Origin of the sequence: Mesorhizobium sp. BE184 (assembly GCF_031457045.1) — a bacterium.
Taxonomy (GTDB): Bacteria; Pseudomonadota; Alphaproteobacteria; order Rhizobiales; family Rhizobiaceae; genus Mesorhizobium.
In genome coordinates this window covers 1-115,343 of record NZ_JAVDVU010000004.1, presented here as the reverse complement: position 1 = coordinate 115,343, position 115,343 = coordinate 1, and the positions used below count along the sequence as shown (strand labels likewise).

Here is a 115,343-nt window from a genome sequence, read left to right as displayed (position 1 = left end):
ACCACATCGACCCTCGGCCCTCTCCTTGCATCTCTTTGCCGCTTCCGGCGCCATTTCGATCATATTAGCAGATCCTGACCCTAGTCCACCGCCCTCAGCACCTCGCGGACGTGATCGATCAATTCATCGATCTGTCCCTTGCTGATGATGAGCGGCGGCGACAGCGCGATGATGTCGCCGGTGGTGCGGATCAGCGCGCCGCGCTCGAACGCCTTCACGAAGGCCGAGAAGGCCCGCTTGGTCGGCTGTCCGGCGATCGGCGAAAGCTCGATGGCGCCGATCAGGCCGATGTTGCGAATATCGATAACGTGCGGCTCGCCCTTCAGCGAATGCAGCGCATCCTCCCAATAGGGCGCGAGCTCGGCGCCGCGCGTCAGCAGCCCCTCTTCCTTGTAGGTGTCGAGCGTGGCGAGCGCCGCGGCGCAGGCGATCGGGTTGCCGGAATAGGTATAGCCGTGGAAGAACTCGATCATGTGCTCGGGGCCGTTCATGAACGTGTCGTGGATTTCCCTGGTGGCGAACACCGCGCCCATCGGGATGACGCCGTTGGAGACGCCCTTGGCGGTGGTGATGATGTCGGGCGTGACGCCGAAATAGTCGGCGGCAAACGGTGTGCCGAGCCGGCCGAAGCCGGTGATGACCTCATCGAAGATCAGCAATATGCCGTGCTTGGTGCAGATGTCGCGCAGCCGCTCGAGATAGCCCTTCGGCGGCAGGATGACACCGGTCGATCCCGCCACCGGCTCGACGATGACGGCGGCGATGGTCGAGGCGTCGTGCAGCGCGACGATGCGCTCCAGCTCGTCCGCCAGCTCGGCGCCGTGCTCGGGCACGCCGCGGGTGAAGGCGTTCTTTGCCGGCAGATGCGTGTGCGGCATGTGATCCACGCCGGCCAGCAGCGTGCCGAACATCTTGCGGTTGGTGACGATGCCGCCGACCGAGATGCCGCCGAAGTTGACGCCGTGATAGCCGCGCTCGCGGCCGATCAGCCGGGTACGCGACCCCTCCCCGCGCGCCCGGTGGTAGGCAAGCGCCATCTTGAGCGCCGTATCGACCGATTCCGATCCGGAATTGGTGAAGAACACATGGTCCATGCCTTCCGGCGCGACGTCGACCAGACGGTTCGCCAGTTCGAACACGATCGGATGCCCCATCTGGAACGCCGGCGCATAGTCAAGCTCTGCCGCCTGCGTCTGGATCGCCTCGGTGATCTTCGGCCGGCAATGGCCGGCATTGACGCACCACAGGCCGGCCGTGCCGTCGAGAATCTTGCGGCCGTCGCTGGCGGTGTAGTGCATGTCCTTCGCGGCGACCAGCATGCGCGGCGCCTGCTTGAACTGGCGGTTCGCCGTGAAAGGCATCCAGAATGCGCTGAGATCGTTCGGCGTGACCTTGAGCCGGTTTGACATGACCAAGCTTCCCTTTTCCGTACCTGTTTCGCTGCTGCCAACGCTTGGTCTTCGGCGCGTTTTCGTGCTACGCAAATTTTGACCGGATGGACAAACGTTAGCACCGCCATGACGGCGGTCAAGGGATTACTAGCGGAAATGCAGGAACCTCAAAGCGCTCCACAGGCTGGCAAAAACTGGTCCAGAGCATTGGTCCAGATAGATCGCCGGAACCGGACCGACAGGCAATGACCACGACCGTCAAGGCGGCCGCGCCCCGCCGCACCCGCATCCAGACGGAAAAGCGCGAACTCATCCTCGAAGCCGCGCTCGAAGTGTTCTCGGCCAACGGTTTTCGCGGCGCCACCATCGACCAGATCGCCGAGGCCGCCGGCATGTCGAAGCCGAACCTGCTGTATTATTTCCACCGCAAGGAAGACATCCACGAGACGCTGATCCAGCGCCTGCTCGACACCTGGCTGGCGCCCTTGCGCGAACTCGACGACATCGGCGACCCGTTGACGGAATTGCGCAGCTACATCCGCCGCAAGCTGGAGATGGCGCGCGATTTTCCGCGCGAAAGCCGGCTCTTTGCCAATGAGATCCTGCAGGGCGCGCCGCGCATCATGCCGCTGATCGAGGGCGAGCTGAAAACCCTGGTCGACGACAAGGTAGCGGTCATCAAGGGCTGGATGCGCGCCGGCAGGATCATGCGCACCGACCCCTATCACCTGATCTTCTCGATCTGGGCGACGACCCAGCACTACGCCGATTTCGACGTGCAGGTGCGCGCCGTGCTCGGGCCCGACCGGGGCAGCGACGGACGCTTCGAGGATGCGGCGCGGTTCCTCGAGCAGCTTTTCATCGAGGGTCTGAGACCGAAGCCTGAATAGACGAGCGATGAAGGAGATGACAGCAGGCTGGGCATTGCGAGTTGACAAGCAATCCACCCCTGCAACATGCTGTCTTCTTTGAGTGAAAACAGGGAGGCTTACGATGACGTTCTCAATCACCCGCCGCACATTCTCCGCCGGCGTCGGCGCTTTGGCGCTGGCAGCGGCGACAGGCGCAGCGAGGGCGCAGCAGGCGTTCTTCCGCATCGGCACCGGGGGAACCTCCGGCACCTACTATCCGATCGGCGGCCTCATCGCGAACGCCATCTCGGCCACCAGCGGCAGCGGCGTCGAAGGCCTCGTGGCCAGCGCCGTCGCCTCCAACGGATCGGTCGCCAACATCAGCGCCATCCAGTCCGGCGCTTCCGAATCCGGCTTCACGCAGTCGGACGTCGCCTACTGGGCCTATTCCGGCACCGGCCTCTATGAGGGCAAGCCCAAGGTCGAGGATTTGCGGCTCGTCGCAACGCTCTACCCGGAAACCATCCACCTCGTCGCCCGCGCCGACGCCGGCATCAAGTCAGTCGCCGACCTCAAGGGCAAGCGCGTCTCGATGGACGAACCCGGTTCCGGCACGATCGTCGATGCGCGCCTCGTCCTGTCCGCCTACGGCATCACCGAAAAGGACATCCAGCCGGAATATCTGAAGCCCGGCCCGGCCGGCGAAAGGCTGCAGGATGGCGCGATGGATGCCTATTTCTTCGTCGGCGGCTATCCGACCGGCGCTATCGTCGAACTGGCGGCGACCAACAACATCACCTTGGTGCCGATCACCGGGCCGGAGGCGGACAAGCTGCTTTCCGAGCAGAAATTCTTCTCGACCGACACCGTGCCCGCCAACACCTACAAGAACGTCGGCGAGACCAAGACGGTCTCGGTCGCGGCACAGTGGGTCACCAGCGCCAAGCAGACCGACGATCTCGTCTACAACATCGTCAAGGCGCTCTATAGCGAAGCCAACCAGAAGTCGCTGCAGGCCGGCCATGCCAAGGGCAAGCTGATAACGCTGGAAAACGCCACCACCAGCGCCGGCATTCCCTTCCATCCGGGCGCCGAGCGCTTCTACAAGGAAGCCGGCGCGCTGAAATAAGCTGTCGCCTGCCGAACGCGAGAAAACGATGAGGCGGAAGGCAAACCTTCCGCCTCATTCATGAAAGGGGAGCGGCCGCAGCGATGAGCAACGAAGACAACCAGAAGATCCGTCTCGAGGCGTTGGATATCGACGTGGGAAAGACGCGCGAGCTGGAAGAGAAATTCGATTCCGAAATCCGCTTCCGCACCCTGACGACAAACGCCGGATATCTCGTCGGCTTCCTTCTTCTCGCGCTGTCGATCTTCCACTACTACACCGCCGGCTTCGGCCTGCTGCAGGAGATGGTGCATCGAGGCATCCACCTTTCCATGGTGCTGGCGCTGGTCTTCCTGGTTTTCCCGCTGACCAAGACCGGCTACGACCGGCATCCGAAATCGACGTTGCTCAGTCCCCTCGGCATTCCGCTCTACGACTGGCTGCTGGCCATCGCCGCGGTCATTGCCGTCGCCCACGTCCCACTCATTCCGCTCGACGACCTCGCCTTCCGCGTCGGCAATCCGACGACGCTCGATGTCGGGCTGGGCCTTACGCTGATCGTGCTTCTGCTGGAGGCGACGCGCCGCTCGGTCGGCATCCCGCTGCCGATCATCGCCGTCGTCTTCATGCTTTATGCCCTGTTCGGCCAGTACATGCCGAGCATCCTGATCCATCCCGGCAACAGCATCTCGCAGCTGGTCAACCATCTCTATCTGACGACGCAAGGCATATACGGCATCGCCCTGGGCGTCGTGGCGACCTATGTCTTCCACTTCGTCCTGTTCGGCGTCTTCGCCAACCGCATCGGCCTTGGTCAGCTCTTCCTCGACTGCGCCGCGTGGGTGGCGGGACGATATGCCGGTGGACCGGCCAAGGTTTCGATCTTCGGCTCGGCGCTGTTCGGCATGATTTCCGGCTCGTCGGTGGCGAACACCGTCACCGTCGGTTCGCTGACCATCCCGGCGATGATCAAGCTCGGCTACAAGCGCAACTTCGCCGCCGCCGTCGAAGCCGCCTCCTCGACCGGCGGCCAGGTGACGCCGCCGATCATGGGCGCCGCCGCCTTCCTGATGATCGAATTTCTCGAACTGCCCTACACAACGATCATCGTGGCAGCCATCATCCCGGCCTTCATGCACTTCTTCGGCGTGCTGATGCAGGTGCATTTCGAGGCCAAGCGCACCGGTCTGCGCGGGTTGCGGCCCGATGAAATGCCAGACATCAAGGAGGCGCTGAAACGGGACTGGCCGACGATCATCCCGCTGGTCGTGCTGATCGGCGTGCTTTTGTCCGGCTATACGCCCTATCTGGCGGCGTTCTGGGGCATCACGCTCTGCATCGTCGTCGGCCTGCTCAACCCCAGGCGGCGCATGTCCGTCTCCGATATCGTCGTGTGCCTGCGCGACGGCGCGAAATACGCGCTCGCCGTCGGCGCGGCCGCGGCGACCGTCGGCATCGTCGTCGGCATCGTCACGCTGACCGGCGTCGGCTTCAAGCTCTCCTACATCGTGACCTCTACCGCGGCACAACTGGCCACCCAGTTCGGCGATATCCTGCCTGCCTCGATCGTGGCTCCCACGACGCTGACCCTGCTGTTCACGCTCATCATGACCGGCGCCGTCTGCATCCTGATGGGCTGCGGCATTCCGACAACGGCGAATTACATCATCATGGTGACCATCGCCGCGCCGGCGCTTGTCCTGCTCGGCACCGAACCGATCGTGGCGCACTTCTTCGTCTTCTACTACGGGTTGCTGGCGGACATCACACCGCCTGTTGCGCTTGCCGCCTACGCGGCGGCCGGCATGGCGGGCGCCGACCCCTTCAAGACCGGCAACACGGCCTTCCGGCTAGGCCTCGGCAAGGTGCTGGTGCCGTTCGTCTTCGTCTTTTCGCCGTCGCTGCTGCTGGTGACGAAAGACTTCAACTGGCCGGATTTCTTCCTCGCCTTCTTCGGCTGTGCCTATGGCATCACCTGTCTCGGCGCGGCGCTCTCACGCTTCATGCTGGTGCGCACGAAGCCATGGGAAAACGTCTTGCTGGTGGTGGCCGCATTCCTGATGGTGGCGCCGGAACTCTATTCCACCTTGATCGGCGTGGCGCTGACGATACCGGTCCTCATACGCCAGATCATCGAAAACCGGGCGCAGGCGGCGATTGCCTCCTGATGCTGGAGGTTGCCGGCCGCGAGCGTTCGCGGCCGGCGCTTGCTTCATGAATCTGCAAGCAGCACCAGCAGACCGCCCAGCAAGGCGATGTTGCCGACGACGCCATTGATCTTGGCGCCGCGCTCGGCGCCCTGATAGTTCCAGAAATTGTGAAAGATCGGCGTCGCGACGATCAGGAACGCAATCAATCCAAGGGTTGCATAGCCGGTCCAGACCCCGGCAATCATGAACGCTCCCGCCGCCACCTGCAGAACGATGCCGAGCCACAGGACGGTGCCTCCCAGTGGCACGCCGCGCGCTGTCATCAGCCCGGTCAGCAGGGCGCGGTTCTGGATGTTGCGGAGGCCGGCAAAGACGAAGGCACCGCCAATCAGCAGACGCCCGGCAAACTGAATCAAATCGGTAAAGTCCGAAAACATGTCCTTGTTCCCAAATGAAAAGCCGGGGCGCTGACAGGCCGCGCCCCGGCGACGCATTCACGCAGCCTTGGACGCCGCCACCGGATGAATGGCGTGGAACGGCACGCACAGCCGGTTCCAGACATTGATCGTGCCGATCGCCACGCTGAGCTTGACCAGCTCTTCTTCCGAAAAGTGCTTCAGTGTCGCCTCGTAGAGCGCGTCCGGCACGCCGGCGTTCGAGATCAGCGTCACCGCTTCGGTATAGGCGAGCGCGGCGCGCTCGCGCTCCGAAAACAGCGGCGATTCCTTCCACGCTGAAACCATGATGACGCGCTGCAGGGTATCACCGTCGGCCAGCGCTTCCTTGCTGTGCATGTCGACGCAGAAGGAACAGCCGTTGATCTGCGAGGCGCGCAGCTTGACCAGATGCAGCAGGCTCTTTTCGAGGCCGCTTTCCTCAACCGCCTTGTTGAGCGCCTGCACCTGCTTCATCAGCTCGGGCGCCTTGGCGAAGAATTGCAATCTCTGTTTCATCATCTTTCCTTTCTTACGGCTTGGATGGTTGGGGTTTTTGCGGTCGCTGATGACGCTCGACGAAGGCGCATCCAGCGGCGACCGAACGGGGATCGGCGTCGGTCATGAAGTCATGCACGATGCCGGAAAGCTTCTCGCCGGCAAGCGCGGCGCGGTAGGCCTTCTCGGCCCGCAGCATGGCGGCATTGATGCCGCAGGGTTTTACATAGGCCGAGGCCGGCAGCTTCACCGGCCCGTTGCGGCGGATCTCGCCACAGCGGAACGCCGGCTGCGGTCCATCCACCGCCAGCACGATGTCGAGCAGCGAGATCGTCTCTGCCGGCCGCGCCAGGCGATAGCCGCCGGCCGGGCCGGGCACGGATTCGAGAATGCGCGCCGCGGTCAACGCGTTGAGGTGCTTGAGCAGATAGCTCGGCGACAGGCTGAACTGCTCGGCAAGCGCTGCGCCGGGAATGGTCGCGCCGGCTTCGACGCCGGCCAGTGTCGCCGCGCAGTGGATGGCCGCTTCTACGCCTTCGCTGAGCTTCATTGCGTTCGTCCTTTAATCATGGATTCAATATATCTTGGATATTTTTTATCGTCAATAGGCGCAAAGAAAAACTCCTGCCCCAGCAGACGAAACGCCCATACGCAACGCGGCGATTTCGTCTGCTTCGGGAGGAGTCCCTATTCCGCCGGTTCCGGCATCTTTGGCTTGGCCATCGGATTGTTGGGATGCGTCGTCCAGTTGGCGTAGACGGGCGACACCGGCTTGCCGGTGCGCTGGTCCATCACGCCGGCGGCCAGCGGCTCCATGGTGATGCAGCCATCGACCGGGCAGACATTGACGCACAGATTGCAGCCGACGCACTCGTCTTCCATGACTTCGAAATGGCGGACGCCATCGACCATCGAGGTGATGGCCTGGTGCGAAGTGTCCTCGCAGGCGATGTGGCAGCGGCCGCACTTGATGCAGGCGTCCTGGTCGATATGGGCCTTGGCCACATAGTTGAGGTTGAGGTACTGCCAGTCGGTGACGTTGGGCGTGGCGCGGCCGACGATGTCGCCCAGCGAACGGTGGCCCTTCTCGTCCATCCAGCTTTCCAAACCGGAGATCATCTCCTGCACGATCTTGAAACCGTAGGTCATGGCGGCGGTGCAAACCTGCACATTGCCGGCCCCCAGCGCCATGAATTCGGCTGCGTCGCGCCATGTGGTGATGCCGCCGATACCGGAGATCGGCAGGCCGCGCGTTTCGGGATCGCGGGCGATCTCGGCCACCATGTTCATGGCGATCGGCTTCACCGCCGGGCCGCAATAGCCGCCATGCGTGCCCTTGCCGTCGATCATCGGCTCCGGTGAGAACGAATCCAGATTGACGCCGGTGATCGAATTGATGGTGTTGATCAGCGACACCGCGTCCGTTCCGCCGGCCTTCGCCGCGCGCGCCGGCTTGCGGATGTCGGTGATGTTCGGCGTCAGCTTGGTGATGACCGGCATGCGGGTGTACTGCTTGCACCAGCGCACGACCATTTCGATATATTCCGGCACCTGGCCGACGGCGGCGCCCATGCCGCGCTCGCTCATGCCGTGCGGACAGCCGAAATTCAGCTCGATGCCGTCAGCCCCGGTTTCCTCGACCAGTGGCAGGATCGCTTTCCAGGCGTTTTCTTCGCAGGGAACCATGATCGAGGCGACCAGCGCCCGGTCCGGCCACTCCATCTTGACCTGCTTCATCTCGCGCAGGTTGGTCTGCAGATCGCGGTCGGTGATCAGTTCGATGTTGTTGAGGCCGAGCAGACGACGGTCGGCGCCCCAGATCGCGCCGTAGCGCGGGCCGTTGACGTTGACGACAGGCGGGCCTTCCTCGCCCAGCGTCTTCCACACCACGCCGCCCCAGCCGGCCTTGAAGGCGCGGATGACATTGTAGGCCTTGTCCGTCGGCGGCGCCGACGCCAGCCAGAACGGATTGGGCGACTTGATGCCGACGAAATCGTTGCGGATGTCTGCCATGCTCAGTTCCCCTCAACAGGATTCAGAAGCTCATCGACATTGACATTAGCCTTAGAAAGGCGATCCCGCGCCGCACTTTGAACGGCGCGGTCAAAGGTCTTTGGGTGACGAAGTACCACTGCTTCGAAGGTTAGTTCCGGATGACCACGCTCGATCAGATCTGTGAAGCCAGCAGACGGATCGGCCTTCATTGTGAGGTCCGAGACGGTCTTAGCTTCACCGTCCCGGCCAATTTTCTGCCGGCTGCGTGTCAGCCGGACTGTCTTTCCTCTTTCGTCTCGAAGCATCTCTTCAAGCGCATGTATCGATTGCCAGACATCATGTTCGACTGTTCCGGGATTGGCCTCCGGCTGAACTTCACATAGCCGTAGAAACGCCGCCCGCTCAACTGCAGCGGAGCTTTGCCGTCGGGCATTGGCTATATAGTTTCGCAGCCGGTCGGGATCGTCGGTCGCAGCAATGCTCACCAATGCGGCTCGCTCGATCTTGGTAAGTTCTCTCACCAGTATCTACCCCACCAACATCCGATGAATACTCTCCGCCGCATCGCGGCCGGCGGCGACCGCCGAGACCGTCAGGTCCTCGCGGCCATCGACGACGCAGTCGCCTCCCGCCCAGACCTTGGCCATGGAGGTGCGGCCTTCGGCGTCAACCTTGATGCGCCCGCCGTCCAGTTCGATTGCGGCGCCCGAGCCGTTCAGCGCCCCAGGCACGAAGGACTGGCCGATCGCCTTGAACACCTGGTCGGCGATCAGCGTAATCGTTTCGCCTGTTCCAGCCAGCGTCTCGCCCGTCAGCGCGGTGTATTCGAGTTCGATACCCGAAACCTTGCCGCCATCGGCGATGACGCGCTTCGGCTGCAGCCAATGGCGGATGGTGACGCCGTTGGCCGCGGCCAGATCCTGCTCGAACTCGGAGGCGTTCATATGCTCCTGGCCGCGACGGTAGCAGATCGTCACTTCCTCCGCGCCCAGCAGCTTCGATTGCACGGCGGCGTCGATAGCGGTCATGCCGCCGCCGATGACGACGACGCGGCGGCCGACCGGCAATGAACCGAGATCACTCGCCTGGCGCAGTTCCGCGATGAAATCCACGGCGTTGGCGACGCCGTCGGCCCCCTCGCCTTCCGCCCGCAGCGCGTTGACGCCGCCGAGGCCCATGCCGAGGAACACGGCGTCATAGTCCCTCACCAGATCGGCGAGTTGATAATCGACGCCGAGCGCCTTGCCGTTCTGGATGTCGATGCCGCCAATGGCCGTCACGTAGTCGACCTCCGCCTGGGCGAAATCGTCGACGCTCTTGTAGGCGGCGATGCCGTATTCATTGAGGCCACCCGCCTTCGCCCTTGCATCGAGCACCGTCACGTCGTGCCCATGGCGCGCCAGCCGGTGCGCTGCGGCGAGCCCTGCCGGCCCTGCCCCGACGACAGCGACCGTCCTGCCGGTCGACGCCGCGCGCGGATAGAACTGCTTGTTTTCCTCCATGGCGATATCGGTGGCATAGCGCTGCAACCGGCCGATCTGCACCGGCTTGCCTTCGGCGATCTCGCGCACGCAGACCTCCTCGCACAGCGTCTCGGTCGGGCATACGCGGGCGCACATGCCGCCAAGGATGTTCTGGTCGAAGATCGTCTTGGCCGAACCGAGCGGATTGCCGGTCGAAATCTGGCGGATGAACAGCGGAATGTCGATCGAGGTCGGACACGCATTCATGCAGGGCGCGTCGTAGCAGAAATAGCAGCGGTCGGATTCGACCAGCGCCTCGTGATGATCGAGCGGCGGATGCAGGTCGGAGAAATTGTCCGCATATTCCGCGGGGGAAAGCCGCTCCCCGGCAATGCCTTCCTTGAAATGAGCAGTCGCCATGCAGGTCCCCATTTCTTTCCAGTCGGCAAAGGCTAGCACGTTTTATTTTTTTATCAATTGGTCAACTTTCAGCGCAACGCAATGTTTTCATTGTAAAAAATATGACAGTTATAGTCATGTTTCCAACCTGTGCTGGTCAAAGAATCTCCAATTCAAATGTCGGATTCCTGTTGGCGGTTTCGTCCTAGGGTGACGTCCACCGTCGGACGGATACAAGGAGACTATCCATGCCGAAAACCCCTTCATTTTTCTGGTACGAACTGATGACCAGCGACATCGACGTGGCCCGGGATTTCTATGCGGGCGTCGTCGGCTGGCATCCTGAGCCGTGGCCCGCTAACGACATGTCCGGCAGACCCTACATCGTCATGAATTCGGCTGAGCGCGGCGTCGCCGGCATCATGAACCTGCCCGATGGCGCCAGGGGTATGCCGCCCGCATGGGTTGGGTACATCTATTCCGCCGACACCGATGCGTCGGCCAACGCGTTGAAGAAGGCCGGCGGTATGGTGCATCGCGGGCCGGCTAATATCCCCAATGTCGGGCGCTTCGCCGTTGTCTCCGATCCGCAAGGCGCGATGTTCATGTTCCTGAAGCCCGAGGGTCCCGACCAGCCGGAAATACCGATGGACACTCAGGGGCATGTCGGCTGGCACGACCTCTACACGGACGACTGGCAGGCCGCGTTCGATTTCTATTCCGGCCAGTTCGGCTGGACCAGGGATGAGGCGATGGATATGGGGCCGATGGGCACCTACCAGATTTTCGCCGTCGACGGCGTCCCCGTCGGCGGCATGATGAACAAGAGCGACAAGAGTGCGCCGAACGGCTGGCTGTTCTACACCAATGTCCCCGACATCGACGCGGCGGTGAAGAAGACGCGCGACCGTGGCGGCAAGACGCTGATGGAGCCGATGGAAGTGCCCGGCGGCCAGTGGGTCGCGCAATGCCTCGACCCCCAGGGCGCCCGCTTCGCCATGGTCGCGCCCGGCCGCGCCGGCGCCTGACATACAGGACCGCTGCGATTTCATCGTCTTGGGCCGTTGTCCGGATTCTCCGCGGCAACGGCCTGATTCAACGTCTCAGGAGTGCCGGCCAAAGCCCGTTAAGGAATCGCGAAAGATTCCTTTTATGATTCAGGACTATTGCTCGGCGCATGGTTGCGTACAGGTTTAGTCGAGTTTTAGCTGTTTGCGCGGTGCTGGCCCTTTCGGCCTGCGCCACGGCGCCCAGCCATATCAACGATGTCTGCGCCGTTTTCGACCAGCAGGACGGCTGGTTCAACAACTGGCAAAGCCACGCCCAGAAGGCCGAGCGCAAATACGGCGTGCCGGTTCCGGTGCTGATGGCGACACTGCGCAAGGAATCCGGTTTCAAGAGCAACGCCCGACCGCCGCGCACCAAGCTGCTCGGCTTCATCCCCTGGAAGCACCAGTCCAGCGCCTATGGCTATTCGCAGGCGCTTGACGGCACATGGTCGCAATATCAGATGGAAAGTGGCAACTGGTCGGCCCGCCGCACAAACTTCAGCGACGCGGTGGACTTCGTCGGCTGGTATCACTCCAAGACCGCCGACACGCTCGGCGTCGCCAAGAACGATACCTACAATCTCTACCTGGCCTATTACATGGGCTGGACCGCCTACAAGCGCGGCGAGTGGCGCAGCAACGCCAGCCTGCAGCGCTATGCGCGGGATACCGATGCGATGGCTCGGAAGTATGAGGCGCAGTTGCGCCAATGCGGCAGCTGAGGCAGCCCTGGCCAGGCCGGCGAGACCGCCGATCCTATTTCCGCCGCGGCTTCCCGTTTTCCTTTTCCGTCGGCTCGAAAGCTGACGGTGCGTCCGGATCTACCGCCTGGCGGCCGCTGCCGGCCTCCGTCTGTTTGAACGGCGCCACCGTCGAATTTTCGGTCCGCCGCGGCGCACCCGCCTTCTGACCGCCGCTTTCGTCGCGCGTCTCCTGGCGGCGAGTGCGGCCACGGCTTTCCGCTTCCTCCGCCGCGTCCCCCAGCCTGCCCGCCGCGGGCGCGGCGCGCTTGCCGCGAGGCCGCTTGGGCGGCGGTGCGGCAAATCCCGGATCGCCGCCAGGAACCGAACGCTCCCGATGCGGAACAACGTCCTCCGGCTCACCTTCATGAGCCGCATGGTCGCGGTCGAAGCTGATAACCGGCTCCATCTCGGCCAGCACATCGTCTGCGAGCCAGCAAAGACTGGCGTGACCGTTGCCGAGGTCCTTCAACGGCGGAAGCTGCGTTTCGCACAGATTGTCCGGCACCAGGCTCTTGTAGCGGCAGCGGGTCTGGAACGGGCAGCCGCTGGGCGGGTTCATCGCCGAGGGAATGTCGCCTTCCAGCACGATGTGCTTCTTCACCACCGACGTGTCGGCAATCGGGATCGCCGACAGCAGCGCCTCCGTATAGGGATGATAGGGCGGCGCGAAGATCTGGTCGGTCGTGCCCTGCTCGACGATATGGCCGAGATACATCACCACCACGCGGTCGGCGATGTAGCGCACCACCGACAGATCGTGGCTGATGAACAGCATCGTCGTCTTGTTCTTGCGCTGGATGTCCATCAACAGTTCGGTGACGGCCGCCTGCACCGAGACGTCCAGCGCCGAGACCGGCTCGTCCGCCACCACTACCTTGGCCGCGCCGGAAAAGGCCCGCGCCACGCCGATGCGCTGCTTCTGGCCGCCGGAAAGCTGGCGCGGCTTGCGCTCGGCGAAGGCGCGCGGAAGCTTGACGAGGTCCAGCAGCTCCAGCATGCGCTGGCGCCGTTCGGCGGTGTTCTTGCCGACCTTGAATTTCTCCAGCGTGCGGATGATTTGCGAGCCGACGCTGTGGCTGGGATTGAGCGTGTCGAACGGATTCTGGAACACCATCTGGATCGCCGAAACGGTTCCGACGCTGCGGTTCTCGATCCCGGTCGACTGGATCTCGTCATTGCCGAGCGTAACCGAGCCGGCGCTGGCCGTCTCCAGGCCGAGCAGGACCTTGGCGAGCGTGGACTTGCCGCAGCCGGACTCGCCGACGATGGCGACGGTCTCGCTCTCGCGCGCCATGAAGCTGATGGTCTCGTTGGCCTTGACGGTGCGCCCCGCGCCGCCGCCAAACATGCCGCCGCCTCCGACATTGTAGTATTTCCGCATATCGGTCACCTTGAGCACCGGCGCTCCGGGCTTGACCGGCTCGCTGGATTTCTTGGCGCCTGGCGGCATGGCCGCCCAGTCGATCTCGTTGAAGCGCACGCAGCGCGAGAAATGCCCTTCGTGTCCGTCCACCGGGATCATCGGAATTTCGGCGGCGTTGCAGACCCCCTCCACGAAGTGGTGGCAGCGCGGCCCGAAATTGCAGCCCTTGGGCCTGTCCTGCGGCAGCGGCAGCTGACCGGGGATGGCAACCAGCGGACGCTCGTTCTTGTCGGCCCCCGGCAGCGGGATCGAGCGGAACAATCCTTGCGTATAGGGATGCCGCATCCTGTCGAACACGTCCTTGATCTTGCCTGTTTCCACCGCCTCACCGGAATACATCACCGTTATCCGGTCACATGTCTCCAGGATCAGGCCGAGATTGTGCGACACGAAGATCATCGACGTGCCGAATTCCTTGCCCAGTCCCTTGACCAGTTGAACGATGCCGGCCTCCACTGTCACATCGAGCGCGGTCGTCGGCTCGTCGAGCAGCAGCAGCGCCGGCTTCGACAACAGCGCCATGGCGATGACGATGCGCTGCTGCTGGCCGCCCGAAAGCTGATGCGGGTAGGAGCGCATGATCCGCTCCGGGTCCGGAAGCTTGACCGAGGCAATCATGTCCCGCGCCCGCTTGTAGGCCTCGTCGTTCGAAACCTTGTCGTGGATCAGCGGCACTTCCATCAACTGCTGGCCGATCTTCATCGCCGGGTTGAGGCTCGCCATCGGCTCCTGGTAGATCATGGCGATCTTGTTGCCACGGATGGCGCGCAGCTCCTCCTCGGACATGTCGCCCATGTCCCTGCCCCGGAACTTGATGCGGCCGCCGACGATCTTCCCGATATTGGACAGGTCGCGCATGATGCCGAGCGACACGGTCGACTTGCCGCAGCCGCTCTCGCCGACGATGCCCATGGCCTCGCCCGGCATCACCGTGCAGGAGAAATCCATCACCGCCGGTATCTCGCCCTTGCGGGTGAAGAAGGAAATGGAGAGATTCTCGATCTCGATGATCGGCTCTTCGGGATTTCGAACTGCCTCGTTCATGGGTCGTTCCAATCCTTGGTGGTCAGTCTTTCATCGATTGCTCGCGCAGCGAATCCGCGAGCAGGTTGAGGCCCAGCACGAAGGACATCAGCGCGATGGTGGGCGGCAGCGCCGGATGGATGAAGGAGCGCAGCAGCCGGCTGGCGTCCTTGATCGCGGTGCCCCAGTCCGGGCTTTCCGGCGCGAGACCGAGGCCGAAATAGCCGAGCGTGCCAAGCAGGATGGTGGTGTAGCCGATGCGCAGGCAGGCATCGACGATCAGCGGGCCGCGCGCATTGGGCAGTATTTCCCACAACATGATGTACCACGGGCTTTCGCCGCGCGTCTGCGCCGCCGCCACATAGTCGCGCGTCTTGATGTCCATGGTCAGGCCGCGCACGATGCGGAACACGCCGGGCGACGAGGCGAACACCACAGCCGCGAAGATGTTCAGCTGGTTCGGCGTCAGCGACAGGATACGGAACGGGTCGGCGTTGAAGACCAGCGAAGCATAGATCCAGCCGCCGATGACGATCGTCAGGCCCATATAAAGCCAGATACGGTCCGGCCTGTTCTTGAAGCGCGTCCAGAACAGCGTCAGGAAGAACACGATCGGAAACAGGAAGAATACCCCGGCCATCCAGCGCGGGATGCCCATTTCCACGATCGCCGGCGTCACCAGCAGGTAGAACAGCAGGATCACCGGGAAGGCGAGCACAAGGTTGGCGAGGAACGACAGCAGGGCGTCGATCCTGCCGCCGTAGTAGCCCGCCGGAAGGCCGAGCGTGATGCCGACCATCAGCGCGAACAGCGTCGCCGCCGGCGCGATGATCAGCACGATCTGGCTGCCGAAGACCATGCGCGAGAACACGTCGCGGGCAAGGTTGTCTCCGCCCAGCAGATAAACCCCGCCGCCGGACGTTTCCGGCGCGATGGCGCCGGGCATCGCGTTCTTCAGCACGGCGACCTGCGCCAGCGGATCGAAGGTGGCGATGCGCGAGGCGAAGATCGCGGTGAAGAGCCAGAAGAAGCATATCGCCAGGCCGGCAATGCCGACGCCGGTCGAGAACAATTGCCCGTAGAGGCCGAGCTTCTTGCGGTAAAAATAGCTGGCGCCGAGCACGATGGCGAGCGACAGCCACACCGGCCAGAAGCGGGCGAGAATGCCGAGGACGATCTGCGTGGCGCCGACAAATTCGAGGTTCATGCGGCGCTCCCCGTCAGGCGCCCAGTGTCGGCATTGGACCGGGAAAGAGGCGTCAGACCCATCACTGCACCCTGATGCGTGGATTGAGATAGGCGTAGCCGATGTCCGACAGGAGTTGCGTGAACAGCACCACGAACACCGACACCAGCGAGCAGCCAAGCAGGAGATCGATGTCGTTGTTGCTGGCCGCTTCCACCAGCGTGTAGCCGAACCCCTGGTAGCGGAACATCGTCTCGACGATGACGACGCCGGTCAAAAGCCATGGGAACTGCAGCATGATGACGGTGAAGGGCGCGATCAATGCGTTGCGCAGCGCGTGCTTCACCACCACCGTGCCGAAGGAAAGCCCCTTCAGCCGCGCGGTGCGGATATATTGCTGCGTCATCACCTCGACCATCGAGGCGCGCGTCATGCGGGCGATGTAGCCGAGCCCGTAGATCGCCATCGTCAACACCGGCAGGGTGAAGTTGTAGAAACTGATGCCCTGCATGGTCGCGCTCGCCGCCGAGCCGTTCAGCCAGCCGAGCCACGAGGCGAAGATGACCGCGAAGATGACGCCCGAGACATATTCGGGCGTTGCGGTCGTTGCGATAGACAGGACCGAGAGGGTGCGGTCGGTGCGCGAACCTTCCCGCATGCCGGCCAGAATGCCGATCAGCAGCGAGATCGGCACCATGGTCACCATCACCCAGAACATCAGGATGCCGGTCGCCCCCAGCGCCGGAAACAGCTTGTTCGCGACCGGCACGCGGAACTTGGTCGAGCAGCCGAAATCGCCCTGCAGAACGCCCGAATAGGTGGCGGCCGCCGGCTCGTCGCAGAACTGGAAGCGCGGCACCGCCTTGCCGGTGGCGTCGATGTTCGGCTGCTTCTTGACCAGGCCGAGCCACTGGCCATAGCGCACGAAGAAATTCTGCCGGTAGCCGTTGCGCTGCAGCCAGCTGTCGAGCTGTTCCTGCGTGGCGCGCGTCTCGGTCTGGCTGATCGCCAGCTTCTTCAGATTGGGTTCGAGGCTGATGAGGAAGAAAACGACCAGCGTCAGGCAGAACATGGTCAGCACCATGAGGCCCAGCCTGCGCGCTATGAATCCCAGCATTGCGTCCCCTGCCGTTGTTCAAGGTTGGGGTTCCGCGGCCTCAAATCGATTGAACGGCCGCGCGAAGCGAAAGCATCCGCCGCCCCTCCGGCAGCGGAAACCTGGCAGAGCGTCACGCGCTCCGCCAGGGTAGCCCGTCATGCTTCCTCGAGCCAGACCTTGCCGAGGTTCAACTGCTGCATCGGGTGCTGGAAGTAGCCCTTCACCTCCGGCTTGTGGTGGTTGTAGACCTTGCGCCAGTACGGCTGGATGATGATGCCGGACTGCTGCAGGATCGTCTCGATATCCTTCATCACGACCTTGCGCTTTTCCGGGTCGTTGATGGAAAGCGCTTCGGCCAGCTTCTTGTCGAAGTCCGGATTGGACCAGCCGGTCTCGTTCCAGGCTTCGCCGGTGCGATAGGCCAGCGCCAGTACCTGCACGCCCAAGGGCCGCATCGTCCAGTTGGTCAGCGAATAAGGATATTTCGTCCAGTCGTTCCAGAAGGTCGAGCCGGGAAGAACGGTCCGCTTGACCTTGATGCCGGCCTCGCGAAGCTGGGCGGCGATGGCGTCGCCGGTGTTCTTGTGCCAGTCCTCGTCGGACGAGATCAGCTCGTGCTCGAAGTCCGCCTGGCCGGCCTCGGCCATCATCGCCTTGGCCTTCTCGATGTCGCGGGCGATCTTCGGCAGCTCGACATATTCCGGGTGGATCGGCGCGACGTGGTGGTTTTCCGCCGGCACGCCGGCATTCGACTGACCGAGCTGGAGCACGACAGCATTGTCCACGGCCAACTGCAGCGCGTTGCGCACCTTCTGGTCGTCATACGGCTTGTTGTTGACGTTTGTGCGCGCCACGATGGTGATCGACGTGACCGCTTCCGACTTCTCCAGGCCGAGATCGTCGAGGACCTTGAGATAGTCCGGCGTCGTCTCGTAGTTGGCGTGGACTTCGCCGGATTCGAAGGCGCTGACCATGGCCGACGGGTCGGTTCCGTAGTCGATGAACTCCATGCCATCCAGCATCACGTCGCCGCCCCACCAGGCTCCCTTCTCGCGGCGTTTGTAGACGACGCGCTGGCCTACATCGAAGGAAACCAGCTCGAACGGGCCGGTGCCGATCTTGTTCTTGGTGAAGTCGGAACCGTCCTTGTCGAAGCTCGGGTGAACGACGAGCGCCGGATAATCGGCGAAGTTCGGCACGAAGGAGATGTCCGGCTCGGTCAGCACGATCTTGATCGTGTGGTCATCCACCTTGGTGGCGCCGCCCTCGCGAATCTTCTTGCTGTCCTTGTCCGCCAGCGTCCCCATCCGCGCGACCATGGAATTGCCTTCCACGCTCGCATCGCACCAGCGCTCCAGATTGTACATCAGATCGTCGGCGACGAAGGGGTCGCCATTCGTCCAGGTCACGTTCTTGCGCAGCTTCAGGACATATTCGGTGGCATTGTCGTTCACTTCCCAGCCTTCCAGCAGGTAAGGCTCGAACGTGTATTCGGGCGTGTAGAGCACCAGCGCCTCCAGCGACTGGCGCATGGTGTTGGCGATTTCGGTCCAGTCGGCCAGGCGCGGGTCCTTCGGCGCCTTGATGAACATCTGCACCTTCAGCACGCCGCCCTTCTTGGGCGCGGCATCCTGCGCGCGGGCAGGCACCGGCATTCCGAGAAGTCCATAGGCCATCGCCGTCGAGGCGCCGAACACGCTGGCAAGCGCAAGAAATTCACGGCGGTCCACACGGCCTGCCTTGGCCTCTTCGGCCATGGCCAGAATGTGATCCGGAACGAAATCGCCATTGCTCTTGTAATTTGTCATCACTAGCTCCCATTGGTGGCGTTCTGCCGTTTAGCATTCCGCATCCGACGGGTGATGTCAAAAACCGCCCATGGATGCCCCAACGGCAAATGTGCAACTTTGACGGCAAGGCGGTTGGCGCGATTACGACAACCCTGACGCAAAATCGCTATTGCGGCCGGTTTCCTGTCACAACCGCGACAGATTTTGGTTCGGCGGCGGCATTGGTGTCGCAAGCACTCCCGAGCTCGGCCCGACTGGATCGCCCGCTTCCCGCCCCCGCTTGACGGCTTGTCGCTAAGCACCATGTACGTTTGCACGAGCACTATGATAGGGACAGAACCATGAAGTTTGTTCTTGCCGTGGCACTAACCCTATCCGTGACAACAATCGCATCGGCACAGGACTACCTTGGCTCTTCTCTTCAGTCCGAGAGCTTCGGACGGCAACTTGAGCGTTCTCAAGGCAACGCCGGCGTCAATCGGCCGAAATATCGAAAACATCATCAAACGGCGCAGCCATCTCAGGCACAGATGAATGAAGTGATGCGTCGCCTTAAGCCAGAATACGAGCGTCGCGTGCAACGCGAAGGCAGAGCAAGCGCGAACAGATGGCTCAAGCGCACTGCTTATCGCCTTGGCCAGGAAGCAGGTCGCAGCGCACGCCGATAGCGCGCGATCTGAACTTCTGGTGCATCACCGTTGAAGGACCTTCGCCTCGTCCGTCCGCGCCTCGCCTCCCGCTGGAGCCCGATCTTCGCTGCCAGGAGCATACGCCCCGCGAAAGCAAGCGCAGCCTCAATATTCCTTCTCGTAAAATATCCCGCCCTTGGCCTCGCCGGCATCCGAGGCCTCGCCGCGCAGCTTGACGCCCTTGCCGACATTGAGGTCGATGCGGGCCTTGCCTGAACCTGGCTTCTCGCCCTTCTGGATCGTCACATAGGTGCGGTCGTTGAGGTACTTGCCGGCTGAGACGGCGGTGCCGCCCTGTTCGTCCGTGGTCACGTCGAGATCGTCGACGCCGAGGCCGTTGCGCAGTTTTTCGAGCAGCGAGGTCGAGCCGCCGACACCGGCAAGCTGGGCGGCCGCTTCGGCCAGCTGGGCGATCTGCAACGGCGACAGGTTCGACATCGACCGCCCGAAGATGAGCCGCGCCAGCACCTCGTCCTCCGGCAGGGATGGGATCGAGCCGAAGGCAAACTTGGGATTGTTCGCTTCGCCGGTCACCTTGATGGTGACGGTGGTGTCGGTGGCCGAGGACGTGGCTGTCAGGTTCAGATATGGGACCAGCGAGCCGGAAAAAGTCAGCGTGCCTTCCGTGAAGGTCAGCCGCTTGCCGAGGATGGACAGCCGCCCCCGCACCAGTTCGAACTGGCCGACCGCCTCGGGCGCCGATGCCTGTCCCCGCAGCCGCAGCGACCCGCCAAGTTCGGCATCGATGCCGCGGCCCTGGATGAATATCTGGTTGGGCGCATTCACCGTCACGTCGAGCGCAAGTCCGCCGCCGCTGCTTTTCGAGGCGCCGCCCGGGTTGAGCGCCCTGTCCTGCGCACGCACATCCGCCGGCGCGTTCTTGTGCTTTACATCAAGCGCCGACAGCGAGGCCGGCAGCTTTTCCGGCACGGTGATCACCGTGCGGCCGAGATTGACTGTGCCCGAAATCACCGGCGCCGAGACCAGCGGGCCTTTGACCGTCAGATCGCCGGACAGGTTCGCCGTCACCACGCGGCCGTCCGTATAGCGGCCATCAACCAGCTTGATGCTTAGGTCGGCCGGGAAACCGGCTGCCGGGTCGATGCCCACCGTGCCGCTGGCCGACAGGCTGCCGCGCGTCGACAGCGTGCCGGTCAGGCTGTTGATCCGGGCGACGCTGTTGCCCAGCGCGACATCGGCGCTGATGTTGTTGACCGCCAATCCCGATTTCGCATCGACGAATCGTGCGCCGGAGGTTCGCACCGAACCGCCAATGACCGGCTTGCTCGCCGGGCCAGTCACCTGAACCGACACGTCGGCGGTGCCGGTCAGCGAAAGCCCCTGCGCGGCCAGCCGGCTGGCCAGGAAGCCAAACGGCACCTTGCCGGAGAAATCGAGCGAAAGGTTCGGCGTGCCGCCGGTCGTCACCGTTCCTCCGCCCCGCAGGCCAAGGCCCGAAGCGCCGCCGATGTCGGCGTCGAAATTCAGCCGTTTGCCGCTGAAGGTGCCCGACGAGGTGACATTCAGCGCGCCAATCCCCGCGCCGCGCGTCTGCGAGGTCTGCACGCCGCTGGTCTTGACGGTGTAGTTGATTGAAGGGCTGGAGGGCGCGCCTGTCACCTTCACCCTACCCGAGGCAGTGCCCGCCGCATCCAGGCCGGGCGCGAAATTGTTGGCGACCGACAGCGGCACGCCGGCAAGCGCCACGTCGAGATCGAGCGCCTGCCCAGCGGTGCCCGTCACGGTGGCCGTCCCGCCACCGAGGCCGAGGGTCAGTTGTTGCAGCCGGGTGACGCCGTCCGCGATCGCGATGGTCGAGGGGCGCGCAATCGTCGCCTTGAGTCCCTTGAAAGTGGCCTCGCCCGTCGCCAGCTCCACCGTGGTGGCGCCATCGGCGACCTTGACCCTGCCTGTGGCCCTGGCAGGAATATCCTTCACCGTGGCGCCGCCGGAAAAGCCGGTCCACTCGCCGTCGCGCTTGAGATCGACATCGATGCCGCGGATGACGGTCGTGCCCGAGGTGACGCTGTCGGCCCTGATTTTCCCGGATACCACTGGCTTCGCCATATAGTCCGCGACCAGCGCATCGACCGTCGCCTTGCTGACGGAGAGATCGCCACGCATGATGCGGTTCGCATTGGCCTTCACCGCCACCTGCGGCGCCGCGCCCTGCTTCGAGAACACGATGGTTCCCTTTGCATCGCCTTCCGCCTTTTCCAGCGCCAGCGCCGCCAGCGGGCCGATGTCCGGCAGTTCGAACGTGACGGTCCCCTCCGGCACGAAGGCGTCGTCGAGCAGAAGGTCCCCGGAAATGCGGTTGTTGCCGAGCGACAGCGAAAGACCGTTGATCTCGCGCCGGCCCTGCGAGGTTTTCAGCACCGCCTTGCCGTCGAGCTTCTCGCCGGCGACCATGCCCGCAAGCGTCACGTCTGCGGCGGGATTGGCCATGTCGGCCTTGCCGGTCGCCGTCAGCCGCAGCCCGGTGATGTCGCGGTCGGCGACGGTCAGTTGCGAGCTTCGCACGGTCACCAGCACGTCCGGCGATTTTGGCGCGCCCTTGGCGCTCACTGCCAATTCGACTGCCCCTTTCGCCTGAGGTGAAAGTCGCGAAATGTCGCTCAGCGCGCCCTTGAGGTCGGCCTCTATTTGCCCGTCGACAAAGCTGGCGCTGCCGCTGGCGGTCACCGGACCGGACAAAAGCTCGATCGCGTTCGCCGAGACATTGCCGTTGGTGTCGCGGTTGAGGCGGGTCGAAAGGGTTGTGCGTTCGCCGAGAATCGGCCGCGCCGCCGCCGGCAGCGCGGCAGACGCGGCGTCGGCCTTCACATTGAGTTCTATGGAACCGTCGGCAAGCGAGACCTGACCATCGAAAGCACCCTTCAGCGCGTCGCTGAGGATCGATCCGCTGTCGACGACGATCGTGTCGGCATCGATCCGTCCGGCCACTTCCGCCCTGATCTTGCCGGCGATCAACGGCGCGATGGTCGGATTGTCGAGGCCAAGCTTGTCGGCGGTGACGGTGCCGGAGATCGGACCGGTGCGGGTCGTCACGTCGAACGCATCCGAATGCAGGGCAAGCGCGATGTTATCGACCTTGGTGGTGTTGGTGGAAACCTTGGCCAGCGAGGCGGCAACATCGACGGCCGGCTGTTGGCCATCGCCCAGTGCGCGCAGCGACACCGATTTCAGTTCGATGTCGATCGGGCTTTCCTCGCTGCCGAGCGATAGAGGCACGGTTGGGCCGGCCGACGTGAATTCGAGGGCAAAATCGCTGGCGCCGGCCGGGCTGATCGTGCCCTTGGCGACACCGTGGATAGCGGCGCTGTCGACATTGGCGCGTTCGATCTCGATGCCGCCCGTTTCAGTCTTCGTTCCGGCGAGGTCGAAATTCACGGCGCCGGACAGCAGCGGCTTCAGCCTGTCCGGCACGAAGCGGGCGAAATCGCCGTCGCCCTTGGCCTCGACGCGGCTGCCCTTGTCGGTCAGTTGGTGGCGGCCTGAAAGTCGTGTGACCACCTGCCCGTCGACGCTGAAGGTTCCTGTGCCGTTCCAGTCCGCCAGCGGGCCGTTGCCGGAAATGGCGAGATCGACGGGCGGTGCGCCGGGCAGCTTGAGCAGGTTGGCGATGATGCCGCCGGCCGGCTCCGCCGCCTTGACGTCGAGGTCGAGCTTGTTGTCGGCGGGCGCGAAATTGATCGCCGCGTCGATGCTGCCCTGCTTGCCGTCGCTGCGCGCCACATTCAGAACCGTCTCGACGGCGAGCGGCGAGGCATCGGCCTTGAGCGAACCCCTGGCGGCCAGCTCGGCGATGCCTGCGCCGGCCAGGTCCTGGCCGAGCGCGATTTCGGGCAGGTCGATCTGCTTGATGTCGACCGATACGGGCAGCGTCGTCTCGCCGCTGTTCTTCTTTTCCGTCCCGGCAACAGGAAGCCGCGCCACCTCGATGCGGCCCGCGGCGACGCGCTCGGCGCTGAAGGTCCTGGACAGCAGCGCCAGCGGCGACCAGTCAACGGCCACGTCGCGCAGCACCAGCCACGGCCCCTTGCCGTCCTCCAGCACGACGTGGTCGAGCCTGAGCGCGCCCGACCATATGCCTTCGAGGCCGCTGACCTGAACCTTGCTGTCGGCCGACGACGCCATGGTCGAAATCATGCCGGCAAGGTTTTCCTTGCCGCGTTCCGTCGTCGTCAGAACGACGAGCGCGCCGAGTCCGGCGGCCACGACGATGACCACCAGATAAAACAGCACCCGCATTACGCGTTTGATGATTTTCATCATGCCGTCAGAACGCCTGGCCAATGCCTGCATAGATGCCGAAACTTGGATCGCCCTTGTCCCCGTTGAGCGGAACCGCGGCGTCGATCCGGAGCGGCCCGAATGGCGTCAGATAGCGCAGGCCGATACCTGCGCCCACCTTCACGTCGGAGAAATCCGGAAACTGCTTGGTTGAAACCGTGCCGGCATCGATGAAGGGCACGATGCCGATCGTGTCGGTGACGGCGACGCGCAGTTCGGCCGATGTCTCGAAGAAGGACAGGCCGCCGATCGGCTGGTCGTTGATGTCCTTGGGGCCGATGCCCTGGTAGGCATAGCCGCGCACCGAGCCGCCGCCGCCGGCGTAGAAGCGGCGGTCCGCCGGCACCTCCTGCAGCGAAGCCCCGAAGATCGAACCCATGTTGATGCGGCCGGCGACAATGTATTTGCCGGCCGAATCGATCGCCTGATAGGCCGAGCCCTCGCCCCTGAGCTTGACGAAGGCGGCGCCGTTCAGGATGTCGTAGCTCGGTTCGGCGTATGCCAGGAAACGGACGCCCGTCGTCGGATTGAGGCGGTTGTCGCGGTTGTCATAGACATATTGCAGCGGAATGCTGGCGATCAGGTACTTATGATGCCCGAAACTGTCCTCGATTTTCGAATAATCGAGGGAAAATTCGGCCGAAACCGTCTGGTTCTTGCTCAATTCATAGGAAATTCCGACCTCGCCCTTGACCGAGAAATGGTCGAAGGCGTCCGGATGCTCGTAGACGGTCTTGAGATTGGTGAAGAATTTCGATGCCGGTCCGAGCACGCCCGGTTTCTCGAACATGATGCCGGCATTGTAGTTCAGCTTCGAGATGTCGTTGCTGCCGATGCCGCTGATTTTCCCGTCGATACGCAGCTTCTCCGCCCGGCCGAACAAATTGCGGTGGCCCCAGTAGCCCTCGATGCCGAGGCCTTCCGTGTTGGAAACCGTTCCGCCCAGCCCGAAATAACGCGGCTTACGCTCGCTGACCTCGACATCGATGGGAATATTGCCATCGGCGTCGAGCGCCTCGCCTTCCTTCAGCGTGACGGAATTGAAGACTTCCAGCCCCAGCAGCCGCTCGCGCGCGTCGTCGATCTCCTCGGGCGAATATTGCCGGCCGCGTTTCAGGCCGGTCATGTATTCGGTGAAATCGCGGTCCACCGCCTCGGTGCCCTCGACAGTCGTGTCGCCGTAGCCTGCCACCGGACCGGCAGCCACAGTCAGCGTCACGTCGAGCGTCGAGGTGCTGTGGTCGGCGACGATTTCGCGCCCGGTGACCGCCGCCAGCGGCCTGCCTTCTTCCTTCAGCGCCCGCACGATGGCTGCCTCGCCCTTGAGCACGGCCCCGGACCCGGCATCGCCGCCGGCGATCAGGCCGAAATCGGCGCTGGCCAGACCGGCCGCGTCGCCCTTGAGGACGATGTCACCCAGCGTGAATTTCGGCCCCGGTTCGATGGTGATCGTCACCGGAACGGGTTGCGGCCCGGTGAATTCGGCATCCGGCGGCAGGTCGTCTACGGACTGGCCGGCGATGGCGATCGTCACCACGCCTTCGTAATGCGCATTCTTGTAGAGCGCCGCCACGAGCTGTTCGCGGTCGCCGCGCGCCTTGGTCAGCAGGCCGAGCGAGCCGGAAACCGGCCGTTCCTCGTCGCCTTTCAACACCGAGGCGTTTTCAAGCTGCTCCTTGAGATCGTCGTCGGCGCCCGGCGCCTCGATGGTGACCGCATAGCGAAGCGGATCGATGATGTCCTGATCCTGATCGTCGTCCGAACCCCACAGCTTGAGGCCGAATATCTCGAAAGCGGCCGCCGGACGGTTGTCGGCCAGCAGCACGGTCGAGCAGAGAAGCGCGGAAATCAGGGCACGCGAAAGCTTGCGCCCCGGCGCACCGCTCCCGAAAAACCTGTTCTTCTGCGCCGGCATCACTCTAGAACCTAGTCCGCAATCCTAAAATTGGAATGAACTTCTGAAGCGCTCGTAAAGGAGCCACAATCCAATTGTCTGAATTGCGGCGGGCTTGGAATTCACACCTTCTGCACTTTGGCAAGAAAGCGTGATTGTCCTCCGGCGACTTCGTGGCGCCACCGGCCGCGGCTCGTACCTTGGGGCAGTACCTGCCTGATCCTGGATTGACAAGCGCAAGCTGAGCTTGAACATGCTGGGAGCACGGCAACATCAGGAGGGTGTGATGTTTTTGCGCGCGGTCCGTTTTCTTTCCGTTTTCCTGTTTGTCCTTTCCGGCCTTGCCGGCGCGGCATTGGCCGCCGATGGCAAGAGGATCGTCACGAGCGAGAATTCGGATTACTTCGGCTTCGACCTGCGGTCTTCGCAGAACGTCACGCTGGATCAGTGCAAGACCACTTGCCTGGGCGACTCCGCCTGCCGCGCTTTCACCTACAACGTCAAAGCGAAGTGGTGCTTCCTGAAATCGGACTTCAACAGGCTGAACCCGTTCAATGGCGCGGTCGTCGGCAAGGTCGTGCCCATTGACGGCGATCCCGACATCGGCGCGCCGCCCGAACTCGCCTTCTTTCCGGCCTGGATGGCCGATCAGGCGCAGCAGTACCGCAACTACCTCGCCGGCCCGACCTTCACCAAGCCGACCGAGGGCCTCTCCGCCCTGACGGAAGCCGCCGAACAGGCCGCGCTGACGGGCGACCACCGCACCGCGATGCAGAAATACGAGGCTGCGGTTTCCGCCATGCCGCAAGACGGCAACCTTTGGCTGCGGCTTACGCGCGAAACGTTGGCGGTACAGCCGACAGACAGTCAGGATACCTCGCGCCTGCAGTCTAACGCCACCTCCGCCGGCATCAGCGCCTACAATCTCCTGCGCACCACCAGAACCCGCGCCGAGGCGCTGTCGGTGATCGCCGCCGGCCTCGACAAGCGCGACCTCTACCGCCCTGCCCTGCAGGCCTATGAAGCCAGCCTGGCGCTGGTCAATTCCGCCGCCGTGCAGGCGGAGTATGACGACCTCAAGGCGCGCAAAGGCTTCCGCGTCATCGACCATACGGTCGAGGCCGACACCAGCGCGCCGCGTGTCTGCGCCCAGTTCTCCGAAGATCTGGTCAAGACCGGCATCGACTACGCCCAGTTCGTCACCGTCGACGGAGCCGCGCCCAAGGGCATCGAGGCCAAGGACAAGCAGATCTGCGTCGAAGGCCTCGAACACGGCCAGAACTACGACGTGACGTTCCGTTCCGGCCTGCCCGCCGCCATCGGCGAGGTCATCACCGCGCCCGTCGTGCTGTCGGTCTATGTCCAGGACCGTGCGCCGTCGGCGCGCTTCACCGGCGATGCCTTCGTGCTGCCGGCCGGCGCGCGGCGCGGCATTCCTGTCGTCACCGTCAACATGAACGCCGCCGACATGAAGCTCTACCGCATCGGCGACCGCTCGCTGGCCCAGCTCCTGTCGGGCTACCAGTTCCTGCGCCAGCTCGACGGCTACGACATCGATAGCATATCCGACCAGATGGGCGCGCCGGTCTGGGAAGGCCGCATGGACATCACCGGCGATTTGAACAAGGAGGTCACCACCTCCTTCCCGGTGGACGAGGCTCTGCCGCGGCGCAAGCCCGGCGTCTATGTCCTGACGGCGCAGGCGGTCGACGACACCGGCGACACCTATGACTCGCGCGCAACGCAATGGTTCGTCGTCTCCGACATCGGCCTGTCGACCTATACCGGGCAGGACGGCCTGAGCGTCTTTGCCCGTTCGCTCGGCACCGCCAAGCCGATTGCAGGCGTCGAACTGACCCTGCTTGCCCGCAACAACGAGATCCTCGGCACCGCCACCACGGATGCCGAAGGCCGCGCCGTCTTCAACCCCGGCCTGAGCCGCGGCGAAGGCGGCATGGTGCCCGCCGTCCTGACGGCGAAACAGGGCGAAGAGGATTTCGTCTTCCTCGACATGACCAAGGCCGGCTTCGATCTGTCCGACCGTGGCGTCGAGGGCCGGCCCGCGCCCGGCGCGCTCGACGTCTATGCCTGGACCGAGCGCGGCATCTACCGCGCCGGCGAGGACGTCCATGTGACGGCGCTTGCCCGCGACGGCGCCGCCAAGGCGGTCGAGAACCTGCCGCTCACCTTCATCTTCACCCGCCCCGACGGTGTCGAGGCGCGCCGCGTCATCAGCGACGGCGTGTCGGCCGGCGGTCACGCGGTCGATCTGCCGCTGGAGCCGAATGCCATGCGCGGCACCTGGACGGTGGCCATCCACACCGATCCGAAGCAGGCCGCCATCGCCAGCCAGATGTTCCTGGTCGAGGATTTCGTGCCCGACCGCATCGAGTTCGACCTGAGCAGCGACAAGACGGAAATCGCCCAGGGCGAAACCGCCAACGTCACAGTAGACGGCCGTTTCCTCTATGGCGCGCCGGCCGCCGGCCTGGCGCTCGAGGGCGAGACGACGCTTTCGGCAACGAGCACCTGGGACCGCTTCAAGGGCTATTCCTTCGGTCTCGCCGACGAAGAGGCCGCCCAGCCTTCGGTGACGCCGCTGGCAGGCCTGCCGCCGGTGGGTGAAGACGGCAAGGCGACCTTCCCGGTCTCCGCTGACCAGTTGCCCTCGACGACCAAGCTCGTCAACGCCAAGGTGACGGTGCGCATGCGCGAAACGGGCGGCCGCGCCGTCGAGCGCTCGCTCGACATCGGCATCCGTCCGCAAGGCAGCATGATCGGCATCCGGCCCGATTTCACCGACGAGGTGCCGCAGGGCGGCACGGCCAAGTTCTCGATCATCGCCGCCGCCTCAGACGGCAGCCGCGAGGATTTGAAGGGGGCCTTGTGGTCGCTCGTCAAGGTCGAGCGCAATTACCAATGGTACCGCAATGGCGGCTCCTGGAACTATGAGCCCGTCACCTTCACCAAATCCGTCGCCAACGGCCAGGTCGACATAGCGGCCAATGGCGAGGCGACGGTTTCAGTGCCGGTGGATTGGGGCCGCTACCGCCTGCAGGTCGAAACCGCCGATCCGGACGGCCCCGGCAGCAGCTACGAATTCGATGCCGGCTGGTACGTGGCGGCGTCCTCCACCGAAACGCCCGACGCGCTGGAAATCGCGCTGGACAAGGACGCCTATGTGCCGGGCGACGTGGCCAAGCTGCAGGTTTCGCCGCATTTCGCCGGCGAGCTTCTGGTGACGGTCGGCGCCGACAGGCTGCTCAAGACGATGTCGGCGACCATCCCGGCTGGCGGCGGCACCGTCGATATCCCCGTCGGCGAGGACTGGGGTGGCGGCGCCTATGTGACCGCGACCCTCTATCGCCCTGGCGACGCGCAGGAAACGCGTATGCCGGCCCGCGCCATCGGCGTGCACTGGCTCAAGATCGATCCAGGATCGCAGAAGCTCGCCGTTGCCCTGACGCCGCCAGAAAAAACCGAGCCGCGCCGCACCCTTTCGATTCCCGTATCCGTCGAGGGCGCGGGGAATGAACCCGCCTACGTCACGGTGGCGGCGGTCGATGTCGGCATTCTCAACCTGACCAACTACAAGGTTCCCGACCCCGAGGACTGGTATTTCGGCCAGCGCATGATGGGGCTGGAACTGCGTGACATCTATGGGCGGCTGATCGACGGTTCGCTGGGCGCGGCCGGGCGGCTGCGCACCGGCGGCGACGGCGCGAACATGCAGTCGCAGGGCAGCGCGCCGAAGGAAAAGCTGGTCGCGTTCTTCTCCGGCCCGGTGCAGCTCGATGCCGACGGCAAGACGACGGTCGATTTCGACATACCGCAGTTCAACGGCACGGTGCGGGTCATGGCGGTCGCCTGGACGAAGAAGGCCGTGGGCCATGCCGCCACCGACGTCATCGTCCGCGACCCGGTGGTGATCACCGCCGGCCTGCCGCGTTTCCTTGCGCCGGGCGACGCCGCCACCATGCGGCTCGATGTCGCCAACACGGACGGGCCGGAAGGCGACTATGCCGTGTCGATCGATTCGACCGGCGGGCTTTCGATCGGCGACGACGGCGTGCCGGAAAAGCTGACGCTCGCCACCGGCAAGCGCCAGACCTTCGCGGTGCCGCTGATCGGGGTCACTGCCGGTGACGCCTCGATCACCGTCAGGCTTGCCCATGAAGGCGGCCCTGACATCGAGCAGACACTCTATCTTCCGATCCGGCCTTCGCAATTGCCGGTCACCAACCGGATGGTGGTGGACCTGAAAGGCAATGGCGGGTCGCTGCGCATCGATCGCGAGCTGCTCGCCGCCAGCATCCTGGAAGGCGCGTCCGTCAGCGTCGGCGTCTCGCAGACCTCGGCCTTCGACGTGCCGTCGCTGCTGCTCTCGCTCTACAAATACCCCTATGGCTGCGCCGAGCAGACAACCAGCACGGCCATGCCGCTGCTCTACGTCAACGAGATGTCGGGGCCGTATGGCATCACCATCGATCCCGAACTGCGTGACCGCGTGCAGAAGGCGATCTACCGCGTGCTGAGCTATCAGGCTTCCGGCGGCAGCTTCGGCCTGTGGTCGCCGGGTTCCGGCGACCTGTGGCTGGACTCGTATGTCACGGATTTCCTCACCCGCGCCCGCGAACAGAAATATGAGGTGCCGGCGGCGGCGTTCACGCAGGCGCTCAACAATCTGCAGAACTCCGTTGGCTACGATCAGGACGTGCAGGACCGCGGCAGCGAGATCGCCTACGCGCTCTATGTTCTGGCCCGCAACAAGAAGGCATCCATCGGCGATCTGCGCTACTATGCCGACACCAAGCTCGAAGCCTTCACCAGCCCGATGGCGGTGGCGCAGCTTGGCGCGGCGCTCGCCCTCTACGGCGATGCGCAGCGTTCGGAGGCGACGTTCCAGTCCGCGCTGCGGCTGGCGAAATCGACCCCCGACTACAACTACTACCGCTCCGACTACGGCTCGCGGCTGCGCGACGGCGCCGCCATGCTGGCGCTGGCGGCGGAATCGAATCCGGTGCCGTCCGTCGTGCCGGAACTGGTCAGCTACACGACCAGGGCCCGCGCCGACATGCGCTGGACCAGCACGCAGGACAACGCCTGGATGCTGCTCGCCGCCCGCGCACTGAAGGAAGGCAACGACTCGATCAAGCTCACCATCAATGGCCAGGCGCACAAGGGCGCGTATTCTTCCGACATCGCCGGCAGCGACCTCGTCGACAGCCCGCTGACGGTGGCGAACACCGGCAAGGATCCGCTGCAGGCGGTGGTGACCACGGTGGCGGCGCCCACCCAGCCGCTGCCGGCCAGCGGCGACGGCTACACGATCGAGCGCACCTACTACCGGCTCGACGGTTCGGAAGCCAACGTCACCGAGGCGATGCAGAACGAGCGCTATGTCGTGGTGCTCAAGGTCTACCAGCAGAACGACTGGCCGCAGCGCATCCTCGTCACCGATCTTTTGCCGGCCGGTTTCGAGATCGACAATCCGGGCCTCGTCTCCAGCGCCAACCTGACCAGCTTCCCCTGGCTGGCGCAGACCAACGCCGCGCATCTGGAGTTCCGCAACGACCGCTTCGTCGCCGCCTTCGATCCGGAAGCCGACGACGGCGACCGCTCCAAGACATTGGCCTATGTGGTGCGGGCGGTGACGCCGGGCGTCTACGCGCATCCGGCGGCGAGCGTCGAGGACATGTACCGGCCGCAATATTCGGCCCGTACAGCCATGGGGATGATGGAAGTGAAGGCGCCGTGAGGCGCTGTCGCCGATAGCCAATGATCCAATTCTCAGTGGCAGCGCACCCCCACCCCTATCCCCTCCCCACAAGGGGGAGGGAGACGCCGACGCGACCGCTTCAGCCGAAATCTCCATGGCAGACCGATAGTGGCGCTGCCGCAGAATCCCCCTCCCCCTCGTGGGGAGGGGATAGGGGTGGGGGTGCGCTGCCCTGCGCGACAAACCTGCCGCCTGCAGAGGGAAGGTAAGGATGAGGAGCAGCGCCATGCTTTCTCAAAAAGCCCTTCGCTACGTCGCCTGGAGCAGCACCACCGGCGTCGCCGTCCTCGCCCTCGCCGCCGTCACCCTCTGGCAGCTCGACCGGGCCTTTCCGCCGCCCCTCCCCGCCAAGCCCATCGTCTCCGCCGAAGTGCTCGACCGCGACGGACAGCTCCTGCGGACCTTCGCCACGCCGGACGGTTACTGGCGGCTGGCGACAAGCCCCGATCAGGTGGACCGGCAGTTCGTCGACATGCTGGTTGCCTATGAAGACAAGCGCTTCTGGGATCATTCAGGCGTCGACCTGCTGGCGCTCGGCCGCGCCGCGCTGCAATTCGCCGGCAATGGCCGAATCGTCTCCGGCGGCTCGACGCTGTCGATGCAGCTCGCCCGGCTGATCGAGCCGCGCGAAAGCCGCAGCGTCTGGGCGAAGCTGCGCCAGATGGCCCGAGCCATCCAGATCGAACGGCGGCTGTCCAAGACCGAAATCCTCGAGCGTTACCTGACGCTCGCGCCCTATGGCGGCAATCTGGAAGGCGTGCGCGCCGCGTCGTTGGCCTATTTCGGCAAGGAGCCGAAACGGCTCACCGTCTCCGAGGCGGCCCTGCTGGTGGCGCTGCCGCAACTGCCGGAAAAGCGCCGGCCGGACCGCAATCTGCGAATCGCACAGGCCGCGCGCGACCGCGTGCTTGACCGCATGGTTTCGGCCAATCTTCTGGGCGAACGCGAAGCCCAGCGCGCCGCGCTCGAAGCGGTGCCGGAAGTCCGCCGCGCCCTGCCCGCTCTGGCGGCTCACGCGGCCAACGCCGCGGTCGCAAAAGCAGCCACCGGCGAGCCGCCCCGCCTGACGATCAGGAAGAGCGCGCAGCAAGGGCTTGAGGCCGTGGCGCGAGATGCCGCCCGCAAGCTCGGCCCGAAACTGTCGGTTGCCATGGTGCTGGCCGACGCCCGCACCGGCGAGATCCTTGGCGAAGTCGGCTCTGCCGATTTCTTCGATTCCAGCCGTTCGGGCTGGATCGACATGACGAAGGTGCTGCGCTCGCCCGGCTCGACCCTGAAGCCGTTCATCTACGGTCTCGCTTTCGAGCAAGGCATGATCGCCCAGGAAACCATGATCGAGGACCGCCCCGCCGATTTCAGCGGCTACCGGCCGAAGAACTTCGACATGGGCTATCAGGGCGACGTCACCATCCGCCAGGCGCTGCAATTGTCGCTGAACGTGCCGGCCGTCCGCGTTCTCGACGCCGTCGGGCCGGCGCGGCTGACCGCGCGGTTCCGGCAGGCCGGCATCAACCCCGCCCTGCCCCTCAACGAGCCCCCCGGTCTCGCCATCGGGCTCGGCGGCGTCGGCATTTCGCTGCGCGATCTCGTCCAGCTCTATGCCGGTCTCGCCAATGGCGGGAAGGTGCATCCGCTGCGCGACGGGGCCGAGACGACGCGGCCGGCGGACTTCACCGCCACCATCCTTGACGGGCAGGCGAACTGGCAGATCGCCGACATCCTGTCCGGCGTGAAGCCGCCGCAGGGCGCGTTGCAACGCGGCATCGCCTACAAGACCGGCACCTCCTATGGCTACCGGGACGCCTGGTCAGTCGGCTTCGACGGACGCTATGTGCTGGGCGTCTGGGTCGGCCGCGCCGACGCCAGCGCCATACCCGGCCTTTCCGGATATGTCTCGGCGGCGCCCATCCTTTTCGAGGGATTCGAGCGGTCCGGTCTGGCGTCGGTGGCGCTGCCCTCCCGGCCGCCCGGCATCTTCCTGCCGAAGCGCGACCAGTTGCCGGTCACGCTTGCCCGTTTCGGCAGCGATGCCGCGAACGCCATCGGCCCGGCCGAGCCGGCGCCAAAAATCGTCTTTCCGCCTGACGGCGCGCGCGTCGATCTGGGTGCTGCCACCGCCAGCGCCACGCCGCTGGTCCTGAAGCTTCAGGACGGGCGCGCGCCCTTCCGCTGGCTGGCCAACGGCAAGCCGCTGACCGGCCGCGACCGCACCCGCACGGCGACCTGGCTGCCGGACGGCGCCGGTTATTCCACGCTGACCGTCATCGATGCCGCCGGCCGCGCCGCCAGCGTCAAGGTCTTCGTCGAATAGGCGTCGTGCTTTCAGGTTCAGGAAGCACGAGAGACCCTGCATCCGATCACCGGCAGTCCTGCCAAATGAGTAAAATATTTTCTTATCCTGCAAAGAAGGACCGGGAATTTTCTCCCGAGCGCCAAACTTGGCAAGCTTCATTGCATCCAATTTCTACAATTTCGATAGAGTAAAAGCAGTTCCGCACGGAGGCTTTTATGACCAACCTTCCTATCAAGACGCTGCTCGCTGCGTTCGTCGCAGGTTCCGTTCAGTTCGGCGCCCTCGGTTTTGCCTTTGCAGACTCGACGCTGCTCAATGTTTCCTACGATCCGACCCGTGAGCTCTACAAGCAGTTCGACGAGGTGTTCAGCGCCCACTGGAAGGCCGAAACGGGAGAGACCGTTACCATCCAGCAATCCCATGGCGGCTCCGGCGCGCAGGCCCGTTCCGTCATCGATGGGCTGGAGGCCGACGTGGTGACGCTGGCTCTGGAGAGCGACATCAACGCCATCGCCGACAAGACCAGGAAGATAAAGCCCGACTGGCGCGGCCAGTTCGAGAACAATTCGGCGCCCTACACCTCGACCATCATCTTCCTCGTCCGCAAGGGCAATCCGAAAGCCATCAAGGACTGGGGCGATCTGGTCAAGGACGGCGTCCAGGTCATCACCCCCAATCCCAAGACCTCGGGCGGCGCCCGCTGGAACTACTTGGCGGCATGGGCCTACGCCAATGCGCAGGACGGCAACGACGAGGCCAAGACCAGGGAATTCATCGCCAGGCTTTTCTCCAACGTGCCCGTGCTCGACACCGGCGCGCGCGGCTCGACCGTGACCTTCGCCCAGAAGGGCTTGGGCGACGTGCTGCTGGCATGGGAGAACGAAGCCTTCCTGGCGCTCGACGAGTTCGGCGCCGACAATTTCGACATCGTCTATCCGTCGAGTTCCATTTTAGCCGAACCGCCTGTCGCCATCGTCGACGCCAATGTCGACGCCAAGGGCACGCGCAAGGTGGCCGAGGCCTATCTGCAGTACCTCTATTCCAAGGAAGGACAGGCGCTGATCGCCAAGAACCACTATCGTCCCGCCAAGCCCGACCTTGTTCCGGCCGAAGATCTGGCCTGGCAAAAGGACCTAAAGCTGGTGACGATCGACGACCCCCAGTTCGGCGGCTGGAAGAAGGCCCAGCCCTACCATTTTGGTGACGGCGGCATATTCGACCAGGTCTACAAGCCCGCCCAGTGACGCGCGGCGCGCGTGGTTCGACACCCGAGATCAACTTTCTGGGTTGGATTTCGAACGGAGTTGTTGCAAGCAGGCCATGAAAGAAGGGACCCTCTTTAAGCCATGACCCCAGCACCCGCCCAGGCGGGGTGGAAATTCAGGCAGCCGAGCGTCATTCCCGGTTTCGGGTTGACGCTCGGCTTCTCGCTTGTCTACCTCACGCTCATCATCCTGATCCCCTTGTCCGGTCTGGCATGGCGCTCCGCCGCGCTCGGCTGGTCTGATTTCTGGCGCATCATCACCGACGACCGTACGCTGAAGGCACTGGAGATCAGCTTCGGCACCGCGTTGATCGCGGCGGCGATCAATGTCGTCTTCGGCACCCTCGTGGCGTGGATCCTGGTGCGCTACCGCTTTCCGGGCCGCCGCATCATCGACGCGATGGTCGACCTGCCCTTCGCCCTGCCGACGGCGGTGGCGGGCATCGCGCTCACCACGCTCTACGCGCCGAACGGACTGCTGGGCAAGCCGCTGATGGCACTTGGCATCAAGGTGGCCTACACGCCGCTCGGCATCGTCATCGCGCTAGTCTTTATCGGTCTTCCCTTCGTCGTGCGCACCGTGCAGCCGATCATGGAAGAGATCGACAAGGAGGTCGAAGAGGCCGCGGCGACGCTCGGCGCCAGCCGCTTCCAGACCATAACCCGCGTCCTGTTTCCCGGGCTTGCGCCGGCCATCGTCACCGGCTTCGCTCTCGCATTCGCGCGCGGTGTCGGCGAATACGGGTCGGTCATCTTCATCGCCGGCAATTTGCCCAAGGTTTCCGAGATCGCGCCGCTGCTGATCATCATTCGCCTCGAGGAGTATAACTACGCCGCCGCGACCGCGATCGCCGCGGTGATGCTGGCCATCGCCTTCGCGATGTTGCTGGTCATCAACCTCCTGCAGTCATGGAGCCGCAAGCGTTATGGCTGATCCCTCAATCCAGACATATGCTCCGCCGTCGGAAGCTGCGACCGCCGCCGTCACGGAAAGCCCGGTCGCGCGGGCCGTCCTGATGACGGTCGCCTTCCTTTTCCTCGGCTTCTTCCTCGTCCTGCCGCTGATAATCGTGTTCCAGCAGGCTTTTGCCAAAGGCATGGGCACCTATCTGTCTTCGCTCAACGATCACGATACGCTCGCCGCCATCCGCCTCACCTTGCTGGTGGCGGCCATCGCCGTGCCGCTCAATCTGGTCTACGGCGTCGCCGCGGCCTGGGCGATTGCCAAGTTCGAGTTCAAGGGCAAGGCATTCCTGACCACGCTGATCGACCTGCCCTTTTCGGTGTCACCCGTTATTTCGGGCCTTGTCTACGTCCTTTTGTTCGGCGCCCAGAGCATGCTCGGACCATGGCTGAAGGCCAACGGCATCGAAATCCTGTTTGCCGTGCCCGGCATCGTGCTGGCGACCGTCTTCGTCACCTTCCCTTTCGTGGCGCGCGAACTGATCCCGCTGATGCAGGAGCAGGGCACCGGCGACGAGGAAGCCGCGCTTTCGCTGGGCGCCAATGGCTGGCAGACCTTCTGGTATGTCACGCTGCCCAACATCAAATGGGGGCTTCTCTACGGCGTGCTCCTTTGCAACGCCCGCGCCATGGGCGAGTTCGGCGCGGTCTCGGTGGTGTCCGGCCACATACGCGGCGTGACCAACACCATGCCGCTGCATATCGAAATTCTCTACAACGAGTACAACGCCGCCGCCGCGTTCGCCGTGGCGTCGCTGCTGGCGGGCCTCGCCCTCGTCACGCTTGTCTTGAAAACCATTCTCGAGCTGCGCTACGGCGCCGAGCTCGCCGCGACGCGCGGGCATTAAGAAGGTAGGAAGTCATGGAAGTTCGCGCTGTCAACGTGCGCAAGGAGTTCGACCGGTTCCCGGCGCTGCACGATGTTTCGCTCGACATCCGGTCGGGCGAGCTGATCGCCCTGCTCGGCCCCTCCGGTTCCGGCAAGACGACGCTGCTCCGGCTGATCGCCGGGCTGGAGCGCCCGACCCGAGGCGCGATCTTCTTCGGCGACGAGGATGCCTCGCACCGCTCCATTCAGGAGCGCAATGTCGGCTTCGTTTTCCAGCACTACGCGCTTTTCCGGCATATGACGGTGGCCGACAATATCGGCTTCGGCCTCAAGGTCCGCCACGGCGCCGACAAGCCTCCGGCCAGGGAAATCCGCCGCCGCGCTTCCGAGCTGCTCGATCTCGTCCAGCTCTCCGGCCTGGAAAACCGCTATCCGGCGCAGCTTTCCGGCGGCCAGCGCCAGCGCGTCGCACTGGCCCGCGCCATGGCGATCGAGCCGAAAGTCCTGCTGCTGGACGAACCGTTCGGCGCGCTCGACGCGCAGGTCCGCCGCGAACTGCGCCGCTGGCTGCGCGACATCCACGACGCCACCGGCCACACCACCGTTTTCGTCACCCACGATCAGGAAGAAGCGCTCGAGCTGGCCGACCGCGTCGTCGTCATGAGCCAGGGCCGCATCGAGCAGGTCGGCACCGCGGACGACGTCTACGACACACCTAACTCACCCTTCGTATACGGCTTCATCGGCGATTCCTCGACGCTTCCGGTCAAGGTCGAGGACGACCAGATCTGGCTGGCCGACCGTCCGATCGGCATCAGCGCCCAGGGTTTCGCCGCCGGTCCGGCCACCCTGTTCTTCCGCCCGCACGATATCGAACTGCTGGACGGATGCAGCGGCTGCATCGCCGGCACCGTCGTCAGCAGCCGCCGTGTCGCCGGCACGCGCCGCGTCGAACTGGAGGTCGGCGGCGAACAGCATCGCGTCGAAATCGAGCTGCCCGTCGACCATCCGGCGGCGCAGAAGAGCCGGGTGGCGTTTCGCCCGCGTAAGTGGAAACTGTTTCCTACAGAAACGGCATCCTAGTAACGAGGCACAGGGCGGATCGGGTTTTGTGGAATACAATTCCTGGAACGCCTCATTAAAAACAACGAAGTTCCACTGGCGGCGACTCTATCAGTCCGCCATTGCTCGCCTTGTCGGGGCCGGCCGCTATGGTGCTAGCCATCTCAGCACCGTTCCCTATGGAGTCCCCGATGAAACGCCTCGCCCTCGCCGGCACCATTCTTGCCGGCTTCCTGTTCGCGACCGGAGCCGCCTCGGCCGCCGACAAGCTGCTGAACGCGTCGTATGACGTCGGCCGCGAATTGTTCGTCCAGATCAACGAGGCATTCGTCGCCAAACACCCCGGCGTGACCGTCGATCAGTCGCATGCCGGCACGTCGAAGCAGGCGCGCTCCATCGTCGAAGGGCTTGGCGCCGATGTCGTCACCTTCAACCAGGTTCCGGACATCGATTTCCTCGTCAAGAACGGCTATGTCTCGGCCGATTGGCAGAAGGCCTTCCCCAGCAATGCCTCGCCCTTCTATTCGCTGCCCTCGTTCCTGGTGCGCGCCGGCAATCCGAAGAACATCAAGGATTGGGACGATCTCGCCCGCGACGACGTCCAGGTGATCTTCCCCAACCCCAAGACCTCGGGCAATGCCCGCTACACCTATCTGGCCGCCTACGCCTATGGGCTGGAGAAGTTCAACGGCGATGCCGCCAAGGTGAACGAGTTCATCGGCAAGATCTTCAGTCATGTGCCGGTGTTCGACACTGGCGGCCGCGCCTCGACCACCACCTTCGCCGAGCGCGGCATCGGCGACGTGCTCATTACCTTCGAGTGCGAGACGCAGGGCATCGCCCGCGAATATGGCACCGACAAATACCAGCAGGTCGTGCCGTCGGTCAGCCTTCTGGCTGAGTTTCCTGTGGCCGTCGTCGAAAAGGTGGTAAAGGATCACGGCACCGGCGACCTCGCCAAGAGCTATCTCGAATTCCTCTACACACCCGACGGCCAGGAGATCGAAGCCGAGAACGGCATGCGCGTTCGCGACGAAACGGTCGCCGCCAAGTTCAAGGACAAGTTCCCGAATGTCCGGCTGGTCACCGTCGAGGACGTGTTCGGTGGCTGGAAGAAGGTCCAAACCGACCACTTCGCCGAGGGCGCCCTGCTCGACCAGATTTACGGCAGCCGCTGATCCGGCTCTCGGCAGACAAAAGAGCCGGCGCAAGCCGGCTTTTTTGTCTTCGCCGAACGGGCGCGCAACTTCTGGAGCCCATGACCGACGGTCTTTGTAACGCACGAAAAATAAACGTCTTTTCTATTGTATCTGTTGCAGGTCGATTTTATTGCTGTTGGAAGCTGCGGCGTTCACGTCATCATTTGCACACAAACAAAAGCGAAACGCGGCTTTTCGGGATCGGACTGTTTCTGGAATGCTGACCAAAAAGGGTAAGTACGGGCTCAAGGCCCTGGTTCATCTGTCCAAGATGCCAGCCGGACAGCTTGCCTTCGTGGGCGACATCGCTGCCTCCAACAACATCCCGAAAAAATTTCTCGACGCCATTCTGGGCGAGTTGCGCAATGCCGGTTTCGTCCAGAGCCGCAAGGGCAAGGACGGCGGCTATCGGCTCGCCCGCCCCGCCGCCGAGATCAAGATCGGTCACGTGGTGCGCGTGCTGGACGGCCCGCTGGCGCCGCTCTCCTGCGCCAGCCGCACGCAGTATCAGCGCTGCGAGGATTGCAACGAGGCGAACTGCGAGGTCCGGCACATGATGCTGGAAGTCCGCCACGCCATCGCCGAGGTGCTCGACAACCGCAGCCTTGCGGCCATGCGCGACGCCGACAATGACGACTATCCGCCGGAAGTCATCTCGCAGATCTGACCGCCACGCCCTCGGCCCGGCCCGCTCCAGCGATCACAAGAGGCCGATCAGCCACCACCAGGCGGCGTTGATCGGCACGACGATGAGCAAACCCAGGCATCCAGTGACAAGACAATATTTGGCCACGACGGAACGACTGAGCCCTGCAAGTTCCCCGCCGAACAGGATCGGTGGCGACTGATAAGCCAGAAACGTCGTGGAATAACCCATGACCTGGCTCAGAAGACCCATCCTCAGGAAACTGCTATCGGCCAGCAAATTGGCCGCGAATGGCGTGAAAAGGGCCGGCGCGGCATTCGACGTGACGACGAAGCAGATCACGATCGAGACGGCGACCAGGACGATATACGACACCAGCGGATTCTGGGCCCATCCACCCTCACCGAGCGCCGCCAAGGGCGTCAGGTCGACATGTCGCACAAGCGCAGTCAGCCCGATGATGGCGGCAATGAACCACAGCAGGTCCATTTTCTGGCCGTTGCCGAACGCAACCATTTTGTCGGCATGGGAGGTCAGCAGGTAGGCCAGCGAAAAGCCGAGCCCTACCCAGCCCGGCGCGATGTGATGCAGGGAATCCGTGAACCAGAAACCCAAAGTCGCCAGCAGCAACACGGAAACTCTCCTCTCTTCCCGCGACAGGGATGTAGGCTTCGATTGCAGCGGCTCCGCAGAGACGGTGTCGGCGAACATCAGGAAGGATGTGCCGACGAGGACCGCGCCCCGCGCCAGCACGCCGGCCGGAAAGAAGGTGTAGAGATATTCCGAGAAGCTGAGGTGCAAGCCAAGGCTCTGTTCCAGAACACCGGCCATGATGATGTTCGGGAGATTTGCCGGCAGGACCGCGCCGGCGAGTTCGAAAGACCCGACGATGACCAGGAGCAGGATGCCGTCGCGGCCGCGCCGGGAGCCATCCAGCCCCGCCACCGAGCAGTAACCTGCCGCTATCGGCACCAGAATCGCGATCCGGCCGAAGGTCGACGGCATCACGAGCGACAAGGCGAAGCTGATGACCGCGAAGGCAAAAAGCGCGCGCAGATAGGATCGTCCTATCAAACCGGCCAAGATCGTGCCCAGCCGCCTGCTGAGGCCGCTTTCCTTCAGGGCAAAACCGATGACGCCGCCGCTGAAGACAAGCCAGAAGGCGCTGGATGCAAAGCCGGAGAAGATTTCTGCAACCGGCACCGTCGTGAGGGTAACGGCGAGAAAGAAAAACGTCAGCGATACGATATAGCCCGGAACGATCTGCGTCGCCCAAAGCATGATGCAGACATAGACGATGCCAAGAATACGCGCTTCCTGGCTGGAGATGATGCCGGAGGCCGCAAGCAGGAGTACTCCGAATACCCCCGCCAGCAGAGACACGCCGACGGCCACTTTCATATGTTTGGCCATTGGACGTCCATCCGCGAACCATCTCTAGTTCCTGCCAGGATCGGAGCTTCATGACTTACGGCTTCGCGTCGTTTCATACTCGATGCTTTCTCCCGCCCGTAAGGTTGCCCTCCGTTGCTCCATTCGCGTCGGGATGGACGCGCGTGGAGGACGAGCATCCATGCAAAATCGGCACAATTCCAAATTGATCTTGCAGCATTCTCATAATCGTATATCATATAGAAAAATTGTATATCATATATCAAGCTACTTTCCTGGAGATTGTGATGTCAGACGGAGGAAATCCGCTGCGGGGATCGTCAGTTTACGTACTGGAGCAATTGCGTGATGCCATCACCAGCGGCACTCTGCGGCCCGGGTCGCCAATCCGGCAAAGGCAGATCGCTGACCAGTTCAAACTCAGTCATATTCCGGTTCGGGAAGCACTCTGGCAGCTGGAGTCCGAAGGGCTGGTCGTCGCCAGCCACAATCGCGGCATGACCGTGGCCTCGCTGACCGAAGCGGAGGCTTTGGAACTGACTGAGTTCCGCGCCCTCCTTGAAGAATATCTGACAAGACGATGCGTTCCCCGCCTCTCCGACACGGACCTGGCACAGGCTGAGCAAGCCATCGCCGCGATCGATCGTGCCCAGAACACCACCGAAATCGTCGAGTTCAACTCGGCCTTTCACCGGATCTTGTATCAGCGGGCCGATGCTCCGCATTTCCTGCGGACCGTCGAACAGGCCCGCGTCAATCTGGGCCGCTATCTGCTGATGACCTGGAGGACAGCGGGCCAGACAGACAGGTCACAGGAAGAGCACCGTCAAATTCTGGAAGCATGCCGCCGGGGCGATGCAGAAGAGGCGGGTCGCATCATGGCCACCCACGTACGGGCTGTAGGCGAATCCGTCGTCCGGCTTATTCGGGAGCAAGCTCAGATCCTATGAGCCTGTTCCGACATCGGCGTGCGCCCGAGCACATCGCCATCTCCACCACCCCGGTCGCCAGCGCCTGGAAGGGCACGGTCGGCGTCGCCGAACATTGGCCTGGCGATGACGAGCGACCGTAACGGCGCGCTCGGCATCCATTCTTTTGAGTGACGGCATTCGCCGCCGCGATCATCGCTTGGCGCCAACGACCTTGTCCGTATTGGCCAGGAGTCTGCGCACGGCATCCCGCGCCGCGTCGGGCTGCCGCAGGCGAATATGCTTCTCGATCCGCTCATGCAATTGCTGCGCCTGCTCGATGTCGTCGCCGGCGCGCGTTGCATAGACGAAAAGATGGTTGAGCGCCGACTCGATCAGCACGCCAAGCGGCACCAGCAGATCGTTTCCGGCGGCCCGCAAGATCGCGAGATGAAAGCGCGTATCGGCATGGGTGCGCATCTCCAGCGATGCGGCCTGGCGCATGTCACGGCACGCCTGGCTGATTTCCGCCATCTGCTCGTCGCTGCGGCGCAGCGCGGCATAGGCCGTAGCCTCCGGTTCGATGATGTGGCGAAACTCCTGCACCGTGCGCAGAAACGTCTCGCTGCCGGGCGACGTCGCGTACCAGGCCAGCACATCGCGATCCAGAAGGTTCCAGCGCTCACGCGGCTCGACCCGGCTGCCGACCTTCGGCCGTGACGCCAGCAGCCCCTTGGCCATCAGCATTTTGATCGCTTCACGAACGGCCGAGCGACTGACATCGAAGATTTGCGCCCATTGCGCTTCGTTGGGAAGGACCGCGCCAGGCGCATAGTCGCCGCGCACAATCCGCGATCCGATGTCGTTGGCCACGGTCGCATGTACGCTGGTGCCCCGCTCTCCCATGGAAGCGAGCGGTTTGAGACCGCCCGTCCTGGTCGATGCCGCCGTTGGTTTTCTGCCTGCCATGCTTCCCCCATTGGCCGCGCCGGGTGGATCCATTCTAGCGGCTTGCGATGGCGGCGCTATCCCATCGCCGCTTCCTGCGAGCATCGAAGTACGTTCGTTCGATTGAAACGAACGATTCCACACATAAATTGCGTTGGAATTGGCCGGGATAGAATGTCATTCCGATATACTGAAAATCAGAGTACGTCTTTCCATGACTTCAAGCGCCGCCAGCAACACGCTCCTCCCGCAAGCGCTCATTCTGCCGGATCGGCAGTCTCCGAAGACATTGCTGTCGGGCGTCCTGCTGGCATTGATCGTCTCCGGCGCGGCCTTTACCGCCCGCAATCTGCCGGGTCTCGGCTTCCTCAGCCCGATGATCCTGGCTGTGATCATCGGAGCCTTGTTCTCCAACATCGCCGGCCTGCCGGCGCATCTCAAACCCGGTGTGGGCTTCTGCCAGCGCAGCCTGCTGCGCCTTGCCATCGTGCTTCTGGGGTTTCAGCTCACTGTCGGCCAACTCGTCTCCGTCGGTGGCAAGGGCGTCGCCATCATCGCGGCGGCGCTGGTAGGGACATTCCTGTTCACCAGAACGCTCGGCCGGCTGCTCGGCGTCGACCGCAGGCTGGCCGAACTGATCGCCGCCGGCACCTCCATCTGCGGCGCCTCAGCCATCGTCGCCACCAACACCGTCACCAGAGGCTCGGAGGACGAGGTCGCCTATGCCGTCGCAGCCATCACACTCTTCGGCACGCTGGCGATGCTTCTGTTCCCGCTGCTCGGCCCCCATCTCGGACTGGACCAGCATCGGTTCGGCCTGTGGGCCGGCGCGTCGATCCACGAGATCGCGCAGGTGATCGGCGCCAGCTTCCAGAATGGCGCGCAATCCGGCGAGATCGGCACCGTCGCCAAGCTGGCCAGGGTGGCGATGCTGGCGCCGGTGGTGATCCTGCTTGGCCTGTTTTCCCGGCGCGGCACCAAGGACGGCGTGACGGCCCGCCCGCCGGTGCCGTGGTTCATCTTCGCTTTCATCGCCGTCGTGGCCCTGAACAGCGCGGTGGAAATCCCAGCCAGCCTGACGACGGCAATCGCGCCGATAACCACCTTGATGTTGACCATGGGCCTCGCCGCCATGGGCCTGCAGACACGGTTCTCGCAGATCCGCGCCCTTGGCTTTCGTCCCTTGCTGCTTGCATTTTCCGCATCCGTCTTTATCGCAGGGTTCAGCCTCTTGCTGCTGAAGCTCGTGTGATCAAGGGAACAGGATGACGCTGGAGCAGTTGCGGATCTTCGTCGCCGTCGCCGAGCGCGAGCATGTCACCCAGGCGGCGCGCGACCTCAACCTGACGCAGTCGGCGACCAGCGCAGCCGTCGCAGCACTCGAAGCGCGCTACGCCACCAAGCTCTTCGACCGGGTCGGACGGCGCATCTCGCTGACGGATGCCGGCCGGCTCTTCCTTGTCGAGGCCAGGGCCGTGTTGGCCCGCGCCTCGGCTGCGGAACTTGTCCTTGCCGATCTGGCCGGGTTGCGGATCGGCTCGCTGGCGCTGGCCGCCAGCCAGACAGTGGGCAATTACTGGCTGCCAAAATTCATCCACCGGTTCCAGTCCGCCTATCCGGCGCTCTCGGTCACGCTCACCATGGGCAACACCGAAACCGTCGCCGAACTGGTGCGGGATGGCGCTGCGACACTCGGTTTCGTCGAAGGAAAGGTCGAGGAGCCGGCGCTGACCGCCACCTCGGTTGGCGAAGACGAGATGCTGCTGATGGTGCCGACAACCCATTCATGGGCAAAGGCGAAAGCGTCCGACATCGATTTGCGCGACGCACGCTGGGTGTTGCGCGAACACGGCTCCGGCACGCGCGCCATCCTGGAAGGCATGTTCAGGCAGGCCGGAATTGCCTTGTCCGAGATGGACGACGCGCTTGTCCTGCCGACCAACGAAGCTGTGCGAACAGCGGTTGAAGCCGGCGCCGGCGTTGCCGTTCTGTCGAAGCTGGTCGCCACCAATGCTTTGCAGGCGGGCAATCTGGTTGCCGTGGACTTTCCCGTTCCGCGCCGCGAGTTCTTCATGCTGCGCCACAAGCAGCACTACGTCACCGCCGTGGAACGCGAATTCGTCGCCATGGTCGGCCAGCAGCGCCCGGCGGGTGCGTAGCCCTCAGGCGATCAGGACGCGGGGATCGAGCCGGCCGTTGAACGGCATATCGACCAGGAAGGTTTTGCCGCCATCCGGATCGGCGGCCCGCTCCGCCTCGTTCATGCCTTTCCAGGCGGACGTGACGGCGAGGCGGCTGGCATCCTTGCCGAAGAATGCCGGGCATGAGGCCTGGCGGGCTGGAATGGCGATCGAGCGCAGCAACTTGCCCTCGGGCGAATAGGCGTTGACCGCATTGCCGCCCCAGGCAGCGTTCCAGACGACGCCGTCGCTGTCCACGACGGACCCGTCGATATATCCGGCGACTTCACCTTTGCGATTGTCGACGAACACCTGCGGCTCGCCGACCGGCAGGCCATTTTCCGCATCGCACGCCACGCGCATCAGAAGCGCCGTCTCGGTATCGGTATAGTAGGCTGTCCGGCCGTCTTCGGTAAAACAGATCGAGTTCGGGATGCTGATCCGGTCGTAAAGCGTACGGACCTCGCCTTTGAAGAACCAGTATATCGCCCCCCTGCCCTTGGCCTCGGTCTTGGCCATAGTGCTGAACCAGAACGCGCCGCTCGGGTGTACGCGCGCATCGTTCGAGCGGGTTTCCAGGTTCTCCGCCTCGACCGCCGTGTGCAGCGTCATCTTGCCGGTCGCCACGTCGCGGACGTGCAGTCCGGTCTCGGTGGCGATCAACTGGCGCTTGTCGTCGATGATGGCGATGGCGCTGGCCATCAGGCCAAGGTCATGAACCTGCGTCTCGCCGCCGTCGCGCTGCGCAAGCATCCGGCTGTTGACGATATCGAACCAGAACAGCGTATCGGTGCCCGGATCATAGCTCGGCCCCTCGCCAAGCTGGCAAACCTGCTGCGAAAGAACGGAGACTGTATAGCTCATGCCGCTCCCCCGAATGCCGCATCCCAGGCTGCGACGGCGGCCTCGGCGCGGGCCTTGACCTGCGCCACCGTCATGCCTGGCTTGAACAGGCTGCTGCCCAGACCGAACACCGAAACGCCGGCGGCCTTGTAGCCGGCGAAATCAGGCTCGGAGACGCCGCCGACGGCGCCGACGATCGCATCCTTCGGCAGCACGGCGCGCATGGCGTTGATGCCGGCGGGACCCAGCACGCTGGCCGGGAAGAATTTCAGCGCCGAAGCGCCGAGCCGTATGGCCTGGAAGGCTTCGCTGGGTGTGAAGACGCCGGGCATCGTCACAAGCCCATGCTTGGCGGCCTGCGTCATCACCTCGGCATCGATGTTCGGGCTGACGAGCAGGCGACCGCCGGCCTTGGCCAGATTGTCGACGTCGGCGGCCGTCAGCACCGTGCCGGCGCCGATCAGGGCACTGGCTGGCAGCGCCTCGACGATCCGGCCGATGGAAACGAACGGCTCCGGCGAATTCAGCGGCACCTCGATGGCCTCGATGCCGGCAGCGTGGATGGCGTGCGCCATGGCGACAGCCTCGTCCGGCGTCAAGCCGCGCAAAATGGCGACGAGCCCGCGCCGCAACTTGGGGAATTCGGCTGTCTTGGTCATGCGCTCGCTCCTGCGATCATTCCATTCTGACGCGCCGCTTCGAACAGGCCGGCGCGCACGGCATCGTCGGCATCGACGGGATTGATGGCAATGCCGGCAAGGCCCAGTGCCGCGCCGTAGAGAACGCCGAGCGGACCGGAGGCGACAAGCGTGACCTCGCGTCCCTCGATCCTATAACGCTGCCGCGCCGAAGCGATTTCGGCGCCGATCAGCAGCCCCGACAGGGTGGCAGCGGCATCGGCAGCCCCAAGCCCGTGCAGCAGGCCGCCGGCGCGGATGCCAAACAGCCGGGAAAGGATGTCGCCGCCCTCCGAGAGCGCGATCTCGCAGGATTTACGGAACACGGGATCGTCGGCGGCAACGCTCGCCGGCTTTTCGCCGAGCGAATGGCGCAGGATCGAATGTTCGGCAAGCACCGAATAAAGTTCACCGGTCGGCCATGTGCCGAAACCCGCCACAGTGCCTTCCCTCACCGACACCCATTTGGAATGGGTGCCCGGCATGCAGACGGTGTGCGTCCCTGTGGCCGGGAGGCCCGCCCCGGCAAGCTGCGTTTCCTCGCCGCGCATGACGTCCGGCCGGTCGGCCAGGCGCTGCGCCAGGCCGGGCACGATGCGGATATCCCGGCTCTCGCCCGGGATGCGGGCCGCGCCTTTCAGGATCGCCTTGATGGAGGAAGGCACGTCGACATAGGGCGCTTCGATCCAGCCTTGCCGGGACCCGGCCATGCCGCAAATGACCACCGGCAGGTCGCCCGGCGCCTGCAACTGCGCGAGATGGCCTTCCAGTACATTGGAAAAGCCTGCCTTCTGCGCCGTGATCAGGCCATCGTCGCCGCGCCTTTCGGCCAGCGGCGCGCCCGATCGATCGAGCAGCCAGACGCGCAGGCGCGTCGTGCCCCAGTCGACAGCTGCGACCGCAACATTTCCGCTCAATCCAACTCTCCCTGCGACAGCTCGACTAGCCGCTGTTGACCCTATTCTTCAGACAATTGCAAGGATCATGAAAAGGGACCGCGTCCGGGCGCCGCCCACCGCCGCGCTTTCGAAGCCGCAAAAAGAAAGGGGCGCCTGAGCGCCCCTTTCCGTGTCGACTCAAAGCCGGATCAGAACGGCGAATCCGGGAAATAGAAGCTCTCGGCGTTTTCCTTGGTCACCAGCGTGGCGTCCAGGATATAGGTGCCACTAACCGGAACCTGATCATAGAAATTGGAGGCAGTGAGCTGCATGGCGGTGCCGATCATTGCCGGCGGATAGAGAACGTCCACCGGGATCAGCTTGTCGCCGTCCATGACCTTCTTGACCATGTCCTTCGAGCCGGCGCCGGCGACGACATACTGGATGTCGGTGCGCTTGGCCTGCTCGATGGCCTGCAGCACGCCGACGGCCATGTCGTCGTCCTGGCACCAGACCACGTCGATCTTCGGATATTTGGTCAAATAGTCCTGCATGACCTTGAAGGCGTCGTCGCGGTTCCAGTTGCCGAACTGGCGGTCGAGAATCTTGACGTTCGAGCCTTCGATGCCCTTGTCGAAGCCGTCCTGGCGCTGCTGGTCGATCGGGATCGGCAGGCCACGGATGACGACGACCTGCGCGTCCGGCGTATTTTCCTTGATGTACTTGCCGGCGACTTCGCCAAGCGCCGGATTGTTGCCGGCGATATAGATGTCGCGGACGCTGTCGTCATTGGTGCTTGGCGCACGGTCGACCAGCGCGACGAACTTGCCCTTGCCCTTGACTTCCTTGATCGCGTTGACCAGCGGGTCCGGATCGGAAGGAAGGATGACGAGGGCGTCGATGCCCTGCGTCGCCAGATCCTGCACCGCATTCGCCTGGCTGGCGGCATCCGGCGAGGTCTTGACGATGACATTGAGGCCCGGATGCTCCGCCATGAGCAGCTTGGCCACGCGCTCGGCGTGATAGACGACGCCCGCGGTCCAGCCATGGTCGGCGGCCGGAATGGAAACGCCGATCGTTACTTTCTTGTCCTGAGCGCTTGCCACGCCCATCAGCGCCGCCATCGCGACAGCGGTTAAACCCAATATTGCCTTGCGCATTTAATTCCTCCCAGTGGTTGGGTCTGACTGACGTGAAGCCGGGCGACCCGGAAATTACCGGCCTCTATGATTTTCGCACCAGTGAACGTTGCACCAGCATCGCGATGATGATGATCGCGCCTTGTATGGCGCCGATCAGATATTCGCTGACGAAGTTCGACAGCAGCATGATGTTGCCGACAATCTCCAGAATGAAAGCGCCGCAGATGGTGCCCCATATCCGGCCGACGCCGCCGCGCAGCGCCGTACCGCCGACAACGACGGCTGTAATGGCCTGCAACTCCCACATCAGCCCTGTCGTGGCCGATGTCGAGCCCAACCTTGGTATGTAGAGCAGGCACGCGACCGCGACGCAAAGCCCCTGGATGACATAAGTGATGGTGCGGACGCGGTTGACGGGAATGCCGGAATAGCGGGCAACGTCCTCGTTGGAGCCCACCGCCAGAACGTGTCGCCCGTAGCGCGTGCGGTATAGCACGAAGGCCGCCAGCGCCCCTGTTATGAAAATGGCGATGATGGGGAACGGCACACCGAAAATCTCGCCGAAATAGACCGGTCGATAAAGCGACTGCACGTCTGGCGAGCGCAGCGTGATCGCCCCGCCCTGCGACAGCCACGTCGTCAGGCCGCGATAGATGCCCATCGTGCCAAGCGTGGCGATAAACGGTTCTATGCGCCCGACCGTGGTGATCAGCCCGTTGGCGAGACCGCAGGCCGCGCCGATGGCGAGCGCCAGCACCATGGCGGCGACCAGCGTCATCATCGGGTCGGTCAGGGCGCCGCTGTTCATGAACAGGATCGTCAGGCTGGCGACAAACGCCACCATCGAGCCGACCGAAAGGTCCAGCCCGCCCGCCGAGATGACGAAGGTTGCGCCGACCGCGATGATGGCGATGAACGCGCTGCGGGTAATGACGTTGAGCAGATTGTCGACGCTGATGAAATTGGGATTGGCGAAGGCGCCAAGGATCAAAAGCAGCGCCAGCGCCACGAACGGCGCGACCGCTCTCAGATCGACGTCTTTCCACGACCGGCGGACCTTCGGACTTGCTGCTGCCGTGTCGGCCATCATTCCTCCCCAGATCGCATGTTCAAGCCGCTTCGCCGGTCTTTACGCCGGTCGCCAGCACCACGATTTCATCTTCGGTCATGTGTTCGCCCGCCACCTCGCCGACGATCCGCCCCCCGCGCATGACGATGATGCGGTCGCAGATGCCGATGAGTTCCGGCATTTCGGAGGACACGACGATGGTGGAGCGTCCCTCCTGCGCCAGCTTGGCGATGAATTTGTATATCTGCTCCTTCGTGCCGATGTCGATGCCGCGCGTCGGCTCGTCGATGATGACGATCCCGGGATCGAGCATCATCATCTTGGCCAGCAGGAGCTTTTGCTGGTTGCCGCCGGAAAGCTGCCCGGCCAGCAGATCCTTGCGCCCGGTGCGGATATCGAACTCGCTGATGGCCTGATCCAGCGCCGCGCGCTCGCGCGCCCGATCGACCTGCAGCCCCCGCACGAACTTGCCGAGCGAGGCCAGTGTGAGATTCTCGCGCAGATCCTTCGCCAGCAGAAGGCCTTTGCCTTTGCGGTCTTCGCTGATGTAGGCGATGCCGGCCTTAAGGCTGGCATGGACATCGGAGAAATGCACCGGCTTGCCGGCCAGTCGCAAGGCGCCGCGCCCCGGTCGCAAACCGACGATGCCCTCCATCAGTTCGGTGCGCCCTGCCCCGACCAGCCCGGCAAAGCCGAGGATTTCGCCCTTCTTGAGCTGGAAGGAGGCGTGCTGCGCGTAGCCGGGGACGGAAAAATCATCGACCTCCAGCACGGTTTCGCGTGCCGCCACCGCTTCGCGGTCGGGATAGAGCTTGGCGACATCGCGTCCGACCATCAGCCGGGCCATATCGACCGGCTCGAGTTCACTGGCGGGCCGCGTCGCCACCAGCTTGCCGTCGCGCAGGACAGTGACCTTGTCGGCGATCTCCTTCACCTCCTGCAGGCGATGGGAAATGTAGAGCACGCCAGTGCCCTTGGCGCGGATATCGGCGATGACCTTCAGCAACGCGTCGGTTTCGACCGGCGTCAGCGATGCCGTTGGCTCGTCGAAGATGACGACGCGGTGCGGAACCAGCAGCACCCTGGCTATCTGCACCAGCTGGCGCTGGGCAATGGAGAGCCTGCCGACGACAACATCGGGAGCGATGTCGCCGCCGAGATCGCGAACCGCCTGCCGCGCGCCCTCGTTCATGGCGCGGTCGTCGACGACCAGACCCTTGCGAAGCTCGCGCCCGAGATAGATGTTCTGCGCTACCGTCAAATCGGGCGCGAGCAGGATTTCCTGGTGGACGAGCACGATGCCGCGGCGCTCGGCGTCCACAGGTCCGGAAAAATGCACGGGCTCGCCGTCGATCCGCAGTTCGCCGCGTGTCGGCTGCAGATGCCCCGAAAGCACCTTCATCAAGGTCGACTTGCCGGCGCCGTTCTCGCCGATGATGGCGTGGACTTCACCGGCGTTCACGCCAAGCGCAATATCCTTCAGAACCTCCACCGGGCCGAACGACTTCGACAGGCCGATGGCCTGCAGAACCGGGCTGCCGGAGCTGACCGAAGCGGGCGTCGCGTCAGGGTTCATCCCTTCGCGGTCCACGCAGAAACGGTATGAGCGCACCGGTATGGAATACCGGCTGGTTCATGGTTCATCGTCCGATATCTCCTCCGCACGGACCGTGCAGCGTCGCTTTCGGCGTTCGCTGACACGAAAACTTATGCAAGGCGGAGGCGTTAGCCAAGTCCGTTGAGGGAAATTGGCAATAATTATTTTTGGTCTCGGAAAAAAGCCTGCGCCGATCAGTCCTTGGCGCGCTCGACATAGGAGCCATCTGCGGTCATGACGACGACGCGCGTGCCCACGGTGATGTGCGGCGGCACCGCCGACTTGACGCCGTTTGAAAGCAGCGCCGGCTTGTAGGAAGAAGAGGCTGTCTGCCCCTTGGTGACCGGCTCGGTATCGACCACTTCGAACGTGGCGCGCTGCGGCAGCACCAGTGCGATGCCGACGCCTTCATAGACCGACAGCGAAACCGACATCCCCTCTTGCAGATAGGGCGCCTGGTCGCCGACCACATCGGTGGAAACAGCGATCTGGTCGTAGCTTTCCGGGTTCATGAAGTGGAACCCCTCGCCGTCGCTGTAGAGGAAGGTGTGCTCGCGGTCCTCGACATGGGCGCGCTCGACCTGCTCGGTTGTGCGGTAGCGTTCCGATACCTTCACCCCGTCGGAGATACGGCGCATGTCCAGTTGCGTGACCGGAGTGCCCTTTCCGGGATGGATGTTCTCGGCGAACAGGATCACGTAGAGCTTGCCGTCCTTCTCGACGACGTTGCCTTTGCGGAGGGAACTGGCGATGACTTTCACGGGCTGATTCCTGAAGCGAGCGTTGCGGCTCTCGATTGCAAAACGGTTTGGAAGCGCTCTATCTCATCTTTCACGCAACCGCCAGTCGCCTAAGCAAAGTGATCCATATGACTGAAGCCTCACCCTGGTGGACCCCGCATGTTCATGCCGACCGCCGGCCGCGCCTCCTGCTGCGCAATAGGATCACGGCGGCGACGCGCGAATGGTTCGACCGCCGCGATTTCGTCGAGGTGGAGGCAGCGGCGTTGCAGATTTCGCCGGGCAACGAGACGCATCTGTCCGCTTTCGCCACCGAAGCGATCCTGCCGGACGGCGAGCGGAAGCCGCTCTATCTGCACACCTCACCGGAATTCGCCTGCAAGAAGCTGATCGCGGCGGGCGAACAGCGGATTTTCTCCTTCGGCGCCGTCTATCGCAACCGCGAGCGGGGTCCGCTGCATCATCCCGAATTCCGGATGCTGGAATGGTACAGGGTCGGTGAAACATACGACCGGCTGATGGACGATTGCGCCGCGCTGCTTACGCTGGCGGCGGAGAAAGCCGGCGCGAGGCGCTTCACTTTTCGAGGCCGCGAAGCCGACCCGTTTGCCGAGCCGGAGCGCCTGACGGTGGCGGATGCCTTCCTCCGTTATGCCGATATCGACCTGCTCGCCACCGTCGCAGCCGACGGAACGACCGACCGCGACGCTCTCCACGCCGCGCTTGTCGAGACCGGCCTGCGCACCGCTCCCGACGACAGTTGGACCGACCTGTTCAGCCGCGTGATGGTCGAAAAGATCGAGCCGGTTCTGGGCGCCGGCCGCGCCACCATCCTCTACGAATATCCGGTTTCTGAAGCGGCGCTCGCCCGCCCCAGCCCGCGCGATCCGCGCGTGGCCGAACGCTTCGAGCTTTACTGCTGCGGCGTGGAACTGGCGAACGCCTTCGGCGAACTGACCGACCCGGTCGAGCAGCGGCGGCGCTTCGAGGCCGACATGGAGGAGAAGCAGCGCATTTACGGCGAGCGCTATCCGATCGACGAGGATTTCCTGCGGGCTCTGGCCATCATGCCGGAAACCAGCGGCGTCGCACTTGGCTTCGACCGGCTTGTCATGCTCGCCGCCGGCGCGCAGAAACTGGACGATATTTTGTGGACGCCCGTGGCTTAGTGCGCCCCTCCAGTGTCGAGGCGCTTTTCAGTCGCTGAACCGGTCTCCGATTCAATCGCATAGTCTTGCGTCCCGGAACCGTATAGGCCCTTCTCGTCCTGCACCCGCCAGAGTGCGTCGGCCTCCTCGGGCGCGGGCGTATGCGTCGCGCCAGTATGCCCCCACCGGCTCCGCCGGGGCCGCTTCAACCACTGGGGCGACAATTCGTTCAACAATTTTCCGAACATCGTTCGCTCCCGTTCTTTATGCGTCAAGTTGACGGTTCAGCCAGACTATCGCCTCGCCCACATTCGCCAGCGTATAAGACGCCTCGGTCGCCCCGTTGGGCTTGATCCGTATCGACATGCCGCCGGCTTCATTTATCGCGGTGAAGCCGTTTTCGTCGGCGGTGTCGTCACCGAGGAAGACCGCACGCCGGCCTTGGAAATCTGGCGTTTCCATGAAGCGGCGGATGGCCGCGCTCTTGGCGGCCTCGAGCGGCATCAGTTCGACGCCGGCATTGCCGGGTAGCACGCGATAGCCTGCGGGAAGACGGGCGAGCGCCTGCTCGACCATTTCGGTCGCCCGCGCCAGAAGATGCGGCGCGGCGCGTGTATGGATTGCCAGGATCGGCCCTTTGCGCTCGACATAGACCTTGTCCCTGGAAAGCTCGCTTTCGATCTCGTCGGCGAGCGCGGTCATGTCGGCCGGCGTGCCGGCCGCTTCGACCGGGCCATTCGCCTCCATCCGGTGCTCGAGCCCGTAGAGGCCCGCGGCGCGCAGCCGCAAAGGCTCGAACAAGGTATCGGCCGCGGCGATGGAGCGACCGGTGATGAAGGCCAGCGCGCCGTCGAGCTTGCGTTCCAGCGCCACCAGGAGATCCCGCAGTTCGGCACTGACCACCACGGCATCAGGATGATCGGCATGTTCCAGCAGGGTGCCGTCTATATCTAGGAACAGCGCCCACTTTTCGTCGGTCACATCCGGCGCGGTTTTGCGAAACATATCATTCATAAGGCAGCGACTCCCTTGCGGTCGAAAATGCGCACGACATTGCCTTCGACGGGCGGGTCATGGTCGGACGCGTCATCGGGGACGGCGCGCTTGCGCAGCCGTGCCGCGTCGAGCAGCATCGAACCGGCCCAGCGATAGACATTGTTGTCGCGCACGATTTCGCGCATGCGCCGCATGCGGTTGGACTGTTCCTGTTCAGACATGGTCAACGCCTGCAGCAGGGAATCGCTGGTTGAGGCGGCATCGTAGGGATTGACGATCAGCGCTTCCAGAAGCTCCTTCGAAGCACCGGCGAACGTCGACAGCAGGAGCACGCCTTGCTCGTCGTCGCGCGCCGCGACAAACTCCTTCGCCACCAGATTCATGCCGTCGTGGAGACTGGTGACGAGGCAGACGTCGGCTGCGCGGTAGATTTCATAGACCTGACGCTGGGTATGATGCTCCGCCACCATCAGCACAGGCTTATAACCGTCGCGGCCGAAGCGTCGATTCAGCTCATCCGCGTAGCTGTGGCATTCCTCGTAGAGTTGCCGGTAGGCCGGAAGCGCCCCCCGGCTTGGCGCGGCGATCTGCAGGAACGTCACCCGTCCGATCCACTCCGGATGGTTTATGAACAACTCTTCGATGGCCTGGAACCTGTCGACGATGCCCTTGGTATAGTCCAGCCGCTCGACGCCGACGCAGAGCTTCACCTCGTCGGACAGACCATGTTTACGGCGTATCTCGGACCGACATTCGGCCACGCCGGGCATCGTCTCGAGCAGGGCAGACGGCCACTCGATCGAAATCGGGTAAGCGTGAACAAGGCTGGTCTCGCCGCCGTAGGAAATGGATGAATCCTCGCGCTCGATCCGGGTTTCCAGAAACCGGTCGACGCTTTCGATGAAATTGTTGCAGTGAAACTGCGTGTGGAACCCGATGATGGAACTGCCGAGCAGCCCGTCGAGGATCTTCTCCCGCCACGGGCAGATGCTGAACACTTCGGAATTCGGCCACGGAATGTGCCAGAACGTGATGATGATCGCGCCTGGCAGGCGTTCGCGGATCATGCGCGGCAGAAGCGCGAAATGATAGTCCTGCACCAGGACGATTGGCCGGTCGTTAGTCGCTTCCGCCACCACGGTGTCGGCAAACTTGCGGTTGACGGCCTCGTAGGTCTCCCAGTCGGACGCCCGAAACGCGGGCCGGGTGAACGCGATATGGCAAAGCGGCCACAGCCCTTCATTGGCGAAGCCGAGATAGTAGCCTTGATGCTCCTCATCGCTCAACCAGACACGCCGCAGCGTGTAGGAAGGATCATCGGGGGGAACGGCAACGCGATCATTTTCGTCCACGGTCTGGCGGTCTGCCGATCCGCCGCCATAGGCGATCCAGGTGCCGCCGCAGGCTCGCGTGATCGGCTCCAGCGCCGAGACCAGCCCGCTCGCCGGAACGACAAGCTCCACCTCGTCATTGTCGTCCAGATTGTGGATGTAGGGCTCACGGTTGGAGACGACGATGACCTGCGCGCCCGGCATTTCGTCCGTGAGGATTTTCTTCAGCGTTCCCGACGTCCAGTTGACCATGCTGGCATTGGCGGATTGTCCGTTCTTCTCGAATTCCCGCAACAGTTTCCGGGCGGTTTCCGAAAGATCGGTGGGCGGGCTCACAGGCGCATGTTTTCGCGACCGCATGAGGGAGACCGCAACCGCAACAACTGAAAGGATCAGGCTTGCCAGGATCAGGAGCCAAATGGCGGGAAGGGAATTCAGGACGTCCAAGCTGCCGCTTGTCATGGAAGAAAAATGCTCCTCAGCCGTCAAAGCGGCTGTTCACCTCGTTTTTTCTCGAAATCGGGCGCGGAATTCATCCGGTCCGGATTTGTGCAACGCACAAGCGTGGGATCGGTTCCGGCTTTTTTAGCTGAGCACGCTCAAGGGCGCCAGGCCTTCATGTTCGTCGGCCAGATAGGCGACGACCCTGTCGCCAATCCGCTGGAAGGTTATATCCACCGTCACCGTTCCCACCTGAAGGTGCCGTATTGTCAGCTTGTCGATGCCGATCGGAAGGCCGGGGCGCCTGACGCTGATTTTGCCTTTCCAGCCGTCTATCTCCAGGCCGAGGCAACCCTGCAACAGCATGAAGGCGGCGCCCGCCGACCATGCCTGCGGCAGGCAGGCGACCGGATAGGCGATCGGCGCCTCGCCGGGCGAACGGGTGAAGCCGCAGAACAGCTCGGGCAGGCGCATGTTGAAATGGACCGCCGCCTCGAACATCGCGCTGGTCAGGCGCACGACATGGTCGTGCGCTCCATAGCGCGCAAGGCCGGCGGTGCAGATGGAAGTGTCATGCGGCCAGATCGAGCCGTTGTGATAGGACATCGGATTGAAGAAGATGGCATCGTCCGCGAGCGTCCGGATACCCCAGCCGGACTGGAACGACGCCGACAGCAGCTGATCGGCCACCAGCTTCGCGCGTTCCGGCGCGGCGAGCCCGACATAGAGAAGATGGCCGGCATTCGAGGTGCGCACGTCGCACGGCTTGTCCTCGCCGTCTATGGCAAGGGCGTAAGTGCCAAGCTCCTCGCGCCAGAACCTGTCTTCGACGCGCTGCCGCATGGCTTCGGCCAAACGCTCCCAGTGCCTGGCGCGCTCGTCATCGCCGCGCCGCTTCGCCAACTTCGCCAGCCCGCTGAAAGCCGCGAACACATAGCCCTGAACCTCGACCAGCGCGATCGGCCCCTTGGGGATGCGCCCGTCGGCATGAAAGACGGAATCGGAACTGTCCTTCCAGCCCTGATTGGAGAGACCTGAATCCGCCGCCCGCTGGTAGGTCACGAATCCCGTGGCCCGGCTGGTCTCCTCGATCCACTGCGCCGCCGCGCAAAGCGAACCCCACAACCCGTCTATGAAAGCCATGTCTCCGGTGCGGTCGGCATAGGCGCAGGCGAGATGGATGTAGAGCGGCGTCGTGTCGACGCCGCCGTAATAGCGGCCGAAGGGAAGCTCGGCCAAAGCCACCATCTCGCCCTTGCGCGTCTCATGCATGATCTTGCCAGGCTCGGCGTCGCTGAACGGGGAAGTCTCGGTCGCCTGATGCTGCGCCAGGAATGAGAGCACGCCGCGCGCCAGACCGGGATTCAGCCACAGCATCTGCAGGGCAGAAATGACGCCGTCGCGGCCGAACGCCGTGGAGAACCACGGTATTCCGGCATAGGGATAGGGCCCCGTCTCCAGTTCGGTGGTCAACAGCGCCACGTCGGCCCGCGCCCGTTCGATCCAGTCGTTGAACACCCGGCCGGAACTGTGCAGCGTCGCGCCGTGCCGGCGCTTTGCCCGCATGGCGAAGCGCGCGCGGGCATTGGCCGCGCGAAAGCGTTCGCGGTCCGGCCGGTCGGCGACTTCCGCTCCCACTTCGATATAGAGCGTCCGGCTGCTGCGCTTGGTTATGGCGATATGGAAATCGGCGCGGTCGGACAGCATCTCGTCCGGCGCCTGCGAGAAGGAAAGCACCGAGGTCCGCACCAGCTCGTCCAACCCCTGATAGCGCAGGACGGCTGAATGGTCGTCCGTCTCGACTGCCTGGACGACGCCGCGCTTGGCACGCGTCGAGCCGCGCACCTCGAACATGTCGCGGAAATCGGCGGCGAACTGGAGCGACACCAGCACCGTCGAATGCACCTGACTGTAATTGGACAACGTGATGCGCTCATAGAGCCTGTCCTCCCACAACAGCCGCACCCGTTCGATGTGGATCGCCCCTTGCGGGATATCGCGGCCGCCAAGGCTCTTGATCGGCAGGTTCGTCAGATTGGCGGTGAACAGCACATTGTCCCGGCTGAGCGACGCGCCGAGCAATGAAGTGGCGCGCCCGCCGATGCTCAATCGGTACTCGGACAGCACGCGCGTATCGTCGCGGAAGAAACCGTCGCCCGCGCCGCGGATATCGCCATAGGCGTCGGCGACCGCGAAACAGTCGCCATGCTTGAGCGCAAAGAGGCGATGCGGTTCGCGCGGCGCCGTATCGTCGAGCGACGCCAGCGCGACCGCCGGATCGAGTGTGCGCTCATCGAGGGGGACAATGTTCAACGGTGTCTCCTTGTGATGGCAGTGGCCGGCTAGGAAGCCTGAACCTCGGGGGTTCCACCCAGCATCCGGGCGTAGGCGGCGAGATAGTCTCGAGCCATGCGTTGCGCCGAGAACCGCGCTTCGAAAGTCGAGCGAACCGCCCGCCGGTCAAGTTGCAGCATGTCGGGCACCCGCGCGACCGCCTCATCGACACTGTCGACGACGAAACCGGTCACGCCGTTGTCGATGACTTCCGGAACCGCCCCGCAATTCCAACCGATCACCGGCGTGCCGAAGGCCATGGCTTCGATCATCACCAGCCCGAACGGTTCGGGCCAGTCGATGGGAAACAGCAAACCGGCTGCATTGCCAAGGAACGCCGCCTTTTCGCCTTCCGCGATCTCGCCGACATATTCGACGTTTTCACCGTCGAGCAGCGGTTCGACCACCTCGTGAAAATAAGCCTTGTCCGCATCGCCGATCTTCGCGGCGAGCTTGAGCTTCAGCCCGGTTCGCCTGGCCATCTCGATGGCGCGGTCGGGGCGCTTGTCGCGCGAGAACCGTCCGAGGAAGGCCAGGTAACCGCCCTGCCCCGGCTGGCTGAATTCCGGCTGGTACAAGCCGGCAGGCAAACCATGGAGGACCGTGCCAACCCAGTTGGCGTCGGGCAGCCGCGCCTTCTGGCTTCGCGAAATCGAGATCATCGGGAAGCGCGGAAAGCGCGCATAGGCTGAAGCGAGGTCGGCATAGTCGAGCCGTCCGTGCGGCGTCGTGACGGTCTTGCCGGCCATCTGCTCGAAGAACGGGAAATGCAGGAAATGGCTGAGATGGAAATGGACGACATCGAAATCGGCGGCCCGCTGCCGCACCTCGTCGAGCATCGAAAGATGCGCCGCTATCTCCGACTTCAGCGGCTGCGGGTCGAGCCGCAGGGCGCGCTCACGGCACGCCACCAGCTTGGCCGATGTCTCGGTGTCGCCGCTGGCAAACAGCGTCACGTCATGGCCGAGGTCGACAAGGGCTTCGGTCAGATAGGAAACGATGCGTTCGGTGCCGCCATACATCCGCGGCGGTACGGATTCGTAGAGCGGCGCGACATGCGCGATTTTCATTGTATCCCTCATATTGGCTTATGAGGGCGAAAATGCGTGGGGCGCGGTATCGTTCCGACCGAACCGGAGCGGCAGTTTCCGTTCGAGACCCGAAACCCCTACAAAGTGTAGCGGATCGCCTGGCTCGCCGCCTTTAGCACCGGCAGGAAGCGCTCCACCATTTCGGTTGCTTCGAAACGCGCCGCCTGGGTGCCGACATTGATGGCGATCCGCACGGATCCATTCTCCTGCTGGACCGGGACAGCGATGGAGCGCAGGCCGATTTCCAGCTCCTCGTTGATGGCCGCGTAGCCCTGTTCGTGGACCTCGCGCAGCGCCGCCAGCAATTCTTGCTTGCCGGTGATGGTGAAACGCGTTCGGGCATCGAGATGAACCCGTTCAAGATAAGCTTCTATGTCGGCCTGCGGCTGGTAGGCGAGAATGGCGCGGCCGAGCGAGGTGCAGTAGGCAGGCAGCCGCGTTCCGACGCCGAGCCCTACCGACATGATACGCCGGGTCGCGGAACGGGCGATATAGATGATCTCATCGCCGTCCAGCATCGCCGCCGAACTCGATTCCCCCGTTTCCTCCGATATCTTTTCCAGGAAGGGTTGCAGCCGCGCGGGCATCGGGGCCGAAGCGAGATAGGCATAGCCCAGCCGCAGGATGCGGGGCGTCAGGCTGAAGAAGCGGCCGTCAAACTCGGCGTAGCCAAGCTTGACCAGCGTGCGCAGGTAGCGCCGCGCGCCTGCCCGCGTCGTCCCGGTGAGCTTGGCAACATCCGTCAGCGTCAGCCGCGAACGGTCGGCGTCGAAGGCCTCGATCACCGCCAGTCCCTTTTCAAGACTGCCGACGAAATCCCGATCCTCTCCCGCCCGTTCCGGCGATGCAGGAATTTGACTGCTCATTCGGCACGCTCCAAGCCGCCAAGCCCCACTCCGGCGCTTGACTCGACAGGTCACCATAGTACAACATGTTCGTATTGGCTATCAATGTTCACAATACGAACATTTCGGCAGCCGAAATGGGGAAGAACGGACAATCCAGTTGCCGCTCTGGTGGCAGCCTGTGGGAGGTAACGACAATGAATGTAAGGAAGCTGCTCGGCGCCGCGCTCGGCGCGCTGCTACTGGGATCCGGCGCTGCCGCTGCCGATACCGTGAAGGTCGGCATCATCGGCCCGTTTTCGGGTCCGTTCGCCCTACAGGGCAAGAATTTCCAGGCCGGCGTCGAGGCCTACATGGCCCTCAACGGCAAGACGGTGAAGGGCAACGATGTCGAGGTGATCTACCGCGACCTGCCGGCCGCCAACCCCGCACAGGCCCGCGCCCTGGCGCAGGAACTGGTCGTCAAGGACAAGGTCCAGTATCTCGGCGGCGTCTATTTCACGCCGGACGCCATGGCCATCACGCCGCTGCTCGAGCAGGCGAATACGCCGCTCGTCATCTTCAACGCCGCCACTTCGGCCATCATGAAGACCTCGCCGCTGGTGGTGCGCACCTCCTTCACCACGGCGCAGACCACGACGCCGCTTGGCAAGGTCGTCATCGACAACGGCGTGAAGAAGGTCATCTCCGTCGTCAGCGATTACGGTCCGGGCATCGACGCCGAGGGCGCCTTCAAGAAGGCCTTCGAGGCAGCCGGCGGCCAGGTCGTCGATGCGATCCGCATGCCGATGAACACCAATGATTTCAGCCCGATCATGCAGCGCGTCAAGGATTCCGGCGCCGAGGCGGTGTTTGCTTTCCTGCCCTCCGGACCGACGACGCTGGGTTTCGTCAAGGCCTTCAACGAGACCGGCCTGAAGAAAGCCGGCACCAAATTGTTCGCGCCTGGCGACCTGACGCAGGAATCCGACCTTCCGGCGCTGGGCGACGCGGCGGCCGGCATGTTGACGACCTTCCATTACGCGGTCTCGCACGACTCGCCTGAGAACAAGACCTTCGTCGAAGCCGCAAGCAAAGCCATCGGCAATCCGGCCGAGCTTTCCTTCCCATCGGTTGGCGCCTTCGACGGCATGCATGTCATCTACAAGATGATCGAGGCGACCGAAGGCAAGCAGGACGCGGCAAAAGCCGTCGATGCGGTCAAGGGCCTGTCATGGACGAGCCCGCGCGGCCCGGTCTCCATCGATGCCGACACCCGTCATATCACCGAAAACATCTACCTGCGCGAAGTGACCAAGCAGGCCGACGGTACCTACATCAACAAGGAAATACAGACCTTCGAGAACCAGAAGGATCCGGGGCTGGCTGCCAAGTAGCCGGTAACGGACGGAGTATGCGGTCGGGGGGCCGCATACTCCAACCCAGGGATTTCACCTAGTCATGCAGACGATCCTCAGTGTCGCGACCGACGCCTTTGCCTACGGCATGGTGCTGTTCATCATCTCGATCGGCCTGTCGATGACGATGGGGCTGATGCGGGTGGTGAACCTCGCCCACGGCGCCTTCGCCATGATCGGCGGTTACATCGCCTCCTATGTGGCGCGTGACCTTGGCTGGGGCTATGCGCCTGCGATCGTGCTGGCCGTTGCCGGCACCATCCTGCTCTGTGCCCCGCTGGAGCGGTTCCTGTACCGCCGCATCTATGGAAAACCCGAGCTTCTGCAGGTCCTCCTGACCATCGGCATCACCTTCTGCGTCATCGGCATCACCAATTACTTCTTCGGTCCGACGCTGAAGACCATCCCGCTGCCCTCGGTGCTGGCGCAGCCGGTCGACATCGGTTTCCGCACGCTGGCCGGGCACCGCATCTTCGTCATCGCCTGCGGCATCGCAGTCGCAGCGGCGCTGTGGTTCCTCATCGAGCGCACCGCCTTCGGCATCAAGCTGCGCGCCACGGTCGACAACGCCGCCATGACCGATGCACTCGGCGTCCGCACGCCGACCATCTACGCGGTCGCCTTCGCCATAGCCGTCGGCCTCGCAGCTTTCGGCGGCGTGATCGGCGCTGAATTCCTGCCGGTGGAGCCTTACTACGCGCTGCGCTACATGGTGCTGTTCCTGGTCGTCGTGACGGTGGGCGGCGCCGGCTCCATCCTTGGTACGGTCGTCGCCTGTCTGGCTCTCGGCGCCATCGACACGGTAGGCCGCTACCTGATGCCGGAGTTCGGCAATTTCTTCTTCTATGCGGCGGTGATCGCCATCGTCAGTGCATTTCCGCGCGGCTTTTTCGGGAGGGCGCAATGACACAATCCGCCCCCCTGCCCGCCACCGTTGCCGCCCCGTTCGGCAAACGCCATCCCTTGCGCGATCTTGCAGGCTTCGCCGCCATTATTCTCGCCGGCGCGGCGGGCTATTTCCTGTTTCCCGACAATCTCGCTTTGCTGACCCGCATCATCGCGGTCGCGCTGCTGGTGCTGTCGCTCGATCTCGTCACCGGCTATTGCGGCGTCGCATCGCTCGGCCAGGCGACCATGTTCGGCGCCGGCGCCTATGCGGCGGGCTTCGCCTGCGTTCATGGCGGCGTCACCGAACCGCTGACGCTGGTGCTGGTCGGGGCTATCGCCGGGGCCGCGGCCGGTCTGGTGATGGGCGCGATCATGCTGCGCGCCCACGGACTGGCGCAGCTGGTGCTCTCCATCGCCATCGTCCAGCTCGGCCACGAGGCGGCCAACAAATTCTCGAGCTACACCGGCGGCAGCGACGGTCTCGCCGGCCTCTCGGTCAGTCCCCTGTTCGGGGTCTTCGAATTCGACCTGTGGGGACGCACCGCCTATCTGTTCGGGCTGGTGCTGCTTGTCGTCGTCTTCGCGCTGCTTCGCTTTGTCGTCTCCTCGCCTTTCGGCGTGCTGTGCCGAGGCATCCGCCAGGACCCGGTGCGGGTGAAGGCCATGGGCGCATCGGTCTTTCCGGTCATGTTGAAGATGTTCGTCATCTCCGGAGCCGTGGCCGGCGTCGGCGGCGCGCTCGCGGCCATCTCCACGCAGGTTGTCGGGCTGGACAGCATCAGTTTCGAACTATCCGCCAACGCGCTTGTCATGCTCGTGCTGGGCGGGCTCGGCTCGCTTTATGGCGCGCTCATCGGAGCGGTCATCTTCATGGGCTTCGAACACACCGTCTCGGCCTACAACCCGTTCCACTGGCTGACCATGGTGGGGGCCTTGCTCGTCGCCGTCGTGCTGGTGGCGCCGGGCGGGCTCGCCAGCCTTCTGGACAAGGTGCCCGGCCTCGGTCGCCGCGAGAGAGGCAAGCCATGAGCGATCTCTTTCGCGTCGAGGGCCTCGTCAAATCCTTCGGTGGCCTTGCCGTCAGCAACAACATCACGCTTGCCATGAAGCCCGGCGAGCGGCTGGCCCTGATCGGACCGAACGGCGCCGGCAAGACGACCTTCGTCAATCTGGTGACCGGACTGCTCAAGCCGGATGCCGGCCGTGTTCATCTGGGCAGCGAAGACGTTACCCAGCTTGGCTCGGTCCGGCGCGTCCGCAAGGGGCTGGTGCGGACCTTTCAGGTGACGCGCCTGTTCCCGGAGATGACCCCGGAAGAGCATGTCACGCTCGCCATCCTGCAGCGCGAGGGAAAGGCCACCGCAATCCTGGCGCGCTTCCTCGGCAACCCGACCGTGTCCGACGAAGTCGAGGATGTGCTGACCGTACTCGGACTGAGCGAAGTGGCCCGCCGCCCCGTCAGCGAAATCGCCTACGGCCAGCAGCGGCTGCTCGAAATCGCCATTGCGCTGGCGCTTAAACCCAATGTGCTTCTGCTCGACGAGCCCGCCGCCGGCGTGCCTTCAGCCGACACGCCGCGCATCGAACAGGCGCTGGCGCGCCTGCCGGAAGATCTCGCCGTGCTGATGATCGAGCACGACATGGATTTGGTCTTCCGCTTCGCCCGCCGCGTCGTCGTGCTGGCGGCCGGCGAGATCATTTTCGAAGGCCTGCCTTCGGCCGTCGCCGCCGACGCCAGGGTGCGCGAAGCCTATCTGGGGAGCTATGCCGATGCCCGCCGCGTCGCTTGAGGTGAAGGGGCTGAGCGCCGGCTACGGGCCGACGGTCGTTCTGGAGGACGTGTCCTTCGCCGTGCCACCGGGTTCGCGCATGGCGGTGCTGGGTCGCAACGGCATGGGCAAGACGACGCTGCTGGCAAGCCTCATGGGCATGAACCGGCGCTATGGCGGCGCCATCCTGCTCGAAGGCGACGATGTCGCCGCATTGCGCAGTTCCGAACGCGCGCGGCGCGGTCTCGGGCTGGTGCCGCAGACGCGCGACATTTTCAGGTCGCTGACCGTCGAGGAGAACCTCCTCGTCGGCATCAAGGACAGGCCGCGCAGCGCTATCGCCGAAGCCTACAAAATGTTTCCGAGGCTCAGGGAGCGCCGCCGCAATCTCGGCTGGCAGCTTTCAGGCGGCGAACAGCAGATGCTGTCGGTCGCCCGCACCATTCTCGGCCGTCCCTCGGTCCTGCTGCTCGACGAGCCGCTGGAAGGGCTGGCGCCGGTGATCTGCGAGGAGCTGATGGCGGCATTCACGCAGCTGGCCGCCGGCGGCGAGATGACGATCCTGCTGGTCGAGCAGCGGCTGGAAAGCGCGCTGGAGTTTGCGCAGACCGTTCTCATTCTCGAGCGCGGAACCATCGCCTGGCAAGGCAGGGCCGAAACATTGCGCGCCGATCCCACGCTGGTCGAGCGCTATATCGGCGTAGGTGAGCTGCATTGATGGCCAAAACGCAATTCATACGCGCCAACGGCATCGTGCTCCACACCCGCCTGCTCGGCGCGGCTGACGGACCGGCGCTGGTCTTCTCCAACTCGCTGGGCAGCGATTTCCGCATCTGGGAAGAGGTGGCTGCCCGGCTCGCCGGCCGCTACCGCATCCTGCTCTACGACAAGCGCGGCCATGGCCTGTCGGACGCACCGCCTGGGCCTTACACGATCGACGACCATGCCGACGACTTGCTGGCGCTGCTCGACCATTTCGGCATCGCCAGCGCCGCGATCGTTGGCCTCTCCGTTGGCGGCATGGTGGCGCAGCGTCTTGCCGTGCGCGCGCCGGAACGCGTCGCGGCAATGGTTCTCTGCGGCACCGCCGCCCGCATCGGCACGCCGGAAAGCTGGGCCAACCGGATCGGCGCGGTCGAACGCGGCGGCATCGACTCCGTGGCGGAGTCCATTCTCGAACTCTGGTTCACGGCGGACTTCCGCCAGCGCCGCGCCAACGAGTTCGCCGGCTGGCGCAACATGCTGGTGCGGATGCCGGCGGACGGCTATGCCGCAACCTGCGCCACGGTGCGCGACACGGATTTGCGGGCCGACGCCGCCAGGATCGCTACGCCGGTCCTGTGCGTGGCGGGCGATCAGGACGGCTCGACGCCGCCGGACCTCGTGCAGGCCACGTCCAGGCTCATCCCCGGCTCGCGCTTCGCCCTCATCAAGGACGCCGGCCACATCCCCTGCGTGGAGCAGCCGGAAGTCCTGGCGAACCTTGTCCGGGAACATCTCGAAGGATCGTCGCATGGCTGAAGAGAGCGACCGCTACCGGACCGGCATGAAGGTTCGCCGCAAGGTGCTGGGCGACGCCCATGTCGATCGCGCCAGCGCCGCCATCGGCGACCTCGACCGCGATTTCCAGACCTTCATCACCGAAGGCGCCTGGGGCTCGGTGTGGTCACGGCCGCATTTCTCCGCCCGCGAACGGTCCATCGTCACCCTCGCTCTGCTGGCGGCGCTCGGCCAGGATGAGGAACTCGCCATGCATATTCGCGCCACCCGTAACACCGGCGCGACGATGGAGGATGTGCGTGAGCTTTTGATGCATGTGGCCGTCTACGCCGGCGTTCCGGCGGCCAACCACGCCTTCAAGATCGCCAAGAAGACCTATGCGGACATGCAGTCCGCACCGAAGGAATGAGAGGCGGGGTACACCCGTCCGAACAAGGAAACGATATGTCCGACCAACCGACCTTTACGCCGCGCGACAGGAGCTGGCACCCGCCGGCGCTGACGCCGCAGTACAAATCCTCGGTGCTGCGTTCCCCGAACCAGCGGCTGCTGTCGCTCGACACGACATTGTCCGAAATGACCGGACCCCGCTTCGGCCACGACCTGATCGGCCCGCTCGATAACGACCTGATCCGCAATTACGCTCAAACCGGCGATGCGATCGGGCAGCGTATCATTGTCTATGGCCGCGTGCTGGACGAGGACGCACGCCCCGTCCCCAACGTCCTGCTGGAGTTCTGGCAAGCCAATGCCGGCGGACGCTACCGGCACCGCAACGAAGGCTATGTCGCCGCGCTCGACCCCAATTTCGGCGGCTGCGGCCGCACCGTCACCGGCGCCGACGGCGGCTACCGTTTCCGCACCATCAAGCCCGGCGCCTATCCCTGGCCCAACGGCCCCAACGACTGGCGTCCGGCCCACATCCATTTCTCGGTGTTCGGATATGCCTTCGCGCAACGGCTGGTCACCCAGATGTACTTCGAGGGCGACCCGATGATCTGGCAATGCCCGATCGTCTCGGCCATTCCCGACCGCGCCGCCATCGAACAGCTCGTCGCCGCGCTCGACCGCGACAACACGCTGCCGATGGATGCGCTGGCCTACCGCTTTGACATCGTGCTGCGCGGTCGCCACTCGACCCTGTTCGAGAATCGTCTGGAGGGCAACTGATGACAAGGCCCAATACGCTGAAGGAAACGCCGTCGCAGACCGCCGGGCCCTACGTGCATATCGGCCTGACGCCCAACTGGTGCGACATCGAAGGCGTATACCCCAAGGACCTTGGCCGCACCATGGTCGACGCCGAAACGGCCGGCGAGCGCATCATTGTCAGTGGGCGCATCTTCGACGGCAGCGGCGTGCCGTTGAAGGATGCGCTGATCGAGATCTGGCAGGCCGACGCGAACGGCCTGTACAACAGCCCGCTGGAAAAGCGCGGTGAGGCCGATCCGCATTTCACCGGCTGGGGCCGCCAGGCGACAGACGGCACGACCGGCGAATACCGCTTCGAGACGATCAAGCCCGGCCGCGTCCCCTATCGGGATGGCCGCCTGATGGCACCCCACATCTCCTTCTGGATCGTCGCGCGCGGCATCAATCTCGGCCTCCATACCCGGATGTATTTCGCCGACGAGGACGCCGCCAACGGCGAATGCCCGGTGCTCTCGGGCATCGGGTCGAAGGCGCGCGCCGCGACGCTCATCGCCTCGCGCGGCGAGGTAGACGACGCCGCCATCTACACGTTCGACATTCACCTGCAGGGCGACGGGGAAACGATCTTCTTCGACGTCTGACCACAACAAGAGAGAACCGAAAGCAGACCATGGCCAAGTTCCAGAGCCTCCGCGAGGCCGTTGCCGAAAACCTCCGCGACGGCGATACCGTTGCCTTCGAGGGGTTCACCCATCTCATTCCGCATGCGGCGGCGCATGAGGCGATCCGCCAGGGCCGCAAGGATTTGACCCTGATCCGCATGACGCCGGACATCATCTACGACCAGATGATCGGCATGGGCCTGGCCAAAAAGGTGGTGTTTTCCTTCGCCGGCAACCCGGGCGTCGGCCTGCTGCGGCGGATGCGCGACGCCATCGAAAACAGCTGGCCGCGGTCCATCGAGATACTGGAGCACAGCCATTCCGCCATGGCCAATGCCTATGCGGCCGGCGCCGCCGGCCTGCCCTGCGCCATTTTCCGGGGCTATGTCGGCTCGGACCTGCCCAAGGTCAACCCGGACATCAAAAGCATCATCTGCCCGTTCACGGGCGAGAAGTTGGCGGCCATCCCGGCGCATCGGCCCGATGTCGCCTTCATCCATGCCCAGAAGGCGAGCCGGCGCGGCGACATCCTGATCGAGGGCATCGTCGGCGTGCAGAAGGAAGTGGTGCTGGCGGCCAGGCGCGCGGTGGTGACCGTCGAGGAAATCGTCGATGATTTCAACGACCTGCACCCCAATCTTTGCGTGCTGCCGCATTGGGCGGTGACGTCCGTCGTCCATGTGCCGGGCGGCGCGCATCCCTCCTACACCCACGGCTACTATGCCCGCGACAACGCCGCCTATCTCGACTGGGACAAGGTCTCCGCCGACCGGGCGCTGTTCACCGAATGGATGCAGAAAAACGTGCTCGATGTCGGGCCGGAAGTGTTCGCAGCGCGCGTGGAAGGACTTTAAGCCATGACCGTTTCCGATTTCACGCCCAACGAGATGATGACGATCGCCGCCTCGCGCGCGCTGTCCAACGACGATGTCTGCTTCGTCGGCATCGGCGCGCCGTCGGCCGCCTGCAACGTCGCGCGTCTCACTCACGCGCCGGACATCACGCTGATCTATGAAAGCGGCACCATCGGCACCGCCCCGGAAGTGCTGCCACTCTCCATCGGCGACGGCGAACTGTGCGAGACGGCATTGACCACGGTTCCGGTGCCGGAGATGTTCCGCTACTGGCTGCAGGGCGGGCGCATATCGATCGGTTTCCTCGGCGCGGCCCAGCTCGACCGCTTCGGTAATCTCAACACCACCGTCATCGGCGACTACCACAAGCCGAAGGTGCGGCTGCCCGGCGGCGGCGGCGCCCCCGAGATTGCCACCTCCTGCGGCGAAATCTTCCTCACCATGAAGCAGGCTCCACGCGGCTTCGTGGACAAGCTCGACTTCTACACATCCTTCGGCCACGGCGATGGCGGCGACCACCGGCAGCGGCTCGGTCTCACCACCAAGGGACCGACCCTGCTCATCACCGATCTTGCCGTCTGGAAACCGGACCCGGAAACGAAGGAGTTCACCGTGGTCTCCATGCATCGCGGCGTCACCCGCCAGATGGTGCAGGAAACCTGCGGCTGGCCGGTCCGATTCGCCGACAAGGTGGATGAAACCCCTGCCCCGACCGAGCTTGAACTGACCACCCTGCGCGACCTGCAACAGCGCACCGAACTCGCCCACGGCAGCAAGAAGGGAAATTGAATTGAACGAGGCTTTCATCTGCGGCTTCGTCCGCACGCCCATCGGCCGCTATGGCGGCGCGCTCTCCTCCGTCAGGCCCGACGATCTCGCGGCGATCCCGCTGAAAGCGCTTGCCGAGCGTCACCCCCGGGTGGATTTCGAGGCTGTGGACGACGTGATCCTCGGCTGCGCCAACCAGGCCGGGGAGGACAACCGCAACGTCGCCCGCATGGCGCTGCTGCTGGCCGGCCTGCCGCACACGATCTCCGGCACGACGATCAACCGCCTTTGCGGCTCCGGCATGGATGCGGTCATCACCGCCGCCCGCGCGATCCGCGCCGGCGAGGCCGAACTGATGATCGCCGGCGGCGTCGAGTCGATGTCGCGCGCGCCCTTCGTCATGCCCAAGGCGGAAACCGCCTTTTCGCGCTCGGCGGAAATCTTCGACACCACAATCGGCTGGCGGTTCGTCAACCCGCTGATGAAGCAACAATATGGCGTCGATTCCATGCCGGAAACGGGCGAGAACGTCGCCGAGGATTTCAAAGTCTCGCGCGCCGACCAGGACGCTTTTGCGCTGCGTTCGCAGCAGAAGGCCGTGGCGGCGCAGGAGAATGGCAGGCTCGCCCGCGAGATCGTCCCGGTGACGATCCCGCGCCGCAAGGGCGATCCGATCGTGGTCGACAAGGACGAGCACCCGCGCGGCGACACCTCGCTCGAAGCGCTGGCCAGGCTGCCGACGCCGTTCCGCGCCGGCGGCACCGTCACGGCCGGCAACGCGTCGGGCGTCAATGACGGCGCGGCGGCGTTGATCGTCGCCTCGGAAGCGGCGATGCGCAAATACGGGCTGGAGCCGCTGGCCCGCGTGACCGGCGGCGCCGCGGCCGGCGTGCCGCCGCGCATCATGGGCTTCGGACCTTCGCCGGCCACGAAGAAGCTCTGCGCGCGGCTCGGCATCAAGCCATCGGACTTCGACGTGGTCGAACTCAACGAGGCCTTCGCCAGCCAGGGCATCGCCGTGCTGCGTGATCTCGGCATCCCGGAAGACGCCGACTATGTCAACCCGAATGGCGGCGCCATCGCGCTCGGCCACCCGCTCGGCATGTCGGGCGCCCGCATCACCGGCACCGCCGCGCTGGAGCTGAAGCTGACCGGCAGGCGGCGCGCGCTCGCCACCATGTGCATCGGCGTCGGCCAGGGCATTTCCGTCGCACTTGAGGCCGTCTAAGGTGGCAGCATGACCAACGCGCCGTCCAGATCGCTGCTTTCCGCCCTCACCGGCAGCAGGGCGGTCGAAGCCCTGTTCTCGAACGAGGCCGAGCTCGCCGCCCTGCTGCGGGTCGAGGCCGCGCTGGCGGATGCGGAAGCGAAGGCGGGGCTCATTACAGCGGATGCGGCGATGCGGATCGGTGAAGCCTGCCGCGGTTTCCAACCCGACTGGGAGAGCCTGGCCGAGGGTCTGGCGAAGGACGGCGTCATCGTGCCTGAACTCGTGCGCCAGTTGCGTGATCAGACGGAGGAGCCCCATCGCAAACTTGTCCACCTGGGAGCAACCAGCCAGGACATTATCGACACCGCGCTGATGCTGCGCCTCAAGCAGGCGGCTGCCATTCTGGCTGAACATTTCGACGCTCTGGCCGATGTGTTCTCGCGCCTCGCGGAACGCGACGGCGCGACACCGCTGATGGCGCACACCCGCATGCAGAAGGCGCTTGCCTTCACCGCCGCTGACAAGCTGGAAAGCTGGTCGGCCCCGCTGCGAAGACAGGCGCAAACGCTGGCGGAAGTGGCGCCTCATCTGTTCGCGCTGCAACTCGGCGGGGCCGTCGGCACACGGGCGGCGTTCGAGGGCAAGGGCAACGCCATCGCCGCCGAGATGGCGAAAACGCTAAAGCTTTCTGATGCGCCCTGCTGGCATTCGCAGCGCGATCGCATCGCCGAATTCGGCTCCTGGCTGTCGCTGACCTCGGGTCTGCTGGGCAAGATTGGCAAGGACATCGCGCTGATGGCGCAGACCGAACTCGCCGAGGTGAGCCTGGAAGGCGGCGGCAGTTCCTCGGCCATGCCGCATAAGTCCAATCCGGTGCAGGCCGAGATGCTGGTGGCGCTGGCGCGCTTCAATGCCGGACTGCTCGGCACGCTGCATCAGGCTCTGGTGCATGAGAACGAGCGTTCCGGCGCGGCCTGGACGCTGGAGTGGATGGTGTTGCCACAGATGGTGGTCGCCACCGCCGCCGGACTGGAAAAGGCGCACGCCTTGTTGGCCGGGCTGCGCTTCCGCCCCTCAGAAGTTTTGGGCTAGCGGCCATGCGGACCCAGGTTGTCATCATCGGCGCCGGCCCGGCAGGCTTGCTGCTCGGTCGCCTGCTGGAACTGCAAGGCATCGAAACCGTCATCCTGGAACGCAAGAGCCGCGACTATGTGCTCGGCCGCATCCGCGCCGGGGTGCTCGAGGAAGGCACGGTCGAGCTCCTGGAACGCGCCGGCGCCGCACAACGCCTTCATGCCGAAGGGCTTGTTCATGGCGGCGTCGAATTGAGCTTCGGCGGCGAACGGCACCGCTTCGACTTCAAGAAGCTGATCGGCCGCACGGTCACCGTCTATGGCCAGACTGAAGTGACGCACGATCTCATGGACGCGCGCGACGCTTCGGGCGCGCACAGCATATACGAGGTCGACGACGTGTCACTCCACGGCTTCGACGGCGCATCGCCGACCGTCCGTTACGTCAAGGACGGCGTCGGCCACGAGATCGCCTGCGATTTCATCGCCGGCTGCGACGGCTTTCACGGCGTCTCGCGCGCCAGCGTTCCGGCCACGGCGCTGACGACATACGAGCGCGCCTATCCTTTCGGCTGGCTCGGCGTGCTGGTCGAAAAGCCGCCGGTATCGGACGAACTGATCTACGCCAACCACGAGCGCGGTTTTGCATTGTGCTCCCAGCGTTCACATACGCGCAGCCGCTACTATGTGCAGGTGCCGGTCGAGGAACGCGTGCAGGACTGGTCGGACGACCGCTTCTGGGACGAACTGCGCCAGCGGCTGGATCCCGAAACCGCCGAGAGGTTGCAGACCGGACCCTCAATCGAAAAGTCGGTCGCGCCGTTGCGTTCCTTCGTCGCCGAACCGCTGCGCTTCGGCCGGTTGTTCCTGGCCGGCGATGCCGCGCACATCGTGCCTCCCACGGGGGCCAAGGGCCTCAACCTCGCCGTCCACGATGTCGGGCTGCTCGCCAATGCGCTGATCGAATTCTACCGCGAGCGCTCGGAGACCGGCATCGCGCATTATTCCGCCCGCGCGCTCCTGCACATCTGGAACGCGGAACGGTTTTCCTGGTGGATGACCTCGATCCTGCACCGGCTTCCCGAGCTGGATGATTTCGGACGCCGGCTGCAGCGCGCCGAGTTCGATCATTTGCGGCAGTCGGATGCCGCGGCCTCCGCTTTCGCCGAGAACTACACCGGCAAGGCCGGTTCGCGCCTGCAACTCGGCCCAGCGTAGGAACATCGCTTCATGCCGGACGTTAGGCCTTCTCATCAGGAGAAGACCATGCCCGACAACAAAGAGTTCGAAACGAAGTTCTGGGAATCGATCCGCTCAGACATGACAGCGATGGTCGGCCTGTCCGACGTCCACCCGCGCCCGCTGACGGCGCAGTTCGACGGCGACGCCAAGGTGGTCTACTTCTTCACCGCCAGCGATACGGAGCTTGCCGAAAGCCTGTCACAGGCGAAGGAAGCGACACTGGTTTACGCCGCCAAGGGCCATGATCTGTTCGCTACCGTCCAGGGCACTCTGGCGGTCGACAACGATCGCGCCTTGATCGACCGGCTGTGGAACCGCTTTGTCGCGGCCTGGTTCGAAGGCGGCAAGGACGACCCAAAGCTCCGCCTGCTGCGCTTCGATCCAGCCGAAGCCGAAATCTGGCTGGACGCCTCCAGCCTCGTCGCCGGCGTCAAGATGTTCCTCGGCATGGGTGATCCGAAAAAGGACTATGAGGACCACGTGGCGACCGTCGATCTGAAATAGGCGATCAACTTCAGGCCGGCCGGCAGGCAGGCGCTTCGTTCCTGCCGCCTGCTGGCTGGCCCGACGCGCGGGGCATTGCCTACCGCCGACAAGTCTGCTGTTGTGGCCGACATTGTTCAGGAGCGGCGGAATGCGCATCGCTTTGTCAGTCCTGTTTGCCGCCACAGCGGTGTTTCCAGCCCATGCCGAGGACCGGCTGCAGGTCCGGCCGGGCATGTCGCTGGCCGAGGTTACCGAACTCCTCAAGCCGAAATGCCGGGAGTATATCGTCGACGGCAAGGGCGAAAAGTATGTGACCTGCATCCTGGGCGAGGGTCATGTCCCGTCGGTCATCACGGCGACGATCACCCGCAAGGATCGGACCGAATACGTCCAGTGGCGTGACCTGCTGGCCGACCTTCCGGCAAAAGATCATGCCGACAAGGCCGCCGCCGATCTGGGATTTACGTCGGCCAGCTCCACTTGCACCCTGTTTGAGAAAGAGCTGCCTTGCTGGGCGGGCGAAGCGGGAACGATCCTGTACGACGGCGGCTACGATGCCGGGTCCGGCATCTACACGCTTTATCTGGACAATGACGAAATCCGCAAAGACGGCGCGCAATAGCGCTCCGCCGGTCTTCGAAATCCGCTACGCTCCATCTCCAACCGGCAGGCCTTTCAGCAAGCCGCGCGTGATGCTGCCATCGGCCGGCAGGAGCGGGATCAGGCACGCCTGAAGCGCGTGGTAGAGGTCGGGCTTGCCGCGGAACACCCGATTGACCGGCTTCAGGTCTGAATCGAGTTCCGGAAACCAGCCGCCATTGTCGTGGTCGATCAGATGATTGGCCGAAAAATCCCAGATCCGCCGGTACCATTCCTCGAAGCGTGGGTCGGGATCGACGGCGCCGAGAACCGCGGCAGCGCCTATGCCCTCCGCGCAGGGCCACCAGAAGCGGTCCGAGCGCGCCGGACGGTCCTGCCAGTCGAGCGTGTAGTAGAAGCCGCCGGCGGCCTTGTCCCAGCCGATCGAAACCGTCTTGAAGAAGAGTTGCCGCGCGGCGTCGATCAGCCAGTCATGCTTGCGGTTGCCGAGGCTCCAGAGTTGCACCAGCAGCCGGCTCCATTCGAGCGCATGGCCGGGCGTCGTGCCCGCCGGACGAAAGGTCGGATCGCCCTCATAGTCCAGGTCGACCTGCCAGTCTTCGGTGAAATGCTCGGCGACGCGCCAATCCTGCTCGCGCGCATGGCGGCCGATGATCAGCGAGGCGATGCTTTCGGCCATGGCCAGATAGGCCCGGTCGTCGGTCGCTTCATAGGCGGCCATCAGCGCTTCGGTCAGGTGCATATTGGAGTTCTGGCCGCGATAATTTCCGAGCGGCGACCAGTCGGCCGCGTATTCCTCACTCGTTGCTCCGACGTCCGCCTCCCAGAACCGGTTGTTGAGCACATCCGACACATCCGCCAGCAGCCGATCGGCGTCCGGATGGCCGACCACCTTGGCCGAAGATGCGGCAAGCAGGACGAAGGCGTGGCCATAGGCCTGCTTGGTCGGATTGGTCGCCTTTTCATCGTCAACGCCCCAGAAGTAGCCACCCCTGTCCGCATCGCGGTGGCGCTTCCACAGAAAATCCATGCCGTGGTCGATCATCCGGTCGGCGCCTGGCAGGCCGAGCAGATGAGCAATGGCAAAGCAGTGAACGGTGCGGGTGGTGTCGTGGATCTGCCGCTCGACGCCGCGTCCGTCCTTGGCAGGAAACGGCAAACCGGCATCGTCCAGCGGCGAAAACCCGCCAGCCGGGTTGAAGGCGCGGTAGTGGAAGAAATCGAGCAGGCCCATCGCCTGGCCGAGCAGCCAGCGCCGATGCGCCGGGCGTTGGACGAAGCGCGGGCCTCCCGTGCCGACCCAGCTCTGCTGGCTTCCTTGACTTGCCATGAATCCCGTTCCCGATTTCTAGCGCACACCGATGCCGGCGATCAGCCCGCCATCGATGACATGATCCGAACCCGTAATGAAGCCGGCGCGCGGCGACGCCAGGAAAGCGACCAGTTCCGCCACCTCCTCCGGTTCGCCGATGCGCCCCAGCGGGTGCGCCGCGCCGAAGCGCGCGAAAGCGGCGTCGATGTCGGCATCCGGCCCGTCGAATGTACGCGCCGCGATCTCGAGGATCGGCGTCCGCACCGAGCCGGGGCTGACCGAGACGACGCGAATTTTATCGCCGGCGAAATCGAGCGCCATCGCCCGCGTCAGCGCATGGATCGCACCCTTCGAGGCGACATAGGCCGCGACGCCCGGCTGGCAGGCGTGACCCTGCACGCTTGAGATGTGGACGATAGCGCCGCCGCCGCGCGCTCGCATCAGCGGCACGCCCCAATGCGCGGTCAGGTGGATAGAGCCGACATTGACGGCGAGGCAGCGCAGGAAAGTTGCCGGCTCGGTGGAAACCGCGTCGCCATAAGGGTGGATGGCCGCCGAATTGACGATCACGTCGAGGCCGCCGAACCGGCGCTCGACCTCCCGGAAGGCCGCCTCGACCTGCGAGGGATCGGCAACGTCCGTCCTGCGCACATGGATGGCGCCGTTCGCGTCCGCCAGCGCGGCGTTTCCAGCATCGTCGATGCCGAGCGCCATGACCGACGCTCCACCCTGCGCGAGCCGCAACGCGACGGCCCGGCCGATGCCCGTCGTTCCGGTGACGAGCGCCACCTTGCCGGTGAAATCCGCCATGCCATCCTCCTCTCAGGCTGCCTTGGCGACGGCCCTGTCAGCCGCCCTGATCAGGTCCGCGCCCTTTTCCGCCAGGCAATAGGTCGCGCCCACCGTGTTGCCGGAAACGATCGTCGGCATGATCGAGGCATCGACCACGCGCAATCCATCGACGCCACGCACCCGCAGCGTCTCCGGATCGACCACCGCCTGCTCGCCGCGACCCATCGCACAGGTGCCGACAGGATGGAACAGGGTGCCGACGCGCTCGCGGATGAAGGCGTCCAGCGCGCCGTCGCCCTGCGCTTCGGGGCCGGGATCGATCTCGGCGTCGAGATGCGGTTCGAACGGCTTCTGCGCCATGATCTTGCGGGCGAGCCTGATGCCGTTGCGCAGCACGTCCATGCTGCTGTCGCCGCGAAAGAAATTGTAGAGGATCGACGGCTTGTCGTTCGCGTCGGCGCTTTTCAGGGTCAGGCGGCCGATGCTGCCGGGGCGCAACTGGCAGACATGCATGAGGAAGCCGTGGCCCCCGAAACCGGAGGCGGCCTGCGTGTTGGCGCGCCCGGTGCAGAAAAAGAGCTGGATGTCAGGCCGCTCGCTTGCCGGGTCGGTCGAGACGAACCCGCCCCCCTCGCCCGTCGTCGAGGAAAACAGGCCGCGCCGGCGAAACAGCCAGTCGGCGAGATGGAGGGCGTTGCGCGGCATCGCCTTCAGCGACAGGCCATAGGGCGCGATCGATTTCGCCCGGTACTCCAGCGTGACGTCGAGATGGTCCTGCAGGTTTTCGCCCACGCCCGGAAGGTCGTGGACGACGGCGATGCCATGACGGACAAGTTCGCGCGCCTTGCCGACGCCGGAAAGCATGAGCAGGTGCGGCGACACGAACGAACCGGCCGCAAGAATGACCTCTCGCGTCTTCAGTTCGCCGGTCTCGCTGCCTCGACGCCACGCGATCCCGGTTGCAGTGCGGCCTTCGAACAGCACCCTGGTGACCTGTGTTTCCGCAATCACGGTCAGGTTCGGCCGGTGACGCACGGGATCGAGATAGGCGCCCTCGGCGGTGACGCGTTCGCCGTTCTTCTGCGTGAAGGTGTATAGCCCGACGCCGTTCTGACGCTCGCCGTTGAAGTCGGGATTGAGCGTGTAACCGGCAAGCTGCGCCGCCTCCAGATAGGCGAACGCCATCGGGTTGACACTGCGCAGCGGCGCGATGTTCAGCGGTCCGTCGATGCCATGATAGGCTGAATCGACGCTTTCGTAGAACGAGCGGCCTCCCACTCGTATCCGCCGGGCGGTGGCAGGGTCGGCCAGCGGCTCGAACCGCTCCAGCTTGCGGAAATAGGGCAGCATGTCGTCGAAACCCCAGCCGGGATTGCCAATGTCGCGCCAACCGTCGAAATCCTCGCGCTGGCCGCGAATGAAAATCTGCCCGTTGACATTGGTGCTGCCGCCCGTGCCCCTGCCCCGCGGCAACGCCATCGAACGCCCCTGCAGGCCGGGCTCCGGCTCGGTTTCGAACCACGACATGAATTTCGGTCCACCGAGAAAGGCCAGCGCCGGCGCCATGAAGGTGACCATCGCCAGCGGGATGCGCACGATCGCCTTGCGCGCATTGCGGTCGGGTCCGGCCTCCACCAGCGCGACCCGCACAGACGGGTCTTCGCTGAGGCGATTGGCAAGCACGCAACCTGCGGCGCCCGCTCCCACGATCACATAGTCGAATGGCGCGTGGTCGGGCGGTCTCACGGCTCAGATATCCTGGTTCTGCGGCAGGATGACGAGATCGCGGATGGTGACGTTGGCCGGCCGCGTCAGCATGTAGAGCACGGCGTCGGCGACATCCTCCGAGCGCAGCCCCTCGCGCGTTTCCACCTTGGCGGAGATAGCGGCGGGGTCGTTGTAGCCCCACAATTCGTTGAGTACGACGCCGGGCGCGACCTCGCCGACGCGGATGTTGTGCCTCGCCACCTGCCGCCTCAGCCCATGCACGAAAGACTGGATCGCATGCTTGGAGGCCGAGTAGATCGGCTCCCAGTGGATCGCCTGATGGCCGGAGACCGACGAGGTGATGACGATGTGCCCTCCGGCGCGCTCGATCATGCCCGGCAGCACGGCGCGCGCCAGCCGGAACACGCTGTTGACGTTGATCGCCATGAGTTCGTCCCAGGCATCGGGATCGCCCTCGGCGACGTCGCCCGGAATGTAAAGCCCGGCATTGGGAAGAAGAATGTCGATCCGGCCGAAGCGCTCAACCGTCTCGGAAACAACCCGGTCGACTTCACCCGGTTTGGTCAAGTCCGCGGCAAGGGCAAGGGCATCCTCACCGATATCCGAAGCGACGGCCTGAAGCCGCTCATCCGACCGGCCGACGAGCGCGACTTGCGCTCCGGCGGCCGCCACGGCGCGGGCCATCGCCCGGCCGATGCCGGAGCTGGCCCCGGTGACAAGCACGACCTTGCCTGAAAGCTGCTCCCCCATCGCATTCCTCCTCTACGATGCCTGCCATAAATTGGCTTCGATCAGACTATGAACAAGGCTTCGGCTCGTCAACGAAGATATTGTCTCGCGTAAAAATTATCACGCGTGATCGTCTCGTTTTACAGGGCGTGCAGCCAGCGCATGCGGGCAGTGAGATCGTCGGCTCCGAACGCCAGCGATCCCATCACAACCGTCTCCGCGCCGGCGGCGCGCAACAGCGGCACCGTGTTCTCGCGGATGCCGCCATCGGCGGCGAGGACGATGCGCCGCCCGCTTGCCGCGATCAGCGACGCAGCCTGGCGCAGCCGGTCGCCGGCTGTGGCGTCGAGCCCCTGCCCTTTCACGCCAATGGCGGTGCCGAGCAGGGTCAGGAAATCGACCCGGTCGAGATAGGGCCGGCAAGCCGCGACCTCCGTTTCGACGCGCAGCACGATTCCCGCCGCGACGTTGCGGCTTCGGATCAGCGCCAGCGCCTCGTCGGCCACGGCTGCGTTCTCGGCATGGATGCTGATGAGATCGGCGCCGGCATCGGCGAACTGCGCTGCCTGCTCGACCAGCACCGCATCTGCGACCATGAGATGGACGTGGATCGGCAGCGTGCTGGCGCTCCGCATCCGGGCGACGAGGTCCGGGAAGAACAGCAGCGCCGGGGCGAAATGTCCGTCCGCGACATCGACATGCAAGACGTCCGCATGACCTTCGATGCGGGCAAGGTCTTCGGCCAGGCGAATGAGATCGGCCGACCACATCGAATATTCGGCAATCAGCCGGTTGCGTGGAAGCTCGGCGAGCCAGTTCGGGCTTGGCATTTCAGAATCCTTTCAGGAAGGCGCGCAGCGCCGCTTGGAAATCCGCCAGATAGGCGGATTTGTCCGCGCCCTTCGGCGTGATTTCCGTCAAAGTTGCGCCCGGGACCAGGCGCGCCAGCCGTTCGGCATGAACGAGCGGATGGATGAAATCCTGCCGGGTCGCCAGAATGGAGACAGGCATCTCAAGCCCGGCCAACTCAGCTTCGGAAACGCCCGGGCTGTCGGCCGAGATGGCGGTCAGCAATCCGGCCGTCACGGCAATCGGCTCGCGCTCGAAGAAACCGAGAAGGGACTTCAGATTGTCCGGCGCTTCGCGGGCGAGCAGCGCATGCGTTTCGCTCGCCAGGAATTCGGCGCGCGCTTCGGCCGGCGGCAAGCGCGACAGCAGCGCCCCGATCTCGGCATTGGGGCGGATGTTGTCGGGACCGGGAGCAGAAACCCACGCCGGCCGCGCGAGCACCAGCCCGCGCACGAGGTCCGGCCGGCGCACCGCGATGCGGCTCGAAATGGCCGCCCCCATCGAAATGCCGGCCAGCACCACCGGAACGCCAAGATGTTCGATCAGGGCGACGACGTCGTCGGCGAACATCGCGATGGAAAAGGCAGAGCCGGCTTCGGATGCACCGTGCCCCCGGCACTCCAGTCCGATCAACCTGAACCTGCCGTCATCCGGAAAGGCTTCCGCCACCTGGCCGATATCGCCGCATAGCCCGTGCTGGAACACCACCGGCAGGCCAGCGCCGCCGGAATCGTAGGCCGCCAGCGAAAGACCGTCTCGTTCCAAAAGACGACGTGTGAGATCGGCGGGGTTCATTGCAGATGGCCGCGCAGGAAATCGGCGACGCCTTTCGCCTCGTCCGCCGCCAGCCCGTGGGCGACGAGATCGCCGTCGAAACCGGCGCGCCGCAGGCAAGCGAGATAATGCGCATAATCCAGCACACCCTTGCCCGCCGTCGCGAAGGCGCCGTCCGCCGCGCGGTCCTTGGCATGACCCATGGCGATGTCCGGTCCGAGCAGGTCTATCGCCTCGGCGACGATCCGGCGCTGGGTGGACGGGTCGACCTTGTCGAAAAGATTGGCCGGGTCGAGCACGATCGCCAGCCTGTCGCTGCCCATCTCGTCGAGCAGCCGCCGCGCCTTGGCGGCGGAATCGACGATGTTGGCCAGTTCCGGTTCGATGCCGAGGCGGATGCCATGGCGCATGGCAACCGCCACGGCCTTCTCCATTTCGGCGCGCATATCGCGCCATGCCTCGGAAGAACCGTTGTCGGGATGATGCCGCCACTGATCGTCCGGATCCCGCGTGCCGGTGCACAACGTGACAAGGCGGGTGCCAATGGCAGCGCAGGAGCCGGCGATCACCTCCAGCCGCTGCAAGCCGTCTGCGCGAACCGCAGGGTCGGGATGCGCCATGTTGTAGGTGCCGGAAACCGCGCAGAGCGGTACGCCCGCGGATGTCGATGCCCGCGCAATCGCAGCGGCCGCCTCAGACGGGATCCTGTCCGGCATTGCCGACAGGCCGGAACAGGCGAAATTGTACTGCGCGGTGTCGAACCCAGCTGCTGCGACTTCCGACAGGATGGAAGCGAGATCGGTTCCGGGAAAGGTCTTGGCGAAGATTCCAAGCCGCATCACACTTCCCCGCAGACCTGATCGAGCCGGACCGGCTTGCCGGTCTCGGCCGAACGCGCGATCGCCACCATCGCCCGCACGCAGGCGATGCCGTCATCGATGTCCGCGCCGGTCATCGGGGCGCCGTCGAGGATGACCGAAGCAAAACCTTCGAGCTGGCGCCGGTAGAAATGACCGTCGGCGCCGAGCACGCGGCGCGACGCGCCTTCCGCCTCGTCGAAAATATCGACCTCGCTCGATTTGTAATACCAGGGATTATAGGTCTTGCCGACGGCCGAGCCGTTGGCGCCGTAGATCTGGAAACCCTCGTGCCAGTCCATCCGCACCGCCACGGTGAGGTCGAGATGGCCGAGCACGCCATTGGCGAATTCCACGTCGACGAACCAGCAGCGCATGCCGCCGCGGTGGCTGAGCCGGGCGTCGACGGCGACGATGTCACCCGCGAAGAAGCGAGCTGTGTCGACCAGATGGCTGCCATGGGCGAGCATGTAATAGCGTTCGAGGTTGGCCTTCGGGTCTTCCGCCGGCTTCCGCGCGCGGGCGCTGGTCACCATCAGCGGCTGAACGGCGTCGGTCATCGGGTAGCGGTGGGTGGAATCGCAATACCACGCTTTCAGCGCCACCATCTCGCCCATGCCGTCGTCGATGAAGGCGCGCGCCGCCTGCAGCCCGGCATCGAAGCGCTTCATGTGCCCGACCTGCAGGACCTTGCCGCTGGCGGCCACGGCGGCTTTCAGCTCGTCAACCGCCTCGACGCTGGTGGCCACCGGCTTCTCGCACAGGACATGCTTGCCCGCCTCCAGCGCACGGATGGCGGCGGGAACATGGAAGGCGTCGGAGGTCGCGATGATCACCGCCTCAAGGTCCGGATCGGCCAGCATGGCGTCGTAATCGGCAAAGGATTTTGCCGGCGCATGGGTCGCCGCCATCCGCTCGCGCAGATCGTCGGCCACGTCGCAGATTGCATAGAGATCGGCATTCGCTGCCTTGTTGCAGCTTTCGAAATGCGCCGCCTGCGCGATCGGTCCGCATCCCAGCACGCCGACGCGCAGTCTCCGATCGGCTTTCTTCGGCATTCTCATACTCCTTCACCGGACGCCGCCGGCGGTCAACAGTCGTTGGTGACTACTCGCCAGCCGCCGCGCGATATTTCCGCACGACATCGCCCACCATGCGGCGGACGATGCGGTCGGACAGGTCGGCGGAGGCAGGCACAGGATCGACCAGACCTCCAATGGCCTGCGCGACAATTCCCGGTTCAGGCTTTGCCGCCCTGACATTGGCATAGAGGTTCGCCAGCGCCGCCTGCACCGCCGGTCGCGGCCAGTAGTAGCGAACCCGGTCGGAGAGGCCGTACAGCATCATCTCCCGCTCGCGCGGCCCGGGCGCAACATAGGCGCGCCAGTCGCCAGGGTTCGCCCGCATCTCCGACAGCAACACGTCAACGATGTTGGAAGGCTTGGCGACATCCATCAGGGATTCGATCTCAGCCAGCGCCATGACCGCCAGCCGGAAGGCAAATGTCAGCTCAGGCCCGACCTTGAGGATGGCGAAATGGCCCTGAACGAGATCGCTCAGCGCTTGCTGGCTCTGGTAGTCCGTGGAATGCGCCTCGAATACCATGCCGGGCAGCCGGGTCACGGCGGCGGAGAGGTCTGTGGCCTTTGCTGCGTCGAAGGCAAAAACCGTATCGTTGCCGAAATCGACGCCGGGTTGCACGACGATGCCGATGACACGCGTCAGCGCGTCCGCCAGGCCACGCGCGACGAAGGCGCGCTCGTGCAAGGCCCAGGTCTCGGCCACCGATGCCGGGTCGGTCAGCGCCAGTGCGTCGAGCGCTTCCGTCTCGCCACCGGGGATCGGCACTTCGGTTCCGATGACATAGACCAGATCGGCGCGGCCCCGGCTTTCGGCTACCGCGCAAAGCTCGGCGGCTCGTTCGGCGATTTGCCCTTCCGAGAGGTGGCCGTCATCGGCGCAAGCCATCGAGGCATCGAGATGGATCTTGGTGAAACCGGCATCGACAAACGCCGCGACCAGGTCCCGCGCCTTGACCATGGCGGCCTCGGCCGGTTCCGATTTCCACGGGTTCGGACCGAGATGGTCGCCGCCGAGGATCAGCCGCGCCGGTTCGACGCCCTCGGCCTTGGCCAGGTCCTCGACGAAGGCGCGGAAGCCGGCAGGGGTCATGCCGGTATAGCCGCCGAACTGGTTGACCTGATTGCACGTCGCCTCGATCAGGATCGGCGCTGTGTCGTCCCGGTATGCGGCGAGGATCGCCCGCAGCGTCTGCGGGTGCGCCGTGCAATAGGACGGGATGCCCTGCCCCTTGCCGGCTTGATTGGCCGCGACGATGTCAAGCAGCGCGCTCATGCCTGTCGCTCCAGAAAAGCCTCGATGTCCGTCAGCGAGGAATTGCCTTCCATCGGCCCGACCTTGCCGACCGCCAGCGCCCCGGCGGCGTTGGCGCGGCGCATGGCCTCGCTGAAGGAAAAGCGGCCGGCCAGCGCAACGAAAGTGGCGCAGAAACAATCGCCGGCGCCGGTCGGGTCGATGACCTCGACCTTGTGCGCGTCGAAACTTTCGACCTGCCCGTCGGATGCCGCGCCGATGCAGCCCGCATCGCCGCGTTTGAGCACGACATAGCGCGCGCCGGCGCCGAGCAGACGTTGCGCGAAAGCCTCGAACGGCTCGCCCGGAAACAACACTTCGGCATCCTCCGTGCTGGGGAGGATGAAGGAAGCGATATCGAGAAGCGCGCGCACCGTCTCCATGTAGGATGGGTCGGCGACGAGCTCCTTGCGGATGTTGGGGTCGAAGGAGATCGCTACGCCCTTTTCATGCAGCGCCCGGCAGACCTGCAGCGCCGCCGCCGCCATTTTCGGGTCGCCCAGCGTCGATCCCGAAATGTGAAAAGCGTTGAGGCCGAACGCCGCGAACTCTTCGATGGCGGCGTCGCCCACGGGAAGCTGAGCAGCCGCCGAATGGGCGATGTTGAAGACGAAATCGCGGCTGCCGTCGGAATTGTAGGAAACGAAGGCAGATCCGGTCGGGATGCCCGCCACGGTGCGCACCAGCGCATCGGAGACGCCGACCGCCGCGAAACGGTCGAGCAACACCTCCCCAAACGCGTCGCTGCCTACCGCGCCGGAGAAGATCGTGCTTGCGCCGACCCGCGCGGCCTGATCAATGAAGATGCCCGGCGCTCCGGAAGGATAAGGCCCGGCATAGGTCGAGGCGCGCCGGTTGCCGCCATCCTTGTCGGCGCAGATGAACTCGACCAGAAGTTCTCCCATCGAGCCGATCCGGCCGGCTTTTAGCTCCGCGGCGTTCACAGGGAGAAGCTCCTATATTTTATGTGCGGCAAGATTTTCCTTGTCCCGCGATAATTTGATTGATCCGAACGGATCGCGATGGCACTTTGCCGCCGGACCGGGCGATTGCGCCCCGGGCGGCATGAGCGGCGGTGACAGTGAAACAGATCCGGACGATGGAGGAATTTGCCGAGGCGATCGGACTGTCGCGGCCGACCGTCTCCAAATATTTCCAGAATCCGGACTCCGTCCGCCCCAAGCTGCGCGAGAAGATCGAGATCGGCCTCAAGGAAACCGGCTTTCGCCCGAACCTGTTTGCCGTCAACCTCAATCGCCGGCGCACCAAGATCATCGGGTTGATCTTCCCGAACTCGCTCGACCCCTTCTATATGGGCCTGCGGCGTCGCATTGAATCGCAAGCGACGGCACTGGGCTACCTGCCCTTCGTCTTTTCCTCGGACGGCAAGGCCGAACTCGAGGCCGAGGCGCTCGAAACCCTGTCCTCGATGAACGCCGCCGGCGTCATCATGGCCCCGGTCGGCGGCGACGCCAGCCACCGCAAGAAGGTCAAGGCGCTGGCGCGGAACATTCCGGTCGTCTTCATCGACGCCCCGTTCGACGAGGAGGAGGACTTCGTCGGCACCAACAACGGCCAGTCCATGGCGCTGATCACCGACTATCTCACCCGCTTCGACGACCCGCCCTGCTATTTCGACATGCCCTGGGTCAACTCCAACGCACCCGACCGGCGCGACGCCTATGTCGCGACGATGCAGCGGCGCGGGCTTACGCCTATCATCATACCGCTGACGCCATCCAGCGATTGGGATTTCGAACGCTACGCCTTCGGCGAGGCCACGCGGATCCTGAACGAAGGCGGCTTCCCGACCCGCGTCGTGCTGTGCGGCAACGACCGCGTCGCCTTCGGCGTTCTGGCGGCGCTGCATCAGGCCGGCCGCAAGGTCGGCATCGGCCCGGATTGCGACCTGCGCGTCGCGGGCCACGACAACCAGCCGCTGTCGGAATACATCTGTCCGCCGCTGACGACGGTCCAGCAGAACACCGCCGAAATGGGCCGGCGGGCGCTCGACATGCTGCTGGCGCGCATCGACATGGCCCATGGCGCGAAGAAGCCGCGGCCGCGCGGCGAGCATGTGCTGGTCGACGGCGATTTGATCCTGCGCTCCTCCGCCTGACGACGAGGCGTCCGGCGTCAGAGCAGACCGCGGGCTGAACCCCGCCGAGCGATAGGACTGTCCGGCGCGCAAGGCCTCAACCGCCGACCATGAGCTTGACCACTTCGTCATGGGTCGTTTCGGAAATCTTGCGCTCGCCGGCGGTGACGCCCCGGCGCAGCACGATGATGCGGTCGGACACGGCAAAAATGTCCTGCAGATTGTGCGAGATGAAAATGACGCCTCGCCCCTGCGCCTTGAGCTGGTGGATCAGCGAGATGACCTTGCGCTGCTCGGGCACGCCGAGCGCCGCCGTAGGCTCATCCATGATGAGGATTTGCGCGTTCCAGTAGACGGCCCGGCCGATGGCCACCGCCTGCCGCTGGCCGCCGGAGAAGTTGGAGACCGGCGCTTCCATGCGCGAGACATGGAAGTCCAGCATCGCCATGGTCTGCCGCGCCGCCTCGGCCATCTTCTTGCGGTCGAGCACCGGCAGGAAGCCGAACGCCCGCCGCATCGGCTCCCGGCCAAGGAAGATGTTGCCGCCGATGGTCAGATTGTCGGCCAGCGCGAGATCCTGGTAGATCGTCTCGATGCCCTTGTCGCGGGCTTCCTGCGGCGTGCCGAAACTGACCGGTTCACCCTTCAGCTTCACTTCGCCGGAGGTCGGGCGGAACACGCCGGAGATAGCCTTGATCAGCGTCGTCTTGCCGGCTCCGTTGTCGCCGGCAAGTGCCACGACCTCGCCGGGGCGCACCACCAGCGACACGTCGCTTAGCGCACGGACGGCGCCGAAATATTTGGAAAGATTGCTGACTTCCAGAAGCGGGGCGGTCTCATTCATCCTGGCGGCCTCCACTGAACCGGCGCTGTGCCTGATCGATCAGCACCGAAATGATGATGACGACGCCGACGCTGATGAACTGCCAGAACGGCTCGACATTGACGAACACCAGCCCGTACTGGATCACCGCGATGACGAACGCGCCGGCGACGGTGCCGATGATGGTGCCGGAGCCGCCGAACAGGCTGGCGCCGCCGATCACCACCGCCGCCACGCAGTCGAGCAGCAGCGGCTCGCCGGCCTGGGCAGCGCCGGCATTGAAGCGCGCCGAATAGAGCACGCCGGCCAGGCCCGCGCAGCAGGCTGAGAGAATGTAGAGGCGCAGCAGATGCGACCTGATGTCGATGCCGGCGCGCCGCGCCGCCTGGACATTGGCGCCGATGGCGTAATTGTGCTGGCCGAAACGCGTCTGGCTGAGCAGGTAGTGCATGGCCAGCACGAAGATGGCGGCAATGATGACGATGTATGGCACGTTCATGATGCGGCCGTTGCCGATGGTGGCGAAGAAGGAATTGTTGACCGGAACCGTCGTGCCGCCGGCGAGCAGGAAGGCGACGCCGCGCGCCACGCCGAACATGCCCAGCGTGCCGATGAACGGCGGAACCCGCAGGCGCGATACCAGCAGGCCGTTGATGATGCCTGGAACGGCGGCCACCAGCACGGCAATCAGGAAGCCCAGCAGCACCGCCATCGGCATGCCGAGGCCGGGCGTGAAGGCGTTGATGGCATGGGCCGCGACGACCGCCGCCAGCCCCATGATGAAGCCCAGCGACAAATCGATGCCGCCGGAGATGATGACGAAGGTCTGCCCGGTGGCAAGCAGCAGCGGCGCCACGGCGAAGATCGTGATCGATTGCAGGTTGAACGGATTGAGGATGAACGTGCCGCCGAAGCTGATCCGCGCCCAGGCCTCGAAGCCGAGGATCAGCGCCAGCAGGAACAGCCAGGCCCGCAGGTCGGCTATGCGTTGAACCAGTGTCTTGGCGCGATCGGCATGATCCGCCTGTGGCCGGCCATTGGTGTCGGCGCTCGCTGCGCCGGCCGCCGGGCCATGGCTATCGGAAGTTGTCATGGGCGCGCCTCTTCGAGGTGCCTGCGGTCAGGGCCGCAGGAAGACCATAGATCGGGGAAGAAACGGCCCCCCGCTTTGCGCGGGGAGCCTGTCTCGCAATTATTCCGAATAGATGTATTTCGCGACGTTCGGGTCCGCGACATTGGTCTTGTCGATGACCGTGAAGCCGGTGCCGATCGAAACCGGGATCGACTGGCCGGTCAGGTGCGCAAAGGCCGAAACCACGCCGTAATAGCCGATTTCCGCCGGATGCTGGGCGATGGCCACATCGACCAGGCCGGACTTGATGTTGTCGACGATCGAGCCCGGCGCATCGAACGCAACGACCTTGATGTTGCCCGTCTGGCCGGCCTGCTGCACGCCGTTGCCGGCGCCGAGCGCCGAAAACAGATTGGCGCCGAACACGCCCTTCAGGTCGGAATTGCGTGCGAACACCGCCTGAAGCTGGCTCGCCGCCTTGTTGGCGTCGTTTTCGTTGAACTGGGTTTCGAGCACGGTGACCTTCGGGAAGGCCTCTTTCATCTCGGCCTTGAAGCCTTCCTCGCGCTGGTCTGTGGTGGAAATGCCCGGCTTGACGTTGGACACATAGACCTTGCCTTCACCGCCCATCGCATTGGCGAGCGCGCGGGCCGCCATGCGGCCGCCAAGCACGTTGTCCGAAGCGATATAGGAAAGCGGGAAGTCGGCATCGCCGGCGCCGGTCTGGTATTTGCCGGTGCCGATGAAGGTATCGACGGTGATCACCGGAATGCCGGCGTCGTTGGCCTTGCGCAGCGGCTGGACCAGCTGGGTCGTGTCGGTCGGCGCGATCAGGATAGCGGAAGGCTTGCGCGCGATGATCGCGTCCAGCACCGGCACCTGGACGACGGGGTTGAACTCCGGCCCGCCCTGGAAGACCAGTTCGACGCCGAGAGCATCGGCCGCGGCCTGGGCGCCCTTGCGCATGGTGATGTAGAAGGCATCGGTGGTGAGGCCCGGAATCAGCGCGATGGAATATTTCTTCTCCTGCGCGAAAGCCGTGCTGGCCGGTATCCCGACCGCTGCGACGGCAGCCATTGCCATCGCGGATTTGAGAACTGAACGACGCTCCATGGAACTCCTCCCTTTCGTGAGTTTTGTGCCGACCGGCGGTCGGCCCATTTGTCGAACCTGGCGATTGGCCAAGGTCCTCCCGGCCATTAATTTCGTCTGAAACGATTCCTCATCGCGCGTGTCCGCGAGTCCGAAGGTGGATGCGCGGGGTTGTGGACGATGATTGTCGTTTTCCTCCTCCCGCACCCTCAGGCGCGGACGTCTCAGCATCCTCCGCTCGACGTCTTCGAATTAAGACGCAGACCCGCCATCCCTGTCAATAGATTAGTGCGAGCAAACAACAAAATTTCCGCGCCGAAAAATTGATGAGCTGTCATGCGGGCAGATCCAGCAGGATTTCCGCCGTGCGCGCATCGGTGACGAGCGCCGAGATCAGCCCGGCCTTTGCGGCGCCGCGGATCGCCCGCGCCTTCGCCTCTCCCACCGCCACGCCGATCACCAGCGACGCGCGACGCAACTGCTCCACCGACATGGCGATCATGCTTTTCGCATCTTCGGGATCGAGCAATGCGCCCTCCGCATCGAAATAGTGGCGCATGACGTCGCCCGCGGCGTCGGGATGATGTTCCGTACCGGCGTCGACGGTCTCATGGGGAAGGCCTATGCCGACGATCGCGGCCTCGACCCGGTCCCAGAGCGCTACATGGTCGGCAACGACGGGATCGGCCAGAAAAGCCTGGCGTGATGCCGGCGACGGCAGATACGGGGCATGGACGAAACGCGGCGAGCCGCCGAACTGCAGTGCCGCCAGCCGCACGAATTCATTGATCTGGAAATGCGGCTGGTGCTGTTGCATACCGCCCGTCGCCGGAACGGTCAGCACGCCGGAGATTTCCGGCAGCCCCGCTTCGATAACGGCCCGCACGGCGCGCCCCCAGCCGATCGCCACCACCGACCCTTCGGACAATCCGGCCTTTTGCAGAAGACTGCCTACGGGCGGCCCGAGGAAAGCCAGAGCGCCCACGCCGGTGGCTTCCACGACCGCAGCGCTCTTCAGGGAAAGCCTCTCCGCCAGCGCCGCCGCCAGTTCCTCCGGCGCCGCCAGATCCCGCACCTCGATGCGGACAATGCCTTCGGCGCGCGCCCGCTGCAGCAGCCGCGAGATGGTCGCCGTCGACAGGCCAACCTGCCGGGCGACATCGACCTGGCTCATGTCGTTCTCGTAGTGCAGCTTCGCGACCGTATGCAGAAGAGCACGCGACACGGCCGGGGTTGGAGACGATGGCGACGACAGCTTGCAAGTCCTTTCAGAAATATGTTACATCCTATACCGAAATTTGCTGGCGCGCAATCACTTCCATCCAGATACGTATCAGGCCAGCATGGTGCGCAGGAGACCTTGACCAATGGCACGCATGACCACAGCCGAACGCCGCGGCTATCAGCAGATTTGCGGCGACAACGGCGCCATGATGGTGATCGCCTGCGACCAGCGCGGCGGTATGCGCACGCTGCTGGCCGCCGATCCGGCTGAACAGGCCAGGATCGGCAACGATGTTCTGGGGCTTACCAAGGCCGACATCGCAAAATACCTCGCCCGCCACGCTTCCTGCGTGCTGGTCGATCCGGTCTGCGCCGTTCCGCAGCTGGTGGATGACGGCACGCTCGACCGCGGCACCGCGCTTCTGATCGGGCTGGACGCTTCCGGGTGGGACACGTCCCCCGAAGGCTACCGCATTTCCAAGCTGGTCGAAGGCATCGGCGCGCGGCAGGTGCGCGCCTTTGGCGGCAATGGCGGCAAGATCATGGTCTACCTTCGCTCCGACACGCCGGCTGCGAATGACCGGAACATCGCGACGCTGAAAAAGGTCATCGACGATTTCGCCCGGGAAGATCTGCTGCTGGTGGTCGAATTCCTCACCTACCGGCTGGAGAACGAAAGCCCGGAGGCCTACCAGGCCAAGATACCGGAACTGATCCAGGGCGGAACGCAGATCTGCCTGGATGTCGGTTCGAAAGTGCTGAAGCTGCCTTATCCCGGCTCCGCCGAGTCCTGCGCGGCGGTCACCAAACTCGCCGGGGACGTTCCCTGGGCTGTGCTGTCGGCCGGCGTCGATCATGAAACCTTCCTTGGACAGGTCGAGACCGCCATGGCCAATGGCGCGTCAGGCGTCATCGCCGGCCGCTCCCTGTGGAAGGACTGCATCTCGCTCGACCGCGACGTGACGCGCCAGCGCCTCGAGACGATCGCCGTTCCGAGGCTGCGCGAAATACAGGCGATCATCGCCCGGCACTGGGCACCGGCGAAAGCCGCCTGATTGAAGCCGGTCGACATGATCCGCACCACAATCGGCGTCGACATCGGCGGCACCAATATACGCGCCGCGCGCGTAGGAGCCGATGGTAAAATCCTTGCTCGGGCACGCGCCGCCAGTTCGACCGACCCGACGGTGGTCATCGAGCGGGTCGAGGTGCTTGTTGCCGGGATCGATGACGAAACGGTGCAAGGCATCGGCATTGGCGTGCCGGGTCAGGTGCATTTCGCCAGCGGACGCGTCCTCTCGGGCGGGTATGTCGACTTATCCGCGGTTCCCGTGCGCGAACGGCTCGAAGCGCGCTTCGGTCGAAACGTCGTCATCGACAATGACGGCAACATGGCGCTGGTGGCCGAAGCGCAATGCGGAGCCGCGGTCGGCCGTTCTGATGCCGCGATGCTGACCATCGGCACCGGCATCGGCGGCGCGATCCTTGTGGACGGCCGCATCTTCCGGGGCGCCGGCGCCGCTGGACAACTCGGCCACATCGTCGTCGATCCTCAGGGTCTGCCCTGCAAGTGCGGGCGCAATGGCTGCGTCGAAACCATGAGTTCGGGCACGGCGCTCGGCCGGCATATCGCGGAGGCCGGTCTTCCGGCAGCGACCACGGCGGCCAGCCTGCTGGAACGGCGCGCTTCCGGCGACGCGCTGGCGGACAAGGTGCTGCGTTCATGGGCGCAGCCGCTGCGCGCCGCAATCGACAGTCTTGCCGCGACGCTTCATCCACAGACGATCGTCCTCGGCGGCGGGCTGGGCAGCGAGGCCGTCGCCGCGCTGTCGCCCTATCCGGACAAGTCGTCCTGGTTCAGCTACGAACTCGTCGCGGCCAGTCTCGGCGACGATGCCGGCGTCATTGGCGCCGCCCTGGCGGCCCTGCCCTCCAGGCGGGCAGGAAAACGCCTCGTCATGGTCAATGGCGTCCCGGCCAGCGGCAAGAGCAGCGTTGCCGCCGGCTTGGCCAAGGCAACAGGCTGGCCGGTGCTGTCGCTCGATACGATCAAGAATCCGTTCCTTGAAGAGATCGAAACCGTCGATCGACCGTTCAACCGCAAGCTCGGCCGCGCCAGCCTCAAGGCGATGTTCGCGGTGCTGGGCGAGGCGCCTGACGGAGCCACATTCATCATGGATGCATGGTTCGGCTTCCAGCCGCGCGAATTCGTACAGGACCTGATTGACGCCGCCGGCATCGACACGATCGCCGAAATCTGGTGCTCGGCGCCGCCGGAGATCATCGGCGACCGTTACAGCACCCGGACGGCCAGCCGGCTACCGGGGCACCCCGGCCCCGAATACGTCCCGGAACTCGTCGCGCTCGCATCCCGCGCCGAGCCTTCCCGCTTCGGTCCCGTTCACGAGGTCGACACGACGACTGCCTTGGATACGATCACTATCCGCAAATTTCTCGAACAGGTTTTCGACGGCCCGCGAGCTTGCGGCCTTGATTGACACGCCTTCGCACAGCCCAATCCAGTTCTGCCAATAAGGCGTCGCTTCTACAGCTTCAGCTTTTAGGGAACGCCGAACAGACTTCGCACCGCCGCCGCGGCCGTGGCGCAACGGTCCGGAATCGGCCAGCACACCGATCGTCGAGGCCTGTCACATGAAGGACCACAGACACTTAAATCCTTGATAAAACAGCCTCTTGTAATCGTCTCCCGATTCACTTTCGAAAGCTGCAGCCGCATACCTTCAAAAATTCCCCAATGGATATTTTGCATCCGCTTGACCGCTTCGTAATTACTTTCTAAGGTTTAGAAATTAATTAGGGAGGAAGCATTGGGCGCGCATCACGGCCAGATTCTGCGCATCCTGCGCGATGAAGGCCCGCAATCGCGGGCGGCGCTGGCGCGGCGCTCCAAACTGTCCGCGACCACCCTCACCCATGTCACGGCGCATCTCCTGCGCGACGGGTCTGTCCTCGAGAGCGAGACGAGCGGCTCGATCGGCGTCGGCCGGCCGGCGCAGGCCGTGCGCCTGGTGCCCGACGCGCACAGCGTCGCCGGCGTGCATATCGGCGCCGGCCATGTCCAGGTCGCGATTACCGACCTGAAGGCGGCCCCCAAAGCGACCGCATCCTTCGAGTTCGATGTCCACGGGGCCGATCCTGACCGCGTGGTCAGCGACGTCGCGGCCATGGTCATGAAGCTGGCAGCCGAGGTGCAGATCGACACCGGCAAACTGCTCGGCATCGGCGTCGGCGTGCCAGGCCCGGTGGATTTCGAGCGGCGCACCGCGCTGGCCTCGATCAATGTCGGCTGGCGCAACGTCCCCATTGCCGGCAAGCTGGAGCGCGCCATCCGCCTGCCGACCGTGGTCGAACACAATGTGACGGCAATGGCGTTGGCCGAAAGCTGCTACGGCATCGGCAGGCAAGTGCCGGCGCTGCTGTTTGTCTATCTGAAGACCGGCCTTGGCGCTGGGCTGGTGGTGGACGGCGTGCCGTTCCGTCCCGGCGGCCACGGCGCCGTCGAACTTGGCCATATCCAGATTACGCCTGACGGTGCGCGCTGCGCCTGCGGCAACCGCGGTTGCCTGGAAACATTCCTTTGCGAAAAAGCGCTCATGGCGGCGGCGGGCGTTATAGGTTCCGCGCCTGCCGATCTCATGGCGGGGGTCGAGCAGAACGGTCCGGCCTGGGATACTGTCATCGGGCATCTCACCACCGCCCTCGCCAGCGCGGTCAATCTCTTGACGCCCGATCTCATCGTCTTCGGCGGCTATCTCGGCCAGGCTCCGGAAAGCCTGTTCGAGCGCCTTCGCGCCGACGTGCCGCCGCGTGTCATGCCGCATATGCGCGAAATCCTGAAATTCGAACGCACCAGCTTCGGCGCGCAGAGCGGCGCTATCGGCGGCGCTGCCGTGGCGCTGGATCATTTCTTCTATTCGGGGGCACTGCATTGAGCACCGCTGCGACGCCGCCCGAGACCGAATTGCAGGAACGGCCATCCAACCGGCTGCTGCCGCTGGCGTTGAACATCTTCGCCTTCGCTGTCGGCATCGCCGTCTGGTGGGCCATCACCGCCACCGGCGCGGTCGTCCTGCCGGGGCCGCAAGAGGTGTTCTGGAAAGCCATCGAGCTGATCCGGAGCGGTCAGCTCTTCATCGACATCTTTGCCAGCCTGCGCCGCGTGCTGACCGGCTTTGTGCTGGGCGCCGCGCTGGCGATACCGGTCGGCTTCCTGATGGGCTGGTACAAGGTCGCCCGCGCGCTGATCGAACCCTATGTGCAGTTCTTCCGCATGATCCCGCCGCTGGCGGTGATCCCGCTCGCCATCGTCACCATGGGCATCGACGAAGCGCCGAAGATCTTCGTCATCTTCCTCGCCTCGTTTCTTTCCTGCGTCGTCGCCACCTATCAGGGCGTCATCAGCGTCGACCGAACCCTGATCAACGCCGCCCGGGTTCTCGGCGCGAAGGATTCGACCATCTTCCCGCGCGTCATCATCCCGGCCTCGATCCCCTTCATTCTGGTCGGCGTACGCATCGGCCTTGGCTCCGCCTGGGCGACGGTCGTCGCCGCCGAGCTGATCGCGGCGCAATCCGGCCTCGGTTTCCGCATGCAGCAGGCGCAGCTCTACTACGACCTGCCCACCATCTTCGTCAGCCTCATCACCATCGGCATCCTCGGTCTCCTCATGGATCGCCTGTTGCAGGCGACCGAACGCCGCCTCACCCAATGGCAGGAACGCGCGCAATGACGGCCGGGACGCAACCGAAAATCTCGTTCCAGAACGTCACCCGCCGCTTCGGCGAGGGCGACAAGTCGTTTCTGGCGCTGGACCGGCTCAACCTCGACATCGCCGACGGCGAATTCGTCACCGTCGTGGGCCCTTCCGGCTGCGGCAAGTCGACGGCGATGAACATCGCCGCCGGCCTGACCGACGCATCCGACGGCAAGGTGCTGGTCGATGGCAGATCCGTTTCCGGTCCCGGACCGGAGCGCGGCGTGATCTTCCAGCAATATGCCCTGTTTCCCTGGCTGACGGTGCGCCAGAACGTCGAGTTCGGCCTGCGCATCAAAGGCATGCCGAGGGCCGAGCGTCGCCGCGTCTCCGACCATTTCATCGATCTCGTCGGCTTGAAGGATTTCGCCGACGCACTGCCCAAGACGCTATCCGGCGGCATGAAGCAGCGCTGCGCCATTGCCCGCGCCTATGCCGTCAACCCGACCATGCTTCTGATGGACGAGCCGTTCGGCGCGCTCGACGCGCTCACCCGCGTCAACATGCAGGACCAGCTTCTGGACACATGGAGCCGCGAGCGCCGCACCGTCATCTTCATCACCCACGATGTCGACGAGGCGGTCTACCTGGCCAACCGGGTCATCGTCATGGCCGCGCGTCCCGGACGCCTGCACAAGATCATCCCGGTCGACCTGCCCTATCCGCGCACCGAGGAAATGCGGCTGTCGCCCGAGTTCGCGGCGATCCGCAATCAGGTCTGGCACGCCGTCTATCACCAGAAACCACAAGTCGAAGCAAAACACTGACAGGGAGGAATTTTGAGATGAACGTCACGAGAAGAAGCTTTCTCGCGCTTTCGGCAGCCGCCGGCGTAGCCGTTCCGGCTGTGCTGTCCGGAACGAGCCCGGTATTCGCGCAGGCAAAGCCGGTGCGGGTCGGCTATATCGCCGATTATTTCGGCACCAGCCTGACCGCCATCGCCAGCGACCAGGATCTCTGGGCCAAGCACGGGCTGGAGCCGGAGCTGAAAGTCTTCACCAACGGCCCGATCCAGATCCAGGCGCTCGGCGCCGGGTCGCTGGATTTCGGCTATGTCGGTCCGGGCGCCCTGTGGCTGCCCGCGTCGGGCAAGGCGAAGCTGATCGCCATGAACGCGCTTGGCCTGTCCGACCGCGTCATCGCCCAGGCCGGCTTCAGCACGATGGCGGACCTGAAAGGCAAGAAGATCGGCGTCCCGGAAGGCACGTCGGGCGACATGCTGCTGCGTCTGGCGTTGGCCAAGGCCGGAATGCAGATCGGCGATGTGGAAGTGATCAAGATGGACCCGCCGACCGTCGTTTCCGCCTTCGCGTCCAAGCAGATCGATGGCGCCGGCATCTGGTATCCGCTGGTCGGCGTCATCAAGAAGACCGTCCCGGACCTCGTCGAAGTGGCCAAGAGCGCCGATTTCTATCCCCAGAACTCTTTCCCGTCGGCCTTCGTCACCCGCAACGATGTGGCCGAGAAGGACCCTGACCTCGTCAAACGCATGATTGCGGTGCTGAAGGACGCCAACGACTACCGCGCCGCCGACGTGCCGCGCTCGGTCGAGATCACCGCCAAATTCCTCGGCGTGCCGGCCGACCCGCTGGTCACCGAAAGCCAGAACGGCAAATTCCTGACATCGGCCGAGTTCGTCGCCGCGACTAAGGACGGTTCGGTGGCCGGCTGGCTCAAGGGCCTGAACGACCAGTTCGTCGGCTTCGGCAAGCTGAAGGATCCGCTCGATCCCAAGGACTACTATCTCGGCGACCTCTACGCCGGCGGCTGATGCCCGATGACGCAAAGACCGCGTCGGCCCATGCGGCCGGCGCGGCTCTCCGGATTTGAAAAGCGCGCCCCCCATGCCGCGTCGATGGACCAGAATTGCACATGACCAAGCGACCCAACATCCTCTTCATCATGTCCGACGACCACGCCGCGCGGGCGATCTCATGCTATGGCGCCGGTCTGAACCGGACACCGAACCTCGACCGTATCGCCAGGCAGGGGATGCGGCTCGACAAGTGCTATGTGACCAATTCGATCTGCACGCCGAGCCGCGCCGCGATCCTGACCGGCACCTACAACCACGTGAACCAGGTGACGACGCTGGACACGCATATCGACAACCGGCTGCCCAACGTCGCCAGGCACCTGCGCGCTTCCGGCTACCAGACCGCCATCTTCGGCAAGTGGCACCTCGGCGAAGGCAAGGCGCATGAGCCGACCGGCTTCGACGAATGGGCGGTGGTGCCGGGACAAGGCGAATATTTCGATCCGATCATGATCGACCGCGAAGGCGCGCACGGCGAACAGGGCTACGCCACCGACATCATTACCGATAAATGCCTTGATTTCCTGCAGCGCCGCGACGCCGACCGCCCTTTCTTCCTGATGTGCCACCACAAGGCGCCGCACCGCAGTTTCGAGCCGCACCCGCGCCATCGCCACCTCTATGCGGATGGCAAGCTGCCGGTGCCGGAAACCTTCGATGACGACTATTCCAACCGCGCCGCGGCGGCAGCCGCCGCAAAAATGCGGATCAAATCCGACATGACCTACCGCGACCTCGGCCTCGTCCAGCCGGAAGGCGGCCAGGAAATCGGCGAACTGCTCATCCCCGGCATGACCGTCCGCAGGGTCCCGGAAATCGCCGAGGGCGAGGCGCTGACGCTGATCGACGCGCTGACCGGCGAGAACTACGTTTTCACCGACCCCGACAAGCTCGCGCACTTCAAATACCAGCGCTACATGATGCGCTACCTGCAGACGATCCAGTGCGTCGACGACAATGTCGGACGCCTGCTGGATTATCTCGACGCCGAAGGCATCGCTGAAAACACCATCGTCATCTACACCTCCGACCAGGGTTTCTTCCTTGGCGAGCATGGCTGGTTCGACAAGCGGTTCATGTATGAGGAATCGCTGCAGATGCCATTCCTGGTCCGCTATCCCGAAGCGATCGAGGCGGGAACGGTCAGCGCCCGCATCGCCACCAATGTCGACTTCGCGCCCACCTTCCTCGACTATGCCGGACTGACAACCCCCAGCTACATGCAGGGAACGAGCCTGCGCCCGCTGCTCGAACGGTCCGCGGATGAAAACTGGCAGGACGTCGCCTACCACCGCTACTGGATGCACAAGGACGAATTCCACAACGCCTTCGCCCACTACGGCGTACGTGACAGCCGCTACAAGCTGATCTACTGGTACAACGACCCGCTCGACCAGCTCGGCGCCCATCCCGGCGACGAGCCGCCGGAGTGGGAGCTTTTCGATTGCGATCAGGACCCGTTCGAGCTGCACAACCGAGCCGGCGATCCGGAATACGCAAAGGTATTTGCCAGCATGCTCGATAGACTGGACCGCAAGATGGCCGAGATCGGCGACATTCCCCAGCACGACAGCGAGGCCGTCCTGACGGGGCTGAAATCGCTGGCGGCGGCCTGAGGCGCGCGTGAGCTGCTGCACGATATCGCGCGGCGACCAACTGCCGTCTGCCGCCCCCCGGGCCGGCGACGCGCCGGCACCGGCTGAGGCGGTCGCAACGGTGCCGAGGGTTCGTTTCGACCCGGCCCGGACATTCGTGGGCACCAACGCACCCTTCATCGCCGGTGACGGCGAAGGCCCACGACGCCCGGTCCGGCTCCGGGCGTTCGAAATGGAAACCACAACCGTCACCAATGCGCGGTTCGCTGCTTTCGTCGCCGCCACAGGATATGTGACGGAAGCCGAACGGTTCGGCTGGTCGCCGGTGTTCAAGCTGCTGCTGCCGCAAGGCGCGCGCTATATGCCGACCACCGGCCCGACGCCTTGGTGGGTTCGCGTCGACGGCGCATTCTGGAAGGCACCGGAAGGTCCCGGCAGCGACCTCTCCGGGCGCGAGGACCACCCGGTCGTGCAGGTCTCGTGGAACGATGCCAACGCCTTTGCGAAGTGGTGCGGCGGCAGACTGCCCGGCGAAGCGGAATGGGAACATGCCGCGCGTGGCGGCCTGCCCGACCCCCGCTTTCCCTGGGGCGACGACGAACCCGGCGACGACAATGTTTTGTGCAATATCTGGCAGGGCAGCTTCCCCCGCTTCAACACGCTGGCCGACGGCTATCTCGGCACCAGCCCCGTCACTGCCTTCCAGCCCAACGGCTCGGGACTTTACGGCATGGCCGGCAATGTCTGGGAGTGGACGGTCGACGCCTACCGCATCCACTCAGTTGGGCGGGAAGCCAAGGAGCGTAACGAACAGGCCCTTCGCGATGGTGACAAAGTGGTCAAGGGCGGGTCGTTCCTCTGCCACAAAAGCTACTGCTACCGCTACCGGATCGCCGCGCGCTCCTTCATGAGCGCCGACTCCTCCACCAGCAATGCAGGCTTTCGCGTCGCGTATGACGGGTAAGCCACACTACGCCTTGCCTTGGCCAGAACCCTGTTTGCGGTCGTGGGCCGGACCCGGGCCACGCATATAATACCGTTCCGGATGGTAGCGATCTTTGTGGATCGCGTTGACCAAGCGAGACAGGCGGCGCGCGATGATGATCCTGATCGAGCGTTTCATCTCGGCACCGCCCTCTCCTTCTCAGTTCTTGACCGCGTCGACGTCACGTTCCTGATCCTTGAAGCCAAGCAGGTCGGTTGCCTTCAGACGGTACTGGCGCGAATAGCGCGGGGCAGCGTCAAGCACGGTTGGCGTTGCCCCCTCGATCTCGTCGATCCAGGCCAGCAGCCGGCCCTTGAGCCCATCGGCGACTTCGCGGAAGGCATCCATGCCGACGAGATTGACCATCTCGTAGGGATCGTTGTCGAGATCGTAGAGGTAGCTCTCGCGGTAGACGTCCGAACTGGCCAGATCCTTGTCATATTCGGAGGTGACGCCGTATTTCCAGCGGTGCGTGCGCAACGCCCGCCCCGTCTCGGTCTCGCTGATCTGGAAGAAGACATCCTGCCGCCAGAGGTGCCGCGCGTCGCGGACCACCGGCATGATCGACTGACCCGTCATCGAATCGGGTACCTCCAGCCCCGCCGCATCGATCAGGGTCGGCGCGACATCGATGGTGCTGAACAGCGCCTTCACCTGGCCGCCGGCCATGAAGCCCGGACCGGTGATCATCGTCGGCACGCGCACGGCGCTTTCGTGGCAGGAGCGCTTGTACTCGCTGTTGCGCGTCTTGAAGTGGCAGGCATGGTCGGAGGTGAACATGACGATCGTGTTGTCGAGCATGTCGAGGCTCTTCAGCGCGTCGATCAGCCGGCCGAATGCTTCGTCCAGACGCTTCACCATCCCGTAATAGCCGCCCAGATGCCAGCTGCTGGTCCCCTTCAGCGTCGCAAGGTCCGGCGGCGTCCACTGCGTGGCCGTCATCGCCTCGCGATAGCCGTCCGGCGGCGGATAATCATCGACATGGTTCTGGTGATGCGGCTCAAGGAACGACACGAACAGGAAGAACGGGTCCTCCTGATGCTGGTCGCAATAGCGGATCGCCGCGTCTGTCAGCGCGTCGACCCGGTAGCCCGGCAGCTTCTTTTTGTTATCGTTGTCGTCGAACAGCACGGCATCATAGGAATCCGAGACGAATTCGGCCAGATTGGCGCCGAGCCAGCTTTGATAGCCGCCGCGTTGGTGCTTGCGCACCGGGTCCTCGCTGCCGAGATGCCACTTGCCGATATAGCCGGTTGAGTAGCCGTTTCGCGCGAACACCTTGGCGATCGTCTCGGCATCGTCCGCCAGCGGGATGCCGTTGCGAAACACGCCGGTCTGCGTGGCGAATTGCCCCGTCTGCATGGACGAGCGCGCCGGGCCGCAGAGCGGCTGGCTGGTGAAGGAATGGAACAGATGCGTGCCGCCACGCGCCAGCCGGTCGAAATTCGGCGTCAGCCCCATGGGATTGCCATGCACCCCGGTGGTGTCGTGCCGCTGCTGATCGGTGAAGAAGACGATGACGTTGGGTTTTTTCATGGCTTGCGTCCTGGCACATCGCGGTGCGGACGCCTGTCCGCCGCCTTTATGCGGGCCACCATAATCGGACGGGTCGGGCAGAAAAAATGATATTAATTCCGGTCCGCCATTCCTGTCAGGAATGGTCAATCGATCTCGGCGCTGGCGATCTTTGGCAAAAGCTCGAGTGCGCGCCGCATGATGGGGATGCGCTGCGAGGACTGCCGGAACCATGCCCCTGAGGTGAAGTTCCAGATCGGCTGGCTCAGCGTCAGCCTTTCGATCCCCACCTTCGCCGCCACGCTCTTGAGCGAGGTCGGCGCCAAGGCCAGAAGATTGGATTTGCGGATGATGGAGAAGCTGGAATCGACATCGTCAACCGCCGCCACGATGCGCGGCGTGGCCAGTTTGAAACGGCCGAAATAGGCATCCAGATACTGGGTGACCAGCGCATCACGCTTGAAGATCACCCACGGCTTCCCCTCCAGCGCGGCAGGCGGCACGACGCCTTTGCCGGCAAGCGGGTTGGTGGCGCAGCAATAGGCCGTCAGTTCCACTTCGAACACCTCGCGCCTGTCGATGCCCTCCGGCGGGTTGCTATGGAAGGCGCCCAGCATCAGGTCGACCTCGCCATCAACGAGCTTCGCCAGCGTCGAGCCGGCGACATCGAAGTCGAGCGTGAAGGCGGTCTCGGGAAATTCGGCAATCAAATGCCGGACCAGTGAGGGAGCGACGAGCATGTGATAGGCCGCCCCGGCGCTGATATGGAAATTCGAGACCGAGCCGGCGCTGATCGCCTGCGCCTCCTCATGCGCTTGACGGTAGTGCATCTCGATCGTCTGCGCCCTTGCGAACAGGGCCTGCCCTACCTCCGTCAGCACCATGCCCTTGGTGCTTCTTTCGAAGAGAGTGGCCTTGAAGGTCTGCTCCAGCCTGCGGATGGTTTTGGTCAGGGCCGGCTGCGTCAGCCCGATTCGGCCGGCGGCTGAGGTGAGGTTTCCAGCCCGGGCAACAGCCAGGAACGCGCGCAGTTCTCTGTCCAAAATAATATTCCCCCCGGTTATCGCAATGTAGAATTAATATCATTTCTAATCGCGAACGTAAGCCGGTAGCCTTGCGGTTTCATGGGAGGAGAAACACACAATGGCCTGGAAATCCAAGCTCGCTTTAGCAGCCACGACTGCCCTGATCCTATCAGCCTGCCCGGCCTCGGCGCAGGACAGTTTCGCCGATGTCGGCAAGCAGGAGCCGATCACCATCCTGATCAACGCCTCACCCTGGTACAACGGTTTCGAAAAAGTTGTCGGCCTCTATGAGGAGCAGACCGGCAACAAGGTCAATCTCGAGGTGACACCTTTCAACGGCATGCTGGAAAAGGCGCGATCGGCGGTCCGCAGCGGCACCAGCCCGCTCGACCTGATCAACGTCAACGCCACCAACTCGACCGAATTCTACCAGGCCGGCTACATCGAGCCGATGAAGGAGATCGACCCGTCCTTCGAAGTGCCGAAAGAGGTTCTCGGACTGGACGACGCCGGCTGCTGGGACGAAGCCAAGAAATACCGCATCTGCTCGAGCGGCAAGCTGATGGGCTATACGCCCAACGGCAATGTGCAGCTGTTCTACTACCGCAAGGATGTGCTGGATGAAAAAGGCCTGAAGGTGCCCGTCACCTTCGATGACATCATCAAGAACTGCGCCGTTTTGCAGAACCCGCCGGAAAGCTACGGCTATCTGCAGCGCGGCGAGCGCGGCGATTCCATCCAGTACGACTTCATGGCCTACCTGCTCGCCTATGGCGCCAAGCCGGTCGCCGATCCCGCCAATGGCGACTATACCGTGACGATCAACAGCCCAGAAGCCAAGGCAGCGCTCGACAAGTTCATCGAAGTCGCCAAGAAGTGCAGCCCGCAGAACTATGGCACGCTCGGCCAGGGTGAACTGATCCAGCTCCTGCAGACCGGCAAGGGAATGCAGGCGCACGCCGTCGTGGCCGCTTTCCCCAATTTCGACAATCCGCAGAAGTCCGCCGTGGTCGGCAAGATAAACGCCGCGCCGCTGCCGCGTGCCACGCCTGAGGGGAAGCCCGGCGTTGCGATCGGAAGCTGGGTCTTCATGATCCCCAAGAACGCTTCCGATGCGGGCAAGAAAGGCGCTGTCGCCTTCTCAAAATGGTTCCTGACCTACAAGGCGCAGTATGAATATGCCCTTGGCGGCGGCATCCCGGTGCGCACCGACGTCTTTACCTCGGATCTGAAGGACAAGCCGGAATTCCGCTGGATGCCGGCCTATCTGGACGAGATCGAATATGGCGTGCAGGTCTATGGCTATGTCGAGGCGCCGGCGGTCAGCGAGGCTGTTGGCCTTCGGCTCAACCAGGCCCTGGTCGGCGAGATGACTCCCGCCGTCGCCTTGAATACGCTGGCCGAGGACATGAAGGCGATCTTCGAAAAGGGCGGCCGCAAGACAGGCACCTTGCCGCCTCTGGCCGACTGATCTCTTCCGGTGGCCGCCGCGCGGCGGCCACCCTCTCATTCCAGCTTTGCGGAGGGTCCCGTCATGAGTCTATCGACGCCATCTGCCCGCAGGCAGGGCCTCAGCGATTTCATCGATCGCCATTTCAAGCTGCTGACACTGGCGCCCGCGCTCATCGTGCTGGTCGCCCTGACCCTCTATCCGATCGCCAACCTGTTCGTCATGGCGGTCTCGACGATCCGTTTCGAGTCCGGCGGGGAGATCTGGGCCTTTACCCCGCTGATCAATTTCAAGCAGTTGCTGAACGACCAGATCTTCCGCATCGCCTTGTGGAATACGCTCCTGTTCGCCATCGCGTCGGTGGCCATCGAGATGGTTCTCGGTCTCGGCCTTGCCATCCTGGTCGGCTCGATGACGGCCTTCAAGGGCGTCATGCGGACCGCGCTCATCATCCCCATCCTGATGCCGCCGGTCGCCATCGGCTCGATGTGGAAGCTGATGTACAGTTTCGATTTCGGCGTCCTGAACCAGATCGTCACCGGCATCGGCTTCGCGCCCGTCAACTGGACAGGATCGCCGTCGCTGGCGCTGTGGTCCGTCGTCATCGTCGATGTCTGGCACTGGACGCCGTTCGTTTTCCTCATTCTTTTCGCGGCCGTCGAGGGGCTGCCCAAGGAAGTCATCGAAGCGGCGCGCATCGACGGCGCCAGCAACCGCGACCTGATCTTCAAGATCATCATACCGCTGATGATGCCGGCCATCGTCGTGGCGCTGCTGTTCCGCACCATCCTCGCCTTCAAGGTCTTCGACGAGGTGTTCCTGCTCACCTCCGGCGGGCCGGGCACGTCGACCGAGGTCGTCAGCCTGCATTTGAACAAGGTGTTCTTCCAGCAGAACGACCTCGGCTACGGCGCCATGCTGTCGCTCGCCATCATCGCCGCCACCATCGCTTTCCTGTGGGTGGCGCGCAGCGCCAGCGCCGCGCTGGAGAAACGCTGATGCTGGTTCTGCGCGGTTATTCGCGGCTGGCCGGCATCGCCCTGCTCAGCCTTGGCGTCTTCGTCATCCTGGCGCCGTTCCTGTGGGTGGCGCTGCAATCGTTCAAGTACGAGATCCAGATCCTGCAGGGATCGTGGAATTTCGAACCGACGATGTTCAACTATGTTGACGTGCTCTACTCGCGCCGTTCCGACTTCCTGAGCAACATCTGGAACAGCCTGATCGTCGCCGGCGTCTCGACCCTGTGCGTGCTGGTGGTGGGAACGCTCGCCGCCTATTCGCTGAGCCGGCTCGCCTGGAGCGGCTGGATACGCAACCTCTTCCTCGGCTGGACGCTGATCTTCAACATGATCCCGCCGCTGACGCTGGTTGGCCCCTGGTATCTCATCTTCCGCCAGATCGGCATGTTCGAAACGCTGGGCTCGCTCATCCTCACGCACATCACCCTGCATCTGCCGATGACGGTGTGGATGATGATGGCCTACTTCAAGGAACTGCCGAAGGAGATCGAGGAAGCCGCGATGGTCGATGGCTGCCGCCGTATCGATGCCTTCTGGCGCATCTCGCTGCCGCTGGTGACGCCGGGCCTCATCGCCGCCGGCGTGCTGGCGTTCGTCTTCTCGTGGAACGAGTTCTCCGTGGCGCTCAACCTTACCGGCCGCGAGACCGCGACGGTTCCGGTCGCCATCGCCCGGTTCGCCCAACAGTACGAGGTACAGTACGGCCAGATGGCCGCCGCCTCGATCCTGTCCACCATCCCCGCGCTGCTGCTGATGTTCTTCGGCCAGCGTTTCGTCGTCCAGGGCCTGACCATGGGCGCGGTCAAATAGGAGGAAAGCACAGATGGCCGAAGTCCAGCTGAGGAATGTGCAGAAGCGCTATGGCACTGTCGATGTGATTCGCGGCGTCGACCTGACCATCGCCGATGGCGAGTTCGTCGTGCTGGTGGGTCCCTCCGGCTGCGGCAAGTCGACCCTGCTGCGGATGATCGCCGGGCTGGAGGAAATCTCCGGCGGCGAGATCGCCATCGGCGGGCGCGTCGTCAACGACCTCGAGCCGCGTGAGCGCGACATCGCCATGGTGTTCCAGAGCTACGCGCTCTATCCGCACATGAACGTCGAGAAGAACATGGGCTTCTCCATGGCGCTGCGGAAGGAAAGCACCGACAGCACCCGCGCCGCCGTCGAGGACGCGGCCACTTCACTGGCTCTGAAGCCTTACCTCGACCGCCTTCCGCGCGCGCTCTCCGGCGGCCAGCGCCAGCGCGTCGCCATGGGACGCGCCATCGTGCGGCGGCCTAAGGTGTTCCTGTTCGACGAGCCGCTGTCGAACCTCGACGCACAGCTTCGCGTGAAGATGCGCACGGAAGTGCGCAAGCTGCACCAGCGCCTGGAGGCGACCTCGGTCTACGTCACCCACGACCAGGTCGAAGCCATGACCATGGCCGACCGCATCGTCATCCTCGACAAGGGCAAGATCGCGCAGGTCGGTTCGCCGCTGGAACTTTACGACAGGCCGGCCAACCGCTTCGTCGCCGAGTTCATCGGCTCGCCCGCCATCAACGTCATCCCGGCCGAGACCGACGGCGACCGCGCCGCGATATCGTCGGGCGACGAGCGCTTCGAGATCAGGCTGCCCTCTGCGCCGTCCGAAAAGGCAATCGATGTCTGCATCCGCCCCGAACATCTGCGGCGGGTGGACAGCGGCGGTATGCCGGTCACCGTGCAGGTTATCGAGAATCTGGGGGCCGAAACCTATGTCTTCGTCGATGTCGACGGCCTCGATGTCTGCTGGCGCATCGCCGGCCGGCCCGATGTGGCGATCGGCGACCGAATAAGGCTCGGTTTCGATCCGGAGCGCGTGCATCTGTTCAGCCGCGAAACCGGCGCGCGGCTGTAAATCGCTTCCCCCGGCAGAGCGGGCCTGGGCGCGGCAGGGCCATTCTTCTCAGCCGTGCCGCGGCTAGCCATCCACCAACGCGCCTCCCATAAATTCCCGGCGGGCGCTCCCGGCCTCCGTCTTGATGAAGTCAATCAGCGCGCGGATACGCGCCGCTGACGACAGGTCCCGATGGCAGACGCACCAGTAATCCCGCTCGAGACAGATATCCTTCGCCAGCACCGGCACGAGTTCAGGGTGCGCGGACGCCATGAAGTGCGGCAACACACATAATCCAATTCCGCGCAGCACGGCATGAAGCTGCGCATGTATGCTCGAGCTTTGGTAGGTTGCGCGCAGGCCCGGCAGAATTTCCCGGTGATAGTCGAGCCCCGGCGTGAAGATCATGTCTTCGATGTAGCCGATCATGCGATGCGCCAGGAGATGCTCGCGTTTCAGGATCGGCGCATGCTGCTCCAGGTAGCTCCGCGTCCCATAGACGAACAGCCGATAGGTCGCGATCTTTTCATAATGGTAGAAATCGGCCCGTGGCGAGGTCAGAGTGATGGACATGTCCGCCTCGCGGCGCGACAGCGACACGATCTGCTGGATCGTCACGAGTTCGATCGACAGGTTGGAATGAAGTTGCGCGAAACGTGGCAGCCTGTCTGCGAGAAAGAAATTTCCGAAGCCTTCCAGCGTCGAGAGGCGAACGACGCCGGTGACGGGAGAAGCTCCGCTGGAGGCTTCGTTGCGAAAATTACCGGCTTCGCGTTCGATCTGCTCGGCCGACTGCACCAGCCTCTCACCGACGCCAGTGAGCATGTAGCCACGAGGATTGCGCTCGAAAAGCCTCGCCGAAAGCGCCTGTTCCAATCTGTCGATGCGACGCGACACGGTGGCATGGTTGGTGCGGAGTTGGCGCGCCGCGCTGGCCAGCTGCCCGGTGCGCGCCACGGCGAGAAAGAATTGCAGATCGTCCCAGGTGAAGCGCCGCATCAGAAGGCGCCGCCGTCTTTGTTTCCGGGCATCATGTCCCTCCCCGGACGGCAAGAAACGTCCGGTCCTATCCGTGCATTTTTGTACGGAACTTGTACGAAAATAAGTGTTCTCGCAATCCGTGCTCGATGTTACGCTCACTGCCGTGCTTATTTCGATGCGATTGCTATCGTGCGATTTTTGCACTCAAGACGATGGGACGCGGAGGAGCGTCCCATGATCTGAGGAAAGTCCATCGGGCCATTTTAGAGCCGACGCAGTCAGTCTCCGGCCATGCCGCGGACTGACCGTCAGGGGAGGAACAGCAGTGAAATTTTTGCATCTCGTATCGGCGGCCCTGTTGGCCGCGACAGCGATCCCGGCAACAGCGGCCGAGATATCCGACGGCAAGGTCAAGATCGGCATCCTGAACGATCAGTCCGGCGTCTATGCCGATTTCGGCGGCAAGTGGTCGGTCGAGGCCGCCAAGATGGCGGTCGAGGATTTCGGCGGCAAGGTCCAGGGCGCGCCCGTCGAGGTGATCAATGCCGACCATCAGAACAAGCCCGACATCGCCTCCAACATCGCCCGCCAGTGGTACGACACCGAACAGGTCGATGCGATCATGGAGCTGACCACCTCGTCGGTGGCGCTGGCCGTTCAGGGCTTGTCGCAGGAAAAGAAGAAGATCGATATCGTCACCGGCGCCGCGACCAGCGACCTGACCGGCAAGAACTGCTCGCCCTACGGATTCCACTGGGCCTACGACACGCACGCTTTGGCGGTTGGCACCGGCGGCGCGCTGGTCAAGCAGGGCGGCGACACATGGTTCTTCCTCACCGCCGACTACGCCTTCGGCTACTCGCTCGAGGAACAGACCGGCAATTTCGTCAAATCGCAGGGCGGCAAGGTTCTGGGTTCCGTCCGCCATCCGCTGGCGACAACGGATTATTCGTCCTTCCTGCTCCAGGCTCAATCGTCCGGCGCCAAGGTGGTCGGCTTCGCCAATGCCGGACTGGACACTGCCAACTCGATCAAGCAGGCGGCGGAATTCGGATTGGTCTCCGGCGGACAGCGGCTGGCCGCCCTCCTGTTCACCATCGCGGAAGTGCATGGGCTTGGCCTCGAGGCCGCCCAGGGCCTGTCGCTGACGGAAGGCTTCTACTGGGACCGCAACGACGAATCGCGCGCCTTCGGCAAGCGCTTCTTCGATCGCACCGGACGCATGCCGAACATGATCCAGGTCGGCACCTATTCGGCGGTGTCGCAATATCTCAAGGCGATCGACAAAGCCGGCACCGACGAGACCGAGGCCGTGTCCAAGGAACTCCATTCCATGCCGGTCGATGACGTGTTCACGCACAATGGCAAGGTCGGCGCCAACGGACGCATGATCTACGACATGTATCTGATGGAAGTGAAGAAGCCTTCGGAAAGCAAGCAGCCCTGGGATTACTACAAGGTGCTGGCGACGATCCCTGGCGACGAAGCCTACATCAAGCCAGAAGAAAGCGGCTGCCCGCTGGTCAAGTGACGGTGCAGGCAACTGAGCAAGCCGACAAGGCGGACAGCGGGTCGCGCGTGGTTCTTTCCGCGCGCGGCCTGCGCCGCGATTTCGCCGGCTTCGTCGCTGTCAAGAATGTCGATCTCGATATCGAACATGGCAAGATCCACGCCCTGATCGGACCGAATGGCGCCGGCAAGACGACGGTCTTCAACCTGCTGACGCGGATGATGCCGAGCAGTGCCGGGACGATCTCTTTTCTCGGCCGTGACATCACCCATATGTCTCCGGCCGCGGTCGCGCGGCTGGGGGTTGTCCGCTCCTTCCAGATCTCCGCGATCTTCCCGCACCTGACGGTGCTCGACAATGTACGCGTCGCCCTGCAACGCCCGAACGGGCTGGCGATCCAGTTCTGGCGCAGCCTTTCTGCGCTCGATGCATTGACCCCGAGGGCCGACGAACTGCTGGCGCTGGTCGGCCTCTCCGACGCCCGCGACCGGCTTGCCGGCGATCTTTCCTATGGCCGCAAGCGCATCCTGGAGATCGCCACGACGCTGGCGCTGGACCCCAAGGCGCTGCTTCTCGACGAGCCGATGGCCGGCATGGGCCATGAGGACGTCGGCGCCGTCGCCGAGATCATCCGCTCCATCGCGAAAGACCGCGCGGTGCTGATGGTCGAGCACAATCTCGCCGTCGTCGCCGATCTTTGCGACCGGATCACCGTGCTTCAGCGCGGCGAAATCCTCGCCGCCGGCGACTACGCCACGGTCAGCCAGGATGAGCGTGTCAGGGTCGCCTATATGGGGACCACGGATGACTAGAGCGTTTCATGGCTCGAGCACGGAGCCCCTTCTCGAGGTCCGGGACCTCAATGCCTGGTACGCTGAAAGCCATGCGCTGCATGGCGTCAGCCTCTCGGTGGACCGCGGCGAAACCATAACGCTGGTCGGCCGCAACGGTGTCGGCAAGACGACAACGCTGCGGGCGATCATGGGCCTGATCCGCAAGCGCACCGGCACGATCCGTTTCGACGGCAAGGACATGATGGGCGTTCCGCTGCATGGGGCCGCGCGCGCCGGCATTGGCTTCGTGCCGGAAGAACGCGGCATCTTCGCCACGCTGACGGTCGACGAGAACCTTGTCCTGCCGCCGGTGGTCGCGGAAGGTGGCATGAGCCTCGACGAAATCTTCACGCTGTTTCCCAATCTCAAGGAGCGCCGCAACAGCCAGGGCACCCGGCTCTCGGGGGGCGAGCAGCAGATGCTGGCCATGGCCCGTATGCTGCGCACCGGGGTCAAGCTGCTGCTGCTCGATGAGCCAACCGAAGGACTGGCGCCGGTGATCGTCCAGCGCATCGGCGAAGTGCTCGCCGAACTGAAGAAACGTGGCATGACCATCTTGCTGGTCGAGCAGAACTTCCGCTTCGCCAGCCGGATCGCCGACCGCTTCTACCTGATTGACCGTGGCCGGGTGACGTCGCAGTTTCCCGTGGCTGAACTCGCGTCCAGGATGGACGAGATGCACGAGGTGCTTGGAGTATGAGGCGGCCATGACGATGGTTTTCGGCATACCGATCCAGGCGCTGCTCGGCCAGTTGCTTGTCGGCCTGATCAACGGCTCGTTCTACGCCATGCTGAGCCTCGGGCTGGCTATCATCTTCGGGCTGCTCAGGGTCATCAATTTCGCCCATGGCGCGCAATACATGCTGGGCGCCTTCGCCGGCTATCTGATGCTCGCCTGGTTCGGCATCGGCTACTGGCCCGCGCTCATCCTGGCGCCGCTGGTTGTGGCCGTGGTCGGGATCGTGGTCGAACGGTTCGCGTTGTCGCGCCTCTACGACCTCGATCCGCTCTACGGGCTGCTGTTCACATTCGGGTTGGCGCTCGTCATCGAAGGGGTGTTCCGCTACTACTACGGCGTTTCCGGAAACCCCTACCCCGTTCCCGCCCTGCTGGCCGGCGGAGAGAATCTCGGCTTCATGTTCCTGCCGATCTACCGCGGCTGGGTGGTGGTCGCATCGCTGATCGTCTGCCTGACGACATGGCTGGTGATCGAAAAAACGAAGCTCGGCTCCTATCTTCGCGCCGCCACCGAAAACCCGCGTCTCGTCCAGGCCTTCGGCATCAACGTACCCTTGTTGCTGACGTTGACCTATGGTCTCGGGTCCGGCCTCGCCGGCCTCGCCGGCATCCTCGCAGCCCCCGTCTATCAGGTCAGCCCGCTGATGGGATCGAACCTGATCATCGTGGTTTTCGCCGTCGTCGTGGTCGGCGGCATGGGGTCCATTCTCGGCGCCATCGTCACCGGCTATTTGCTGGGTCTGGTGGAGGGGCTGACCAAGGTTTTCTATCCGGAAGCCTCCAGCATCGTCATCTTCGTCGTCATGGCCATTGTGCTGCTCTTGCGGCCCGCCGGTCTGTTCGGAAAGGACGCCTGATGGCCGAGGCAACGCAGACCCGCACATCGGCGTCGGGCGCAAGGTTGCAATGGGTGCTGGTGGCGATCGGGATCGCCGCGCTCATCGCCGCACCCTTCGTCATCTACCCGATCTTCGTCATGAAGATGCTGTGCTTCGCGCTGTTTGCCTGCGCCTTCAATCTGCTCATCGGCTATACCGGACTGCTTTCCTTCGGCCATGCCACCTTTTTCGGCGGCGCGGCCTATTTCTGCGCCCATGCCGTCAAGGTCTGGGGCTGGCCGCCGGAAGCCGGCATCCTGCTGGGCGCGCTGGGCGCAGCCGTCCTCGGCGCCATCATCGGATTTTTCGCCATCCGCAGGCAGGGCATCTACTTCGCCATGATCACGCTGGCGCTGTCGCAGATGTTCTTCTTCTTCTGCCTGCAGGTGCCCTTCACCCACGGCGAGGACGGCATCCAGGGCGTGCCGCGCGGGCATCTCTTCGGTGTCCTCGACCTCAACAACGCGCTGACGATGTATTTCACCGTTCTGGCGATTTTCCTCATTGGCGTTTTCGCCGTCTGGCGCATCGTCAACTCGCCCTTCGGCATGATCCTGCGGTCCATCCGCGAAAACGAGAACCGCGCCATTTCGCTTGGCTATTCCGTCGCCTATTACAAGCTTGCCGCATTCGTCATGTCGGCGGCGCTTGCCGGCCTCGCCGGCGCGGTGAAGGCGATCGTCTTCCAGTTCGCCACCTTGACGGACGTTACCTGGCAGATGTCCGGCGAGGTGATCCTGATGACGCTGCTCGGCGGCATCGGCACCATGGTCGGACCGATTGTCGGGGCCGGACTTGTGGTCGGGCTGGAGAATACGCTGGCCACTTCGGGCTTCCCTGTCACCATCGCGACCGGCCTCATCTTCATGATCTGCGTCCTGGTGTTCCGGCGCGGGATCGTCGGCGAAATCCTCGCCCGGCTTCCAGGCGCGAAAAATAGCAATAGCTGAGGAACGCCGAAATATCCGTCCCGGCCGCCAGAACCCGGGTTCATCATCGGCGCAAGCGTTCGATCTATAAGGCGCGGCTTTTCGATATTGATGTCGACCCGTGAAGCGCACATGGCGCCTTGCCAACCGGCGGGTTGAGTTGCAAGAAGTCGGCAAGTCTGCGGTCGAAGCGAACTTTGGCGCAGCCCGATGACGATGCGATAGAGTAGAATCACGATGAAAGACGGATGCTGTACCCCGGCTCGCGAGACGCACGGTTCGCAAGCGGACGTTGGTCTTCCCAATCCAGACCCGGGGATGACAGCGCCCCACGATGCCGTCTGGCTCGAGGGCGGGAAGAGCTTTTGCGGCACCAGCCAGGTGGTCATAAAGGCCGACGGCGAGGAGCGCCGGCCGGTAAACGTCCGACCGTTCGGCATCGACCGCACCGCTGTCACGAATGAGCGCTTCGCAGCCTTTGTCGATGCAACCGGCTACAAGACGGAAGCCGAGGCGTTCGGCTGGTCCTTCGTCTTCAAGGATGCCCTCGATGCGGCCACACAGGCCTCGACGCGGCGCGTGGTGGAAGTGCCCTGGTGGCACAGGATCGACGGTGCGGACTGGCGTCATCCGTCCGGTGCGGCCTCATCGATCGAGACGATCATGGATCACCCGGTGGTTCACGTCAGCTGGACCGACGCCACCGCGTTCGCGCATTGGGCGGGAGGACGGTTGCCGACGGAAGGGGAATGGGAGTTCGCCGCACGCGGCGGTAGGCAAACGGTCTATCCATGGGGCGACGAAGATCCCGCCGACGACGCGCCCCGGTGCAACATCTGGCAGGGTAGATTTCCCGACTACAACTCGGCGGCCGATGGCTACGCTAGAACCGCTCCCGTGGAAACGTTCGAACCCAACGGCTACGGCCTCTTCAACATGGTCGGAAACACATGGGAATGGTGTGTCGAACCCTTTCGTGTGAAATCGCTGAGCGCGCTCGGCAAGGAGCGCGATGCCATGGCGCGCAAGGATGGCGAGCGGCTGCTGAAAGGAGGCTCATACCTGTGCCACCGCAGCTACTGCCACCGCTACCGGATTGCCGCGCGCATGGGCCGTCCTACTGATTCCTCCACGTCGCATGTCGGGTTCCGGCTGGCTTACAGCCCTCGATGACGGCCGACGTCCACGACAATTCAACTGGGCAAGTCGTCGAGAATTTCCGGATTTTCCGTCCGCATCGCCTAAAATACGCTTCATATCAAGCCGCTCGTGGCGAACATCCCGTGCGCCACTGCAAAATAGAAGAAATGGTGGGCCCGGAGGGACTCGAACCCCCAACCAAGCGGTTATGAGCCGCCGGCTCTAACCATTGAGCTACAGGCCCCACGCGGCTGGATTAGTGTTTTTCATCGCGCTGCACAAGCCCGGCTCCCCGGCCTTCGACGCAAACCGGTCCATCGCGCAAACGGGCATAGACGGACAAATTGCCATGGCTGCCTAAATCAGCCCATATTCGCCCCCTACTCGCCGTCGCACAGGCCCTCGCACGATGGAGAATTTCGATGCCCAAGACCCTGTTACCGCTGGCGCTTGCCGCCGCAATCGCCTTGCCGGGCTTTGCCCGGGCGGCTGACCCGCTGCCGCCGCCGCGCATCATCGTCTCGGGTGAAGGCGAAGCCTCGGCAGCCCCGGACCTGGCCGTGCTGTCGCTCTCGGTGATGCGTGAAGCCAAGACGGCCCGCGCCGCGCTCGACGCCGGCAACGACGCCATGGCCGCGGTCATCGCCGCGATGAAATCCGCCGGCATCGAGGACCGCGACCTGCAGACCGGTGGCCTGCAGATCAATCCCCGCTACAACTACACCAACAAGCCCGACGGCAACCAGGAAGCCGAGCTGGTCGCCTATCAGGTCACCAACACGCTGACGGTCCGCATTCGCAACATCGACAAGACCGGCGAGCTGCTCGACAAGGCGGTGTCGCTGGGTGTGAACCAGGGCGGCGGCATCTCGTTCTCCAATGAGGATCCCTCCAAGACGCTCACCGAGGCGCGCAAGAAGGCGGTCGCCGACGCCATGGCCAAGGCCAGGACGCTTGCCGAGGCCGCCGGCGTCAGCGTTGGCCGCGTGCTGGAGATCGTCGATCAGAACATGGCGCCAATGCCGATGCCGATGAGCGCCAAGTCGTTCGACTCCGCCCGCGCCGCCGTTCCGGTGGAGGCCGGCGAGAATTCCTACAAGGTGCAGGTCAACGTCACCTTCGAGCTGAAGTAACCCTGACACACTTAGACCGCCCCATGAAAAACCCCGGAAGATCGCTCTTCCGGGGTTTTGTTTGAGCCACGCCCGCTCAGGCGGGGGCTCTGCTACTCGAAGCGGTCGGCTTAGCGGTAGACGACCGGGCAGTTGCGGTCCCTGCCGAAAACGACAACGACGCGCTGGTTGTATTTGCGGCCGGCCACGCGGATCGTATGACGTCCGACATCGACGACCCGGGCCCGGCGCAGGCCCATACGCTCGGCCTTGTCGACGGCGCGGCCGGGCGTGCACATGCGGCGCCAGTCACGGTCGCGCCGCCACTCATCATGGCGATCGCCGCGCCAATGGCGATTGCCGTGGTCGCTGGCCTGGATCCCGAGACGCGGGCCGTCGCCGCCGAAATTGAGATAAAGGCCATCGGCACTTGCCGTCGCCGGCACCGCAGCCAGTGTGCCGATCCCGATAAGGGCGGAAAGAACGGCGGTTTTGATCTTGTTCAGCATTGTTGCTCTCCTTTGAAGCTTTTTCGCCGAAGCGATGGAGCGGACCCTAGCCGACGTTTGCTGAACCATTTTCGAACCGCCCATTCATTCGCGGTTCATATCCCCGCAGAGGTCCGCGACCGCTCGAGGGACACCTGGCGCTAGGGTTCGCCATCGACGACATGGTCGAAATAGTCTTCCGGTTCCGCGAGGTCATATTCATGCGCGGTGATGCGCCCTTGTACGGAAATCCCGGCCTCATGCACGGTTTCGGCGCTGCCGGATATCAGATGGTGCCACCAGTAGAGGTCGCGTCCCTCGGCGATCAGCCGGTAGGCGCAGGTGCCGGGAAGCCATTTGATGGTCCGCACGTTCTCAGGCGTCAGGCCGACGCAGTCCTGAACCCGGGCCAGCCGGTTGGCGTAATCCGAACAGCGGCAGCTTCCGGCATCGAACAGCCGGCATGCCACGGTCGTCCAGTAGATTTCACCGGTGTCCTCGTCCTCGAGTTTGGACAGGCAGCATTTGCCGCAGCCGTCGCATAGCGACTCCCATTCGGCTGGCGACATTGCCTCCAGGGGCGTGGTTTTCCAGAATGGCTGCATATCCATGCCCGCATTTGGCGCTCCAGCAGCGCTGGGTCAAGCGCTCCAGCCACGCACCGGACAATTTGCGATCGGCTTCGGCCGCGGCCATGTTCTCGCCATCAAAATGCCGGCCCTCGCCCCCAAAGGGCCGGCCTGTCGCCGTTTTACCCCTGTCTATGCGGCTTGGACGGAACCAAACCGGTTCCTGACCATTGGGGCCGCGATGGGGCGCCTAAGAGGAGAAATTGGATGAAACGCCAACCACGGATTTTGGCAGGTACGGCACTCGGCCTGCTCATGGCATCCGCGCCGTTGGGCGCGTTCCCGCTGCAGCAGAGCGATATGTCGGCTGCGAGAAGCAGCTCGGCCAATGCGCCAGTCATATTTGTCCAGGCAGCTTGCGCGGAAGGCCAGTCGCCGGAAGAATGCGCCGCCGCACAGGGCGGTGAAACGCCGCGCAAGCTATTGCGCCGCCAGAAACAGGAAGAAGCCCAGCCTGAGGCGCCCAGGGAAGCCGCGCCCGCCCAGGAGCAGGAGCAGCCGCGCAAGCAGCGTCGTCAGCAGCAGGAAGAAGCTCAGCCTGAGGCGCCCAGGGAAGCCGCGCCCGCTCAGGAACAGGAGCAGCCGCGCAAGCAGCGTCGTCAGCAGCAGGAAGAAGTTCAGCCTGAGGCGCCGAAGGAAGCCGCGCCCGCCCAGGAGCAGGAGCAGCC

The 115,343-nt window shown here is 64.1% G+C and carries 102 protein-coding genes and 1 tRNA gene; 55 read left to right on the top strand and 48 right to left on the bottom strand.

Translation table 11 applies throughout. The features are described 5' to 3' along the window. Positions 1–80: 80 nt before the first annotated feature. Positions 81–1,409 (bottom strand): aspartate aminotransferase family protein, encoded by a 1,329-nt coding sequence (locus tag J2X35_RS18540; protein WP_310188938.1) that lies wholly within the window; start codon positions 1,407–1,409, stop codon positions 81–83. 227 nt (positions 1,410–1,636) lie between these two features. On the opposite strand from J2X35_RS18540, the gene J2X35_RS18535 reads away from it, so the two are divergent. The 3 genes from J2X35_RS18535 (at position 1,637) to J2X35_RS18525 (ending at position 5,518) form a co-directional block, all read left to right on the top strand. After that, positions 1,637–2,281, top strand: coding sequence for a TetR family transcriptional regulator C-terminal domain-containing protein (locus J2X35_RS18535; RefSeq protein ID WP_310188935.1), 645 nt, complete (start codon positions 1,637–1,639; stop codon positions 2,279–2,281). Positions 2,282–2,384: 103 nt separating this feature from the next. Beyond that, positions 2,385–3,371, top strand: a complete 987-nt coding sequence (locus tag J2X35_RS18530) for a TAXI family TRAP transporter solute-binding subunit (RefSeq protein WP_310188932.1) — start codon at positions 2,385–2,387, stop codon at positions 3,369–3,371. Positions 3,372–3,454: 83 nt separating this feature from the next. Further along, positions 3,455–5,518, top strand: a complete 2,064-nt coding sequence (locus J2X35_RS18525) for a TRAP transporter permease (RefSeq protein ID WP_310188930.1) — start codon at positions 3,455–3,457, stop codon at positions 5,516–5,518. A 44-nt stretch (positions 5,519–5,562) separates the two neighbouring features. On the opposite strand, the gene J2X35_RS18520 is transcribed toward J2X35_RS18525, so the two are convergent. From J2X35_RS18520 to J2X35_RS18495, 6 genes are all read right to left on the bottom strand, one after another. Next, entirely contained in the window at positions 5,563–5,937 is a 375-nt protein-coding gene (locus tag J2X35_RS18520) for a DoxX family protein (protein WP_310188928.1), read from the bottom strand. A gap of 57 nt (positions 5,938–5,994) precedes the next feature. Continuing rightward, positions 5,995–6,453: a carboxymuconolactone decarboxylase family protein gene (locus J2X35_RS18515; RefSeq protein ID WP_310188926.1), complete on the bottom strand. Its 459-nt coding sequence runs from the start codon at positions 6,451–6,453 to the stop codon at positions 5,995–5,997. Positions 6,454–6,466: 13 nt separating this feature from the next. Next, positions 6,467–6,982 (bottom strand): Rrf2 family transcriptional regulator, encoded by a 516-nt coding sequence (locus tag J2X35_RS18510; protein WP_310188923.1) that lies wholly within the window; start codon positions 6,980–6,982, stop codon positions 6,467–6,469. A 137-nt stretch (positions 6,983–7,119) separates the two neighbouring features. Further along, positions 7,120–8,445 carry an NAD-dependent dihydropyrimidine dehydrogenase subunit PreA gene (gene preA, locus J2X35_RS18505; RefSeq protein WP_310188920.1) on the bottom strand — a complete coding sequence of 442 codons (1,326 nt, stop codon included), beginning with the start codon at positions 8,443–8,445 and terminating at the stop codon, positions 7,120–7,122. A 2-nt stretch (positions 8,446–8,447) separates the two neighbouring features. Continuing rightward, complete coding sequence (locus tag J2X35_RS18500) at positions 8,448–8,948, bottom strand: hypothetical protein (RefSeq protein WP_310188919.1); 501 nt, start codon at positions 8,946–8,948, stop codon at positions 8,448–8,450. A gap of 6 nt (positions 8,949–8,954) precedes the next feature. Then, positions 8,955–10,310 carry an NAD(P)-dependent oxidoreductase gene (locus tag J2X35_RS18495; RefSeq protein ID WP_310188917.1) on the bottom strand — a complete coding sequence of 452 codons (1,356 nt, stop codon included), beginning with the start codon at positions 10,308–10,310 and terminating at the stop codon, positions 8,955–8,957. A gap of 227 nt (positions 10,311–10,537) precedes the next feature. Between J2X35_RS18495 and J2X35_RS18490 the strand changes: the two genes are divergently transcribed. After that, positions 10,538–11,317: a VOC family protein gene (locus J2X35_RS18490; protein WP_310188915.1), complete on the top strand. Its 780-nt coding sequence runs from the start codon at positions 10,538–10,540 to the stop codon at positions 11,315–11,317. A gap of 149 nt (positions 11,318–11,466) precedes the next feature. Beyond that, entirely contained in the window at positions 11,467–12,060 is a 594-nt protein-coding gene (locus J2X35_RS18485) for a transglycosylase SLT domain-containing protein (protein WP_056110630.1), read from the top strand. A 34-nt stretch (positions 12,061–12,094) separates the two neighbouring features. Here J2X35_RS18485 and J2X35_RS18480 read toward each other — a convergent pair whose 3' ends face one another. The 4 genes from J2X35_RS18480 to J2X35_RS18465 form a co-directional block, all read right to left on the bottom strand. Further along, positions 12,095–14,548 (bottom strand): dipeptide ABC transporter ATP-binding protein, encoded by a 2,454-nt coding sequence (locus J2X35_RS18480; RefSeq protein ID WP_310188913.1) that lies wholly within the window; start codon positions 14,546–14,548, stop codon positions 12,095–12,097. 22 nt (positions 14,549–14,570) lie between these two features. Beyond that, entirely contained in the window at positions 14,571–15,734 is a 1,164-nt protein-coding gene (locus J2X35_RS18475) for an ABC transporter permease (protein WP_056110632.1), read from the bottom strand. A 61-nt stretch (positions 15,735–15,795) separates the two neighbouring features. Further along, positions 15,796–16,830, bottom strand: coding sequence for an ABC transporter permease (locus J2X35_RS18470; protein ID WP_310188910.1), 1,035 nt, complete (start codon positions 16,828–16,830; stop codon positions 15,796–15,798). Positions 16,831–16,967: 137 nt separating this feature from the next. Then, entirely contained in the window at positions 16,968–18,620 is a 1,653-nt protein-coding gene (locus tag J2X35_RS18465; RefSeq protein ID WP_056110634.1) for an ABC transporter substrate-binding protein, read from the bottom strand. A 323-nt stretch (positions 18,621–18,943) separates the two neighbouring features. Between J2X35_RS18465 and J2X35_RS18460 the strand changes: the two genes are divergently transcribed. Continuing rightward, complete coding sequence (locus J2X35_RS18460) at positions 18,944–19,270, top strand: hypothetical protein (RefSeq protein ID WP_310188907.1); 327 nt, start codon at positions 18,944–18,946, stop codon at positions 19,268–19,270. A gap of 126 nt (positions 19,271–19,396) precedes the next feature. Here the strand turns inward: J2X35_RS18460 and J2X35_RS18455 are convergent, their stop codons facing one another. Beyond that, positions 19,397–23,566: a translocation/assembly module TamB domain-containing protein gene (locus tag J2X35_RS18455; RefSeq protein ID WP_310188905.1), complete on the bottom strand. Its 4,170-nt coding sequence runs from the start codon at positions 23,564–23,566 to the stop codon at positions 19,397–19,399. Positions 23,567–23,573: 7 nt separating this feature from the next. After that, positions 23,574–25,502, bottom strand: a complete 1,929-nt coding sequence (locus tag J2X35_RS18450) for an autotransporter assembly complex family protein (RefSeq protein ID WP_056110638.1) — start codon at positions 25,500–25,502, stop codon at positions 23,574–23,576. Positions 25,503–25,767: 265 nt separating this feature from the next. Between J2X35_RS18450 and J2X35_RS18445 the strand changes: the two genes are divergently transcribed. From J2X35_RS18445 to J2X35_RS18410, 8 genes are all read left to right on the top strand, one after another. Further along, a complete protein-coding gene (locus tag J2X35_RS18445) occupies positions 25,768–31,239 on the top strand; it encodes an alpha-2-macroglobulin family protein (RefSeq protein ID WP_310188903.1) in 5,472 nt (1,823 codons plus the stop codon). A 247-nt stretch (positions 31,240–31,486) separates the two neighbouring features. Next, positions 31,487–33,571, top strand: coding sequence for a penicillin-binding protein 1C (pbpC, locus tag J2X35_RS18440; RefSeq protein ID WP_310188901.1), 2,085 nt, complete (start codon positions 31,487–31,489; stop codon positions 33,569–33,571). Between the two features lie 197 nt (positions 33,572–33,768). After that, positions 33,769–34,797, top strand: a complete 1,029-nt coding sequence (locus J2X35_RS18435; RefSeq protein ID WP_310188899.1) for a sulfate ABC transporter substrate-binding protein — start codon at positions 33,769–33,771, stop codon at positions 34,795–34,797. A gap of 102 nt (positions 34,798–34,899) precedes the next feature. Next, positions 34,900–35,751, top strand: a complete 852-nt coding sequence (cysT, locus tag J2X35_RS18430; protein WP_056110646.1) for a sulfate ABC transporter permease subunit CysT — start codon at positions 34,900–34,902, stop codon at positions 35,749–35,751. Beyond that, on the top strand, positions 35,744–36,628 hold the full coding sequence (gene cysW, locus J2X35_RS18425; protein WP_056110648.1) for a sulfate ABC transporter permease subunit CysW: 885 nt from the start codon (positions 35,744–35,746) through the stop codon (positions 36,626–36,628). The genes cysT and cysW overlap by 8 nt, the downstream gene beginning before the upstream one ends. A 14-nt stretch (positions 36,629–36,642) precedes the next feature. Next, a complete protein-coding gene (locus J2X35_RS18420) occupies positions 36,643–37,692 on the top strand; it encodes a sulfate/molybdate ABC transporter ATP-binding protein (RefSeq protein WP_310188896.1) in 1,050 nt (349 codons plus the stop codon). Positions 37,693–37,862: 170 nt separating this feature from the next. Beyond that, positions 37,863–38,849, top strand: coding sequence for a sulfate ABC transporter substrate-binding protein (locus J2X35_RS18415; protein WP_310188893.1), 987 nt, complete (start codon positions 37,863–37,865; stop codon positions 38,847–38,849). A 238-nt stretch (positions 38,850–39,087) separates the two neighbouring features. Next, positions 39,088–39,537 (top strand): Rrf2 family transcriptional regulator, encoded by a 450-nt coding sequence (locus J2X35_RS18410; RefSeq protein ID WP_310188891.1) that lies wholly within the window; start codon positions 39,088–39,090, stop codon positions 39,535–39,537. 33 nt (positions 39,538–39,570) lie between these two features. Here J2X35_RS18410 and J2X35_RS18405 read toward each other — a convergent pair whose 3' ends face one another. Continuing rightward, entirely contained in the window at positions 39,571–40,929 is a 1,359-nt protein-coding gene (locus J2X35_RS18405; RefSeq protein WP_310188888.1) for an SLC13 family permease, read from the bottom strand. Between the two features lie 266 nt (positions 40,930–41,195). Here J2X35_RS18405 and J2X35_RS18400 point away from each other — a divergent pair, with 266 nt between their 5' ends. Continuing rightward, positions 41,196–41,858, top strand: coding sequence for a GntR family transcriptional regulator (locus J2X35_RS18400; RefSeq protein ID WP_310188885.1), 663 nt, complete (start codon positions 41,196–41,198; stop codon positions 41,856–41,858). Continuing rightward, on the top strand, positions 41,855–41,980 hold the full coding sequence (locus tag J2X35_RS18395) for a hypothetical protein (protein ID WP_310188883.1): 126 nt from the start codon (positions 41,855–41,857) through the stop codon (positions 41,978–41,980). The genes J2X35_RS18400 and J2X35_RS18395 overlap by 4 nt, the downstream gene beginning before the upstream one ends. Positions 41,981–42,029: 49 nt before the next feature. Here the strand turns inward: J2X35_RS18395 and J2X35_RS18390 are convergent, their stop codons facing one another. Further along, complete coding sequence (locus J2X35_RS18390; protein ID WP_310189368.1) at positions 42,030–42,722, bottom strand: FadR/GntR family transcriptional regulator; 693 nt, start codon at positions 42,720–42,722, stop codon at positions 42,030–42,032. A gap of 256 nt (positions 42,723–42,978) precedes the next feature. On the opposite strand from J2X35_RS18390, the gene J2X35_RS18385 reads away from it, so the two are divergent. After that, positions 42,979–44,016 carry a YeiH family protein gene (locus tag J2X35_RS18385; RefSeq protein WP_156459814.1) on the top strand — a complete coding sequence of 346 codons (1,038 nt, stop codon included), beginning with the start codon at positions 42,979–42,981 and terminating at the stop codon, positions 44,014–44,016. Between the two features lie 13 nt (positions 44,017–44,029). Next, positions 44,030–44,923, top strand: coding sequence for a LysR family transcriptional regulator (locus tag J2X35_RS18380; RefSeq protein WP_310188880.1), 894 nt, complete (start codon positions 44,030–44,032; stop codon positions 44,921–44,923). 3 nt (positions 44,924–44,926) lie between these two features. Here J2X35_RS18380 and J2X35_RS18375 read toward each other — a convergent pair whose 3' ends face one another. The 7 genes from J2X35_RS18375 to efp all read right to left on the bottom strand — a co-directional run bounded on the left by J2X35_RS18375 (position 44,927) and on the right by efp (position 51,911). After that, a complete protein-coding gene (locus J2X35_RS18375) occupies positions 44,927–45,808 on the bottom strand; it encodes an SMP-30/gluconolactonase/LRE family protein (protein WP_310188877.1) in 882 nt (293 codons plus the stop codon). After that, complete coding sequence (locus tag J2X35_RS18370) at positions 45,805–46,446, bottom strand: 2-dehydro-3-deoxy-6-phosphogalactonate aldolase (protein WP_310188875.1); 642 nt, start codon at positions 46,444–46,446, stop codon at positions 45,805–45,807. The genes J2X35_RS18375 and J2X35_RS18370 overlap by 4 nt, the downstream gene beginning before the upstream one ends. After that, positions 46,443–47,381 carry a 2-dehydro-3-deoxygalactonokinase gene (locus J2X35_RS18365; protein ID WP_310188872.1) on the bottom strand — a complete coding sequence of 313 codons (939 nt, stop codon included), beginning with the start codon at positions 47,379–47,381 and terminating at the stop codon, positions 46,443–46,445. Before J2X35_RS18365 ends, J2X35_RS18370 begins: the two co-directional genes overlap by 4 nt. Before the next feature lie 170 nt (positions 47,382–47,551). After that, positions 47,552–48,502: a substrate-binding domain-containing protein gene (locus tag J2X35_RS18360; RefSeq protein ID WP_056110668.1), complete on the bottom strand. Its 951-nt coding sequence runs from the start codon at positions 48,500–48,502 to the stop codon at positions 47,552–47,554. Positions 48,503–48,566: 64 nt separating this feature from the next. Further along, positions 48,567–49,571: an ABC transporter permease gene (locus J2X35_RS18355; RefSeq protein WP_310188870.1), complete on the bottom strand. Its 1,005-nt coding sequence runs from the start codon at positions 49,569–49,571 to the stop codon at positions 48,567–48,569. Between the two features lie 22 nt (positions 49,572–49,593). After that, positions 49,594–51,129: a sugar ABC transporter ATP-binding protein gene (locus J2X35_RS18350; protein ID WP_056110670.1), complete on the bottom strand. Its 1,536-nt coding sequence runs from the start codon at positions 51,127–51,129 to the stop codon at positions 49,594–49,596. 215 nt (positions 51,130–51,344) lie between these two features. Beyond that, positions 51,345–51,911, bottom strand: a complete 567-nt coding sequence (efp, locus tag J2X35_RS18345) for an elongation factor P (protein WP_056110672.1) — start codon at positions 51,909–51,911, stop codon at positions 51,345–51,347. Between the two features lie 107 nt (positions 51,912–52,018). Here efp and epmA point away from each other — a divergent pair, with 107 nt between their 5' ends. Further along, on the top strand, positions 52,019–53,059 hold the full coding sequence (epmA, locus tag J2X35_RS18340) for an EF-P lysine aminoacylase EpmA (protein WP_310188867.1): 1,041 nt from the start codon (positions 52,019–52,021) through the stop codon (positions 53,057–53,059). A 243-nt stretch (positions 53,060–53,302) separates the two neighbouring features. On the opposite strand, the gene otsB is transcribed toward epmA, so the two are convergent. The 5 genes from otsB to J2X35_RS18315 all read right to left on the bottom strand — a co-directional run bounded on the left by otsB (position 53,303) and on the right by J2X35_RS18315 (position 60,097). After that, entirely contained in the window at positions 53,303–54,052 is a 750-nt protein-coding gene (gene otsB / locus J2X35_RS18335) for a trehalose-phosphatase (RefSeq protein ID WP_056110676.1), read from the bottom strand. Then, on the bottom strand, positions 54,049–55,827 hold the full coding sequence (locus J2X35_RS18330; protein ID WP_310188864.1) for a trehalose-6-phosphate synthase: 1,779 nt from the start codon (positions 55,825–55,827) through the stop codon (positions 54,049–54,051). The genes otsB and J2X35_RS18330 overlap by 4 nt, the downstream gene beginning before the upstream one ends. A gap of 123 nt (positions 55,828–55,950) precedes the next feature. After that, on the bottom strand, positions 55,951–58,119 hold the full coding sequence (locus tag J2X35_RS18325) for a glycogen debranching N-terminal domain-containing protein (protein ID WP_405023243.1): 2,169 nt from the start codon (positions 58,117–58,119) through the stop codon (positions 55,951–55,953). A gap of 29 nt (positions 58,120–58,148) precedes the next feature. After that, positions 58,149–59,210 (bottom strand): glycosyltransferase family 4 protein, encoded by a 1,062-nt coding sequence (locus J2X35_RS18320; RefSeq protein ID WP_310188861.1) that lies wholly within the window; start codon positions 59,208–59,210, stop codon positions 58,149–58,151. A 98-nt stretch (positions 59,211–59,308) separates the two neighbouring features. After that, on the bottom strand, positions 59,309–60,097 hold the full coding sequence (locus J2X35_RS18315) for an IclR family transcriptional regulator C-terminal domain-containing protein (RefSeq protein ID WP_056110687.1): 789 nt from the start codon (positions 60,095–60,097) through the stop codon (positions 59,309–59,311). 176 nt (positions 60,098–60,273) lie between these two features. On the opposite strand from J2X35_RS18315, the gene J2X35_RS18310 reads away from it, so the two are divergent. From J2X35_RS18310 to J2X35_RS18235, 16 genes are all read left to right on the top strand, one after another. Then, a complete protein-coding gene (locus J2X35_RS18310) occupies positions 60,274–61,452 on the top strand; it encodes an ABC transporter substrate-binding protein (RefSeq protein ID WP_056110689.1) in 1,179 nt (392 codons plus the stop codon). Positions 61,453–61,516: 64 nt separating this feature from the next. Further along, a complete protein-coding gene (locus J2X35_RS18305) occupies positions 61,517–62,380 on the top strand; it encodes a branched-chain amino acid ABC transporter permease (protein WP_310188857.1) in 864 nt (287 codons plus the stop codon). After that, the gene (locus J2X35_RS18300; RefSeq protein WP_310188855.1) at positions 62,377–63,390 is read left to right on the top strand and encodes a branched-chain amino acid ABC transporter permease; all 1,014 of its coding nucleotides are present in this window, start codon (positions 62,377–62,379) and stop codon (positions 63,388–63,390) included. The genes J2X35_RS18305 and J2X35_RS18300 overlap by 4 nt, the downstream gene beginning before the upstream one ends. Then, positions 63,387–64,151 carry an ABC transporter ATP-binding protein gene (locus J2X35_RS18295; RefSeq protein ID WP_310188852.1) on the top strand — a complete coding sequence of 255 codons (765 nt, stop codon included), beginning with the start codon at positions 63,387–63,389 and terminating at the stop codon, positions 64,149–64,151. Before J2X35_RS18300 ends, J2X35_RS18295 begins: the two co-directional genes overlap by 4 nt. Then, positions 64,132–64,848, top strand: a complete 717-nt coding sequence (locus J2X35_RS18290) for an ABC transporter ATP-binding protein (RefSeq protein WP_310188849.1) — start codon at positions 64,132–64,134, stop codon at positions 64,846–64,848. The genes J2X35_RS18295 and J2X35_RS18290 overlap by 20 nt, the downstream gene beginning before the upstream one ends. Beyond that, positions 64,848–65,651 (top strand): 3-oxoadipate enol-lactonase, encoded by an 804-nt coding sequence (pcaD, locus tag J2X35_RS18285; protein ID WP_310188846.1) that lies wholly within the window; start codon positions 64,848–64,850, stop codon positions 65,649–65,651. The genes J2X35_RS18290 and pcaD overlap by 1 nt, the downstream gene beginning before the upstream one ends. Further along, entirely contained in the window at positions 65,644–66,039 is a 396-nt protein-coding gene (gene pcaC / locus J2X35_RS18280; RefSeq protein ID WP_056110699.1) for a 4-carboxymuconolactone decarboxylase, read from the top strand. The genes pcaD and pcaC overlap by 8 nt, the downstream gene beginning before the upstream one ends. 35 nt (positions 66,040–66,074) lie before the next feature. Beyond that, the gene (gene pcaH, locus J2X35_RS18275; RefSeq protein ID WP_056110701.1) at positions 66,075–66,800 is read left to right on the top strand and encodes a protocatechuate 3,4-dioxygenase subunit beta; all 726 of its coding nucleotides are present in this window, start codon (positions 66,075–66,077) and stop codon (positions 66,798–66,800) included. Continuing rightward, on the top strand, positions 66,800–67,423 hold the full coding sequence (gene pcaG, locus J2X35_RS18270) for a protocatechuate 3,4-dioxygenase subunit alpha (protein WP_405023242.1): 624 nt from the start codon (positions 66,800–66,802) through the stop codon (positions 67,421–67,423). The genes pcaH and pcaG overlap by 1 nt, the downstream gene beginning before the upstream one ends. A 29-nt stretch (positions 67,424–67,452) precedes the next feature. After that, entirely contained in the window at positions 67,453–68,298 is an 846-nt protein-coding gene (locus J2X35_RS18265) for a CoA-transferase (RefSeq protein ID WP_310188842.1), read from the top strand. Between the two features lie 3 nt (positions 68,299–68,301). Further along, positions 68,302–69,087 carry a CoA-transferase subunit beta gene (locus tag J2X35_RS18260; protein WP_310188839.1) on the top strand — a complete coding sequence of 262 codons (786 nt, stop codon included), beginning with the start codon at positions 68,302–68,304 and terminating at the stop codon, positions 69,085–69,087. Between the two features lies 1 nt (position 69,088). Then, a complete protein-coding gene (pcaF, locus tag J2X35_RS18255; RefSeq protein WP_310188838.1) occupies positions 69,089–70,294 on the top strand; it encodes a 3-oxoadipyl-CoA thiolase in 1,206 nt (401 codons plus the stop codon). 9 nt (positions 70,295–70,303) lie between these two features. Continuing rightward, a complete protein-coding gene (locus J2X35_RS18250; RefSeq protein WP_310188835.1) occupies positions 70,304–71,368 on the top strand; it encodes a 3-carboxy-cis,cis-muconate cycloisomerase in 1,065 nt (354 codons plus the stop codon). A gap of 5 nt (positions 71,369–71,373) precedes the next feature. Then, complete coding sequence (gene pobA, locus J2X35_RS18245; RefSeq protein WP_310188832.1) at positions 71,374–72,567, top strand: 4-hydroxybenzoate 3-monooxygenase; 1,194 nt, start codon at positions 71,374–71,376, stop codon at positions 72,565–72,567. A 48-nt stretch (positions 72,568–72,615) separates the two neighbouring features. Next, positions 72,616–73,095: a pyridoxamine 5'-phosphate oxidase family protein gene (locus tag J2X35_RS18240; RefSeq protein ID WP_310188830.1), complete on the top strand. Its 480-nt coding sequence runs from the start codon at positions 72,616–72,618 to the stop codon at positions 73,093–73,095. A 130-nt stretch (positions 73,096–73,225) separates the two neighbouring features. Next, complete coding sequence (locus tag J2X35_RS18235; RefSeq protein WP_310188828.1) at positions 73,226–73,699, top strand: hypothetical protein; 474 nt, start codon at positions 73,226–73,228, stop codon at positions 73,697–73,699. Between the two features lie 24 nt (positions 73,700–73,723). Here J2X35_RS18235 and J2X35_RS18230 read toward each other — a convergent pair whose 3' ends face one another. From J2X35_RS18230 to J2X35_RS18185, 10 genes are all read right to left on the bottom strand, one after another. Then, positions 73,724–75,007 (bottom strand): AGE family epimerase/isomerase, encoded by a 1,284-nt coding sequence (locus tag J2X35_RS18230; protein WP_310188825.1) that lies wholly within the window; start codon positions 75,005–75,007, stop codon positions 73,724–73,726. A gap of 18 nt (positions 75,008–75,025) precedes the next feature. Further along, positions 75,026–75,799, bottom strand: coding sequence for an SDR family oxidoreductase (locus J2X35_RS18225; RefSeq protein ID WP_310188824.1), 774 nt, complete (start codon positions 75,797–75,799; stop codon positions 75,026–75,028). A gap of 12 nt (positions 75,800–75,811) precedes the next feature. After that, positions 75,812–77,527: a GMC family oxidoreductase N-terminal domain-containing protein gene (locus J2X35_RS18220; RefSeq protein WP_310188822.1), complete on the bottom strand. Its 1,716-nt coding sequence runs from the start codon at positions 77,525–77,527 to the stop codon at positions 75,812–75,814. Between the two features lie 3 nt (positions 77,528–77,530). Further along, positions 77,531–78,259, bottom strand: coding sequence for an SDR family oxidoreductase (locus J2X35_RS18215; RefSeq protein ID WP_310188819.1), 729 nt, complete (start codon positions 78,257–78,259; stop codon positions 77,531–77,533). A 119-nt stretch (positions 78,260–78,378) separates the two neighbouring features. Beyond that, entirely contained in the window at positions 78,379–79,068 is a 690-nt protein-coding gene (locus tag J2X35_RS18210) for a ribulose-phosphate 3-epimerase (RefSeq protein WP_310188816.1), read from the bottom strand. A 1-nt stretch (position 79,069) separates the two neighbouring features. After that, the gene (locus J2X35_RS18205; RefSeq protein WP_310188814.1) at positions 79,070–79,882 is read right to left on the bottom strand and encodes an alpha/beta hydrolase; all 813 of its coding nucleotides are present in this window, start codon (positions 79,880–79,882) and stop codon (positions 79,070–79,072) included. Next, positions 79,879–80,700: a sugar phosphate isomerase/epimerase gene (locus tag J2X35_RS18200; RefSeq protein WP_310188811.1), complete on the bottom strand. Its 822-nt coding sequence runs from the start codon at positions 80,698–80,700 to the stop codon at positions 79,879–79,881. Before J2X35_RS18200 ends, J2X35_RS18205 begins: the two co-directional genes overlap by 4 nt. Then, positions 80,700–81,776, bottom strand: a complete 1,077-nt coding sequence (locus tag J2X35_RS18195) for a Gfo/Idh/MocA family oxidoreductase (protein WP_310188809.1) — start codon at positions 81,774–81,776, stop codon at positions 80,700–80,702. Before J2X35_RS18195 ends, J2X35_RS18200 begins: the two co-directional genes overlap by 1 nt. Before the next feature lie 49 nt (positions 81,777–81,825). After that, on the bottom strand, positions 81,826–83,073 hold the full coding sequence (locus J2X35_RS18190) for a class II D-tagatose-bisphosphate aldolase non-catalytic subunit (RefSeq protein ID WP_310188806.1): 1,248 nt from the start codon (positions 83,071–83,073) through the stop codon (positions 81,826–81,828). Next, positions 83,070–84,035: a sugar kinase gene (locus J2X35_RS18185; RefSeq protein WP_310188804.1), complete on the bottom strand. Its 966-nt coding sequence runs from the start codon at positions 84,033–84,035 to the stop codon at positions 83,070–83,072. The genes J2X35_RS18190 and J2X35_RS18185 overlap by 4 nt, the downstream gene beginning before the upstream one ends. A gap of 155 nt (positions 84,036–84,190) precedes the next feature. On the opposite strand from J2X35_RS18185, the gene J2X35_RS18180 reads away from it, so the two are divergent. Beyond that, the gene (locus J2X35_RS18180) at positions 84,191–85,210 is read left to right on the top strand and encodes a LacI family DNA-binding transcriptional regulator (protein ID WP_056110735.1); all 1,020 of its coding nucleotides are present in this window, start codon (positions 84,191–84,193) and stop codon (positions 85,208–85,210) included. Positions 85,211–85,286: 76 nt separating this feature from the next. On the opposite strand, the gene J2X35_RS18175 is transcribed toward J2X35_RS18180, so the two are convergent. The 4 genes from J2X35_RS18175 to J2X35_RS18160 all read right to left on the bottom strand — a co-directional run bounded on the left by J2X35_RS18175 (position 85,287) and on the right by J2X35_RS18160 (position 89,350). Next, positions 85,287–86,033 carry an ATP-binding cassette domain-containing protein gene (locus J2X35_RS18175; RefSeq protein WP_310188803.1) on the bottom strand — a complete coding sequence of 249 codons (747 nt, stop codon included), beginning with the start codon at positions 86,031–86,033 and terminating at the stop codon, positions 85,287–85,289. After that, the gene (locus tag J2X35_RS18170; RefSeq protein ID WP_056110737.1) at positions 86,026–87,105 is read right to left on the bottom strand and encodes an ABC transporter permease subunit; all 1,080 of its coding nucleotides are present in this window, start codon (positions 87,103–87,105) and stop codon (positions 86,026–86,028) included. The genes J2X35_RS18175 and J2X35_RS18170 overlap by 8 nt, the downstream gene beginning before the upstream one ends. A 99-nt stretch (positions 87,106–87,204) precedes the next feature. Next, positions 87,205–88,197 (bottom strand): ABC transporter substrate-binding protein, encoded by a 993-nt coding sequence (locus J2X35_RS18165; RefSeq protein WP_310188800.1) that lies wholly within the window; start codon positions 88,195–88,197, stop codon positions 87,205–87,207. 313 nt (positions 88,198–88,510) lie between these two features. Further along, positions 88,511–89,350, bottom strand: coding sequence for a sugar-binding domain-containing protein (locus J2X35_RS18160; RefSeq protein ID WP_310189361.1), 840 nt, complete (start codon positions 89,348–89,350; stop codon positions 88,511–88,513). Between the two features lie 193 nt (positions 89,351–89,543). Here J2X35_RS18160 and J2X35_RS18155 point away from each other — a divergent pair, with 193 nt between their 5' ends. The 8 genes from J2X35_RS18155 (at position 89,544) to J2X35_RS18120 (ending at position 98,549) form a co-directional block, all read left to right on the top strand. Next, positions 89,544–90,455: a tagatose-bisphosphate aldolase gene (locus J2X35_RS18155; protein ID WP_056110744.1), complete on the top strand. Its 912-nt coding sequence runs from the start codon at positions 89,544–89,546 to the stop codon at positions 90,453–90,455. A 15-nt stretch (positions 90,456–90,470) separates the two neighbouring features. Continuing rightward, complete coding sequence (locus J2X35_RS18150) at positions 90,471–91,898, top strand: ROK family protein (RefSeq protein ID WP_310188797.1); 1,428 nt, start codon at positions 90,471–90,473, stop codon at positions 91,896–91,898. A 330-nt stretch (positions 91,899–92,228) separates the two neighbouring features. Beyond that, entirely contained in the window at positions 92,229–93,353 is a 1,125-nt protein-coding gene (locus J2X35_RS18145; RefSeq protein ID WP_310188795.1) for an ROK family transcriptional regulator, read from the top strand. Positions 93,354–93,382: 29 nt separating this feature from the next. Then, entirely contained in the window at positions 93,383–94,150 is a 768-nt protein-coding gene (locus tag J2X35_RS18140) for an ABC transporter permease (RefSeq protein WP_310189359.1), read from the top strand. Next, the gene (locus J2X35_RS18135) at positions 94,147–94,941 is read left to right on the top strand and encodes an ABC transporter ATP-binding protein (protein WP_056110749.1); all 795 of its coding nucleotides are present in this window, start codon (positions 94,147–94,149) and stop codon (positions 94,939–94,941) included. Before J2X35_RS18140 ends, J2X35_RS18135 begins: the two co-directional genes overlap by 4 nt. A 17-nt stretch (positions 94,942–94,958) precedes the next feature. Then, positions 94,959–95,945 (top strand): aliphatic sulfonate ABC transporter substrate-binding protein, encoded by a 987-nt coding sequence (locus J2X35_RS18130; protein ID WP_310188790.1) that lies wholly within the window; start codon positions 94,959–94,961, stop codon positions 95,943–95,945. Positions 95,946–96,046: 101 nt separating this feature from the next. Continuing rightward, positions 96,047–97,606, top strand: a complete 1,560-nt coding sequence (locus J2X35_RS18125; protein WP_310188787.1) for a sulfatase — start codon at positions 96,047–96,049, stop codon at positions 97,604–97,606. 7 nt (positions 97,607–97,613) lie between these two features. Next, the gene (locus J2X35_RS18120; RefSeq protein ID WP_405023241.1) at positions 97,614–98,549 is read left to right on the top strand and encodes a formylglycine-generating enzyme family protein; all 936 of its coding nucleotides are present in this window, start codon (positions 97,614–97,616) and stop codon (positions 98,547–98,549) included. Between the two features lie 180 nt (positions 98,550–98,729). Here J2X35_RS18120 and J2X35_RS18115 read toward each other — a convergent pair whose 3' ends face one another. Continuing rightward, positions 98,730–100,106: a sulfatase-like hydrolase/transferase gene (locus tag J2X35_RS18115; RefSeq protein WP_310188781.1), complete on the bottom strand. Its 1,377-nt coding sequence runs from the start codon at positions 100,104–100,106 to the stop codon at positions 98,730–98,732. Between the two features lie 125 nt (positions 100,107–100,231). Further along, the gene (locus tag J2X35_RS18110; RefSeq protein ID WP_056110757.1) at positions 100,232–101,128 is read right to left on the bottom strand and encodes a LysR family transcriptional regulator; all 897 of its coding nucleotides are present in this window, start codon (positions 101,126–101,128) and stop codon (positions 100,232–100,234) included. A gap of 100 nt (positions 101,129–101,228) precedes the next feature. Here J2X35_RS18110 and J2X35_RS18105 point away from each other — a divergent pair, with 100 nt between their 5' ends. The 4 genes from J2X35_RS18105 (at position 101,229) to J2X35_RS18090 (ending at position 105,458) form a co-directional block, all read left to right on the top strand. After that, positions 101,229–102,581: an extracellular solute-binding protein gene (locus J2X35_RS18105; protein WP_310188777.1), complete on the top strand. Its 1,353-nt coding sequence runs from the start codon at positions 101,229–101,231 to the stop codon at positions 102,579–102,581. Between the two features lie 63 nt (positions 102,582–102,644). Beyond that, the gene (locus tag J2X35_RS18100; RefSeq protein ID WP_056110762.1) at positions 102,645–103,559 is read left to right on the top strand and encodes a carbohydrate ABC transporter permease; all 915 of its coding nucleotides are present in this window, start codon (positions 102,645–102,647) and stop codon (positions 103,557–103,559) included. Then, positions 103,559–104,389, top strand: a complete 831-nt coding sequence (locus J2X35_RS18095) for a carbohydrate ABC transporter permease (RefSeq protein ID WP_310188774.1) — start codon at positions 103,559–103,561, stop codon at positions 104,387–104,389. Before J2X35_RS18100 ends, J2X35_RS18095 begins: the two co-directional genes overlap by 1 nt. Before the next feature lie 13 nt (positions 104,390–104,402). After that, positions 104,403–105,458, top strand: coding sequence for a sn-glycerol-3-phosphate ABC transporter ATP-binding protein UgpC (locus J2X35_RS18090; RefSeq protein ID WP_310188771.1), 1,056 nt, complete (start codon positions 104,403–104,405; stop codon positions 105,456–105,458). Positions 105,459–105,521: 63 nt separating this feature from the next. Here J2X35_RS18090 and J2X35_RS18085 read toward each other — a convergent pair whose 3' ends face one another. Further along, positions 105,522–106,436 carry a LysR family transcriptional regulator gene (locus tag J2X35_RS18085; RefSeq protein WP_310188770.1) on the bottom strand — a complete coding sequence of 305 codons (915 nt, stop codon included), beginning with the start codon at positions 106,434–106,436 and terminating at the stop codon, positions 105,522–105,524. A 307-nt stretch (positions 106,437–106,743) separates the two neighbouring features. On the opposite strand from J2X35_RS18085, the gene J2X35_RS18080 reads away from it, so the two are divergent. The 6 genes from J2X35_RS18080 (at position 106,744) to J2X35_RS18055 (ending at position 112,479) form a co-directional block, all read left to right on the top strand. Further along, a complete protein-coding gene (locus tag J2X35_RS18080) occupies positions 106,744–107,949 on the top strand; it encodes an ABC transporter substrate-binding protein (RefSeq protein WP_310188767.1) in 1,206 nt (401 codons plus the stop codon). After that, on the top strand, positions 107,946–108,740 hold the full coding sequence (locus J2X35_RS18075; RefSeq protein WP_405023240.1) for an ABC transporter ATP-binding protein: 795 nt from the start codon (positions 107,946–107,948) through the stop codon (positions 108,738–108,740). The genes J2X35_RS18080 and J2X35_RS18075 overlap by 4 nt, the downstream gene beginning before the upstream one ends. Then, positions 108,733–109,461 (top strand): ABC transporter ATP-binding protein, encoded by a 729-nt coding sequence (locus J2X35_RS18070; protein WP_310188765.1) that lies wholly within the window; start codon positions 108,733–108,735, stop codon positions 109,459–109,461. The genes J2X35_RS18075 and J2X35_RS18070 overlap by 8 nt, the downstream gene beginning before the upstream one ends. Before the next feature lie 7 nt (positions 109,462–109,468). Beyond that, on the top strand, positions 109,469–110,356 hold the full coding sequence (locus J2X35_RS18065; protein WP_310188763.1) for a branched-chain amino acid ABC transporter permease: 888 nt from the start codon (positions 109,469–109,471) through the stop codon (positions 110,354–110,356). Continuing rightward, a complete protein-coding gene (locus J2X35_RS18060; protein WP_056110774.1) occupies positions 110,356–111,327 on the top strand; it encodes a branched-chain amino acid ABC transporter permease in 972 nt (323 codons plus the stop codon). Before J2X35_RS18065 ends, J2X35_RS18060 begins: the two co-directional genes overlap by 1 nt. 297 nt (positions 111,328–111,624) lie before the next feature. Further along, the gene (locus J2X35_RS18055; RefSeq protein WP_310188761.1) at positions 111,625–112,479 is read left to right on the top strand and encodes a formylglycine-generating enzyme family protein; all 855 of its coding nucleotides are present in this window, start codon (positions 111,625–111,627) and stop codon (positions 112,477–112,479) included. 135 nt (positions 112,480–112,614) lie between these two features. Here J2X35_RS18055 and J2X35_RS18050 read toward each other — a convergent pair. Beyond that, positions 112,615–112,690, bottom strand: a tRNA-Ile gene (locus tag J2X35_RS18050). Between the two features lie 178 nt (positions 112,691–112,868). Between J2X35_RS18050 and J2X35_RS18045 the strand changes: the two genes are divergently transcribed. After that, positions 112,869–113,579, top strand: a complete 711-nt coding sequence (locus tag J2X35_RS18045; RefSeq protein WP_056110776.1) for an SIMPL domain-containing protein — start codon at positions 112,869–112,871, stop codon at positions 113,577–113,579. Positions 113,580–113,689: 110 nt separating this feature from the next. On the opposite strand, the gene J2X35_RS18040 is transcribed toward J2X35_RS18045, so the two are convergent. The 3 genes from J2X35_RS18040 to J2X35_RS18030 form a co-directional block, all read right to left on the bottom strand. After that, on the bottom strand, positions 113,690–114,067 hold the full coding sequence (locus tag J2X35_RS18040) for a hypothetical protein (protein ID WP_056110778.1): 378 nt from the start codon (positions 114,065–114,067) through the stop codon (positions 113,690–113,692). Positions 114,068–114,207: 140 nt separating this feature from the next. Then, positions 114,208–114,651, bottom strand: a complete 444-nt coding sequence (locus J2X35_RS18035; protein WP_310189358.1) for a YcgN family cysteine cluster protein — start codon at positions 114,649–114,651, stop codon at positions 114,208–114,210. A 444-nt stretch (positions 114,652–115,095) separates the two neighbouring features. Continuing rightward, a partial coding sequence (locus J2X35_RS18030) for a hypothetical protein (RefSeq protein WP_310188757.1) occupies positions 115,096–115,343 on the bottom strand: 248 nt, incomplete at its 5' end.

Excerpts from the sequence above, each read along its gene's own strand:
- J2X35_RS18540 (WP_310188938.1), bottom strand. The coding sequence starts at position 1,409 with ATGTCAAACCGGCTCAAGGTCACGCCGAACGATCTCAGCGCATTCTGG.
- J2X35_RS18535 (WP_310188935.1), top strand. The coding sequence starts at position 1,637 with ATGACCACGACCGTCAAGGCGGCCGCGCCCCGCCGCACCCGCATCCAG.
- J2X35_RS18530 (WP_310188932.1), top strand. The coding sequence starts at position 2,385 with ATGACGTTCTCAATCACCCGCCGCACATTCTCCGCCGGCGTCGGCGCT.
- J2X35_RS18525 (WP_310188930.1), top strand. The coding sequence starts at position 3,455 with ATGAGCAACGAAGACAACCAGAAGATCCGTCTCGAGGCGTTGGATATC.
- J2X35_RS18520 (WP_310188928.1), bottom strand. The coding sequence starts at position 5,937 with ATGTTTTCGGACTTTACCGATTTGATTCAGTTTGCCGGGCGTCTGCTG.
- J2X35_RS18515 (WP_310188926.1), bottom strand. The coding sequence starts at position 6,453 with ATGAAACAGAGATTGCAATTCTTCGCCAAGGCGCCCGAGCTGATGAAG.
- J2X35_RS18510 (WP_310188923.1), bottom strand. The coding sequence starts at position 6,982 with ATGAAGCTCAGCGAAGGCGTAGAAGCGGCCATCCACTGCGCGGCGACA.
- preA (WP_310188920.1), bottom strand. The coding sequence starts at position 8,445 with ATGGCAGACATCCGCAACGATTTCGTCGGCATCAAGTCGCCCAATCCG.
- J2X35_RS18495 (WP_310188917.1), bottom strand. The coding sequence starts at position 10,310 with ATGGCGACTGCTCATTTCAAGGAAGGCATTGCCGGGGAGCGGCTTTCC.
- J2X35_RS18490 (WP_310188915.1), top strand. The coding sequence starts at position 10,538 with ATGCCGAAAACCCCTTCATTTTTCTGGTACGAACTGATGACCAGCGAC.
- J2X35_RS18485 (WP_056110630.1), top strand. The coding sequence starts at position 11,467 with ATGGTTGCGTACAGGTTTAGTCGAGTTTTAGCTGTTTGCGCGGTGCTG.
- J2X35_RS18480 (WP_310188913.1), bottom strand. The coding sequence starts at position 14,548 with ATGAACGAGGCAGTTCGAAATCCCGAAGAGCCGATCATCGAGATCGAG.
- J2X35_RS18475 (WP_056110632.1), bottom strand. The coding sequence starts at position 15,734 with ATGAACCTCGAATTTGTCGGCGCCACGCAGATCGTCCTCGGCATTCTC.
- J2X35_RS18470 (WP_310188910.1), bottom strand. The coding sequence starts at position 16,830 with ATGCTGGGATTCATAGCGCGCAGGCTGGGCCTCATGGTGCTGACCATG.
- J2X35_RS18465 (WP_056110634.1), bottom strand. The coding sequence starts at position 18,620 with ATGACAAATTACAAGAGCAATGGCGATTTCGTTCCGGATCACATTCTG.
- J2X35_RS18460 (WP_310188907.1), top strand. The coding sequence starts at position 18,944 with ATGAAGTTTGTTCTTGCCGTGGCACTAACCCTATCCGTGACAACAATC.
- J2X35_RS18455 (WP_310188905.1), bottom strand. The coding sequence starts at position 23,566 with ATGAAAATCATCAAACGCGTAATGCGGGTGCTGTTTTATCTGGTGGTC.
- J2X35_RS18450 (WP_056110638.1), bottom strand. The coding sequence starts at position 25,502 with ATGCCGGCGCAGAAGAACAGGTTTTTCGGGAGCGGTGCGCCGGGGCGC.
- J2X35_RS18445 (WP_310188903.1), top strand. The coding sequence starts at position 25,768 with ATGTTTTTGCGCGCGGTCCGTTTTCTTTCCGTTTTCCTGTTTGTCCTT.
- pbpC (WP_310188901.1), top strand. The coding sequence starts at position 31,487 with ATGCTTTCTCAAAAAGCCCTTCGCTACGTCGCCTGGAGCAGCACCACC.
- J2X35_RS18435 (WP_310188899.1), top strand. The coding sequence starts at position 33,769 with ATGACCAACCTTCCTATCAAGACGCTGCTCGCTGCGTTCGTCGCAGGT.
- cysT (WP_056110646.1), top strand. The coding sequence starts at position 34,900 with ATGACCCCAGCACCCGCCCAGGCGGGGTGGAAATTCAGGCAGCCGAGC.
- cysW (WP_056110648.1), top strand. The coding sequence starts at position 35,744 with ATGGCTGATCCCTCAATCCAGACATATGCTCCGCCGTCGGAAGCTGCG.
- J2X35_RS18420 (WP_310188896.1), top strand. The coding sequence starts at position 36,643 with ATGGAAGTTCGCGCTGTCAACGTGCGCAAGGAGTTCGACCGGTTCCCG.
- J2X35_RS18415 (WP_310188893.1), top strand. The coding sequence starts at position 37,863 with ATGAAACGCCTCGCCCTCGCCGGCACCATTCTTGCCGGCTTCCTGTTC.
- J2X35_RS18410 (WP_310188891.1), top strand. The coding sequence starts at position 39,088 with ATGCTGACCAAAAAGGGTAAGTACGGGCTCAAGGCCCTGGTTCATCTG.
- J2X35_RS18405 (WP_310188888.1), bottom strand. The coding sequence starts at position 40,929 with ATGGCCAAACATATGAAAGTGGCCGTCGGCGTGTCTCTGCTGGCGGGG.
- J2X35_RS18400 (WP_310188885.1), top strand. The coding sequence starts at position 41,196 with ATGTCAGACGGAGGAAATCCGCTGCGGGGATCGTCAGTTTACGTACTG.
- J2X35_RS18395 (WP_310188883.1), top strand. The coding sequence starts at position 41,855 with ATGAGCCTGTTCCGACATCGGCGTGCGCCCGAGCACATCGCCATCTCC.
- J2X35_RS18390 (WP_310189368.1), bottom strand. The coding sequence starts at position 42,722 with ATGGGAGAGCGGGGCACCAGCGTACATGCGACCGTGGCCAACGACATC.
- J2X35_RS18385 (WP_156459814.1), top strand. The coding sequence starts at position 42,979 with ATGACTTCAAGCGCCGCCAGCAACACGCTCCTCCCGCAAGCGCTCATT.
- J2X35_RS18380 (WP_310188880.1), top strand. The coding sequence starts at position 44,030 with ATGACGCTGGAGCAGTTGCGGATCTTCGTCGCCGTCGCCGAGCGCGAG.
- J2X35_RS18375 (WP_310188877.1), bottom strand. The coding sequence starts at position 45,808 with ATGAGCTATACAGTCTCCGTTCTTTCGCAGCAGGTTTGCCAGCTTGGC.
- J2X35_RS18370 (WP_310188875.1), bottom strand. The coding sequence starts at position 46,446 with ATGACCAAGACAGCCGAATTCCCCAAGTTGCGGCGCGGGCTCGTCGCC.
- J2X35_RS18360 (WP_056110668.1), bottom strand. The coding sequence starts at position 48,502 with ATGCGCAAGGCAATATTGGGTTTAACCGCTGTCGCGATGGCGGCGCTG.
- J2X35_RS18355 (WP_310188870.1), bottom strand. The coding sequence starts at position 49,571 with ATGGCCGACACGGCAGCAGCAAGTCCGAAGGTCCGCCGGTCGTGGAAA.
- J2X35_RS18350 (WP_056110670.1), bottom strand. The coding sequence starts at position 51,129 with ATGAACCCTGACGCGACGCCCGCTTCGGTCAGCTCCGGCAGCCCGGTT.
- epmA (WP_310188867.1), top strand. The coding sequence starts at position 52,019 with ATGACTGAAGCCTCACCCTGGTGGACCCCGCATGTTCATGCCGACCGC.
- otsB (WP_056110676.1), bottom strand. The coding sequence starts at position 54,052 with ATGAATGATATGTTTCGCAAAACCGCGCCGGATGTGACCGACGAAAAG.
- J2X35_RS18330 (WP_310188864.1), bottom strand. The coding sequence starts at position 55,827 with ATGACAAGCGGCAGCTTGGACGTCCTGAATTCCCTTCCCGCCATTTGG.
- J2X35_RS18320 (WP_310188861.1), bottom strand. The coding sequence starts at position 59,210 with ATGAAAATCGCGCATGTCGCGCCGCTCTACGAATCCGTACCGCCGCGG.
- J2X35_RS18315 (WP_056110687.1), bottom strand. The coding sequence starts at position 60,097 with ATGAGCAGTCAAATTCCTGCATCGCCGGAACGGGCGGGAGAGGATCGG.
- J2X35_RS18310 (WP_056110689.1), top strand. The coding sequence starts at position 60,274 with ATGAATGTAAGGAAGCTGCTCGGCGCCGCGCTCGGCGCGCTGCTACTG.
- J2X35_RS18305 (WP_310188857.1), top strand. The coding sequence starts at position 61,517 with ATGCAGACGATCCTCAGTGTCGCGACCGACGCCTTTGCCTACGGCATG.
- J2X35_RS18300 (WP_310188855.1), top strand. The coding sequence starts at position 62,377 with ATGACACAATCCGCCCCCCTGCCCGCCACCGTTGCCGCCCCGTTCGGC.
- J2X35_RS18295 (WP_310188852.1), top strand. The coding sequence starts at position 63,387 with ATGAGCGATCTCTTTCGCGTCGAGGGCCTCGTCAAATCCTTCGGTGGC.
- J2X35_RS18290 (WP_310188849.1), top strand. The coding sequence starts at position 64,132 with ATGCCCGCCGCGTCGCTTGAGGTGAAGGGGCTGAGCGCCGGCTACGGG.
- pcaD (WP_310188846.1), top strand. The coding sequence starts at position 64,848 with ATGGCCAAAACGCAATTCATACGCGCCAACGGCATCGTGCTCCACACC.
- pcaC (WP_056110699.1), top strand. The coding sequence starts at position 65,644 with ATGGCTGAAGAGAGCGACCGCTACCGGACCGGCATGAAGGTTCGCCGC.
- pcaH (WP_056110701.1), top strand. The coding sequence starts at position 66,075 with ATGTCCGACCAACCGACCTTTACGCCGCGCGACAGGAGCTGGCACCCG.
- pcaG (WP_405023242.1), top strand. The coding sequence starts at position 66,800 with ATGACAAGGCCCAATACGCTGAAGGAAACGCCGTCGCAGACCGCCGGG.
- J2X35_RS18265 (WP_310188842.1), top strand. The coding sequence starts at position 67,453 with ATGGCCAAGTTCCAGAGCCTCCGCGAGGCCGTTGCCGAAAACCTCCGC.
- J2X35_RS18260 (WP_310188839.1), top strand. The coding sequence starts at position 68,302 with ATGACCGTTTCCGATTTCACGCCCAACGAGATGATGACGATCGCCGCC.
- J2X35_RS18250 (WP_310188835.1), top strand. The coding sequence starts at position 70,304 with ATGACCAACGCGCCGTCCAGATCGCTGCTTTCCGCCCTCACCGGCAGC.
- pobA (WP_310188832.1), top strand. The coding sequence starts at position 71,374 with ATGCGGACCCAGGTTGTCATCATCGGCGCCGGCCCGGCAGGCTTGCTG.
- J2X35_RS18240 (WP_310188830.1), top strand. The coding sequence starts at position 72,616 with ATGCCCGACAACAAAGAGTTCGAAACGAAGTTCTGGGAATCGATCCGC.
- J2X35_RS18235 (WP_310188828.1), top strand. The coding sequence starts at position 73,226 with ATGCGCATCGCTTTGTCAGTCCTGTTTGCCGCCACAGCGGTGTTTCCA.
- J2X35_RS18230 (WP_310188825.1), bottom strand. The coding sequence starts at position 75,007 with ATGGCAAGTCAAGGAAGCCAGCAGAGCTGGGTCGGCACGGGAGGCCCG.
- J2X35_RS18225 (WP_310188824.1), bottom strand. The coding sequence starts at position 75,799 with ATGGCGGATTTCACCGGCAAGGTGGCGCTCGTCACCGGAACGACGGGC.
- J2X35_RS18215 (WP_310188819.1), bottom strand. The coding sequence starts at position 78,259 with ATGGGGGAGCAGCTTTCAGGCAAGGTCGTGCTTGTCACCGGGGCCAGC.
- J2X35_RS18210 (WP_310188816.1), bottom strand. The coding sequence starts at position 79,068 with ATGCCAAGCCCGAACTGGCTCGCCGAGCTTCCACGCAACCGGCTGATT.
- J2X35_RS18205 (WP_310188814.1), bottom strand. The coding sequence starts at position 79,882 with ATGAACCCCGCCGATCTCACACGTCGTCTTTTGGAACGAGACGGTCTT.
- J2X35_RS18200 (WP_310188811.1), bottom strand. The coding sequence starts at position 80,700 with ATGCGGCTTGGAATCTTCGCCAAGACCTTTCCCGGAACCGATCTCGCT.
- J2X35_RS18195 (WP_310188809.1), bottom strand. The coding sequence starts at position 81,776 with ATGCCGAAGAAAGCCGATCGGAGACTGCGCGTCGGCGTGCTGGGATGC.
- J2X35_RS18190 (WP_310188806.1), bottom strand. The coding sequence starts at position 83,073 with ATGAGCGCGCTGCTTGACATCGTCGCGGCCAATCAAGCCGGCAAGGGG.
- J2X35_RS18180 (WP_056110735.1), top strand. The coding sequence starts at position 84,191 with ATGGAGGAATTTGCCGAGGCGATCGGACTGTCGCGGCCGACCGTCTCC.
- J2X35_RS18175 (WP_310188803.1), bottom strand. The coding sequence starts at position 86,033 with ATGAATGAGACCGCCCCGCTTCTGGAAGTCAGCAATCTTTCCAAATAT.
- J2X35_RS18170 (WP_056110737.1), bottom strand. The coding sequence starts at position 87,105 with ATGACAACTTCCGATAGCCATGGCCCGGCGGCCGGCGCAGCGAGCGCC.
- J2X35_RS18165 (WP_310188800.1), bottom strand. The coding sequence starts at position 88,197 with ATGGAGCGTCGTTCAGTTCTCAAATCCGCGATGGCAATGGCTGCCGTC.
- J2X35_RS18160 (WP_310189361.1), bottom strand. The coding sequence starts at position 89,350 with ATGAGCCAGGTCGATGTCGCCCGGCAGGTTGGCCTGTCGACGGCGACC.
- J2X35_RS18155 (WP_056110744.1), top strand. The coding sequence starts at position 89,544 with ATGGCACGCATGACCACAGCCGAACGCCGCGGCTATCAGCAGATTTGC.
- J2X35_RS18150 (WP_310188797.1), top strand. The coding sequence starts at position 90,471 with ATGATCCGCACCACAATCGGCGTCGACATCGGCGGCACCAATATACGC.
- J2X35_RS18135 (WP_056110749.1), top strand. The coding sequence starts at position 94,147 with ATGACGGCCGGGACGCAACCGAAAATCTCGTTCCAGAACGTCACCCGC.
- J2X35_RS18130 (WP_310188790.1), top strand. The coding sequence starts at position 94,959 with ATGAACGTCACGAGAAGAAGCTTTCTCGCGCTTTCGGCAGCCGCCGGC.
- J2X35_RS18125 (WP_310188787.1), top strand. The coding sequence starts at position 96,047 with ATGACCAAGCGACCCAACATCCTCTTCATCATGTCCGACGACCACGCC.
- J2X35_RS18115 (WP_310188781.1), bottom strand. The coding sequence starts at position 100,106 with ATGAAAAAACCCAACGTCATCGTCTTCTTCACCGATCAGCAGCGGCAC.
- J2X35_RS18105 (WP_310188777.1), top strand. The coding sequence starts at position 101,229 with ATGGCCTGGAAATCCAAGCTCGCTTTAGCAGCCACGACTGCCCTGATC.
- J2X35_RS18100 (WP_056110762.1), top strand. The coding sequence starts at position 102,645 with ATGAGTCTATCGACGCCATCTGCCCGCAGGCAGGGCCTCAGCGATTTC.
- J2X35_RS18095 (WP_310188774.1), top strand. The coding sequence starts at position 103,559 with ATGCTGGTTCTGCGCGGTTATTCGCGGCTGGCCGGCATCGCCCTGCTC.
- J2X35_RS18090 (WP_310188771.1), top strand. The coding sequence starts at position 104,403 with ATGGCCGAAGTCCAGCTGAGGAATGTGCAGAAGCGCTATGGCACTGTC.
- J2X35_RS18085 (WP_310188770.1), bottom strand. The coding sequence starts at position 106,436 with ATGCGGCGCTTCACCTGGGACGATCTGCAATTCTTTCTCGCCGTGGCG.
- J2X35_RS18070 (WP_310188765.1), top strand. The coding sequence starts at position 108,733 with ATGACTAGAGCGTTTCATGGCTCGAGCACGGAGCCCCTTCTCGAGGTC.
- J2X35_RS18065 (WP_310188763.1), top strand. The coding sequence starts at position 109,469 with ATGACGATGGTTTTCGGCATACCGATCCAGGCGCTGCTCGGCCAGTTG.
- J2X35_RS18060 (WP_056110774.1), top strand. The coding sequence starts at position 110,356 with ATGGCCGAGGCAACGCAGACCCGCACATCGGCGTCGGGCGCAAGGTTG.
- J2X35_RS18055 (WP_310188761.1), top strand. The coding sequence starts at position 111,625 with ATGACAGCGCCCCACGATGCCGTCTGGCTCGAGGGCGGGAAGAGCTTT.
- J2X35_RS18045 (WP_056110776.1), top strand. The coding sequence starts at position 112,869 with ATGCCCAAGACCCTGTTACCGCTGGCGCTTGCCGCCGCAATCGCCTTG.
- J2X35_RS18040 (WP_056110778.1), bottom strand. The coding sequence starts at position 114,067 with ATGCTGAACAAGATCAAAACCGCCGTTCTTTCCGCCCTTATCGGGATC.
- J2X35_RS18035 (WP_310189358.1), bottom strand. The coding sequence starts at position 114,651 with ATGCAGCCATTCTGGAAAACCACGCCCCTGGAGGCAATGTCGCCAGCC.